Genomic DNA, 94,339 nt, shown 5'->3' with positions numbered 1-94,339 from the left:
ATGGGGCTTTTTATTCAACCCAACTGGCCCCTTTTTAAACCGGTGCCTGGCCCGTTTTTATCCCGGTGTTGACACCGGACTCCTGTTAATCGGCTTGTCTAAAGCACCCTCTCAGATTGCACCACATGTCGCGCATGGGGGCTATGATCCTTCTGGCCAATTTTCTGGCTTTCTCCGCCTCTTTCCGCGCCCGTCAGCGGAAGGATCACGCTTGCTTCAGCCGCAGCATGCCGATGAAGGCCGCGGCGATATCATGGGGTGTGTAGCGGCCCTTGCGATACCATGTCTGCGACCAGTTCAGGCTGCCGAACAGGGCCACCTTGAACAGCCAGCGATCGGTCTGGGGATCAAGCGGCAGCGCTGCGATCAGCTTCTCGAAATGCCGCTCGTAGCGGTCGCGCTCGGCGTTGAGTGTCGGCAGCATTGCGGGCGGGAACGAACGCACGAATTCGGGATTGACGATGCGGGCATAGTCGCCGCCATCGAGCAGGATCGAAAGGTGTGCGGCGCAGGCCGCCTCGATCGCCTGCCACGGTTCGTCCACGGTCCCGCCCAGCGCTGCGTCGATCGCGGCCTCGAACCGCGCCACACCCTTGCGGTAGACCGCGATGAGCAAGTCTTCCTTGGACTTGAAGTGGTAATAGAGCGATCCCGGCAGCATGCCGACCGCGCCGGCAATGTCGCGGATCGAGGTGCCATCATAGCCCTTGGTGGCGAACATCGCGGCGGCGGCATCGAGCAGCGCCTCGCGCCGGTTCTCTCCGCCTCGTGCTTCAACTCTGGGGGCGGTCGTGGCCATGCGGATCAATCCTTCTGCAGGATCATGACCGAACAGGCCGCCTCGTCAAAGCCCATCACGCCGCCGCCGTTCTCGGCCAAGGCAATGCGCGCGCCGCTGACTTGGCGGGGCCCCGCCTCGCCGCGCAGCTGGAGCATCAGTTCGTCGATCATCGAGAGGCCGGTGGCGCCAACCGGGTGCCCCTTGCTGACGAGGCCGCCCGAGAGGTTGATCGGGATCGAGCCGCCGAGCGTGGTCGCGCCGCTTTCAACCAGCCGGCCACCTTCGCCGATGGCGCAGAAGCCGAGCATTTCGGACTGGTAGATCTCGCAGAACGAGGTGGCGTCGTGGACTTCCGCAAGGTCGATATCCTGCGGGGTGACCCCGGCGGCCTTGTAGGCCTTCTGCGCGGCGAGCTGGGACAGGCCGGGCTCGTCGAGCCGGCGATACTTGCCGGCGGTCATCGTGCTGGCGGCAATCCGCACCGCGCGGGCGCGGACGGCGGCAGGCTGCCGGGCGAGCCAATCACCCGAGCAGACCAGCGCGGCAGCGGCGCCATCGCCGATGGGGGCGCACATCGAGCGGGTGAGCGGCCAGCTCACCGGGCGGTCGGCCAGCACGTCGTCCACCGTCAGCGGGAAGCGGTACTGTGCCTTGGGATTGTGGACCGAGGCTGTGTGGTTCTTGGCGCAGGCCATCGCGATCTGCCGCTCGGTCGTGCCGTGGGTGCGCATGTGCCACGCAGCCTGCATGGCGTAAGTATCCATGAAGATCGTGCGGCCGGGGCCGGGTTCGAACGGCTTTCCGGAGGCCTCGCCCGCAGCGGCATAGTACGTGAGCCATTCGTCGGTGTCGTACTGATCGATGCCGCCGTCGAAGAGGGCCTTGGTGCGCTCCGGGTGCACGGGATTGAACGTCTTCTCGACGCCGAACGCGATGCTGAGGTCGGTCTGGCCGGAGAGCACGTCCTTCCACGCGCCGTGCAGCGCGATGGAAGCCGTGGCGCAGCCGCCTTCGACGTTGATGACCGGCACGCGTTCCGGGAACAGGCCCTCGCGCACCAGCGGGGTGAGGCAGACTTGCCCGCGAATGCTGCCCTGTCCGTCGGTCCACATGCCGCAATTGCCGAACCAGGCCATGCCGATGTCGTTGCCGTTCGCAAGGCCAGCATCGGCGAGCACGCCGAGATAGACTTCGCGCGTCAGGTCCTTGAAGCTGCGATCGGGGAACTTGCCGAACATGCTGGAATAGCTGCCGACGATATAGACGTCTGTCATCCGGCGTTCTCCCAGAAGGGGCTGCGCAGTTCGCGCTTGAGCACTTTGCCCAGCGCATTGCGCGGGAATTCGGTGCGGAGTTCAAGGCCCGCGAGGCGCTGCGTCTTGGCAAGGCGGGTGTTGGCCCATTCCAGCAGAGCGGCGACGTCGGGCTCTCCGCGCGGGATCACCAGCGCGAGCGGTGTTTCACCCCATTTGGGGTGCGGAATGCCGATCACGGTCACGTCCTGCACCTCGGGGTGCTGGCCGATCACGGCTTCGAGGTCAGCTGGGAAGATGTTGAAGCCGCCCGAGAGGATCATATCCTTCTTGCGGTCGACGATGTGGAGGAAGCCTTCTGCGTCGATCATCCCGATATCCCCGCTGCGCAGGTATTCGGTGCCGGCCTCGTCGCGCCAGAGGATCGCGGCGTCGAGGTCGGGGCGGTTGTGGTAACCCGCCATCATGCCGAGCCCGCGCCCGACGATCTCGCCCGGTTCGCCACGCGCCGCTTCACGGTCATCATGGCCGACAATGCGCATGTCGAAGCCAAGCACCGGGCGGCCGACGGCGGTGGGGCGCGAGGGGGTGTCGCCCGGCTTGCGCATCGTCGCGAAGCCTTCGCTGAAGCCGTAGAGTTCGTAAACATGCGGCGTCATATGCGCGATCACCGCCTCGCGCGTATCGGCGCGAAGGGAGGAACCGGCGGACAGCAGCGCCTTGAGGCTGGAAAGGTCATGCTGGCCGAGCGCCGGATCGTCGAGCGTGACGATGCACTGCGTCGGCACCATGAAGGCATGCGTGACCTTGTGCCGCTCGATCAACGCAAGCGCGCCGGCCGGGCTGAACTGCTCCATGATGACGATGGTGGCGCCGAGCAGCAGCGGCGGGAGCACCATGAACATCGTGCCGTTGGAATAGAGCGCGGTGCTGACAAGCGTCACGCTGTCCCGCGTCATGCCGAGTTCAAGCGCGTTGGACCACGCGAAATGGGTGCGCGCGCCGTGGCTCTGCACGATCCCTTTGGGAAGGCCCGTGGTGCCCGAACTGTAGATGATGTTGAAGCGGTCTTCGGGGCGAATGCGGACGGCCGGATCGCTATCGGGGGCGGCTGGGAGCGGTTCCCAGCCTTCGCCCTCAAAGCCGATAGCGATGCAGCGAATGTGTGGCGGGAGCTCCGCACCTTCCACGAGCGCGCGGTTGCTGGCGGAGACGAACACCGTCTGCGCGCCGCTGTCGGCCATCATCGTCGCGATCTGTGCGCCCGTCAGCAGGCCGCTGATCGGCACCATGCAGGCGCCTGCGCGCACGATGCCGAACATGACTTCCAGCATCTCGAGCGAATTGGTCATCACGAGCGCAACGGGCTCGTCGTGCTGCACACCGAGGCTGATCAGCGCATTGGCGACGCGCGCGGTGCCCTTGTCGAATTCGGCCCAGGTGAGCTGGCGTTCGCCGCAGATGGCCGCAATCCGGTTCGGCGCAAAGCGGGCGTGGGTGGCCCAGACGGCGGGCATGGCGAAGGCGGGAGCTTCGATCATCCGGTCACCATCGGCATTTCGCGCACCCCGCGCATGGTGAGCGTGTCCATGTATTCCGCCGTCTCGCTCGCCAGCGCGACGTTCGGAAAGCGCGCGAAGAGGCGGGTGATCGCAATGCGGCCCTCAGCCCGGGCGAGCGGTGCGCCGAGGCAGAAATGGATTCCGTGGTTGAAGGTGAGGTGGCGGTTGGGCGAGCGGGTGATGTCGAACTGCGCCGCGTTCTCGAACACCTCCGGATCGTGGTTGGCGGCATTGACCATGGCGTAGACACGGTCGCCCTTGCGCAGCAGCTTGCCGCGCATTTCGAAGCTCTCCTTCACCACGCGCACCACCGCACCGGTCGGCCCTTCGAAGCGCAGCATCTCCTCCACCGCGCTCGCCGCGAGCGAAGGGTCTGCGAGCAGCCTGGCCCTCTGGTCCGGGTTTTCCAGCAGCGCGCGGATGCCGTTGCCGATGAGGTTGGTGGTCGTCTCGTGCCCGGCGAAGAGGAACAGGATGCACGATCCGAGCACTTCATCCTCGGTGATCTGGCCGGTCTGCTGCAGCATCACAAAGTGCGAGATCACATCGCCGCGCGGTTTTGCCTTCCGCTCGTGTGCGGCGGCGCGGAAATAGTCCGCCATGGCCACGATGCCCGCACGCCCGGTTTCATACTTGTCGTCGGTGCTGGTGGCATTGCCAAGGAAGGGCTGCAACTGCATCGACCAGTCGCGCAAGTTTTCCATGTCCGCGCGGGGCACGCCGAGCAGGTCCATGATCACGCTGGCGGGGAGGGGGTTGGCAAATTCGCTGATGCACTCGAACCGGCCGTCCCCGCGCGCTGCGATCCTGTCGAGGAGCCCGTCCGCCAGTTCTGCGATACCGGCTTCGAGATCGCGCATGACAGCCGGGGTCACCACCTTGTTGAGCAGGGTGCGCAGGCGGGTGTGATCGGGCGGGTCCTTGAAGACGACCCAGGTGTTCAGATAGCGGATCAGATCCGCCAGCTTCGCGCGTTCCTCGCCCTGCTGGCTTTCGAAAAACGGGGTGAGCCGGTCCGAAGTGATGCCGCTGTTCATCTGCACCGACTTCACGTCGTCGTGCCGGGTCAGCACCCAGCCCTTGAGCAAGGGCGACCAGTGCACCGGGTCTTCCGTCTGCAATCGTAGCAGGGTTTCCAGCGGGCGCTGGATCACGTCCGGATCGCGCGGATCGAAGACCAGTTGCGGAGTAGGCATGGTGAGAGAAAAGCTCCGGATTTCGCGCTTTGGCTATCATCGCGCTCTTGTCATAGCAAACACTTGTTTGGTAGCCTCCCGGGGAAGGCGCAGCGGGCATGGAAACCCGTCCTCTCGGGGGCAAGCGCCAAGGGAGAGAATCAATGCTCAAGCTTGTTGCCGTGTGGTCGGCGCCCAAGCCGGAAGACCGCGACGCCTTCGAAACCGCCTATGCCAATGTCCACGCGCCGCTCGCGCGGGCTCTGCCGAACCTGACCAGCCTCGAGACGATCCTCGTTGCCGAAGGGCTGGAAGGCGCCGAAGCCGGGGCCTACCGCTTCGCGATCATGACCTGGGCGGACAAGGCCGCGCTCGAACGCGATGAGCAGACGCCGGAGTGGCTTGCGCTGCGCGCCGATGCGGGCGGCATGATCGAGCGCTTCGGGGTGACGCTGGTCTCCTCCATCGGCCACGACGGCTGAGGGGGCGCGCATCATGTCCATTCTCGTCACCGGCGGCACCAAGGGTATCGGCCTTGCCATCGCCAAACGTTTCGCCAAGCCCGATACGGATGTCTTCCTCAATTTCCGCGCCGATCAGGCTTCGGCGGACAGCGCCAAGGCGGAAATCGAGGCGCTCGGCGCGCGCTGCCATCTGATCAAGGGTGATGTCAGCACGCCGGAAGGCGCGCAGGCCGTTGTAGCCGAAGTCGCGGCCAAGACGGACCGGTTGGACCAGCTCGTCCACTGCGCGGTGAAAGTGTTGCCAGAGCCGCTGCTCACGGTCGATCCGGCGACCTTTACCGAAGCGATCAATCTGAACGGCACCGCGCTGGTCTATCTCGTGCAGCCCGCCGTGCCGCTGTTCCGCCGGGGCAGCACGGTGTTCTTCCTTTCGAGCCGTGGCAGCCGGACGGTGATCCCGAACTATGCGGCGGTGGGCGCGGGCAAGTCGCTGGCGGAAAGTCTGATCCGCTATCTGGCGCGCGAGCTGGCGCCGCTGGGCGTGCGGGCCAATTGCGTGGCACCTAGCGCGGTGGACACCGAAGCGCTGCGGCAGGTCTATGGCGAGAAGACCGAGGAAATCCTCGCCGCCGCTGCCCTTGCTAGCCCGAGTGGGCGCAACGTGACGCATGACGACTACTGCAGCCTTATCGAATACCTCGCCAGCCCTTCGGCGGAGATGATCCAGGGGCAGGTGGTGTTTGTCACGGGCGGGGAGTATCTCGCGGCTTAGAAGGCAGGCACTCCGTTGCAAGCCGCGTTGCCGCCGCTTGGCACCGCCAGAAAAGTGATCGTCTCGGGCGCGAGCGTGACGGCTCCGGCGCGCTGGGTGGTGCCGGCAAGGTCCGGCAGCGTATCATTTGCGCCCAATTCCAGCAGCCGTCCGTTCAGTTTCACGCTGGCGGATGCGGGGCCGGGTGAGGAGAGGGTGTAGCGCAGGCTTTGCCTGGGCATGCGGATTTGGCGTGCCGTCTTGCCATTGTTGATCGCCAGCAGCGTCACCCCGCCAGCTTTGCCGGGCAGACAGTGGGCGTAGAGATGCAATCCGTTAGTCGGAGCAAGGCCTGCGTCCAGTACGTTGGACCCCATCAGGCGGTGCCAAAGCAGGGCGGACCAGTAATTGGCCTTGGGGCTCAGGGTTTCCTGATCGAGCAGGCTGTAGCTGCCGGCGGCCAGGGTGTTGTGCATCGAGACCTCCACGCCTTCCCTCGCCAGGCGACCCAACTGATCGAGGTAGCGGAAGCTGTCGCGGAATGTTCCACTCCAGGGGTTTCCGCCGCAGGCGGCATCGGCGCCCTCCGTCATCCACAGGGGTTTGCCGGGCGTGTAGCGGTCGCGCAGGTCGGCATAGAACGCGCGGGTCAGGCTGGCACGGGCGAGCCACTCTTCTGACAGCGCGTCGGCGGCACTGGTCTGCGGCATGTGCATTGCGGCGCAGCGCAGCGAGGCGGCGCCGTAGTGGTGGTAGGAGAACGCATCGATGCCGGGGCCTGTTGCCGCGAGCAGCGCCGCGCTCGGAATCGACCCCGGCAGGGGCGGTATGCCCCAAGGCGCGGGCACCTCTGTCACGGAGCCCGGCCCGAGGATCGCCATGTGCGGCAAGGTGCTCCGGACAAACGCCACGAATATTCGGAAATCGCGGCCATAGTCTGCAGCCGTATAGCCCTTGGGGGCCCCGCCGATCCCAGCCAGCGACGGCTCGTTCATGAATTCTGCAGCGGCGATCTCTCCGCCGAGGGAGCGGGTGAATTGCACCCAGCGCGCGGCCTGATCAGTGGTCCACACGCCGCCCTTGTCCCGAGCGCCATCGCCGATCGCGAACGAGGTGACGATCTTCGCATCGGTCGCGCGGGCGAAATCGATCACCCCCTGCCACTGCGCGCGGTGGAGGACGCTCTTGAAGCCCGGCGGGGGTGAGGAGACGGCATCGTCCTGCTCGTCCGGGAAATAGATGGTGTTGGCCCAGGTTCCGCTCACCCGCAGGTACGCCGGACCAAGAGCCCGCGCCAATTTGCGCAGGCGCGCATTGGCGAGGTCGATTGGGGCGCGGTATTCGAACGGCGTGGTCCCGGTGGACGGCAGGGCACCGGCGGCAGCGGGCGGGTAGGGCTTCCAGAATTGCCCGCCGGTGACTTCCGCCATCTCGACATTGTAGGATTGGAAGCGGGCGTCCACTGTCCCGACCAGCGGGAGCGACGCGACGTCGATCCGGTTGGTGGATGCAGGTCGGCCCTGCGGCATGGCCGGCGTCGGCAGTAGAGCAAGCGCGGCGGCCATGCCCAAGACCGATGTTCGATTGGCGCGTGCTGCAAAGGCCAGGATCGTGCGCATATCTCTCCCCTTTGCGCAGAGGGGGAACCATGCGCGGCTTTGGCTGTCAAATAGAGTGAATCATTGGTCTTTCATCGCAGCGGCTGATGGTTGGATTCTAGAGCAGCGAAAGCCTGAGCTCGCGCTTGAGGATCTTGCCGCTGGCGTTGCGCGGAAGGTTCTCTGCAAAGACCACCTTCTTCGGAACCTTGAACGCCGAGAGCTGCTCGCCGCAATGCGCCAGCACCGCGTCTGCTTCCAGCGCATGTCCCTCGCGTAGCACGATAACGGCGGTGACCGCCTCGATCCACTTGGGATCGGGCATGCCGATCACCGCAACTTCGCTGATTGCAGGGTGCTGGTAGAGCACTTCCTCCACCTCGCGCGAGGCGACGTTTTCGCCGCCGGTCTTGATCATGTCCTTCTTGCGGTCGACCACGGTGATGTAACCGGCCTCGTCCGCCACGCCGAGGTCGCCGCTGTGGAACCAGCCGCCGGCAAAGGCGTCTGCAGTGCGTTCGGGATCGTTCCAGTAGCCCGAAAGGAGCTGCGGCGAGCGGTGGACGATCTCGCCGATCTCGCCGGGCGCGACCGGCTGCATGGCATCATCGACGATGCGGGTTTCGACATGGAGCGTAGGCCGCCCCGCCGAACCGAGGCGCTCGGCGTGTTCTTCGGGGAACAGGATGGTGGCGACAGGGGCGATCTCGGTCTGGCCGTAAAGGTTCCACAGGCGCAGCTGCGGGATGCGTGCATTCATCTCGCGCAGCACTTCGACCGGCATGATCGAGGCGCCATAGTATCCTTTTTCCAGCGCCGAGAGGTCGGCTGTTTCCATCAAGGGCGAGCGCAGCAGCGAGATCCACACGGTCGGCGGTGCGAAGAACGAAGTGGCTTCATGCTGCACCAGAAGCTGCAGCACGTTGTCCGCAGCAGGCGAGCCTGTGATGACGTTGGTGGTGCCAACATGGAGCGCTGGCCCGATCATGCAATCGAGCTGCGCGCAGTGGAACAGCGGCATGGCATGCAGCGCAACCGTATCGCGGGTCCATTCGCAATCGATGATGCAGCTCTGGTATTCCCACAACACAGCATTGTGCGAAAGCATCGCGCCCTTGGGCCGCGATTCCGTGCCGCTGGTATAGACGATCTGCAGCAGGTCCTCGCCGCCGCGCTGCTGCGGGTCAATCGGATCGTCGCACAGCAGGTCGGTCCACGCGGGGACAGCGGCAGGCGGGGGCGCCCATTCGCCGGGGATGCCGAAGACGTGTTCAAGCGCGTCACTGCGTGCAGCAAGGCCGGTCTCGATCGTTGTCTCGTCGACGAACAGCACCCGCGCGCCTGAATGATCAAGGATATAGCGCACATCCTCGGCATTCAGCATGAAGTTGATTGGCACCAGCACCGCATCGGCGCGCGCGATGGCGAAGCGCAGTGCGATGAAGGCGTGGCTGTTGCGCGCAAGGATCGAAATACGGTCGCCCGGCTGCAGGCAGAGCCGCTTGAGGCCAGACGCCAGCCGCTCCACTTCGCGGTGAAACTCGGCATAGCTCCAGGTCACCCCGCCGCAGATGATCGCGGTTTTCGCGCCGTGGCGCTCCGCCGAGCGAGCAAGCATGGCCGAAAGCGACTGCGCCCGCGCCCGTGATATGGCGGCTGCGATAACCCTATCAGGATGCGTTTCCGCTGGCATGGGAACCCTTCGAAATGGCTGGTGGAGGGGGGACGATACACAGCAAAAAGGGAGCAGCGCCACCGGCACTGCTCCCCCCTTGCTTGTGGTGCTTACTTGAAGCGCACCCGGAGCGAGACACCATAGGTTGCCGGCATGCCGGTCGCCTGGGTGATGATGTTGTTGTAGGAGATCTTGTTCTGCACGTTGAAGGTGTTGAACACGTTCTTGCCCCAGGCCGAAACAGTCAGCTTTTCACCGGGGAAGGTGTAGCCCATCCGCGCATCGACCAGCGCATAGCCTTCGATGCGGAAGGCGGTGCGGTCGATCCAGCGGTTGACCCCGTTGTCGGGGATCTGCAGCTGGCTGCCGGCGATATAGGCATCCTGATAGGTGCGGTAGTTGATGCCCGCACCCACGAAGACCTCACCGCCCGCGGAAGTCGGCACGCGGTAGTCGATATCGCCAACCAGCGACCACGACGGCGCGAAGGGCAGGCGGCTGCCGGCGAAGTTCCTTTGATCACCGAACACGGTGATGCCCGAATACTCGTCGACCTTGGTCTTGAGGTAGGACATCGAGCCCGACAGCGTGAGGCCGGCGGTCGGACGGATCACGATATCGGCCTCGACGCCGAAGATGTGCGACTTGGGCACGTTGTCGAGGCGCTGGAGCAGGCCGAACAGCGCGGTGTTGACCGTGCCCTGGATCTGCTTGTCGCGATAATCCTGATAGAACACCGCGCCGCTGAGCGAGATGGCGTTGTTCATCAGGCGGGTCTTCACGCCCGCTTCATAGGACGTGACCGATTCCTGCTTGGCCGGTTTGAACACTTCCTGCGTGGCGCCGGTGATCACCGGGAAAGCACCTGCCTTGTAGCCGCGCGAGATGTTCGCATAGAGCAGCGTTGTGGAGCTGGGCTTGAAATCGATCCCCGCCCGCCACGAGACGTTGTCTTCCTTGAGGGTGATGTTGATCGGATCGCCCGGCAGGTTCTGCGCATTGAGCGAAATGCAGTCGCCGGGACCGATCGGGATGTCCCTGCCGCCGAGCAGGTTGCCGAGCAGGCGGAACAGCGCCGAAAGCTGCTGGTCTTCGGTCGTGTCCGAACCGCACATGCGGTTCCTGTTCTTGGAGTTGGTGTAGCGGATGCCGGCCTTGAATGTCAGCTGGTCGCTGAGGTCGTATTCACCGTTGGCGAACACGGCGTAGTTGTCCATCCGGCCGCGATTTCGCACGTCGGATTCATGGATGAAGTTGGTGCCGGCGTTGCTCAGCGAGTTGTCGCCGTAGGTGATGATCTGAAGCTCGTAGACCTTGCTGTGGTTGTAGTTGGCACCCAGCGTCCAGCGGAAGCGCTGCCCTGGCGCCGACGCGTTGGACAGGCGCAGTTCCTGGTTGAAGTCGTCGATCGTGCCATCGCCTTGCGGGTTGTCGACCAGTTCGAACTGCGAACCATCGAGATCGAACGCCATGTTCTGCGAGAGGTGGTTGTAAGTGGTGATCGAGGTCAGCGTCACAGTGTCTGAGACGTTGAGATCGCCGCGCAGGAAGGCCTGAACGATCTTGCGGTTGCCGCGCGGCTCAGCCGAATCGGTGTCGGACTGGGTGCCGACGCCGCGGCGGCCGCGATTGGACCAGTTGGCGGCGCGCAGATTGCGCGGCGCCAGCGGGGCGTTGAGTTCTTCCGGGGTCGGGGCGGCGGGGTTCGAGGGCAGCGAGGCGATGATCTGCAGCGCCTGCGGCTCCGACCGGTCGACAGAACCATTGATGTTGAGTTCGAACTTGAGCTTGTCGGAGGCCTGCCAATCGGTGATCAGGCGCGCGGCGATATAGTTCTGCTCGCCGTTCCGGTCATCGCGGGTGAAGTTGTACTGCCAGGCATCGCGATGCATCGCATCGACGGCAAGGCGCATGCCCACCGTCTCGCTGACCGGGCCGCTGACATACATCGTGCCGTGGACTTCGTTGAAGCGGCCATAGTCGAGGTTGAAGCCGGCCTGCAATTCCTTGGTCGGCTTGGCTGCAACGAAGTTGATCGCGCCACCGGTCGAGTTCTGGCCGAACAGGGTGCCCTGCGGACCCTTGAGCACTTCGACGCGCTCCAGATCATAGAGCGAGTGGCCGGCGAGCACCGGGAAGGGCATCGGGGCCTGATCGAGCGAGAGGCTGACGGCGGGGTAGACGCCGAGCGAGTCCGAGTTGAAGCCGATGCCGCGAAGGGTGAACACCGGGGTGCCGTGGGTCGAGGGCGCGAGGGCGAGGTTCGGCACGGCCTTGGCCAGTTCGTCGAGCCGAACGATGTTGCGCTTGTCGAGCAGCGTCGTGTCGAACGCGGCGACGCTGGCGCCGACCTTGCTGATGCTTTCACTGCGCTTGTTGGCAGTGACGATGATTTCGCCGACGGGGGCTTCCTCGGCAGCGGCCCCTTCCGCTGCGGGGGCCGCGAATGCCGGGTGGGCGAAAGTTGCCAGACCTATGGCGGTCGATGCCGCCAGGATGCTGCGCCTGATGTTGCTCATTTCCCTCTCCTTTGTGTTGTCGTTTTGTTGTTGTGGTTTCAGGCGGACCGGGTTCGTCAGCCCTTCACCAGATCTGAAAATACGCCGATCGCACGCCTCAGGATGCGGTCGGCTGTCGGGAAGGCGGCCCGCATGGTGGCAAGGCCGTGGATGAGGCCCCTGGCCTCCATGAAATGCACTTCCATCCCCGCCGCGGCCATGCGTCCGGCCATCGCCCGGCCCTGATCGCGCAAGGGATCGAGCCCCGCTGTAAGGATCACCGCCGGGGGCAGGGCAGCGGGGAGCGGATGCAGCAGGGGCGATGCTGCAGGGCCTGCCGCGTCACCTTCGCCTGGCAGGTAGTCGGCTGCGAAGCGCGCAAGGAGCTTGGCATCGAGGATGAAGCCTTCGCCGAATGCCTTGTACGAGCCGTGATCGGGCGCGGTGCAATCGAGCCAGGGGTAGACTAGCAGCTGCGCCTTGACCTTTTCCGCGCCAAGCGCGGCCGCCACGTAATACGCCAGATTGCCGCCAGCGCTGTCGCCTGCCGTGGCAAGGCCGGTAACGGGGGCTTCCAGCTCCTCCGGGCTGCCGAGCACAAATTCTGCGGCCGCCACGCAATCGTCATGGCCGGCGGGGAAGGGCTGCTCCGGCCCCATGCGGTAGTCGGCAGCGACGACGCGGCAACCGGTGATCGCGGCGATCGTGCTGCAGACCGGGTGGTGGGTCTCCAGATCGCCGATCACCCAGCCGCCGCCATGCATGTAGAGAACGACCGGGCCGGCAACGGCCTCGCCCGGGAAATAGGCACGCAAGCCGCAGGTTGGGCCGGCGATGTCCTTCCAGCGTACGCCCGCTTCGGGCGGCACATCGAACAGCGCACCCATCTGCAGATAGACGGCGCGCATGTCCGTGGCAGACAGGTCGGCAAGGTGCGGGCCGCCCTGTTCGGCGATCCCGGCGAGCACGGCTGCGGTTTCCGGCAAGACAAACGGTTCTTCCATCAAAGGACTCCTGCGACCTGCAAAATCACATTCGGCCCGCTGCGAGCATGCGCGCGGGCTTCGGCAAGCGATCGCCGCAATACGGCTTGTTCCTGACCGCCAAGCACCATCCGAAATGGGCTTGCGGCAAATATCTGGAAAATAACGACAACCCCCAAAAATCTAGCTACATATCAGGAAAGCTAGGCGAATGGGCGGTCTCGCACCATGTCGCTGCGCGCCAAGTTATTGACGGATGTGGCCAGCGACCGCTACGTTCACAAAAAACAAGGCAGCACTAGGGGAAAGAGGAGGGGATGGAGCATGGACTCCAATGCACTCTACGCGACCTTGCCGGACCTGAGCGCACGGATCATGCGCAGCGCCCTGGCCAGCCAGGCCACGGTCGATTGGGATGATTTCTGCCGCACCAGCCATGTCCGGCCGGTGCGGCTCGATGCCCATTCCGGCCAACTGCTCGCGCAGGAGGAACTGCAGCTGCAGAAGTCGTTTGCGGTCTGCACGGCCGAAGCGCGCAACATCTGGTTCGATGTTGGCCTTCGCTACCGCGCGATAAAATACGGCGAGCTTGGCCTCGCGATGATCACTGCGCGCACTCTGGGCGAGGCGCTGCAGATTGCCTGCCGCTGCCAGTCGCTCACCTATTCGCTGATTAATTATCGCTATGCTCTGGCGCCCAACGGTGCCTTTGCGCTCATCGGCAGCTGCGTCAAGCTGGCGGGGCCGCTGCATGATTTCACCCACTACCGCGATCTTGGTGCGATCCGCACCCTCGTTGCCGATCTGATGGGCGGGATCCTGCCGCTCGAGCGCGTCACGCTGACCACGCCGCCCCCGCCGGACTGGGCACAGCAGCAGCACCATTTTCCGTGCCCCGTGCAGTTCAACGCCGATCAGACGCAGTGGCTGTTCCTGCCGGGCGCGGCGAACCTGCCGCTGCCGATGGCCGATAGCGATCTCGTCACGCTCTACAGCTCCCGCTGCGACACCATGCTGCGCCGCGCTCAGACGGATGGCACGATCAAGGGTCGGCTTGCTGCCCGGCTCAGCCGCAGCGACAGCGAGTTTCCCACCGCCGGCGAGGCCGCGCGCATGCTCGCCCTGTCCGAACGGACGCTTCACCGGCGGCTGGCGGAGGAGGGCACGCGCTTTTCCGCCATGATCGACGAAGCGCGCTACAGCCGGGCGCGCGAACTGCTGACCGATGGGCACATGACGATCGAACAGATCGCGGTGGCGGTTGGTTTTGCCGAACCGTCCAGCTTCTCCCGCGCGTTCAAGCGCTGGTCGGGCATCGGTGCGCTGGAATACCGGCGGCAGACCCAGAGCAAGGACACGCGTCCCGCCTGAGGTCTGCCGCCCGGGTTGTCAGGTATAGGCGAATTCGGCGCCGTCGAGATCGACCGCCGGAATGTCTTCCGCCTCGCGCCAGTAGTCCTGCGTGTGGCGCCATTCAGGCTGCTCGCCGAGACGCTTGGGCAGCTTGTCCATGTCGCGCATCAGGTAGCTGGGATTGAAGTTGTCGTCCTCGATCCACGGCAGCAAAGGCTCGTTCGCCAGTGCGGGCGGGATCACGATGTTGACTTCCTTCGCGCCCTTCTCGTCCATGTGGCGCAGCATGCGGCACACGAAATCGCCCAGCAGATCGACCCGCAGCGTCCATGCCGCGCGGAAATAGCCGAAGACCCAGACCATGTTGGGCACGCCTTCGAACATCATGCCGCGGTAGGTCGCCTTCTCCGACCAGTCGACCGGCTTGCCATCCACTTCGAATTCGATGCCGCCCATCATCAGCAGCTTGAAGCCGGTCGCCGCCATGACGATGTCCGCCTTCAGCTCGTCGCCCGAGCCGAGCTTGATCCCGCTGTCGGTGAAATGGTCGATGGTATCGGTGATCGCCGACACCTTGCCGTCGCGGATGCGCTCGAACATGTCGCCATCGGGAATGAAGGCGAGGCGCTGCTGCCAGGGGCGATAGCGCGGCGTGAAGTGCGGTTCGAACTGGAAGTCCGGCCCGGCATACTGGCGGATCAGTTCCTTCAGTTCCTCGAACACGAGGTCCGGCTCTGCCCGCGCACGATGATCGAGCATCTTGAGGTTGTGCAGGTAATCCAGCCGCACGACGCGGTGCACGGTGTCCTCGTCCACGCCGATCTCGCGCAGCCGGTCGGCCAGATCGCTGCGGTTGGGATAGCAGTAGAAATAGGTCGGCGAGCGCTGCAGCATCGTCACATGCTTGGCCTTGTCGGCGAGCACCGGGATCACCGTCGCGGCGGTCGCGCCCGAACCGATGACGACCACGTCCTTGCCGGCATAGTCGATGCTGTCGTCCCACTTCTGCGCGTGGACGAGCAGGCCCTTGTAGTCCGCCATGCCAGGCCAATCAGGCAGGTAGGGGTTCTGGTGGTCGTAGTAGCCCTGGCACATCCACAGGAAGTTGGCGCGATAGGTCGGCCCTTCCGAGCCATCCGTCAGCTTCGTCTCGACCGTCCAGAGCTTCTCGGCCGTGGACCACGAACAGCGCGTGATCAGCGTGCCGAAGCGGATCGCCTTGCCGAGATCGTTCTCGGCGAGCACGTCGCGCAGGTACTTGCGGATTTCCTCGGCCGTGGCGATCGGCGGGCCGACCCAGGGCTTGAAGCGGTAGCCGAAGGTATAGAGATCCGAGTCAGAGCGGACGCCGGGGTACTTGTGGGTGTGCCAGGTGCCGCCGATGTCGTCCTTGGCCTCGAGCATCACGAAGCTCTTGTCGGGGTTCTGCGTCTTGAGGTGATAGGCGCTGCCGATGCCCGAAATGCCGGCACCCACGATCAGGACGTCGAAATCCTGCGTTGCCGCGCCCGATGTCTGCTGCGGCTTTTCCATTACTTCGGTCACATCACGCTCCCATTCGGCCTGTGCCCGGTCGCGATAGGCATCGCTCCGGCTATGGTCACGAATGTCGCCAAGACGGCGCCCGATGCAACGTCGCAGCCTGCCAACTAACTGGCCGGGGCTGCCATTCGGCCTGTGGCCACTTGCAGGCGGTGCCGATGGACCAGCCCCGCCTGCCGCGGCAGCGCGGTTCGCCTAGAGCCCGGCGCCCGCGCGCATTTCCTCGATCAGCTCGAAATGGAATGCCAGCATGCGGTCATCCGGCTGTTGCGGCCCGAAGAAATCCATTTCGGGATCGACCACTTCGGTCCGGACACCCGCCAGCGCTTCGATCAACGTGTGTCCGCAGAACGGCACATAGGCTTCCGAGTAGCCGCCTTCATGCACCACGGCGAGGCGCCCGCCGCATAGCTCCTCCGCCACCTTGACCATGCGTTCGGTCATCGCGCGGTAGCTTTCAGAGTGGAGCATCTGCCGAGCAAGCGGATCCGCCGCATTGGCATCGAGGCCGCTGGCGATCACGATCAGATCGGGCTGGTACCGCTGCAACGCCGGGATCACCACGCGGTCGAGCGCGCGCAGATAAGTCTCGTGCCCACTACCGGCGGGCAGCGGCACATTGAGATTGAAACCGAGGCCTTCGCCTTCGCCGCGATCCTCGTGGCCGGTGTAGCCCGGCGGGAAGCAGCGGTCCTGGTGGATGGAGATCGTCAGCACGTCCGCGCGATCATAGAAGATGCTCTGCGTGCCGTTGCCATGGTGCACATCCCAATCGACCACCGCGACCTTGCCAAGGCCGTGCTTCGCCTTGGCCGCATCGATGGCGATGGGGATGTTGGCGAGCAGGCAGAAGCCCATCGGCTGGTCGGCCAGACAGTGGTGCCCCGCCGGACGGCACAGCGCATAGGAATTGCGCGCACGGCCGGTCACGACCGCGTCCACTGCTTCGATGGCAAGGCCGGCCGACAGCGTCGCCAGTTCGAAACCGCCCTTGCTGAAGGGCGCGAACAGGCCGAGCTCACCGCCGCCTGCATCGCTCACCCGCTTGAATTCGTCGATGTAGCTCGCGGGGTGGATGCGCAGCAGATCCTCACGCGTGGCGGGAGCTGCGCTACGCATTTCGAGATGCTGGTCGAGACCCGAGGCGCGGACGAGATTGAGGAGGCGGCGCTTCGAGGCCGGCGTATCGGCCCCGTAGCTGCCCGAAGGCGGCTCGACCCAGTCGCCGATCGGAAAGAACAGCGCCTGCACCCCGGTGCAATGCCAGAAGGTGCGCTCGTCGGTCAGGAACAGTGTTGCGTCGCTCATTCGGTTTCCCCTCGCTCGCGGAGTACGCCTTTGTCTCCGCCGTGTGTGGTGCCAGCACCTTGGTCTGGTGATTCTGCCCACCGGTCTGTGTATCAGCTTCCGGCGAGGGAACGGTCCTGCCGAATCTGTGTGGACTGGCATTAGGCCGGGGCGCCACGGCCTCTGGCTTGGCTGCAATGGCCAATATGTGTTGCGACTGGTGAAATGGGCTGCAGGATTCGACCAGTTCATCCGGCTGACGGCGCATAGCACTGAGCACAATCAGCCGATGCACCGCCCGGTCCCGGGCCGGTCCGAAAGGAAGCTCGCCAAGCGCATTCTGGCGAGCGGACTTGCCCTCGGTGCACAAACATCGCAAAGTTCCGGCCTCATCTTGCGGCAAACCCGCGCAGAACCCGGCCAGAACGGATAAACCCCGCATGGACAAACTCGACCGCCAGCTCCTCGCCTTGCTTCAGGTCGATGCCTCGCGCGCCCACGCCGATCTCGCCAAGCTCGTCAATCTCTCCGCCAGTCAGGTCTCCCGCCGCGTCGCCCGGCTTGAGGCGGAGGGATATATCCGTGCCACGGTCGCACTGCTCAGCGAAGCGGCGCTCGGCCTTCAGGTCGAAGCCTACGTCGCTGTCGCCATGGCCAGCTACGCGCCCGAGGTCGTGCGCGGCTTCCATGCCCGCATCTCCGCGCTGGATGAAGTGCTCGATTGCCGTGCCACCACCGGCGATTCCGATTATCTCCTGCGCATCGTCGCGCGCGATCTTGCGTCCTATTCGCGGTTGATGAACGAGCAGCTTCTCGGCCACGGCGATGTCGCCAGCGTCCGTTCCAGTGTGGTGCTCGACCGGATCAAGCACACCACCAGCCTGCCGCTGCCTGCCATTTCCGGGAGAGAACCATGATCAAGCTCACCTTCTGCCTCCACCGCCTGCCGCACCTCAGCCGCGCCGAGTTTCAGGACTACTGGCTGAACACGCACGGGCCCCTTGTTGCCAGCGTCCGCAATGCCCTGAAGATCCGGCGCTACGTCCAGCTTCACTCGCTGCCTGATACAGACAACGCCCCCTTCGCCGTGGCCCGCGGCGCGCCCGAACCCTTCGACGGTGTCGCGCAATTGTGGTGGGACAGCCTCGAAGACCTCGCCAGCAGCTCGCCCGAAGCCATTGCCGCCGGCGCGCTGCTTCTTGAGGACGAGCGCAAGTTCATCGATCTGCCGCGCTCGCCCTTATGGCTGGGCGTGGAGCACGAGATTTTCGGCTAGGCATCTGCCAGCAGTGCGGGAGCATGGCGCGTGAGCGCCGCTCCGCCGATCCCGCGCATGCCCTGCGCCGCGAGCGCGGCAACCACCCGTGCCGGATCGAGCGCCTGCACCGCGATGCCCTCCTGCAGCGCCATCGCCGCCGCCGTCCCTGCTGCTTGCCCCATCGCCATGCACTGCGGCATGCCCCGTACCGAGGCGAAGGCCGCCGGGTCCGCACAGACCAGCCGCCCGGCAAACAGCAGGTTGGCGGGTGCTTCCGGCACCATCGCGCGAAAGGGAATGGTATAGTAATCGCCCGAGGCCACGATCGCATCATGGGTCATGTCTGCGTCCCCGCGCATCACGTCATCGATGGGGTTGTCGCAGGCCACAATGCCATCTGAAGGCTTCGCGCCAGCGCGCAGATCGCTTGCCAGAATGCGGTGCACCGCTTCCAGCTTGCGCGTCTCGCGCACACCCACCGTCGGCCCCAGCTCGCTCATCCGCGCGTGCTCGAAGCCCGGCACATGGCCCACGAGGAACCGCGCCAGCTGGTGGCACCGCCGCCGCCCTTCCTGCGTTGCGCGCGCCACGGCCTGCGGGTCGGTCCCGTCCACGCCGCGGATATGCACCGAATTGCAGAACACCGTATCGCGGTGAAAGCCCTTCATCAGATAGAGCTTGGCCAGATCGGGATGGAGCAGCCCCGCTGCGATGCCGGCTGCCGCCTCTTCCTCGAAATAGGGATCGCCCTTGGCAAAGACGCGCGCCCAGTCCGCCCCGATCATCGAGAACGAGAGCGTCACCCCCATCATGTTGCCGCGTCCGTCGCCCACCATGAACGGCACGCCCGCGCGCGCCGAGGTATCGCCGTCGCCCGAACAGTCGATCACCATGTCGGCCTCGATCACCATCGGTCCGGTGCGGTCGGTGCAATCCACGCGGGCGATCCGCCCATGTTCCAGCACCGGCGCGCCCGCAAAGGTATTCAGATGCACCTCGACGCCGGCATCCTCCAGCATCTGGAACATCGCGAAAACAGCCGCTTCGTGGTCATAGATCACTTCGGCTCCGAAGTTCTCCAGCGTCGACGGGCGCACTTGGGCCATCGGCGGTTCCATCGCCAGCAGGTGGTCCGTCAGCTCGCCAAACACCCCGCCGATGCTCCGCCCGGTCGGATAGCCGCCGCCCCAGGGCATACCCGGGCAGAACGCCATGACTCCGCCGATCTTGCTCGTCCCCTCGATCAGCCGCACGCTGGCGCCCTGCCGCGCCGCGCCCAGCGCCGCGCCGAAACCAGCCGTGCCGCCACCGATCACCAGCACATCGGCCCGCAGTTGCCGCACCATCATTCCCCCGAAACCTGTTCGCACACAGCAAACGCGATTTGCCCGGTCCATGCAACCGCGCTTAAGGTGGCGCAAAGGCCGCTGCCAGCGAGGCCCACCCGGAGAGCACCTTCATGACGTCCATCGCCGATCCCCTCGTCCTCCCCTGCGGCGCGGTCCTGCCCAACCGGCTCGCCAAGGCCGCGATGACCGAGGGGCTGGCCGATCCGCAAGGCCGCGCCACGCCCGAACTCGCGCGGCTCTATGGCCTCTGGGCCGATGGCGGCTCGGGCCTGCTCATCACCGGCAACGTCCAGATCGACCGTGATCACCTCGAACGCCCGGGCAACGTGATCATTCAGGGGCCGCAGGACGAAGCCGCACTCGCGGGCCTTACTGCCATGGCGAGTGCCGGGACACGTGCTGGCAATCACATCTGGATGCAGATCAGCCACGCCGGCCGCCAGACGCAGATCACTGTCAACCCGCACCCCAAGGCGCCCTCCGCCGTCGCGGTCGGCCTGCCCGGCAAGCAGTTCGGCCTGCCCGAGGCGCTGACCGAGCCCGAGATCCTCGATCTTATCGAACGCTTCGGCGTGGCCGCCGAAGTCGCCAAGGCCACCGGCTACACCGGCGTGCAGATCCACGCCGCGCACGGCTACCTGCTCTCGCAGTTCCTCAGCCCGCGCGCCAACTTGCGCAGGGATCAGTGGGGCGGCACGCTTGAGAACCGTGCCCGCATGCTGATGGCCGTGGTGGCTCGGGTGCGGGCAGGGGTAGGGCCGGAGTTCCCCATCGGCGTGAAGCTCAACTCGGCCGATTTCCAGAAAGGCGGCTTCGCGTTCGAAGACAGCATGCTCGTCGCGCGCTGGCTGCAGGATGCGGGCGTTGATCTGCTCGAAATCTCCGGCGGCTCCTACGAACAGCCCGCGATGATGGATATCCCCGGCATGGAAGCCCCTGACGCGCCGCCGAAGCAGGCATCCACCATCGCGCGTGAGGCCTATTTCGTCGATTTCGCCAAGACGATGCGCGCCTCGCTCACCATGCCGCTCATGGTCACTGGCGGTTTCCGCACCCGCCGCGCCATGAACACCGCGCTGGAGCAGGGCGGGGCAGATGTCATCGGCCTCGGCCGCCCGCTCTGCGTCGATACCGCCGGCCCGGCCAAGCTGCTGGCAGGCGCCGAGGAACTCGACCGCTGGGAAAACAGGCTCAAGCTTCTGCCGCCGTGGCTCTCGTTCCTTGGCAGCCTCAAGATGATGCGTGCGGTCGAAGGCTTCGCCGTCACCTACTGGTACTACGCCCAGATCGATGCCATCGCCCGCACCGGCAAGGCCAATATCGGCATTGCGCCGTTCTCGGCGCTGCTGTCGATCCAGAAAGCCGGCAAGGCGTGGCTCAAGGCACGGAAGTAAGGGCCCTCACTTCCGCGTGAATACCACTTTGCCACCAAACAGCGTCATCATGCAGCGCATGTCCTTGAGGCTTGCCGTCGGCACCGCGTAGGGATTGCGGTCCCAGATCGCGACGTCCGCCAGCTTGCCTACCTCGAGCGAGCCCGTCTCCTTCTCGAGGAACAGCTGCCGCGCTGCCCAGATCGTGTGGCTCTTCATGGCGGTGTGGATATCGACCGCCTCTGCCGTGCCGAAAGGCGCCTTGCCGAAGCGGTCGCCATCAGGCTCGCGCGCGACCGAGGACCACAGGCCATAGCGCGGCGCATAGGGCGTCACCGGATAGTCCGATCCGTCGCTGTAGACGATGCCGCGCTTCACATAGGTCGCGTAGGGCATCATCTTCTGGCTGCGCTCCGGACCCCAGCCAGCGGCGAGCGCATCGCCGAGGAACCAGAGAAACTCCGCCTGTGCTTCAGGATATCCTGCGTCGTACTTCTTCTGCAGGTCTGCCATGACGTCGATGGCATGCTCCGTCGGTAGGTTGGCGTGGATCAGGCTGTGTCGCAGGCCCTGTTTCGGATACTTCTTCAGCGCATCGGCATAGGCATCGACCACGGTATCGATCGCCCGGTCGCCAATAGCATGCGTGCCGATCGGCATGCCTTCCTTCGTGAACAGGTCCACCATCTGGCGGTAGACATCGGTGCCCATCATCGGGAAGCCCGTGCCCGGATTGGCATGCGAGGCGTCCGTCTCGAACGGCTTGTAGACCCACGCCGTGCGCCCCGCGCCTGATCCGTCGAGGAAAATCTTCACCCCGCAGACATCGAGGTTGCGGCCCTTCATCGCGGCCAGTTCCCGCTTGCGCTGCCGGTAATCATCCACCGCCGCGCGCGCCGCGGTCATGTCAGTCTGCGCGAACGTCAGCGTGCAGACGTGGACGTTCAGCGGCGCCTGCTTCGCCGCCGCAGCATAGACGTCCCACTGCAGGCGCCCGGTGCGCGGGTCCTTGAAGCCCGTCAGCCCTTCGGAGAGGGCGCCTTCGATCACATGGGTCAGCCCCTTGGCGCGCGTTGCCGCGTCGACCGGTGGAACCAGCTTGTCGAGCACGTCCTGCGCGCTGTCATAAAGCACGCCGTTGAGCGCGCCGCTCGCGTCCTTGTCGAAGCGCCCGCCTTCCGGATCAGGCGTCTTGGCGTCAACTCCGGCCAGCTTCAGCACCGCGCTGTTGACCAGCGTGTAGTGCCCTGTCGTATTCCCCAGCGCGACGGGATGACCGCCGGACACTGCATCCAGCTCCGCCAGCGAGGGCGGCCGGTGCTCGGCAATGCGGCTCTCGTTCCAGCCCGAACCCGTCACCCAGGCGCCCGGCGGCAATTCCGCCACCCGCGCCTTCACCCGCGCAAGGAAATCGGCAACGCTGGAAGCCTCGCCCAGTTGCAGGTTGGCGACTTCATCGATCCCGCCTTCAAGCATATGGGCATGGGCATCGATCATTCCCGGCGTCGCGGTGCGGCCCGCCAGATCGATCACCTTGGTGCGCTTGCCGATAAAGGCGCGGATGGCCTTGTCGCTGCCCAGCGCGACAATCCGCCCGCCGCGGATCGCCATGGCCTGCACCACGCGGTCCTTGGCATCCACCGTCAGGATCGTGCCGCCGCGCAGCACCGTGTCCGCCGGCGCCGGAGCCTTCGCCGCTGCCGCCGACGCCGCCAGAACCAGCGCCAGCGCGCCTGAAACAGCCAGTTTCCTCATTGCAATCCCCCCGTCCACCCGAATGAACAAGGGGTACGCTCGCCCCCCGCGCTGTCAAGCACTGGCGAAGGGGGTCACCATGCCGCTTCGCCGCTGTCAGTCCGCAGGCCCTGCCATCCCTGAAAGTGCGGGCGCAGTTCCTCTGGCAAGTCGGCGATGAAGCGATGATCCAGCGGGTAATGCGGCATCGCCGCTGCCACCGATTAGATTATCCCACAATTCCCGGATTCCGAAGTATGTGGGACAAATTCCGGGAGTCAGCTGCCTCATGGCATCATGCGCTGCAGTTCCTTCTCGCCATCAAGGAACTGATGCTTGAGCGCGCCGATCACATGCAGCGCGAACAAGGCCCACAGCGCATAGCCAAGGATCTCGTGTGCCTCGCCAAAGCTGTCGTGGACGCTCTTCTTGGTTACCTCGTCCAGCCCCATCACCATGCTGATGCGCGGCCATTCGAACAGGCCGAACCACTGCATCGGATGCGTCGCGGCGTCCTTCCAGGCTGAATCCATGATCCACCCCGTAAGCGGCATCGCGAAGATGAAGGCATAGAGCGCCCAGTGCGCCGCATGGCTCGCTTTCACTTCCCACGGCTTGTAGCTGGCGGGCAGGGCAGGGGGGCGGTGCGTCAGGCGCCAAAGGAGCCGCATCACGGCAAGGCCCAGCACCGTCACGCCGATGGATTTGTGCGCATCGATCAGCGGTCGCACGTTCTCGTCGCCCGCAGCTTCCCAGATATTGGGCAGCAGCAGGTTCACGAAAATGCCCAGCGCGATGATCCAGTGAAGCGCAATCGCAATTCCGGTGTACTTCTTGACCATGATAACCCCTGCGGTCGTTGATCGATTATGATCAAATGTTCATCGAACTGCCCGTGATACGCAATAGCCGGTTCAGCTTGGCAAGGCTATGGGCCCCGCCATGCCGTCCCTCAACGCCGTTTTGCTCGCCGAGTCTCCCCGCTTCACGCCGCGCCCCATCCCGCTGGTCAGCCGGCTGATCGGGATTGCCGCGCCGCTTCTCTTCGTCGTGCTCACGTTCCAGGCGTTCCAGCGCCAGGACCTCGGCATGTGGTCGGTCGGCGTTGCCTATATCCTTTACGATACCGCGCTGCTGCTGTTCACCGCGTGGCAGATCCGCAAACTGGTGGCCGATACCGCCCGGCCCGTGGCCCATACCGCCGATGCACCGACCTTGGGCGTCATCGTCGCGGCGCACAACGAGGCAGGTGTCATCCACCTCACGATCAATCGCCTTCTCGCGCAGGCCCAGTCGCCCGAGGCGATCCTCATTGCCGACGACGGGTCTAGCGATACCACTCCCGCCGTGATGCTCGAAACCTATGGCCTTGCCGTGCCCTGCATCGGCGGGATGGCCGAAACCGTGATCGGCGCCACTCGCCTGCAATGGCTGCGCCTGCCCCATGGCGGCAAGGCGCGTGCGCTCAATCAGGCGCTGCAGCACGCGCGCACCGATGTCGTGCTCACCGTCGATGCCGATACCCTGCTGGAGCCCGGCGCGATTGCCGCCATGCGCACCGCCTTCCTGCGCGATCCTGCGCTGGTCGCCGCCACCGGTGTGCTTCAGCCGATCTGCGGGCCTTCGCTTTCTGGCCGCCTGTTCGAATGGTTCCAGTCCTACGAATACGTGCGCAACTTCCTCTCGCGCCATGCGTGGATGCAGCTCAATGGCCTGCTGCTGATCTCCGGCGCTTTCGCCGCGTTCCGGCGCGAGGCGGTGCTCGCCGTCGGCGGCTTCGATCCCGATTGCATGGTCGAGGATTACGAGCTCATCCACCGCCTCCACCGCCATTCGAACGATCACGGCCTCGGCTGGCACGTCAGCGTCGTCGGCGGCGCGCTCGCCCACACCGATGCCCCGGCCACGATCCGCGGCTTCCTCAAGCAGCGCCAACGCTGGTTCGGCGGCTTCCTCCAGACGCAGCACTGGAACCGCGACATGGTCGGCAACAGCCGCTACGGCCTTGTCGGCACGCGCATGCTGCCGGTGAAGGCGCTCGATACGCTGCAACCGATTTACGGCCTCGCCGCCTTCGCGATCCTGATTTTCCTCGTCGCAACAGGACGCTTCACCCTTGCTTTCCCGATCCTCCTCGTGATGATCGCCAAGATCGTGATCGATCTCACCTTCCACCTCTGGTCGCTCGGCATCTACAAGCGCTGGACTGGCCGGCGCGAGGGGCTGCGCTTCTTCCCTGCGCTGATCGCCGCGCTGGCCGAGCCCTTTACCTTCCAGCTCCTGCGCCACACCGGCGCGGCGCTCGGCTGGTATGCTTTCCTCACCGGCAGCCAGACCTGGACCCGCGCCACCCGCAGCGCGCTGGAGCATCAGGCCTGAACCCTTGCCGCTGCCGGATTAGTCCGATCCGGACCCCTCGGGCTTGCGCTGACCTCCGCCCTTGGGCAAGTCCGTTGCGGATGCGGGACAGGGGCGCACGTGCGGCATGATCGTCGGAATTGATCTCGGGACCACCAACAGCGCGATTGCCGTGTGGCAGGATGATGCGCCGCAGCTGATCCCCAATGCGCTGGGCGAAATGCTCACGCCCTCGGCCGTCTCGGTCGACCGCGACGGCACGACATATGTCGGCGCGGCCGCGCTTGATAGGCTCGCGACTCAACCCGAAAACACCGCCACCAGCTTCAAGCGCTATATGGGGACCGAGCGCAAGCTGCGCCTTGGCAAGAAGGAGTGGCGCCCCGAAGACCTCTCCGCGCTCGTCTTGCGCACGCTCTGCGATGATGCGGAAGCCTTGCTCGGTACGCGCCCGGTCGAGGCGGTGATAACCGTGCCGGCCTATTTCAACGACCGCCAGCGCAAGGCGACCCGCCATGCCGGAGAGCTTGCCGGCCTCACCGTACGGCGCCTGATCAACGAGCCGACCGCCGCCGCATTGGCCTTCGGCCTGCAGGATCAGGAGGACCGCGAACCCTTCCTCGTGTTCGATCTCGGTGGCGGCACGTTCGACGTCTCGATTGTCGACAAGTTCGAGGGCGTCGTCGAAGTGCGCGCCTCGGCGGGTGACAACCGGCTCGGCGGCGATGATTTTAACACCGCGCTCGCGGCCCGGATGAAGCCGATTGTCGATCCCGATGGCCGGCTGGAAAAGCTCGATGCCCGCCAGCGCGAGGCGATGCTGCACCGCGCTGCCGAAACCACCCGGCGCCAACTCTCGGTTGAGGACAAGGCGACTTTCGCTGTGGTGATCGGCGAAGACCGCCTCACAGCCGAAGTCACTGCCGAGATGTTCGAGGCGGCCTGCGAGGATCTCCTGCGCCGCCTGCGCGAACCAGTCGCGCGGGCACTGCGCGATTGCGCGTTCGATGTGGCGGAACTGGGCGATATCGTCCTCGTCGGCGGTTCGACCCGCATGCCGGTCGTCCGCAAGGCGATCACGCGCATGTTCGGCCGCTTCCCCAACAGCTCGGTCCATCCCGACCACGCGGTCGCGCTGGGCGCAGCGATCCAGGCAGGCCTCCTCAGCCGCGATGCCGCGCTTGATGAAATCCGCATCGCCGATGTCTGCCCCTTCACGCTGGGCGTCGATTCGGTCGAACGCGATTCGCGGGGCGGCATGCAGCACGGCATCTTCTCGCCGATCATCGATCGCAACACGCCGGTGCCGGTCAGCCGCATGAGCAGCTACTTCACCGTGCAGGACAACCAGAAGGAAGTCCTGTTCAACATCTACCAGGGCGAGGCGCGCGAGGTTTCGGGCAATATCCACCTCGGCGCGGTCAAGGTCCCTGTGCCCGCGCGTCCGGCAGGGCAGGCTGGGGCGGACGTGCGCTTCAGCTATGACAGCAGCGGCCTGCTCGAAGTGGATGTCAGCGTCCACGAAACCGGGGTCACCCGCACGCTGGTGATCGCGGGCGAGGCCGAGACACTGACCGACCGCGAAGTCGCCGCCCGGCGCGATGCTCTCGCCAAGCTCAAGTTCCACCCGCGCGAAGATGCCGAGAACGTTGCGCTCATGGCCCGCGCCGAGCGCATCTACGAGGATTTTGTGGGCGATGAGCGGCGCATGATTGGCCAGTGGATCACCGATTTCGCAGGCGCGCTCGATAGCCAGGATCCCCGCCGCATTGCCGAGGCTCGCGCGATGCTGCAACAGCAGCTGGAGGCAGCCAGCGGAACCTCGCCGCTGTGACGCCGTCCGCCGCGCTCAGGCATCTCGGCCTCCGCGCCGGCGCCGATGTCCCCGCCATCCGCAAGGCCTATGCCGCGCTTTACAAGGCGATGGACCCGGATGCCGATCCGGAAGGCTACGCCCGCCTGCGGCAGGCCCGCGACATTGCCCTGCGCGCCGCCAAAGTCGCCGCCGCCCCGCCGCCACCCGCTGAGCCCGAAGCGCCTGCCGAGGCGGCTGCACCGCCGCCTGCCCCGTGGGTCTATGGCGCGCCGACGGTCGCAATCGAGAGCGCCGCCGAATCCCCGCTCCTCAACGCCGGGCAAGTCCCTCATGCCGAGCCCGTTTCTGCCGAACCCCAGCCGATCCAGGCCCCCGCCGCCTCTGCGGCAGCCCTGCGGGCGCTGGCAGGCCCGCCGCTGCTCGAAAGCGCCGAGCCGCCGCGTGCTTACGTCGGCTATCTCGCGCAGCCAGATATCGACCTTGCGCGCCTGCTTCATGATCCTGAGGCCGATCTCGCCCCGCTGACCGACGATCAGGAGGCCTTCGCCCAGCGCTGCCTCGGTGCATTGCTGACCGAAGCGGCCACCGCCGATCTCACCCGCCACGCGCGGATCGAAGACTGGCTCGCCGATCTCCTCGCCGAAACATGGCCCCGCAGCGCGCCGTTGCTGCGCCCCGCGGCAGAGGCCTTCGGCTGGGAGAACGAGCGCGGCCAGATCACCGAGCGCTCTTCGATTGCCTGGCTCAACGCACGCCTGCGCGGCCTGCGCTTTCAGGACAAGGTGACCGAGGCCGATCACCCGCTCCACAAGGCATGGGTGGAGTTGACCCGCCCCGGCAGCGCCACGATTGTCGACAAGTTCCGGATCAAGCGCGCCGATATCAACCAGTTGCTCGAAGGCGTGCGCAAGCATTTCCCGGAGCTGGAAAATCACTTCCCCCGCGAACGCGTGGTCTCATGGGGCGATGGCGCGGGAGCAGGCGGAAAAGGCTTCGGCGTATTCCGCATCTTCGGCACCGGGTTCACTTTCAATGCTGGATATGCGATCTCGGTGGTGGTCGGCCTGCAGATCCTGATGGCGGTGCTGCGCGGCGTTTCGCCCGATCCAGTATCGGATCAGCGCTATCTCCGGCCCCCACCCGCCTATACGGCGGCGACCGATCCGCAATTTGGCCAGATCCGCGATGCGGCGGTTCAGGAGGTCTTTGGCAAGGGCAAGACCATCGACTGGCTACGGAAGCAGCAACCTGGCCTCGCCACTGATTTCGAAGCTGACCTCGTCAGCGCCCGTTCGCGTGGGGTCGATACGAAAGGCGCGATCGCCAACGCCGTCGCATTTATACGTGATCGCACCCTACTCGATGGGCGCAATGCTTCAGATGACGTTTTGCGCCAGACCATCGCAGTCCGGCTCGCACTGCTCGATGCAGCGAGCGCAGCCGGGGCCGAAACATGCATGCGGGTCGTTCGGGCGGACTACATCGAGGACTTCACCTTTCCCGACCAAGTGCGCATCAAGGAGCGCCAACTTGCCAGGTCGATGGCTGAACGGGGATTGCTCGCCGCGCCCAATCTCCCTTCGGTGATCAATGCTCGCATTCCCGGCGCATTGATTTCCAAGGTCATTGCCGCGACAGGTCTTTCAGAAAGGCAGGTGCGCGACGCGCTTAGCAAAAAGGGCAAATCCGGTGATCAATGCAAGGTTACCCAAGCCATGCTGCGCGCAGCGCTCAAGTGGCCCGGCAGCGAAGCCGACGACATCCTCCGCGTGATGTAGGCTGAGACCTCTTGCCAGCCTCGCCCCAAGCCCGCACCATGCGCGAGGCATATCGGGGAGGGCAGGGCCATGGCATCACTGGCAATCACGCGGCGCGGTTTCATCGGTCCAGGCGGCGCGCTCACCTTCGCCAGCCTCAGCCCCCGCGCCATGGCGGCCGTGCTCGATCCCGCCCCCACACGCATCTATAGGAACGCGCGCATCCATACGCTCGATCCGGCGATCCCGTCTGCCGATGCCATCGCCATCGCGGGCAGCCGCATTGTCGGCGTCGGCTCCTGGGCCGAGCTCAAGTCGCTTGCTACTTCCCGCACCGAAGTGATTGATCTCGCAGGGCAGGCGATTGTTCCCGGCTTCAACGATGCGCACCTCCATGCGGTGGGTGAAAGCCTCCTCGGCGATGTGCTGGTCGGCAATCCGTTCGAAGTCGAGTTCTTCACCATCGACCGCATCGTCACGCTGCTGCGCGAGCGTGCGCTGCAGACCCCGCCCGGCCGCCTCGTGCGCGGCGAGTTCTACGATGATACCAAGATCAAGGATGGCCGCCCGCTGGTCATGGCCGATCTTGACCGGGTCTCGACCACGCACCCGGTCATCGTCACCCACCGCGGCGGCCATACCGGCGTGGTCAATGGCTATGCGCTGAAGAACGCCGGGATCACCCGCGATACGCCCAATCCCTTTGGCGGCACCTACGACCGCGATGCGAACGGCAATCTCACCGGACGCGTCACCGATGCCGCGCTCAATTTCGTGCGCGATGCTGCGAAGGAACCCGATCTCACCCCCGAACAGCTGCGCGCCCGCGCCATTGCCGGGCAGGCCAAGATCAGCCAGGAGTTCGTCCGCTACGGCCTCACCAGCGTGTGCCACACCGCGCCGGGCCTTGTCGCTGCCAGCACCGGCCTTGCCGACGATTTCGCCGCGATCCAGCAGATCCGCCGCGAGGGGCGTCTGCTCCACCGCGTGACCTACGAAACATCTGGCGCCATGCTCGATGCCATGATCGCCAACGGTATTCGCACCGGCTTTGGCGACGAGTGGATCCGCTTCGGCGCTACCGCCGAGCAGTTCTCCGATGGCTCTTTCTCCGAACGCACGATGTCGCGCGCCACGCCCTATCCCGGCCGCACGCCGCCCTATTACGGCAACATCATGCAGACGCAGGAGGGCCTCGATGCCCTTGTCGAAAAGCAGATGCGCGCCGGCATCCAACCCAATTTCCACGCCAACGGCGATGTCGCCATCGGCATGGTGCTCACCGCCTACGAACGCGGGATGAAGCTCCTCGGCCCGGCCGATCGCCGCCCCAAGATCACCCACTGCACCAATGTCTCGCCCGAACTTGTCGCGCGGATCAAGGCGCTTGGCGCGGTCCCGGCGCTCTTCACCAGCTATGCCTACTACAATGCCGACAAGTTCCATTTCTACGGCGCGGAGATGATGGAACACATGATGGCCTACCGCATGATGATCGATGCGGGCGTCCCCGTCTGCGCCGGTTCCGATTTCCCGCCCGGCCCCTTCGCGCCGCTGATGGGCCTGCAGGGGATGGTAACGCGCAAGGGCTGGAACGGCGAGGTCTGGGGCGCCAGCCAGAAGATCACCGTGATGGAGGGCCTGAAAGTGCTCTCCACCAACGGCGCCCATGCCTCGTTCGAGGACGACCTCAAAGGCACGCTCAGCCCCGGCAAGCTGGCCGATATGGTGATCCTGGATGGCGATCCCGCTGCGATCGATCCCGAAAGGATCAAGGATATCCGGGTGCAGCAAACCCTCGTCGGCGGCGATGTGAAGTACAAGGCGTAAGGACCCCGCACATGACCTACCGCGTCGAGTTCGTTGAACGCACCGGCCTCGAGCTCCTAGAAGGCGGGCGAGGGACAGCACGCTACCGCATGCCGCTCGCCGGCAACGAGAACCACGTTGGCGTGATGTACATGGGCGCCTTCACCGTGCTGGCTGAAGCGACTGCCGCGATACCCGGCATCTCGATCCTAGATACCGCGCGGTTCTACCCGATCATCAAGGACATATCGGTCGCTTTTCACAAAATGGCTGCAACCGATGTCTTCGCCGAATTCGCCCTTGATGAACCCGCACTCGAAGGTCTGCTCGCCGATCTCGAACGCAAGGGAAGTGCGGGCTACCTCGCGGAATTCCCGATACTCGATGCGGGCGGCGTTGTCGTTGCTACCGGCAAGGTCACGGTGAAGCTGCTCTCGCACGATTGGAAGAAAGCCTGATGCGCCGCCTCATTGCCGCCACCGCACTCGCCGTCCTCGCCGCACCGGCCCTTGCCGCCGATTCCGCGCCCTTTGACGCCGTACGCGGCGACCGGGCCGGGGGCTGGACCCCGCAAAGCCGCTCCGAAGTCATGGCGCTGAACGGCATGGTCGCCACCAGCCAGCCGCTTGCCGCCGAAGCCGGATTGGAAGTGCTCCATGCCGGCGGCAATGCCTTCGATGCTGCCATTGCCACTGCCGCCGCGATCAACGTGGTGGAGCCCGAAGCGACCGGCATTGGCGGCGACATGTTCGTCATCGCCTGGGTCGCCAAGGAAAAGCGCCTCGTCGCGCTTGATGCTGCCGGCCGCGCCCCCAGCGGCGCCAGCCTCGAACGGTACCGTCAGATGTTCGGCGCGGCGATGCCCGAGGAAGGCATCCACGCCGCGCTTGTCCCCGGCGCGGTCGATGGCTGGTCAGTATTGCTCGGCCGTTATGGCAAGCTCGGCCTTGGCCCCGCACTCCAGCCCGCCATCCGGATTGCCGAACAGGGCTTCCCGCTCACCGAACGGATCGGCGGCGAATGGCAGGAAAGCGCCAGACTGCTTGCCAAGGATCCGGATTCGGCCAAGACCTATATGCCCGGCGGCAAGTCGCTCGGCTGGGGGGATATTTTCCGCAACCCCGATCTCGCCAAGGCCTTCCGCCTGATCGCCAGCGGTGGGCGCGATGCGTTCTACAAGGGGCCGATTGCGGAAGCGATTGTCGCAAAATCCCAAAGTCTTGGCGGCGGTTTTTCATATCGGGACTTCGATATGATCCACGCCCGCTGGGTCGAGCCGATCAGCACCACCTATCGCGGCTACACGATCCACCAAATGCCCCCGAGCACGCAAGGCTTCGCCGTGCTTCAGATCATGAACATGCTCGAAGTCTGCCCGGCAAGGCTGGGGCTGGATCCCGCAAAGCTCGGTCCGCGCTCTGCCGACTACTGGCACCTGATGGTCGAGGCCAAGAAGCTCGCCTACGCCGACCTCAAGCGCTTCAACGGCGATCCCGATTACTCGGCCATCCCTGTCGCGCGGCTGATCTCCAAGGACTACGCCGCCGAGCAGTGCGGCCGGATCGACATGAAGAAAGCCGCGGCCATTGGCCCCGATGCCCCCGCGCTTGGCGGCACGGCCTATATCACCACGGCCGACAAGGACGGGAATGTCGTCTCGCTGATCTATTCGGTCTACGATTTCTTCGGCTCGGGGGTGACGGTGCCGGGCTATGGCTTCACGCTCAGCAACCGGGGCAATGCCTTCTCGCTCGATCCCAAGAGCCCCAACGCCATCGCGCCCGGCAAGCGCCCGTTCTACACGATCATTCCCGGCTTCGTGACGAAGGACGGCAAGCCCTTCTATTCCTTTGGCGTCATGCAGGGCGGACAGCAGGCGCAGGGGCAGGCGCAGGTTCTTACCAACCTCCTCGCCTTCGGTGCCAACGTCCAGAGCGCCAGCGACGCCGCGCGTTTCAACCACAATCAGCAGACCAATGTGCTGCGTCTCGAAAGCGGGCTAGCCGATCTCGTCGGCGCCGATCTTGCCGGGCGTGGGCACCAGGTCCTGCGCACCGACGGTTCGGAAATGGGCGGCTATCAGGGCATCATGATCGACCCGAGGACCGGCGCCTACCGCGCGGGGTCAGACCACCGCAAGGACGGCATGGCGGTCGGCTATTAGGCCGACCGCCAGCGTTTTCTACGCCGCGTCCAGCGCCGCACCCAGATCCGCGAGGATATCATCGATATGCTCGATGCCGATCGAAAGCCGCACATAGCCCGGTGAAACGCCGGTGGCCGCCTGCTCGTCGGCCGTAAGCTGCGAGTGCGTGGTCGAGGCGGGATGGATCGCAAGGCTGCGCGCGTCGCCGATGTTCGCCACGTGGTAGAACAGCTGCAGCGCATCGATGAAGCGCTTCCCGGCCTCAGCTCCGTCCTTCAGCTCGAAACCGACGAGCCCACCCTGACCGCGCGTGAGGTACTTGGCGGCAAGGTCCGCCGCCCGGCCCGTCGCCACCGAGGGGTGGATCACCGAGGCGACCTTGGGGTGCGCCGCAAGGAACGCCGCCACCTTTACCGCGTTCTCGCAGTGGCGCTCGATGCGCAGCGGCATCGTCTCCAGCCCCTGGATCAGCTGGAACGCGCTCATCGGCGAGAGCGCATTGCCCAGATCACGCAGCAGCACCACCCGCGCACGGATGATATAGGCAATCGGCCCCAGCGGCTTGATGTCGCGCGCCCAGACGGCGCCGTGGTAGCTCGCATCCGGCGTATTGAGGTGCGGCTGGCGCTCGGGGAAGGCTTCCCAGTCGAAATTGCCGCCGTCGATGATCAGGCCGCCGATCGAAGTGCCGTGCCCGCCGATGTACTTGGTCGCCGAATAGACCACCACCGCCGCGCCATGCTCGAACGGCTTGATCAGCAGCGGGGCCGCCGTGTTGTCCATGATCAGCGGGATGCCGTATTCGCGCCCGATCGCGGCGACTTCGGCGATGGGGAACACCTCCAGCTTCGGATTGGGCAGCGATTCCGCATAGTAGGCGCGGGTCTTGTCGTCAGTCGCGCGGCGGAAGCCCTCGACGTCCGCCGGATCGACAAACCGCGTCTCGATGCCGAGATCGCGCAGCGTGTTGGCCAGCAGGTTCCAGGTCCCGCCGTAAAGGTTGGTCGAGGCGACGATGTTGTCGCCCGCCTTGGCAAGGTTGAGGATCGCCAGCGTCGTTGCCGACTGGCCTGAGGAAACCGCCAGCGCCGCCACGCCGCCTTCGATCGCCGCCATGCGCTGCTCGAGCACGTCGGTCGTCGGGTTCATCAGGCGGGTGTAGATGTTGCCCAGTTCCTTGAGCGCGAAGAGGTTCGCAGCGTGCTCGGTCGAATGGAACTGGTACGAGGTCGTCTGGTGGATCGGCACCGCGACCGAACCGGTCGAAGGGTCCGCCCGCCAGCCGGCGTGAAGGGCAAGGGTCTCGGGCTTGGCTTTGCTCAGGTCGGTCATCGGTGGCATCCTGCTCTGACGTTTGTGGTTATAGTCTATCAATTCGATTGAGTTGGCAAGCGGCGGTAGAGCACGCTGTCCGCCGTCTGGCGCAGCGGTTCCCAGCCGGGCAGCCGCCGCGCGGGATCGGTGCGGATCACCCAGAGGTAGCGCGCCGCGCGCGGGATTGCGGCGACCACTTCGGGAAGTGCGGGCAGATCGCCGCAGGGCTTGATGAATGTAATCGTCGAAGGATCGCGGTCGAACGGGGCGAGGCGCCGGTTGTGGATGCTGATCAACTGTCCGCTCGGCAGCTGCCATTGCCCGTTGTCGAACAAGTGGCGTCGCACAAGGCCATAGCCCATGATGTGCCGCCGCCGGTCGAGGTTCCACTTCTCGCATTCATCCATGAACAGCGAGACGAGATTGACCCCGCGCGGCGCGGCCTCGATCGCCGTCAAAGTTTCGGCAAACTGTCGCCCTGATGCCGCCATGCTGATCGTATTGCCCGAAAGCCGTATCAGCCCGAACACGGCGGCGCCTACCAGCAACCACCCCGTGACGCGCTTGCCCGCATCGGGGGCAGGGGCCGCAGCCAGCACGAGCAGCGCCAGAATGACCGGCGTCAGGCGCATATCGGCATAGCGCGAGCCCATGATCGTGTCCGGCATCAGCAGGTAGAGCGCCAGCATGACCAGCGCAGCGAGCAGCAGCCCGCGGTGCCTGACAAAGGCCGGGGTCCGCAGGCCGAGATAGATCACGAACAGGATGACACAGACCCCGGCTGCATCCCAGCCGGGCCAGTTGTCGGTCAGCGCCATCATCACCCACTGGATCTTCTTGGAGGGCGAATTGGTGATCTCGAACAGGGGAACGGGCTCTCCGCCCGCCTTGCCGAGCAGCGCGCCGATGATCGGGCCGAGCAGCAGCGGTGCCATCATCAAACCCGTGGCGATCACCGTGCGCACCAGCCCCTTGCCGCTGCGCAGCCCGGCTTCCAGCGTTGTCACCCCGGCAACGACACAGAACACGGCCCAGCCGACGAGGTGGCACAGCCAGAGCAGGAACCCGATCGGCACGAACAGCACCGTGCGCTGCACTGGCCGGTGCTCGAGCGCAATCCAAAGCGCCATAGCATGGAGGGCAAGCGCGATTGCCAGCGCAAAGTTCACGAAGCCGTAGAGATAGGGCAGCGAGATCGCCAGCGGCAGCGCATAGAGCGCATTCACCGCGATCCGCCCGTGCGCCGCGCGCGAAAGCAGCAGCGTGCCCGAAACCATGAGCGGCGGAATCGACCCCACGATGAGGTGCACCGCCGGCTCGAGCCCCATCACCGGCGCCAGCAGTTGCACCAGCAGATCGACGCCAAGGTTGGGCAGCAGACCCCACTCGAAGCTGTACCAGTTGCGCAGGACTTCGGACCGTCCCGCATCGAGCTGCACGGCATAGCGCGCAATGTGCCCGCCCAGATCGACCAGCGGCAGCACCGGTGCGCATATCGCGGGAAGCGCGGCCAGCGCGCTCAGCAGGACGATCAGCGCCAGCTCGGCCAATGGCTTGTCGCGCGCTGCTGCGGAGCGCGTTTCAACCAGTACCGAGAACGGCCAGACCCTCATCCCCTCCGCCTTTACGGTCGCTCTTGCGCTGCTGTCAAAGGCGCAGGCAAACCCGCGCAAAAGTGCGGCGCGATGGCAGATCGCACAGGCCAGCGCGACATGCCCTTGAGGACAATTGTCGGCAAGATGTTCCGGGTGAACATTAAATGTGTGTAAGGAAGTCGGTCCAAGCATTTCGCGCCGCGTTTGGCGGTTGCCGGTCTGAGATTTTCGTCATAATCGTTTGGCAGTTTTGCAACTGCCCCAGTTTTCGTGAAGGAGTGGCCATGAGCAATTTGAGAGGATACCTCGGTCTGATCGCCCTGTCTGCCGCCCTGGCAGCTTGCGGCGGCAAGAAGGAAGAAGCGGCGGCGCCTGCTGCCGAAGCCCCTGCAGCGGCTGCGCCGGCTGCTGCTGATGCGGCTGCCCCGGCCGCTGACAAGATCGCCGCTGATGACACCGCCACGCTCGACGGCACCAAGTTCGCCGACATGAAGGGCGATGCCGCCGCCGGCGAGAAGGTCTTCGCCCAGTGCAAGACCTGCCACGTGATCGATCCGGGCGTGAACCGCATCGGGCCGTCGCTCCACGGCATCATCGGCCGCAAGGCGGGTGAGATCGCCGGCTTCTCCTATTCGAGCGCGAACAAGGAAAGCGGCATTACCTGGTCGCCCGAGAAGCTTTATCAGTACCTTGAAAAGCCGGCCCGCGTCGTCCCCGGCACCAAGATGGCCTTCGCCGGCCTGCCCAAGGGCCAGGACCGTGCGGACGTGATCGCCTACCTGACCAGCGCGACCAAGTAAGCCTCGCTGCGTTCAGCGCAATAAAGAGCGCCGCTCCCGGGAAGGGGGCGGCGTTTTTTTGTGCCTCGATAGCTGCGTTTCACTTTGGCGAGACCGGATCCCAGTCATGATCCGTGGTCTTGTCACCCGCAGGCGTAGCGAAGCAATCCAGAGCGTGGGGGGATCGATCCAGGCTTTCACGCCTCCGCCAGACACGCATCCAGCGCATTGTGGAAGTGTTGGACGCGGGCTTCCTCGTCGCTCAGCCAGACGGACTGGAACCCGCTTGAGGCCATGCCTTGCTGGACGCGGGCGAGGAGTGAGATGTCCTCGTCGATGGTGACGGTCATCGTCTTGCGCCCGGTGATGATGTCTTCGTGGGTGAAGCTGTCGCGCGCCGGGCGCTGGTAGTCTGCCGGGCGGGGGCCGTTGAGGCGGAAGTGGGTGCCGGCTTCGGTGCCGTCTTCTGCCTTGGCCTTGGCGGCGTCTTCCTCGGTGCCGTGGAACTGGACCATGGTGATCATGTCGAAGTGGCTCTTCGCCGGATCATCGGCATCGGGGCGCGAGCGCATGAGCCAAGCGCTTTCGGGGGTGATCGAGAGGATTACGTTCGGAAAGAGATTGAACTGCCAGACATCGCTGAGCTGCGCATCCGAAAAGCCGTCGTAGGCGAGGCCCTGTTCCTTGGCGGCGGCGCGCTTGGCGCGTTGGAGGGCAGGGCGGATCGCTGCGACGCGGCCCTCATAGTGCGCCGGATCGAGCCCGAAGGCCTTGAGCTGCATGACAAGAAGATCGGTCGGCGCATCAGGCACGGGGAAGCCGGAATCGGTGGTGCCCCCTTCGACATAGACCGCGGTGTGGCCGTGATCGAACAGCTCGAACGGGGCTTTGGCGCATTCGAACATGCGCCGGTGCAGCGGGTGGATGAAGGGGACGTGATAGAGCTCGGCGAAGTTGTCGAGGATCGCCTTCCAGTTGCAGGTGTGAGAGACGGTCTGGTCGCCCGTGACCGTCATCGCCTCGAGCCGGTAGGGGGCGATGAGGCCGTGGATCGGCGCGAGAAATTCCGCGAGCGAGGGGCTGCCCGGCACGAGGCGGACGAAGACCAGCCCGAGCGTTTCCTCCACCTCGACCGCCTTCAGCGCGAGCTTGTCCTTGGGCACCCCGTTGGAGAAGCGCGCCGCGCCGGGTACGCCTTGCAGGGAGCCATCGAGCCCGTAGGCCCAGGCGTGATAGGGGCAGACGACCTTGCGCAGCATGCCGTGCGGTTCGGTGACAAGGCGCGTGCCGCGATGGGTGCAGGCGTTGTGCATCGCGCGCAGCACGCCATCGATGCCACGCACGATGAGCAGGCTTTCCGCGCCGATATCGAAGGTGAAATACTGCCCCAGCGCGGCGACATCGGCGGCCACGCCGGCGACCAGCCATGTTTTCGCCCACAGCCCCGCGCGCTCGCGCTCCATCCATGCGCGCGTGAGGTAGCGCTCCTTGGTGAAGTTGCTGATCGGGATCGGCGCGGTATCGGGAGCGTGGGGCTGGGGGCTTGCGGCGGGCATCGGGCACTCCCGGCAGTGGGCTGTGACGACCGATGTTATGGGCGCAATCCGCGCGGACAGAACTAGCCATTCTCTTAGGCGGCAGGGGAGGTTCGGATTGCCCCCGGTGTGGCGACCCTGCCCCCTACGGCCGCGCCCGCCTGCCGGAATGGCAGACGGGCCGACGCTAAATCACCAGAAGATATCGTAGATCACGTCGACGACCTCGCCCGAGTAGATATCCACGAGCAGGGCGTCGTCATAGTAGCGAACCCAGCGATAGGGACCGCCGGCCGGCGGCAGACGATAGGCCCAGGGATCGGCGATCCAGTAGCGCTGGTCGTAAAACGGGGCGCCGATGACCACGCCGATGCCGAGGCGGCTGTAGGAATAGTCCCGCCACGGCGCCGAATAGAAACCGAGGCTGAAGATGGAGCGGTGGCTGTTGCGCCAGCCGTACCAGTCGTAGCGGCGGTCGCGCCGCCAGCCGTCGCGGTCCCACCCGCGCCAGCCATTGTTGCCCCAGCCGTTGCCACGCCAGCCGTTGTTGTAGCCCCAGTTGTTGCCGCGCCAGCCATTGCGATCCCGGTTCCAGTCGCGGTCGCGATCGCGGTTCCAGTTGCGCGAGGTGTTGGCACTCCAGCCGCCGCGGTTCCACTGGCCGTTGTTGTTGCGGCGCCAATCGTCGTTGCGGTTACCGTCGCGGTCACGGTTCCAGTTGCCGCGGCCATCGTTCTGCCACTGCCCGCCGTTGTTGCCGCGGCCGTCGTTCTCACGGGCCCGGCCATCACGGTCGCCGCCGGGGGTTCCCTGCCAGCCACGGCCGCCGCGATTGGGATCGACGTAAGTGGGATTGCGGGTGCCCGAGCCCGGGACATCCGTGCGGGGCTGCGGAACCTGACCGCCTGTCGCCCATGCCGGACGGCCGAAGGCGGGCTGGCCGGTGGGGCTCACACCATTGCCGCGATCGCCGCGTTCGCGGTCACCGCCGCCGTTCTGCCATGCCTGACGGCCTTGCCAGCCGCCCTGATTTGCGGGCGGCGCGGGGCGTTGGGGCTGGCTGCCGTTCGACGACCATGCCGGGCGGCCCTGCCAACCGGAGGGTGCAGCTTGTGCGGCCGGGGCGCGGTTCTGCCAGGCGGGGGCCTGCTGCGCGGGCGCCGGAGCGGGGGCGGGGCGCTCCATACGCTCCATGCGAGCGGGACCGCGCTGGTCGCGTTCCTGCGCGCTGGCAGTGGCGGGCAACAGCGCTGCCGTGCCCAGCAGGAGGGCAAGAAGCGCGGATGCGCTGTTCTTCAAAACGGACTTGGCGGCCATGGTCCCGGCTCCAATTGCATGGGCCGCGACTCGCTCGTGGCCTCTCCTGCAACCGGACTATAGCACCGGCCCTGTCGTATGGCTGAACCATGACAACGGCATCTGTTCATGTTTTCGCCATCCAACATGAACGAATCAGGCCGTCAGCGGGTCAGCTTCTTGTAGGCGAGGCGCGTCGGGCGGTCGGCGGCGTCGCCCAGACGGCGGCGCTTGTCTTCCTCGTAAGCTTCGAAGTTGCCTTCGAACCATTCGACGTGGCTGTTGCCTTCGAAGGCGAGGATGTGTGTGGCGAGACGGTCGAGGAAGAAGCGGTCGTGGCTGATGACCACGGCGCAGCCGGCGAAGTTCTCGATCGCTTCTTCAAGCGCGCGCAGGGTTTCGACGTCGAGGTCGTTGGTCGGCTCGTCGAGCAGGAGGACGTTGCCGCCCTGCTTGAGCATCTTGGCCATGTGCACGCGGTTGCGTTCACCGCCCGAGAGCTTGCCGACGTTCTTCTGCTGGTCCTGGCCCTTGAAATTGAACGCGCCAACATAGGCGCGTGTCGACATGTCCTGCTTGTTGACCTTCATGTAGTCGAGCCCGTCGGAGATTTCCTCCCAGACGTTCTTCTTGGGATCGAGGTGATCGCGGCTCTGGTCGACATAGCCGAGGTGCACCGTCTGGCCGATCTCGATCGTGCCGCTGTCGGGCTGTTCCTTGCCGGTGATCAGCTTGAACAGCGTGGACTTGCCCGCGCCGTTCGGCCCGATCACGCCGACGATGCCGCCGGGGGGGAGCATGAACGAGAGGTTTTCGAAGAGCAGCTTGTCGCCATAGGCCTTGGAGATGTTCTTGGCCTCGATCACCTTGCCGCCAAGGCGCTCGGGCACCTGGATGACGATCTGGGCCTTGCCGATGGGGCGGTTCTCGGCGGATTCGACGAGCTGGTCGAAGGCCTTGATACGCGCCTTGGACTTGGTCTGGCGGCCCTTCGGCCCCTGCCGGATCCATTCGAGTTCCTGCGCGATGGCCTTCTGGCGGCCTTCGTCCTCGCGGCTTTCCTGCTCGAGCCGCTTGGCCTTCTTTTCGAGGTAGGTCGAATAGTTGCCTTCGTAGGGGAAGTACTTGCCGCGATCGAGTTCGAGAATCCAGCCGACGACGTTGTCGAGGAAGTAGCGGTCGTGGGTGATCATCAGCACCGCGCCGGCATATTCCTTGAGGTGGTTTTCCAGCCAGTTGACGCTTTCGGCATCGAGGTGGTTGGTCGGTTCGTCCAGCAGCAGGATCGAGGGCTTCTGGATCAGCAGGCGGGTGAGCGCGACGCGGCGCTTTTCACCGCCCGAGAGGCTGTCTACCGGCCAATCGCCCGGCGGGCAGCGCAGGGCTTCCATCGCGATTTCGAGCTGGTTGTCGAGCGTCCAGCCATCGACCGCGTCGATCTTGTCCTGCAGTTCGGCCATCTCGGCGCCGAGCGCATCGAAATCGGCGTCTTCCTCGGCCATTTCCATGCCGATCGCGTTGAAGCGGTCGACCATGTCGGCGATCTCGCGCGCGCCGTCCTTGACGTTTTCGAGCACGGTCTTGGTGTTGTCGAGCTGGGGTTCCTGCTCGAGATAGCCGACGGTGATGTTCTCGCCCGGCCAGGCCTCACCGGTGAAGTCCTTGTCGATGCCCGCCATGATCTTGATCAGCGTGGACTTGCCCGCGCCGTTGGGGCCGACGATGCCGATCTTGGCACCCTGATAGAACTGCAGGTTGATGTCCTTCAGCACCGGCTTGGGCGCGCCGGGGAAGGTCTTGGTCATGTTCTTCATGACGTAGGCGTACTGGGCGGCCATCGGAGGTCCTTGCGTATTCTCTAAGGGGATTTGGCCCGCGCTCTACAGGGGCGCGGGGCAGCGGGCAAGCCAAGGAAAAAAGGGGTTCACGCAGAGGCGCAGAGGAAGCAGAGAGACGCAGAGAAGTTGGGAAAGAAAGAGGGGGACTGGCCGCAGGCCTATGTTGGTGTTCCGGGCGTTGCATTCTTGAAAGCGGCTTCGCCGCACGCACAACCCCCCTGCGTCTCTCTGCTTCCTCTGCGCCTCTGCGTGAACCAATCCGAGCTCGCTGGTTACGCCCCCGTGCGATGCCGGAAGAAGGCGATGACGTCCTGCTCGACTTGCTTCGTGGCGCTGCCGGGTTCGTCGATGAGGTGCCATGTCAGGACCGAATGCGGCGCGATGGGGGCTGCCGGGTTGGCGTCGGCGTCGGTAAGGTCGATGGTCTGGCAGCGGTCGCCGAAGGTATCCTTCAGCATGGCGAAGCGCTCGGCGGGGACAAGCTTGTCGCTGGTGAAGCGCAGGGCCATCATCGAGAGGTCCTCGGCCTCGAAGCGGCGCTTGGCGCAGGCGATTTCTTCAGGGGACGCGTCGATGCGGCCTGCGCCCTTCTTGCCCAGCGGGAGCGAGGGCTGGGAGAGCACCGGGGCGACGACGGCGGGTTCGGTCATCATCGCAAGGGCAAAGCCGCCCGTCAGGCACATGCCGACCGCGCCGACCCCGCGTCCGCCGCATGCCGCGTGGGCATGCCGGGCGAGCGCGCGGAGCCAGTCGACGATGGGACTCGACTTGCCGTTCGCCCAGACGTTGAATTCGCGGCGGACGCAGATCGTCCAGAGCATCTGGCCCAATGCATAAGCCTGCGAAGGCATGCGCCCGTCCTCGCCGAACAGGCTGGGGCAATAGACCGTCATCCCCTGCGCCGCGACGCGGTCTGCGAAGCGCAGGACTTGCGGGTGGAGATTGGGGATCTCGTGCATGACGATGACCGCGGGGCCGCTACCCTTGCGCCAGACGCGGCGGGTGAAGGGGCCATCGCTGAAATCGAAGGCTTCGTAGCCTGCGAAGGCTTCGGGATTTTTCATGTGCTTCCCCCCAGACGCGACAAGACCCGGACGGTGCCAGCACCATCCGGGTCTTCCAAGCGCTTTTCAGCTCGAAATCAGATGCGTTCGATGATGATCGCAGGCGCCATGCCGCCCGCCGCGCACATCGTGACGAGGCCGTAGCGGCCGCCCGAACGCTCCAGCTCATCAAGCGCGGTGCCGATGAGGATCGAGCCGGTCGCGCCGATCGGGTGGCCGAGCGCCATGGCGCCGCCGTTGATGTTCACCTTGGCGCGGTCGAGTTCGAGGTCGCGGATGAACTTCTCGGCGACGACGGCGAAAGCCTCGTTGATTTCCCAGACGTCGATGTCGTCCTTGGTAAGGCCCGCCTTGGCGAGGACCTTCTTGGCGGCAGGTACCGGCGCGTTAAGCATCAGCGTCGGGTCATCGCCCTGATTGGCATAGGCGACGATGCGCGCGCGGGGCTTCAGGCCATGCTTTTCGGCATAGGCGGGCGAGGTGATGAGGAGTGCGGCGGCGCCATCGACCACACCCGAAGAATTGCCGGCGTGGTGGACGGGCTTGATGTCCACGTCCGGATAGCGGCGGTTGATCTGCTTGCGGAAGGTCATGCCGCCGCCGAGATCGAAGTCCATCATCCCGGCGAAGGCGGGCTTGAGGCTGGCGAGGCCTTCCGCGGTCGTTTCGGGGCGGGGGAATTCCTCGTGGTCGAGCGCGACCGAGCCGTCCTCGTTGTAGACGGTGACGAGCGACTTGTTGAAGCGGCCTTCCTTGATGGCCACGTCGGCGCGCTGCTGGCTGACGAGCGCGAGCGCATCGAGCGCTTCACGCGAAATGCCTTCGATCGTGGCGATGGCATCGCCGCAGATGCCCTGGTGCGACTGCGGGTGAAGCTCGTCGAGCGCCTTGTTGCCCGAGCCCATCAGGCGCGGCGGGAAGCCGGCATTGGCTTCGGCCGCGGCGTTGGCAGCGGTGAAGCTCATCATCTCGGTGCCGCCGGCGATGACGCAGTCTTCCATGCCCGACATCACGGTGGCCGCAGCAAGGTTCACCGAAGTGATGCCGCCGCCGCAGAACCGGTCCAGCGTGGTGCCGCTGGCGCTGATGTTGTAGCCCGCCGCGAGCGCGGCCATCCGGCCAAGGTCGCCGCCCTGCTTGCCAACCTGCGACGAGGTCGACCAGATGATGTCGTCAACGGTGCCGGTGTCGAGATTGTTGCGCTCGGCAATCGCCTTCATGACGGTGGCGGCGAGGTGCTGCGGATGCAGGTGCGACAGTGCGCCCTTGCCGGGCTTGCCCACCCCGCGCGGGGTGCGGACGGCATCGATGATATAGGCTTCGGCCATGACAGACTCTCCCAAGTGCGTTAATCGAGCGATTAAACCGGTGTGGAGCGGTGCGCAAGGGGGAACCTCGACAGCGGCGCGCGGGGAGGCTTATGCTATGCGTCTGTCACCTACAGGAGCCCCCGATGCTGCATGCCGATCTCTTGGAGCAGGCGCGAACGCTGGAGCCGAAGATCACGGCACTGCGGCGCGCGATCCATGCCGAGCCGGAGCTGGGGCTGCATACGCCGCTGACCGCCAGCAAGGTGCGCGCGGCGCTGGCGCATTTGCCGCTGACGTGGCGGGAAGGGCCTTCGACGACGGGGCTCGTTGCGACGCTCAAGTGCGGCGGGGGCAATGGCCGCCGCGTGCTGCTGCGCGGGGATATGGACGCGCTGGAGATGCCCGAGGAAACCGGGCTGGAATTCGCCTCGCAGTTTGCCGGCCGGATGCATGCCTGCGGGCACGATGCCCATACGGCGATGCTGGCGGGAGCCGCAGAGCTGCTATGTGCGCGGGCAGACAAGATCGCGGGCGAAGTGCAGTTCATGTTCCAGCCGGGCGAGGAAGGGCACCACGGCGCGCGGTTCATGATCGACGACGGGCTGCTGGAACCCAAGGCGGATGCCGCTTTTGCGCTCCACATCATGCCGAATAGCCCGCACGGGATCGTGGCGGGCCGGGCCGGGCCGCTGCTCGCCTCGGCGGACCGGTTCGAGATCACGGTCAAGGGTGACGGCGGCCATGCCTCGATGCCGCACGATACGCTCGACCCGATCCCGGTCGCCTGCGAGATCGTCAGTGCGATCCAGGCGATGGTGACGCGCAAGTTTTCGGTGGCCGATCCGGTGGTGGCGACGGTTTCGAAGATTACCGCAGGGACGGCCTACAACGTCATTCCTGACAGCGCGCATCTGCTCGGCACCCTGCGCACGCTGTCGCCCGGCGCGCGGGCGCGGCTGCATGAGGCTTTGCCGAAGCTGGTGAGCCATATCGCCGCCGCGCACGGGTTGACGGCGGAGACGGCGATCATTCCCGGCTTTCCGGTGACGATCTGCGATGCGCGCGCGGTCGATCTGGGGGCCAAGGTGGCGGAGGAGCTGACGGGCACGTTCCACCGCCTTTCGCACCCGATCATGGGCGCGGAGGACTTCTCCTATGTGCTGGAACAGACGCCAGGCGCGATGTTCTTCCTTGGCGTGGCGCCGCAGGGGGCGGACTGGAAGAGCTGCTGCTCGATCCATTCGACGCGTATGATGCTCGATGAAAGCGTGATGCCGCTGGGCAGCGCCGTGCTGGCGGGGTGCGCGGAGCGGTTTCTGGCGGAGGGGTTTGCGTAAGGTGCAACCGGAGCGTCTTGAAGGGCTGGCATTGGCGGGGATGATCTGACAGGGACATCCGCATGCAAGACCGCGTTCTGCCGCTCGCCGGCATTCACAATTTTCGCGACTATGGCGGCTACCGCGCGCGCGGCGGCTCGCTGCGGACGGGCCATCTGTGGCGTTCGGGGCACCACTTCGAGGCGACGGCGGAGGATCTCGATGTGGTCCACCGCATCGGCATCGCGCGGGTGATCGACTTGCGCGGCGATAGCGAGCGGGCGCAGTTTCCCTGTCTGCGCCACGAAGAGTGGGCGGGGCAGGTGGTGTACCATCCCGGCGAGACGGCGGGCGATCATGGTCGGGCCGTTCACGACGAAGCGGCCTCGGGCGTGCGCACGGCGGACGATGCGCGGGCCGCGATGGTGAAGCTTTACGACAAGCTGCCGTTCCGCCCGGTGCTGGTGGGCACGTTCCGGCTCTATCTGCAGACCCTTGCCGAGGATCATGGGCCGAGCCTGCTGCACTGCTTTGCGGGCAAGGACCGCACCGGCGTGGGCGCGGCGATCGTACACCGTCTGATGGGTGTGCATGCGGATGACGTGATGGCGGACTATCTGCTCACCAACACCGCAGGCAATTCCGAAGCGCGGATCGCGGCGGCGGCAACCAATGTGCGCGCGAGCTTCGGGCCGATGATGACCGACGATGCCCTGCGCACGATCATGGGCGTCCAACCGGAGTTTCTGGAGAGCGCCTTCGCCGCGATGGAGCGCGAGCACGGGACGTTCGAGGCCTATGCCGAGGCGGTGCTGGGCGCGGACGCGGCGCTGGTGGCGCGGCTGGAGGAGCGGCTGGTGGTGTGAGGCTTTGCGGCCAAGCGTCGTGGGTCAGTGTCCGGGATTGGTGGGTAGCGGACTTCATCTCAAGCTACAGCGGCACATGCTAGGGCACGTAAACGAAGTGAACCTTGAAGTGGAAACCGTCAGCTCTCTCGATAACCTTCACGTGAAGTACCAGATCGCTTCGACCTTCTTCGACCGTAAACAGGTCCACCAACACGTCCCAGTATTCCAATTGCCACTGGCATACCGACGTGTGCCAGCTTTCATCTGGCAGGGCCGCCAATGTACAGCCGTAAGCAACGATGTTCCTTGCAACTCTAGCGGCGGTGTCGTCGTCCAATGGCTCGACACGTACAAGGTCACGCAGATGGAAATTCCCCTCCATGAATGCGTCAGCAATGTCGCGAAGCTTGGGCCGCCATTCTGACGGAATGCGATGTTCCCGAACTTCATCCTTCAGGATCGGCACTGGCACGCTCATGAACCAGCGCTCCCGGGCAGGCTATTGGGCATTTCAATTCAGAGAACTGACATCGATTTGGAACGTCCGCAAGTGGGCGCTAACGGTCGTTTGAACCTGTCCATACGGCCTTGTGTCTCTCAGAAGGAGCGGCCCAATACCTGAGGCACGCATCACTCCCTTCGTCTTTGCGGGCGTAGCGAAGCAATCCACGGCGGTTCTGCTCGGCTCTGGATTGCTTCGCTGCGCTCGCAATGACGAACCGGAAGGATTTGGGCGGGGCAAATCGCGCAGCGCGAGTTCCCTTCGGGCGGGGCTTCTAACCCGCCATAGTCATCACCACCGCATCAAACCGCCGGTCCGCCAGGTCTTCCGGCGTGATCCACCATTGCAGTGCGCCGCCGCCGAAGTGGTGGCCGATGGCGGGATTGGTGGGCAGTTCGAGCAGGAGCAGGTGTGTGGCGGCAAGTTCCGCGGCGCCGGTGGCCGGGGCAAGGAGGCGCGCCGGGGGCGGGGCGATCACGCCTTCGGGGGTGCGCCGCGCGAGGGCGTGGCGATAAGCGACCCGGGCGGTGATATCCTCGGGAAACTTGGCGGCTTCCTCGGGCGAGGCGTGGAGCGTGGTCTCGATGGCGGCTTCGACCGCTTCGGGGATGACCCGTTCGGCGAGCGCGCGGTGGGTTGAGAGCCAGTCCCAGAAGGCCTTGCGCAGCGGCGGGCCGAGAGGGGCGAGTGCGGGGTTGTTCAGCGCGTGGTCGAACCAGGCCTGCGCTTCCTCGCGCACGGTCTTGAGCTGGGCGGCGCGTTCGGCCTCGTCCAGCCCGGGGTAGGGATCGTGGAGCACGGTGCGGGAGGCACGGTCCGCCTCGCGCACCAGCGCAGCCGAAGCGATCTGCACACTGATCCAGTCTTGCGGATAGCCGTACCATGCCGGCTCGAAGCCTTGGCCGTCCGCGCCGTGGAAGTCCGCGATGGTGAGCGCGGGGGGAAGGTCGCTCTCGCCTTGCGCGTGGAGCAGGGCCTTGGCCGTGGCCGCAGTGTGCGGCCAGCCGGGGGCTTCGCCTTCGGGCAGGGCGATCAGCCGCGGCGTGACGGGCCAGCGCGGCAGAATCTGCGTGCCATGCGCCGGGGTCAGCGCCCAGGGCCAGGCAAGTGCGGCTTCGTCGCCATAGGCCATGGCGAGGCTCTGCGGGACGTCGAGCGCATGCCACGGCGTTCCGGCATAGCCTTGTGCGTGGATGACCTTGAATGCATCGCCGGGCCCCCAGTCGAGATCGAGGAACACCGCGAGCGCGCCTTCGGGCGGGAGCAGACCGAGGCCGGCTTCGGGCGGGACTTCGGACAGATCGAGTTGAAGGAGGAAATGCAGCGGCTTGCCGGTGGCGGGATTGCTCGGCCATTCGGCGGCGCCGGGCAGTACCGGGGTGCCGCCCAGCCAGCTGCGGGTCTGTTGTGCGCGGTGCGGCGGGAAATGCTGGCGCAGGACCAGGGCTTGCTGCCTGGCTGCAGCAAGGGGGGCTGGGAGCGAGGGTTCCGGGGCTTCCGGTTCCGGCGCGGTCGGCTCCGGTTCCGGGTCGAAATAGTCGAGTTCGGGGGGCGCCGCATTGGCGGCTTCGGCTTCGGCCAGCGAGGCGGCGGAAATCAGGCGGCTGCGGCCGGCCTTGACAGGGAGTGGTTCGGGTTCCGGCTCTGGCTCCGGCTCGGGAGCGCCCTTGCGGCGCTTTGCCTTTTTCGGCTTCTTCGGCCTGGGTTCCTGCAGCGCACGCAGGCGTAGCCAGTACCAGAGCAGCGCGAAAAGCCCCAGCGCGCTGGTCAGGAAGATGGCAAAGATTGCGACGAGAGCCGACACGCGTTCACCTGTTTGGTGTTACGGTGCTGTATTCTGCCCAAATCTGCAAGAAATGGTTAAATTTGGCTGAAACGGGGCGGGAGATTATCCCGCCCCGAACATATCAGCCTTCTGCAGCCATCGCCGCTTCGAGGTTCTCGACAATCGCTTCGAAGAACTTCTCGGTGGTCATCCACGGCTGGTTGGGGCCGATCAGGATGGCGAGGTCCTTGGTCATCTTGCCGCTCTCGACGGTCTCGATGCACACGCGCTCGAGCGTTTCGGCGAACTTCACCACTTCCGGCGTCTCGTCGAACTTGCCGCGATAGATCAGGCCGCGGGTCCACGCGAAGATCGAGGCAATCGGGTTGGTCGAAGTCTGCTTGCCCTGCTGGTGCTGGCGGTAGTGGCGCGTCACGGTGCCGTGCGCGGCTTCCGCCTCGATCGTCTTGCCATCGGGCGACATCAGCACCGAAGTCATCAGGCCCAGCGAGCCGAAGCCCTGCGCGACGGTATCCGACTGCACGTCGCCGTCGTAGTTCTTGCAGGCCCAGACGAACTTGCCCGACCACTTGAGCGCCGAGGCGACCATGTCGTCGATAAGGCGGTGCTGGTATTCGATTCCCGCAGCCTTGAACTTCTCGGCAAAGCCTTCGGTGTCGAACACTTCCTGGAACAGGTCCTTGAAGCGGCCGTCATAGGCCTTGAGGATGGTGTTCTTGGTCGAGAGGTAGACCGGCCAGCCGAGCGCGAGACCATAGTTGAACGAGGCGCGGGCGAAATCGCGGATCGAATCGTCGAGATTGTACATCGCCATGGCGACGCCGGCGCTCGGGAAGTCGAACACGTCGAGATCGATCTTCTGGCCATCATCGCCGTCCCACACCAGGCGCAGCTTGCCCGGGCCGGGGATCAGCGTGTCAGTCGCCTTGTACTGATCGCCGAAGGCGTGGCGGCCGACGACGATGGGATCGGTCCAGCCGGGCACGAGGCGCGGCACGTTCTGGATCACGATGGGTTCGCGGAAGACCACGCCGCCGAGGATGTTGCGGATCGTGCCATTGGGCGACTTCCACATCTTCTTGAGGCCGAATTCCTCGACGCGTTGCTCGTCCGGGGTGATCGTGGCGCACTTCACGCCGACGCCATATTCCTTGATCGCGTTGGCCGAATCGATGGTGATCTGGTCGTTCGTCTCGTCGCGCTTCTCGACCGAGAGATCGTAGTACTTCAGATCGATATCGAGATAGGGGAGGATCAGACGTTCACGGATCCACTGCCAGATGATCCGCGTCATTTCGTCGCCGTCGAGTTCGACGACAGGATTCTTAACCTTGATCTTTGCCATGGTTTGCGTGCCTTCCCCGGGGAGAGTCCAAAAAATTTGCCGTTCCTTAGCAGGCAGTTCCGCGCGCGCAAGCGGTCGGGTTACACCAAAGGGCATGGTGGGCGGCAAATCGCTCGGTTTGGCTCTGGACAGGAGCGGGGGGCGGGTTCTAGACATTTAACCAAGCGATTAAGCGCTACCCGAGGAGAGATGCCGTGAGCGAAGCCCCCGAAGTCCTGACCGAAGTCGATGGCAATGTCCTGATTGTCACGATCAACCGTCCCGAAGCCAAGAACGCGATGACCAAGGCCGCCGCCGAAGGCATTGCTGCGGCGATGGACCGGCTTGATGCCGATGTGGATCTGCGCTGCGCGATCCTCACCGGCGCGGGCGGCACGTTCTGCTCCGGCATGGATCTCAAGGGCTTCCTGCGCGGCGAGCGGCCGAGCGTGCCGGGCCGCGGTTTCGGCGGGCTTTCGCAGTGGACGCCGAAGAAGCCGATCATCGCGGCAGTCGATGGCTATGCGCTGGCGGGCGGCATGGAATTGGCGCTTTCGTGCGACCTTATCGTCGCCAACAAGAGCTCTAAGTTCGGCATTCCCGAAGCGAAGCGCGGCCTTGCGGCGGCGGCCGGCGGCCTGATCAAGCTGCCGCGCCAGATCCCGCCGCGCATCGCGATGGAACTCGCGCTGACCGGTGACTTCATGGATGCGGATCGTGCTTACGCGCTGGGCTTCGTCAATGAACTGACCGACGGCCCTTCGCTCGAAGCTGCCAAGGCGCTGGCCGCGCGCGTCGCCGCCAATGGCCCGCTGGCGCTGATCGCCTCGAAGGCGATCATCCGCGATTCGCACGAGTGGACCGAGGCCGAGATGTGGGACAAGCAGGAAGCCTATGTGGCGCCGGTGTTCACCTCGTCGGACGCGCGCGAAGGCAGCCTTGCCTTTGCAGAGAAGCGCAAGCCGAACTGGCAGGGTAAGTAAGCCCCCGCAAGCTGCTGCCGGATTGGTGTGAATGCCGGTCCGGCGGAAGCCTTCAAGGCAACAAAAAACCCCGCCGTGGCGGGGTTTTTCTTGGCGATGGTGGGCGTAGCAAGGATTGAACTTGCGACCCCTACGATGTCAACATAGTGCTCTACCACTGAGCTATACGCCCGCACCATCGAGCCCTCCGCAGCGGCCAGCGCGGCGGGAGAGGCAGCCCATTAGCGCCGTGCGCCTGGGCTGGCAAGGGGGGTTTTGGCCCCCGTCCCTCGCTCAGCGCAGATTGCCCGTCATTGGCGAATCAGCGAAGACGCGTTCCACTTCCATCACGAGATCGCGCAAATGGAACGGCTTCGAGAGCACGCGTGCGCTCGGGGCCTCGCGATTGGCCTTGAGCGTGACGGCGGCAAAGCCGGTGATGAACATGACTTTGGTCGCGGGGCTGATCTCGGCGCAGCGCTGGGCAAGCTCGATTCCGTCCATCTCGGGCATGACGATGTCCGACAGCAGCAGATCGAAGTGCTGGTTTTCCAGCAGCGGCACGGCATCGGTGCCGCGATCGACCGAAACCACTTCATAACCGGCGTTCTCGAGCGCGCGGGCGAGGTAGGTGCGCATCGCTTCTTCGTCTTCGGCGAGGAGGATTCGAATCATGGTCACCTTCAATCGTCTTGCCAGTTCGTCTGGCACCAGTGTTCTCGAACGTGTGCGCCCGCATGCCGTGGCTCGCGGCGTTCCTTGCCCGCTTTCCTATACCCCCGCAGGTTAAGATTCCGTCCAGATCTGCTCCTCGGGTTCAAACGCAATCGAGACAGGGCAACCCTTGAACGCACACCGTGCTTCTCTGGGCCCTGACCGGCCAAGCACCTTGGAGCACTTTGACATGCGCGCCAAACACCGGCAGCCTTTGTCCATGGACCGACTTTTTGGGTCGCGGAGCGAATCGCCTGCGCTGTGTAATGCCGCAAGCCTCAGTGGGGCCGCAACCTCCTGCGGAGGCTGTGTGCCCGGACTGGAGGGGACGCCTGCCTTCACCGTCTGGCAGCACGATCCCTCGCCGGTGCCGGTGGTGATCGCGGTGCCGCATGCCGGACGCAGCTATCCGCCCGAACTGGTCGCGCGAATGCGCCAGCCCGCCTACAGTGCGCCGCGGCTGGAAGATCGGCTGGTGGATCTGGTCGGACGTGCAGTGGCCGAGCGCACCGGGGCGGCACTACTGGTGGCGCACGCGCCGCGCGCTATGATCGATCTCAACCGGGCCAGCGACGATATCGATTGGGACATGGTCGGCGGGGGCGCGCCTGACGCCAGCAGCGCCCGGCTGACGACGCCCGCCTCCGGGCGCCGTGCGCGCAGCGGGCTCGGTCTCGTGCCACGGCGGCTGCCGGGGCTTGGTGAGCTGTGGAAATGGCCGATCGCGCATGATGACCTTGCCGCACGGATCGAAGGGGTGCACCAGCCTTACCACACCGCGCTCGCGGACCTGCTTGAACGCGTGCGCATGCGCTGGGGCGCGGCACTGCTGATCGACCTCCACTCGATGCCGCCTCTGCCGCCGCGGGCGGGCGAACCGGCGGCCGAGTTCGTGGTGGGTGACCGCTTCGGCGCCTCGTGCGACGGTGCGCTGGTGGCTGAAGCCTTTGCCGCGCTAGGGCAGGCGCAGCGGCTCACTGCGCACAACCGTCCCTATGCGGGCGGTTATGTTCTGGAGCGCCATGCGCGCCGCCACGCCGGCGTGCATTGCCTGCAGCTCGAAATCGACCGGCGGACCTATCTTGATGTCGCCTTGGCCGAGCCTGGGCCGGGGCTGAATGAAACGATCGACGTGGTTTCCGCGCTTGTGCAGCGCATGGCGATTGCGGTCGCCGATCTCGGGCGCGAACGCGGGTATTGGCGAGCGGCGGCCGAATAAACCCTCGAATCCAAGAAAAAACCACCTGGAGCAATGCTCCAGGTGGCCAAGGTTCAGGGAGGAGGTGCACCAGGTGCGCCCGTCGCGCCGGGCCATGAGGGGAGCACCGGAACGACTTACGGAAGATAAGGGGTGCTTACCGCCAAGGCAAGGGCTTTTGGCCACTGATTTGGCGGCATTGGTGTGCAGTCCCTATCTAATTGGTATTACTGAGTAATCAGAACGCCGGTAGCGGCGGAGTGGGGCCGACGCCCTGCTCGATCTGCTTGCCGAAGATCGTGCTCATCAGATCGAGCGAGAAGACGTGCGCATAGACCAGCGGCAGCAGGCCGCTCTGCGCCCAGCCGCGCAGGATATCGCCGCGCATGTCGCGCAGCTTTTCCTGATTGACCATCTGGAAGCCGCGGTAGACGAACGGCTGCTCGATACCCGGCTGCTGGATCGCCGCTTCGCCGTCCATCAGCAGGTCGTGCTTGGTCAGCTCCTCGACGAAGGCCTGCGTGCGCTGGCCAGCCTGCTCGAACTGCTCGCAGAACTGCAGCACGTTGCGCGTGGCGTCCGAAGGCTCCTCACCGCTGAACAGGGGCTCACCCTCGGGGAAATCGCCGAGCAGGCCCGATGTGGGATCGAAGCACAGCGAGAGGTCGGTGGTGTCCGGCGTCAGCTTGGCGAGCAGGAAGGGGTAGCGGCGCGCGTAGGCCGGCACGTAGGCGCCGGGGGTGACATTGCCTTCGGCGTCGACGAACACGTTGATGCCTTCGTTGAGGCCCATCAGTGCCAGCGGCACCGGGTTTTCGCCGGACGCAAAGATGATCGGGAAATGCCGTGCGGCCTGCGGGAATTCTTCAACCGTCAGCGGCACGGCATGCTGGCCGACCATCCACGTCGCCTTGTCGGCCGGACGGGCCTTCCAGTTCGCGTGATCGCGCAGGTTCAGCGGCGCTAGATCGTTGTAGAACAGGGGCAGGGATGCTTGCGGCGCGCTCGCCATGAAATTCTCTCCGTCAGACTGGTTGCCATGCACGCGCCAGAACCGGCGGGATTGCGGCGGGAATGGGCCGTTTAGGGATTGTCCTGAGCCTGCGCAAGGCCGCCTGCAACGCGGCTGTCACACTGCGGGAATTTTTTCGTCAGATGAGCTTGCCGGGGTTGAGCAGGCCGTGCGGATCGAGCGCGGACTTGATCCTGCGCAGCATCGCAAGAGCGGCAGGATCGCCAAGGCGGGCAAGCTCGTCGCGCTTCAACTGGCCGATGCCGTGTTCGGCCGAAATCGAGCCGCCCCACGCGGTGACAAGATCGTGCACTTCGGCGCTGATCGCCTTGCCATCGGTGACTTGCCAGATGGCCGGATCGACGCCGGCAGGGGCGATCACGTGGAAGTGGATGTTGCCATCGCCCAGATGGCCAAAACCGACCGCGCGCGTGCCTGGCCAGGCTGCCTCGATCCGCGGGACCGCCTGTTCGACAAAATCGGGCATCAGGTGTGTGGGCACGCTGATATCGTGCTGGACCGCGGGGCCGAGTGCACGCTCGGCCGGGGCGATGCTGTCCCGCAAGGTCCAGAAGGCCGCGGCCTGTGCTTCGCTGGCGGCGATGGTGGCATCGGCGATCAGGCCAGCCTCGAAGGCCGAAGCGAGCAGAGCTTCGGCGCGCTCGGGCAGGGTGGCGGCATCGGCCTCGCTTGTCGCGACGAGTTCGATCAGGGCGTGCCACGCATGCGGCTCTGCCAGCGGGGCGCGGGCGGAGGGGAGGTAGGCGCAGACCGCCTCGAGCGAATGGCGCGGCATGACCTCGAAGCCTTCAAGCGCGGCGCCGGCCTGCGCTTCGGCATGAAGCAGCAGCGCGCGGGCATCGTGCAAGGAGCCAAGACCGGCCCAGAGCACGGCGCGGCCGGCAATAGCGGGCTCAAGCCGGAGCGTCGCGGCGGTGATCACGCCCATGGTGCCTTCGGAGCCGATCAACACTTGCTTGAGATCGAAACCGCGGTTGTCCTTCTTGAGCGGAGTGAGGGTATCGAACACCGAACCATCGGCCAGAACCGCCTCCAGCCCGAGCACCATCGCGCGCATCGTGCCATGGCGCAGGACCTGCGTGCCGCCGGCATTGGTCGAGATGAGGCCGCCGATCGTGGCCGAACCCTTGCCGCCGAGCGTCAACGCAAAGCGCAGGCCCGCCGCGTCCGCCGCTTCGTGGAGCGTCTGGAGGATGACGCCCGCATTGGCGGTGACCATGCGGTTTTCGGCATCGAGCGTGCGGATCGTGTTCATCCTGCGCAGGCTGAGCAGCAGGGCGTGGCCGCCGGTGTCGGGCGTGGCCCCGCCGGACATGCCGCTGTTGCCGCCCTGGGGTACGATCGGCACCCGGTGCTCGGCACAGAGGCGCACCACCGCGGCGACTTCGGCCGTGGAGGCCGGCGAGGCCATGGCGAGCGCGCGGCCGGTGAAGCGCCCGCGCCAGTCAGTCAGCCAGGGCGCCATGAGATCGGCATCGGCCGTGAAGCCGCGGGGGCCGAGCAGCGCGGCAGCAGCCTCGAGGAACGGGGTGTGATCGGTATCAGCCATCGCCTGCGGGGCTAATCCCGCCAGGGCGTTGTGGGCAATTCATTTTTTCTGTCAGGCGAGTTAAGCGAGGGTTCAATCAAAGGTGCTACGGGGGATGAACGATTCTCCGGGCGCGCGAACGGCCCGAAAATGAGTCGGAGCGGGGACAAGTTTTTCGAGGGACCACACTGCTGCTGCAGTCGCCATGACAACGTTATTTGGCCTTTTTGCGGGTATCGCGCTGACTTTGCCGGGTTTTCCGGCAGATGATTCCGTGTTCGCGCCGTTCGATGACGGGGCCGTTGCCGAGGACCTGTGGGATGCGGCAGTGCTGCCGCAGGGATCGCTGCTGCTGGTCAACCCGCCGCCGTCGGCTCCTGCCGCCAGCGCCGCCGGGATCAACCCCATCGCGCCCGATGTGTGGGACCAGGTCCGCATTGAACAGCGCGTGATCATCCGGGTGACGCCGCGCGATGCGGGGCGCGATGCGGTGGCGCCGCAGATCCTGCCGCTGCAGCCGATGCAGCCGATCATGCAGCCGATGATCCCGCAGACGCGGTCGAATGCCGCACGATTCCGCGAACGCAAGACGAGCAAGTGCATGCCGGCGCTCGGCATCGCAGCGGTCCAGCCGATCACCGACGGGCGGCTGATGTTCTACATGCGCGATCGGCGCATGCTGGCGGCGGGGCTCGAAAAGGCATGCAGCGCGCGCGATTTCTACCGCGGCTTCTACATGTCGAAGACGAGCGACGGGCAGCTTTGCGTGGGCCGGGATGCGATCCATTCGCGTGCGGGGACGACCTGCAAGCTCAAGGATGTGCGCGAATACGTTCCGGTTGACGGAAACTGATGTCAAATCGCGCGCATCCGTAACCGCTTTCCTTGACTTTCGTGCCGTTTTGGGCCTAGGCGCGGGGCCACGATGGCGGGCCGCGAGGCCGAGCCTTCCGCGCGCCGGACTTAGCCAGCGCGCCTTTGCTTTCGGAAAAACCACCACTCATGAAATTTGCCGATCTCGGCCTGTCTGACGAATTGCTCCAGTCGGTTCTCGACGCCGGCTACGACACGCCGACCGCCATCCAGGCGCAGGCCATCCCCTCGGTGCTGATGATGCGCGACATCATCGGCATTGCGCAGACGGGGACGGGCAAGACGGCGAGCTTCGTGCTGCCGATGATCGACATCCTCGCGCATGGCCGTCGCCGCGCGCTGATGCCGCGCTCGCTGATCCTCGAGCCGACGCGCGAACTGGCCGCGCAGGTGGCCGAGAACTTCGAGAAGTATGGCAAGAACCATGATCTCAAGATGGCGCTGCTGATCGGCGGCGTGCAGATGGGCGATCAGGTGAAGGCGCTCTCGGACGGCGTGGACGTGCTGATCGCGACGCCGGGGCGCCTCATGGACCTGTTCGAGCGGGGCAAGATGCTGCTGACGGGCTGCGAGCTCCTCGTGATCGACGAGGCGGACCGCATGCTCGACATGGGGTTCATCCCGGATATCGAGACGATCTGCTCGAAGCTCCCGCCCAACCGCCAGACGCTGCTGTTCTCGGCCACGATGCCGCCGGTGATCAAGAAGCTGGCGGACAAGTTCCTTTCGAACCCCAAGTACATCGAAGTGGCGCGGCCCGCTTCGAACAACACCAATATCGCCCAGCACAAGATCCACGTGACGACGCGCGGCAAGCGCGAGGCGCTGCGGCATCTGCTGCGCACGGACAACGTCGGCACCGCGATCATCTTCGCCAACCGCAAGACCACGGTGCGAGAGCTCGCCAAGAGCCTGCAGCAGAGCGGTTTTTCGGCGGGCGAGATCCATGGCGACATGGACCAGAACGCGCGCAACGCCGAACTGCAGAAGTTCAAGGACGGGGTGATCTCGATCCTCGTCGCTTCCGACGTCGCGGCGCGCGGGCTGGACGTGAAGGGCGTGAGCCACGTGTTCAACTATGACACGCCGTGGCACCCCGACGACTACGTCCACCGCATCGGCCGCACCGGCCGCGCTGGCGCAACGGGCCGGGCGTTCACCTTCGTGACCGATGACGACGCCGAAGCGATCGCCAATGTCGAGAAGCTGACGGGGATGAAGATCCCGGTGTTCACGCTCGACGGCGCGGATGCGGCGGCTGAGGCTCCGGCGCAAGAAAAGCGCGAGCGGGCACCGCGGGCTGAGCGCGCGCCGCGCGCTGAGAAGGCACCGCGCCGGGAGCGTGCGCCCAAGGCTGCTGCCGAGCCGGTGGCGGAAGCGGAAGCACCGCGCGAGGTGGCCGCCAAGCCGGTGCGCGCACGGCGCGATGAGCCGCGTCCGCCCAAGGATGTGCTCACCGAACTGCCCTCGCAGCCGGGCGAGTGGAACGGGCCGGTGCCGGGCTTCCTGAGCGTTTCGGCGCTTTAATCACCCTCTGATTCCTCCCACTCCCCGTTCGTGTCGAGCGAAGTCGAGACACCAAACGCGGCGCGTGGTGTCTCGACTTTGCTCGACACGAACGGATGTTGGGGGACAGGACGACACCTATTGATATCGTCGGCCCGGACTTGATCCGGGCCTTGGCTTTTCTTTTCGGGCGCTCCGCCGGAAGAACAGCCTAACCCCGTGTCAAGCACGGGGTGACGGAAGAAAGATCAGCGCAAGGTTTGCGGAACGGCAGCGATTGGATGATCAGCTACCGTTGCCATGCCCTACTGGAATGACATGCGGGAAATACTCCGCGTCCCAACCGTCTGGGCGAAACATCACTTTTCCAAACTCAAAAATCTGATCACCTTCGCGATAGGCGATGCTTTGAACAGGCACGCCCAAGTCGACCTCTGCGGGACCAAAATGGAAGTGATCGCTTTCTTCAGTGAGGGATTGAAGCTCCCTGACAAGGAGATCGCGCCCCGCCGGATTGAGGCAAATCTCAAGCTCACCATCCTTGTTCGTGCTTATCGTGATACGCGGCTTCATATCGACCTCCGTCACGAGGCTGGCACATGTTCGGGGAAAGCGGAAGGTCCGCAACTGAGCGAAAATAGTCATTTGAAGTTGTTCACGCGATCCAGTGCCGTCTGGAACCTGCTTAGCGATTATCGCGCATTTCCCTCACTTCGTCATTGCGAGCGCAGCGAAGCAATCCAGGGCGGTTCTGCGCAGGCTCTGGATTGCTTCGCTACGCTCGCAATGACGAACGAGTAGGTTGGGGGGGATTCGACTAACAATGACCACCGTAAGGCAAAGGCGCTCCCCTCAAGCCGCCTTCACAAAACTATCAATCACCCGCTTCCGGTCCCCGGTCTCGAAATCGATCTCCAGCTTGTTCCCCTCCTGCGCCGCCACCACGCCGTAGCCGAACTTGTCGTGGAACACGCGGGTGCCGACGGTGATGTCGGTGCGGGGTTTGGCGGCGAAGCTGGCGGCGCTGCGGCTGGGTTCGGCGATCCGTTTGGGGGTGGCGTCATACGTGGTGGCGGCGGCGCGTTGCCAGCCGGGGCCGCGGGTGAGGTTGCGCGACGGGTTTACGCTGGCGACGTGGGCGAAGGGGTCCGAGTGTTCCGACCACTGCGCGCGCCAGAGCGAGGCGCCGCCGCTCATCGTGGTTTCTTCCTCGATGTGATCGGCGGGGAGTTCGCCGACGAAGCGGCTGGGGATCGAGCTCGTCCACTGGCCATAGATGCGGCGGTTGGCGGCGTGGAGGATCGTGCAGCGTTTGCGCGCGCGGGTGATCGCGACGTAGGCTAGGCGGCGTTCTTCCTCGAGGCTGGCGAGGCCGCCTTCATCAAGCGCGCGCTGGGAGGGGAACACGCCTTCTTCCCAGCCGGGGAGGAACACGTTGTCGAATTCGAGGCCCTTGGCGGCGTGGATGGTCATCACGGTGACCTTCTCGGTGTCCGCCGCCGCGTCGTTGTCCATCACGAGGCTGACGTGTTCGAGGAAATCGCCGAGCGTTTCGTATTCCTCCATCGCGCGGGCCAATTCGACGAGGTTTTCGAGGCGGCCCGAGGCTTCGGTGCTCTTTTCGGCCTGAAGCGCGGCGGTGTATCCGCTTTCGTCGAGCACGGTGCGCAGGAGTTCGACGGGGGTGAGCGTGGCGATGCCGTCGCGCCAGCCGATGAAGCTGCGCATGAGGCTGGATAGCGTGGCGCGGGCGCGGGCGGGGAGTTCGTCCGTATCGCACAGCTCGATCGCGGCGGCGGCAAGCGGGATAGTGCGTGCGCGGGCGTGGCGGTGGAGTTTCTCCAGCGTCTTGTCACCCAGCCCGCGCTTGGGGGCGTTGTAGATGCGCTCGAACGCGAGGTCGTCCTGCGGGGAGGCGATGACGCGCAAGTACGCCAGCGCGTCGCGGATCTCGGCGCGTTCGTAGAAGCGGAAGCCGCCGACGATCTTGTAGGACAGGCCGATCTGGATGAAGCGGTCTTCGAACTCGCGCGTCTGGAACGAGGCGCGCACGAGGATGGCGATGCGGTCGAGTGGGGCGCCCTCGCGCTCCAGCCGCTCGATTTCCTCACCCACGCGGCGGGCTTCTTCGGGACCGTCCCACACGCCGATAACGCGGACCTTGTCGCCGCCGTTGACCTCGGTCCACAGCGTCTTGCCGAGGCGCTGGCTGTTTTCCGCAATGACCCCGCCCGCGGCGGCGAGGATATGCGGGGTGGAGCGGTAGTTCTGCTCCAGCCGGATCACCTTGGCGCCGGGAAAATCCTTTTCGAAGCGCAGGATATTGGCGACTTCTGCGCCGCGCCATGAGTAGATCGACTGGTCGTCATCACCCACCACGCAGATGTTCTTGCGGCCTTGGGCGAGGAGGCGGAGCCAGAGGTACTGGACGGCGTTGGTGTCCTGATACTCGTCCACCATCACGTATTTGAAGCGGTTCTGCCAGCTTTCGAGCACTTCGCGGTGCGCTTTGAAGATGGTCAGCATGTGGAGCGTGAGATCGCCGAAATCGCAGGCGTTGAGCGCGCGCAGTCGGTCCTGATAGAGCGCGTAGAACTTCGCGCCTTTGCCGTTCGCGTAAGCCTCGTTTTCGAGCGCATCGAGGTCTTTGGGCCCAAGGCCGCGGTTCTTCCAGCGGTCGATCAGGCCAGCCAATTGGCGCGGGGGCCAGCGCTTGTCGTCGATCCCTTCGGCCTGGATGAGCTGCTTGAGGAGGCGCAGCTGGTCATCGGTGTCGATGATCGTGAAGGTGCTTTGCAGGCCGACAAGCTCGGCATGGCGGCGCAGCATCTTGGCGGCGACCGAATGGAAGGTGCCGAGCCAGGGCATGCCTTCGACCGAGGGGCCGATCATCGCGCCTACACGCTCGCGCATTTCACGCGCGGCCTTGTTGGTGAAGGTGACGCAGAGGATTTCCGACGGCCATGCAAGGCGCGAGCGCAGCAGATGCGCAAGGCGTGCGGTAAGCGCGGCAGTCTTGCCGGTGCCCGCGCCTGCAAGCATGAGCACGGGGCCTTCGGTCGTCAGCACGGCCTCGCGCTGCGGAGGGTTCAGGCCTTCCAGCCAGGCGTTCGCGGATTCGGTCGATGGAGACGCATGCATTCGAGAACGATTAGGGAACAGTATGCGCTGCCGCAAGAGGCGGCGCGCTTCGTCTCAGCTTATTTGTCCATATACTCTTCGTAGTAATCGTCGCGCGTGTGGTAGGATGCCTCGCGATTGGCGCGGTCGTTATGCCGTTCCAGCTCGCGCTCGCGCGCTCTTTTCGCCAATTTTTTAGCGGTGTCCGAGTTGGCGACCGCATCGACCATCACGGTGGTTCCGTAGCCAAGCATCGCGCACGATGCCACGGTAAACAGCCAGACCATCAAGCATCCGGCAAACATGATCTTGATTACTTGCACCGGTATACAACTCCACAAGCCGGTGGATGTTTGCATGCGTCGTGGTTGCAGTTCGCTTAACGGTGATGCTGGAGAAGTATTCGGTTCGGTTCCAGCTGGTGAGGATAGAACCTGCACCAGTTCATGACCCTGATGCCCTTGTCCCGATCAAGTTGGCCCGCATCGGTTGCAAATTGTTCTAGAATTCGGCCCAGTCGGCTTCGGCAGATGGTTTGAGCGCGAGATTGCCGCTTACGGGCAGAAAGGCTGCCTTGCGCACGGGACGAGGGGCCGCCGGTGCGGCTTCATGCGCACGGTTCGAGCCCATGGCACCGGTCTGGAACCGCGCTGTCTGCGCCCTGAGCTGCTGCGCGACGCTGGCAAGGGTGCGTGCAGCTGCCGTGCTTTCCTCCACCATCGCGGCGTTCTGCTGCGTCATGCGATCAAGTTCGCTGACCGTGCCCGAGACTTCGGAGAGCATGAGCGACTGGCGCTGGGCGGATTCGGTGATGCCTTCGATGAGTGCGCTGACCTGGGCAACCCGGTCGACGATGTGACGCAGGACTTCGCCGGTTTCGTTGACCAGCTGCACCCCGCGTTCGACGTGGCTGGTGGAGGAGGAGATGAGCTGGCCGATCTCGCTCGCGGCCGTGGCGGAGCGCTGGGCAAGCGCGCGCACCTCGGTAGCGACAACCGCGAAACCACGCCCGGACTCCCCGGCTCGGGCCGCTTCGACCCCGGCGTTCAATGCGAGCAGATTGGTCTGGAAGGCGATACCGTCGATCACGTTGATGATCTGGGAGACGCCTTGCGAGGATTGCTGGATCGCAGTCATGGCTTCGACCGCCCGGGCGACAACGGTGCCGCCGTTTTCTGCCTCGCCGTGTGCTTCGGCAACGGCGTGGTTGATTTCGGCGACCTGGTTTGCGCTGGTGCCGACCAGCGTGGTGACCTTCTGCATGGCAGCGCTGGCTTCCTCAAGCCGGGCAGCCTGGAGCTCGGTGCGGCCGGCCAGATCGTCGGAGGCGGCGCGGATCTCGGCGGAGCCGGTATCGATGGTGCGGGTTGAATTGACGACTTCCCCCATGGCTTCGGCGAGCTGGGAAAGTGCAGAATTGAAATCGCTGCGAAGTTTCTCGGCTTCACCGGGAAATGGCGTGACGATCCGATAGGAAAGATTGCCTTTCGCCAAGGCGTTCATGGCGGTGGTGATCTGGTCCACCATGATCTCGCGTTCTGCCGAACTCTGACGGAGCGCGACGGCCTGCTCGCGAAAGATGTTCGAGGCGCGCGCCATGCGCCCGACGCAATCGAGATAGTCGGTGCGTTCGATCGGGCTGTCGATATCGCCAGCGGCAAGCCCTTCGGTGCGAACCACCATGGCGACATAGGGATCGCAGATCATGCGTTTGGCACTGCTCATCACCACCACCATCAAGATGGTGGCAATGGCCGGAAACAGGAGGGCCGCAGAGGCGCTGAAGCCCATGTTTGGAAGCAACGCGCCAAGGCTCGCCAGACAGACCAGAAAAACCGTGATCAAGCGCAGCGTGTCCAGCTTTTGCCGGATCGGGGCCCGTTTCTCAAACCATTCAAGCATAGATCTGAACCTTCGCGCGGGCGTTGACGGCCTCTCGGCTGTGCTTACTCCGATCAGTTGACGAGATTTGATACGCTGCAATAAGTGCTGTCCCCGAGCCTGATTGCTGAGATCTGGTTATATTTGGGAACAGCGGAGGCGAGTTTTGCAGATTGACCCCATGAGAAATCCGTTCGTGGTCCATGCGCGGGTACTCATGGCCAGCCTCGTCGGCACGGCGGTCGAATTCTACGATTTTTACATTTTCGGCACCGCTGCCGCGCTGGTGATCGGGCCACTGTTCTTCCCTGCGGAATCCGCGACGGCGCAGACGCGGCTGGTGTTCATGACGCTTGGAATCGCGTTCTTTGCGCGGCCGTTAGGGGCCGTGGCGTTCGGCCATTTCGGGGACCGGATCGGCCGCAAGTCGACGCTTGTTGCCAGCTTGCTGCTGATGGGTGTCTCGACCTTCCTTGTCGCCTTCCTGCCCGGCTATGCGGTGGCGGGCTGGGTGGCGCCGGCGCTCTTGTGCCTGTTGCGCTTTGGGCAGGGCTTCGGACTTGGCGGCGAATGGGGCGGCGCATCGCTGCTTGCGGTCGAGAATGCACCAAAGGGCATGGAGGCCCGCTTCGGCATTGCCGCGCCGCTGGGGGCCCCGCTGGGGTTTCTGTTCGCCAATGGCCTGTTCCTTCTGCTCGGACTTGGCCTGAGCGAGTCGGACTTCCTCAGCTGGGGCTGGCGCGTGCCGTTTCTGGCAAGTTCGCTGCTGGTGATCCTGGGGCTGTGGATCCGGCTGCGGATTGGCGAGACGCCTGCGTTCAAGGCCTCGCTGGAAGCCGCGCCGCCGCCGCGCGTGCCGCTGGGCCAGCTGATGGCAGGGCACTTCGGCGCGGTGCTGGCGGGGACGATGGGGGTGATCGCCTGCTTTTCGCTGTTCTACCTTGCGACCACGTTCGCGCTCTCTTTCGCGACAACCAAGCTCGGCTATCCGCGCGAGACGGTGCTGGCGATCCAGCTGGGGGCGGACGTGGTGTTTGCCATCGGTATCGTGGTTTCGGGCTGGTGGTCTGACATGGCGAGCCCGCGCACGGTGATGGCGGTGGGGGCGGGGCTGACCGCGCTGGTGGGCTTCGTGTTCGGAGCCGGCCTTGCGGCGGGATCCCTGCCGGTGCTGTTCCTGACGCTCTCCGCGACACTGTTCGTGATGGGGCTGTGCTATGGCCCGATCGGCGCGTGGCTGCCTTCGCTCTATCCGGTGGAGGTGCGCTACACCGGCATTTCGCTGGCGTTCAATATGGGTGGGATCGTCGGAGGCGCGCTAGCGCCACTGGGCGCTGCGTGGCTGGCGGCGCATGGCGGCGTGGTGTGGACGGGGCTCGTGCTGACGGCGGCGGGGGTGGTGACCTTGGTGGGGGTGCTGGCGGCGCCGCGGCAGAAATAGGGACAGTCCCCTTTTTCAATTGCGCCCAGTATTCAATTTTATCATTTTATTTCAATATTTAAAATAGGGACTGTCCCTATTTTTGGCGCATCAGTGTCAGCCGCGCCTTGCCGACCTTGCGTTCGGCGTCGATTTCCAGCGCGCGCACCCCGGCAGGCTCATCGGCATGGGTTTCGAGGCTGACCCAGGTGCCGGGGCCGATCCAGCCGAGCCGCAGCAGGCGGTCGATCGCGACGGCGCCGGCGCCCGAACCATAAGGCGGATCGAGCATCACCACATCGAGCGGCGCGGGCGCGGGGCCGAGTGCAAGCACGGAGGCCGCGCGGACGTCGCACTGCGGCTGCGCATGAAGCGCGGCAATATTGGCGCGCAGGGCGCGGATCGCGGCGGCATCCTGCTCGACAAACAGCGCCTTGGCCGCGCCGCGCGAGAGGGCCTCGAGGCCGAGCGCGCCGGAGCCGGCGAAGAGGTCTGCAACCGTCAGCTCCTCCCAGCTGCCGAGGCGGCTGGTGAGCATCGAGAACAGCGTTTCGCGCGTGCGGTCCGCCGTGGGGCGCGTGGTATCGCCTGCCGGGGCCTGCAATTTGCGGCCTCGCCAGGTGCCGGCGATGATCCTGAGCATCAGCGCTTGCCTCCCGGCTTGCCGCCGCTCTTGGGGCCGGGCCGAGTTCCGGGGCTGCGCGGAGGGCGGCCAGTCGGCTTGTCGACCAGCTTGCCGGCATCGGGGCTGAGGCGGACGCGCTGTGCGCCAGCACGACGGGGGCGTTCGGGCTCGCGCTCGGGGACGGGCTTGGCCACCGGCTTGGGCGCTCTGGGCGCCACGGCCTTGCCGGCGTGGACTGCCTGCTGCACGCGGGTGGCGTGATCGCCGGCGAGGCCCTTGCGGAAGCGCTCGACCACGACTTGCGGCACTTCCTCCGCCGCGCCGCGCGGCAGTTCGCCCAGATCGAACGGGCCATAGCGCAAGCGCAGGAGGCGCGAGACTTCGAGGCCGAGGTGCTCTAGCACGCGGCGCACTTCGCGGTTCTTGCCCTCGGTGAGGGTCAGCTCGATCCACTTGTTGCGGCCGGTGCTGCGCTCGAGATTGGCGTTGATCGGGCCGTAGCGGATGCCCTCGATCTCGATGCCCTGCATGAGCTCGTCGAGCTGGCCTTGCGCCACATCGCCAAAGGTGCGCGCGCGGTAGGTGCGCGGCACGGCATTGGCGGGCAGTTCCATCGCGCGCTTCAGCTCGCCATCATTGGTGAGGAGGAGCAGGCCTTCGGTATTGATGTCGAGCCGGCCGACCGGCATCACGCGGCCCGCGCCTTCGGGGAGGGCGTTGCGCAGCGCGGTGTAGATCGTCGGGCGGCCGGTGGGATCACGCTCGGCGGTAATGAGGCCCGAGGGCTTGTGAAACATGAACAGGCGCGGGGGTTCCGGCGCGGCGACGGGATTGCCGTCAACCGTTACGCCGCGCAGGTTCTTGAGGACCGTGGCGGGCGTGGTGATGACCTCGCCGTCCAATGCGATGCGGCCTTCGGCGATATAGCGTTCGATTTCGCGGCGGCTGGCGACGCCGGCGCGGGCGAGCAGTTTGGCGATCCGGTCGCCCTCGCGCGCCGTGCCGTCATCTGCCGGGGCGCGGGTCTGCGGAACTGCTGCGGCCTTGGGCAGGCGGGGCTTGGGGATCTTGTAGGGCGCGGGCTTGCTGCCGGAGCCAGTAGGAGCCGCGGGCCTTCCCGGGCGGCCGCTCCTGTCTTTGGGGGGGAATGCCATCGCTTGCCCTTACGCCGGAGCGCGCGCCGCGTCACCCTGCTTCGTGCAGGGTGATCTCGCGCTGGCAGATCTCGTGGAAGCGGCGGATGCCACCTTCGAGCGTGCCGAGGGTGAGCTGGGGCACGGCGCCAGTGGCGAGGCCCTGCTGGCCAAGCTCGGCGGCGCGGAAATCCTCGGCGCCGAAGACCTGCCCGTCGAGCAATTCCCAGCTTCTGCGCCAGTGGTCTTCGGCCTTGGGCGTGGCGGGCGCTTCGGCGATGAGCATGAAGTCCTCGACCAAGGTGAGATCGTGCGCCTGCGGCATGATCGTCATCAGGTTGACGTAGTCCGGGCTGATCACAATGACGGTGGCGGGGAAGAGCTGGTAGGCGAAGGTGGCGACGCGGCGGAGCGCGGGCCAATCGGCCAGATCGAGCCCTTCGAGTTCGGTGGCGCGCCCGACCAGCGAGCGCATGTGAGGGCCGACTTCGTCGCCTGCCGTCACCCCGTCCTTGAAATAGGGCCCGATGGTGCGGGCGTGGAGGCGCTGCACGTGGTAGCTTTCGAGGAAGGCGTCCATGATCAGCTTCCAGTTGGACGCGACCCGGTGCGTGCGGCGGGCGTAAAGGTGGTGCGATGCGAGGTCGGCTGCCGCAAAATCAGCGCTGATCTCGGCGGCCTGCGTGAAATCGGCCTGCTGCGGCGCGAACCAGATCAGGCCGCCGGCTTCGAGGCTGGGCAGCTCGATCAGGCCGTGGGCGGACTGATCGAACGCCGGGAAGGTATCGGGCCGGGGGAGGGCAAGCAGCTTGCCGTCGGTGCCATAGGTCCAGGCATGGTAGGGGCAGACAAGGCGCTTGGTGCATTGCACTTCACCGCCTTCGACAAGCCTCGTGCCGCGGTGGCGGCATACGTTCATGAAAACATGCGCCTTGCCGGAAGCATCGCGCGTGAGGAGCAGGGGCCGCCCGGTGCCATCGTGCGGCACGGCCATGCCGGGATCGGGCAGCAGCGCGGATGGGGCGACGACTTGCGGGAAACGGTCAAACAGCGCGGCCTTCTCGCGCGCCCAGTGCGCAGGATCGGTGTAGACATGCGCGGGAACGTGGCTGATGCCAGCGCCCTTGCGGCCAGCGCCTGCCGCGACGAGGCGGGCCAGTTCCAGCTGGCCTTCGGTGGGCCGCTTTGCTTGTTCAGTGGTGGCCATTTCGCGGCTCTCCCCGGGTATCATCGCTCTCCGGTGCTAGGCGTAGCGCATTTTGGCGCTAATCAGTACAGGCAATGCGGGGAGCCCGGACGAGAATGAGCGTAGACGTTTCGCAGCAGCGCACGCTGGTGCAATCCTTGCAGCCCTATCTCGAGAAGGAATCGCTTGCCGCGTTCTTCCTCGGCGTATCATCCGGCTTTCCCTACGCCATGATCGGGGCGACGCTCACCACGCGGCTGGCGCAGGACGGGATCGACAAGAAGACGGTGACCGCCTTCACGCTGGCGTTTCTGGTGTACAATCTCAAGGTTTTCTGGGCCTGGATCGTCGATGGAGTGCGCCTGCCGGTGCTGGGCCGGCTGGGCCAGCGGGTTTCGTGGATGCTGCTGGCGGGCGCGCTGGTCATGGCCGCGGTGGCCAATCTGGCGCTGGTCGATCCGCGTGCGGATATCGGCGCGACGGTGCTGGCGGCGGTGCTGGTCGGCGCGGCCGGGGCCACGTTCGACATCGTGATCGATGCCTACCGGATCGAGACGCTCAAGCCCTATCAGCTCGGCACCGGCTCGGGCATGAGCCAGTATGGCTGGCGGATCGGATCGACCGGGGCTGCGGCGCTGGCGCTGGTGATGGCGGCGCGCACCGGTTGGAGCGCGGCCTATCTTGCCTGCGCGCTGTTTGCCCTGCCGGCGATGCTGACGGCGCTGCTGCTGGGCGAGCCGGAGCGCCACCGCGAACCGGCCGGGCGCAAGGGCATCGGCGAAGCATTTGCTGCCATCATCGGGCCGTTCGGCGAGTTTTTCCGGCGCGACGGGGCCTTGCTCGTGCTGGTGTTCATTCTTGTCCACAAGGTCGGCGATACGCTGGCCAACCTCACATTCCGGCTGCTGTTCGATGATCTTGGCTTCACCAACGACGAGATCGCGATCTGGGACGTAGGCGTAGGGTTCTGGGCCTATCTCATCGGCATCTTCATCGGCGGCGTGGCCTATGCGCGGCTGGGGCTGAAGCGTTCGGTGCTGCTGGCGCTGGTGCTGATGGCGGTTTCGAACCTGTCGTTCGCCGCGCTGGCCGCGGCGGGGCATTCCAATCTCGGCATGGCGGGCGCAATCGGGTTTGAAAACATCGCCTCGGGCTATGGCGGCGTGGTGGTGATCGCCTATTTCTCGGCGCTGTGCGACTTGCGCTACACGGCCTCGCAATATGCGCTGATTTCCGCCGGGGCGAGCGTGATCGGGCGCTTCGCCACGGGCACGACGGCGGGCGCGCTGATCGAGGGCATGGGCTATGTCAATTTCTACCTGCTCACCACGCTGCTGGCTCTGCCGGGCATCGTGCTGTTCTGGTGGATGAGCCGCAGCGGGCTAGTCGATGCGGCGATGGGGACGGCTGGAGACAGCTAGTCCGGCGCTTCGTCGTTGCGCCTCAGCACATCGCCCGCGAGGTAGAGCGAGCCTGCGATCAGGACGTCGCCTTCAGGCGGCAGCGCGGCGAGGGCTTCTGCCACATTCGCGAAACTGCGCACTGGGAGCGTCGTGAACGGCGCGAAATCTGCAGGCGTGTGCGCTTCATGGCCCGGCGCGGGGACGATGGAGACCGAGGCGAGCTTGCCTTCCAAGGGGCGCAGGATGGCGCTGGGGTCCTTGCTGGTCAGCATGCCCATGACGAGGTGGAGCGGCGCAGCTTTCGCGAAATGGCGGGCGATGGCCTCTCCGGCATCCGGGTTGTGGCCGCCGTCGAGCCAGACGGTGCGCTGGCCTGTCAAAGCGGTCAGCGGGCCGGGGCCGAGGCGCTGGAGGCGGGCGGGCCAGCGGGCCTTGCGGATGCCTTGCGCCATGGCTTCGGGGGTGATGGGAACCGCGCTCTGGTGGCGCAGCATGGCGACGGCGAGGGCGGCGTTGTCGGCCTGATGCGCGCCTGCGAGGGTGGGGAGGGGGAGGCTGAGGCTGAGGGGGCCCTTGGCGTCGCGGTATTCGATGGTTTCGCCGATGCCCGCCCACCAGTCGCGGCCGCGCAGCGCGACGGGGGCGCCGATGTGGCTGGCGGTGGCCAGCACACTGTTCAGGGGGCCTTGCGCGTAGCTTTGCACCACCAGCGGTGCGCCGGGCTTGGCGATGCTGGCTTTTTCGAAGGCGATGCGGGCGAGCGGCTCTTCGGGCGTTCCGGCTTCGGGGACTAGCAGGAAGGTCTCGTGATCGATGCCGAGGGTTGCAATGCCGCAGACGGCGGGGCTTTCGAGGACATTGGTGGCATCGAGCCGCCCGCCGAGGCCGGTTTCGATGACGCAGGCGTCTGCCGGGGTCTCGGCGAAAGCGAGGAAGGTGGCGACGGTGGTGACTTCGAAGAAGCTGGGGCCAAGGTCTTCGGAGGCATCGAGGACACGCTCGAGGAGGTCGGCGAGGCTTTCGTCCGAGATCAGCCTTCCGGCAACGCGGATGCGTTCATTGTAGCGGACGAGGTGGGGCTTGGTGGCGGTGTGGACCACAAGGCCCTCTGCTTCGAGGATCGCGCGCAGGTAGGCGCAGGTGGAGCCTTTGCCGTTGGTGCCGGCGACGTGGAACACCGGCGGCAGGCGGCGCTGCGGATCGCCTAGACGCTTGCAGATTGCGCGCACGGTATCGAGGCCGAGGCGGCCTTGGGGGAGCGAGAGCGCGCCGAGACGGTCCAGTTGGCGCTGGACGGCGGGGTTTTCGGAAATGGCGAAGTCGCGCAATTTACCCCTCCGTCAGCCCTCTCGGGCTGCCACCTCCCCATTTGTGCTTCGCAAAAATGGAGAGGATCAAGAAAGCTAGCCATGTTTGGTCCTCCCCATTTTTCCCGCAGGGACAAATGGGGAGGTGGCCCGCCGAAGGCGGGTCGGTGGGGTCAAGCCGCCTGCGCGGCCATCAGGTAGCCGATGGTGCGGGCGAGGGTGGCCTTCAGCATGGGACGGCTGACGACCATGTCGATCATGCCGTGCGCGTGAAGGTATTCGGCGCGCTGGAAGCCTTCGGGGAGCTTTTCGCGGATCGTGTCCTGGATCACGCGCTGGCCGGCAAAGCCGATGAGCGCGCCGGGTTCGGCGATCTGGATATCGCCGAGCATCGCGTAGCTGGCGGTGACGCCGCCGGTAGTCGGATCGGTGAGGACGACGATATAGGGCAGCCCCGCCGCGCGCATGCGGTTGATCGCGACGGTGGTGCGCGGCATCTGCATCAGGCTGAGGATGCCTTCCTGCATGCGCGCGCCGCCCGCAGCCGTCACGGCGATGAAGGGGCACTTGTTTGCGATGGCGGCCTCGGTCGCGGCGATGAAGGCATCGCCTACGGCCATGCCCATCGAGCCGCCCATGAAGCCGAAATCCTGCACGCCAACGACGGCCTTGTGACCGTCGATCTTGCCGACCGCGGCGGTCAGCGCATCGGGCTGCGGATTGGCCGCGCGGGCGGCCTTGAGGCGGTCGGTATAGCGCTTGGTATCGCGGAACTTGAGCGGGTCTTCGCGCACCTTGGGGGCGGGGAGGATTTCAAACCCGGCGTCGAGCAGCTGCGAAAGGCGCTCGGTCGCACCGATGCGGCCGTGGTGATCGCAGCGCGGGCAGACCGAGAGGTTTTCCTCATACTCCTTCGTGAACAGCATTTCGCTGCACGAAGGGCACTTGATCCAGAGATTGTCCGGCGTGTCACGCTTGGGCGAGAACGGCAGCGAATTGCGGACGCGGGTTAGCCAGCTCATGCTTCTACCTTCCGTGCATTGTGGACCGCATGGGCGAGCGCGGTGACGAGTTCGCGCACCGGGCCTGCGGCGTTTTCGCCGTGCTCGGCGATGATGTCGATCAGGGCTGAGCCGACGACGACGCCGTCTGCCACGCAGGCGATGGGGCCCGCCTGCTCGGGCGTGCGCACGCCGAAGCCGACGGCGACGGGGATCGTCGCGGTCTGCTTGATGCGGGTGACGGCCTCTTCGATGGAGGCGAGCGCGGCGCTTTGCTTGCCGGTGATGCCCGCGACCGAGACATAGTAGAGAAAGCCCGAGGAGCCATCGAGCACGGCGGGGAGGCGCGCGGCATCGGTGGTGGGGGTGGCGAGGCGGATCGGGCTGATCCCGGCGGCGCGCAAGGCGGGGCCAAGCTCGCCGTCTTCCTCGGGCGGGATATCGACGCAGATCACGCCGTCGACCCCGGCCTTCGCGGCCTCGGCGGCGAACCATTCGGGCCCGCGCGTGATCATCGGGTTGGCATAGCCCATGAGGACGAGCGGCACTTGCGGGTGGCGCGCGCGGAAATCGGCGGCCATCTGGAGGATATCGGCGGTCCTGGTGCCGGCGGCAAGGCTACGCAGATTGGCGCGCTGGATCGCCGGGCCATCCGCCATCGGATCGGTGAAGGGCATGCCCAGCTCGATCACATCGGCGCCGCCTTCGACGAGCGCATCAAGGATCGCGGGCGTGGCCGCGGGCGTCGGATCACCGGCGGTGACGAAACAGACGAGGGCGGGGTGGCCTTTGGCGAAGGCGGATTGGAGACGCTGTGTCATTCCCCTCTCCCCGCCCCTCTCCCCTGAAGGGGAGAGGGAGATCTAGCCCTCTCCCCTTCAGGGGAGAGGGTTGGGAGAGGGGAACGCATTTCCGCAATCACCCCGGTGAGATGGATCAAAACGCCCTCCAGATTCTGCATCACGTCCATATTCGTATAGCGGACTACCCGATAGCCTTGCTCTTCCAGAAAGCGAGTCCGGATTGCGTCGCGCTTGTCATCGACGTCGTGGGTATCGCCATCGATCTCGATCACCAACTTCGGATCGTTCGCGGCGAAATCCGCGATGAACGGCCCGATCACCTTCTGCCGCCTGAACTTGATGCCGGCAAATCGTTCGGCCCTCAGCGCCAGCCATATGCGGGTTTCGGGTTCGGACATGTGCTTGCGGTTTTCGCGGGCGTAGCCCGCGAGCTTGGCGTCGCGCATTTACCCCTCTCCCAACCCTCTCCCCTGAAGGGGAGAGGGCTTCTTTAGAGCTTAACCCCCAGATGCTCCGCGACCGAGAAGATGTCCTTGTCGCCGCGGCCGCAGAGGTTGGCGAGGATGATCGCGTCCTTGTCCATCGTCGGCGCGATTTTCTTCACGGCAGCGATGGCGTGGGCGGGCTCCAGCGCGGGGATGATGCCTTCGGTGCGGCAGAGCAGCTGGAAGCCGTCGAGCGCTTCGGTGTCGGTCACTGAGGTGTACTGGACGCGGCCGGTTTCCTTGAGCCAGGCGTGTTCGGGGCCGATGCCGGGGTAATCGAGGCCCGCCGAGATCGAGTGGCCTTCGAGGATCTGGCCGTCCTCGTCCTGCAGGAGGTAAGTCTTGTTGCCATGGAGCACCCCGGGGCGGCCGCCCGCAAGGCTGGCGGCGTGGGCGAAATCGAGGCCGTGGCCCGCCGCTTCGACACCCATCATCTTGACGCTGGGGTCATCGAGGAAGGGGTGGAACAGACCGATGGCATTGCTGCCGCCGCCAATCGCTGCGACGAGCAGGTCCGGTAGGCGGCCCACGCGGCTCAGCATCTGGGCGCGGGCTTCCTTGCCGATCACGCTCTGGAAATCGCGGACGAGCTCCGGATAGGGGTGCGGGCCGGCGGCGGTGCCGATGATGTAGAAGGTGTTGTGGACGTTGGCGACCCAGTCGCGCAGCGCCTCGTTCATCGCGTCCTTGAGCGTCGCCGCGCCAGCGGTGACGGGGACGACTTCGGCGCCCAGCAGCTTCATGCGGAACACGTTGGGCTGCTGGCGGGCAACGTCGGTCGCGCCCATGAAGATCGTGCACGGGAGGCCAAAGCGCGCGCAGACCGTGGCGGTGGCGACGCCGTGCTGGCCTGCGCCGGTTTCCGCGATGATCCGCGTCTTGCCCATGCGGATGGCGAGCAGGATCTGGCCAATGCAGTTGTTGATCTTGTGCGCGCCGGTGTGATTGAGCTCGTCGCGCTTGAACCAGACCTGTGCGCCGCCGAGTTCCTCGGTGAGGCGGGGCGCGAAATAGAGCGGGCTGGGGCGGCCGACATAGTGTTCGAGCAGATCGTCGAACTCGGCGTGGAAGGCGGGATCGGCCTTGGCCTTGCGGTATTCCGCTTCCAGATCGAGGATCAGCGGCATCAGCGTTTCGGCGACATAGCGGCCGCCGAACTGGCCGAAATGGCCCTGTGCGTCGGGCTGGTTGCGGAAGCTGTTGGGGATGGGCGCGTTCATGGCGCCTCGCTTGGCAGAGGGGCGCGCGCTTGTCCAGATTCGCGGGGCTTTAGGGCAAGCAAGCTAACCTTCGCCCGTTCGTGTCGAGCGAAGTCGAGACACGAACGGTGGGATCATGCAGCGCGGGCTTCGCGGCAGAACTGGGCAATAAGGTCCACGTCCTTCACGCCCGGCGCGCTCTCCACGCCGGAGGAGACGTCGACGAGCGGGGCCTGCGTGGTGCGCACCGCCTCGGCGACATTGGCGGGAGAGAGGCCGCCGGCGAGGCCCCAGGGGAGCGCGGCCTTGTAGGTGGCGAGCAGGGTCCAATCGAACACGAGGCCGAGGCCGCCGGGCAGTGCGGCGCCCTTGGGGGGCTTGGCGTCGAAGAGGACGAGATCGGCAGCGCCGGCGAAGGTTTCGGCGCGGGCGATGTCCTCGGCGCTGGAGACGGCCATGGCCTTCCACACCGGCTTGCCAAAGGCCGCGCGGATTGCAGCAACCCGGGCGGGGTCTTCCTTGCCGTGGAGCTGGATCACATCAAGCCGAGCGGCGGCGACCACTTCGCCGATCAGGTTTTCGGCGGCATCGACGAAGAGGCCGACGAGCTTGATCCGGCCCGCAGCGCGCGCGGCAAGCGCGGCGGCATCGGCGAGCGCGAGGTGGCGCGGGCTGGGAGGGAAGATCACGAGGCCCGCATAATCGGCGCGCGCGGCAATCGTCGCCTCGAGCGCGGCGGGCGTGGTGAGGCCGCAGATCTTGATTTCGGGGGCGGGCATGGGGTGCGGATAGGGTTTGAGGGTTTGCGGGTCAAATGCGGTTTTTGCCGCTGGCCCACCCCCGACCCCTCCCGCAGGCGGGAGGGGGAATGTTGCGCTGGTAACTCCCCTCCCGCGTGCGGGAGGGGTTGGGGGTGGGCTTTCCCTTACAGCCCCAGTTCGAACGTCACCGTCACGTTTGCGCCCACCTGCACTTCACCGGCGGCAACCGGGCTGGGGGCGCCGGCCATCATCTTTTCGGCGCGGGCGTACATGACCATCGGCTGCGGGGCATAGCCGCCGCTCTCGCTGATGGTGAGAATGCGCTTCACTGTGAGGCCGGCCGCCTTGGCATAGAGCTCGGCGCGCGCGCGGGCCTTTTTCATCGCCTCGATGCGGGCTTCGTCGCTGGCTACATCGGGATTGTCGAGCTGGAACGAGGGGCCGCTGACCTGATTGGCGCCGGCGTTCACCAGCGTATCGATCGTCTTGCCGTAATTGCCGATCTTGCGCTGCTTCACCTCGACCTGGTTGCTCGCCTGATAGCCGATGATCACCGGATCCCCGGAAACGTTGCCGTTCGCATCGGCGCGCGGCTGGCCGTAGACCGGGTTGACCGAAAGGTTGCTGGTCTGGATGTCGCGCTCTGCAATGCCAGAAGCCTTCAAGGCGGTGATCACCGCGTTCATGCGGTCGGCGTTTTCGGAGAGCGCGGCGGCGGCGGTCTTGGCCTGCGTGGTGACGCCCGCGCTGAACACGGCAAGATCGGGGGTGCGGGTGGAGCGGCCATCGGCGCTGAGCGTCAGCACGGCATTGCCGGGGGCGACCACCGGGGCGGGCGAGACGGCCTGCGCCATGGCAGGCGAAGCGGCTCCGGCGGCGGCAAGTGCGGCGGCCATCAGGAGCGAGGTGGAGGTCGTGGTCATCGGTCTGTCCCCTTGAGAATATGCCGCCCATGTGGGGCGGGGGGCCTTTCGCAGGGCTGAACCGCGATGACAGGAGAGCTTCAGGAGATGGACCGTTCGAGAACGACCATCTTGTAGGGCACATCCATGGGCAGCGGGAAGGGCCTGAGCTCGCCAGTGCGGGTGTAGCCGCGCCGCTCGTAGTACGCGATCAACTCGGCGCGCGCATCAATCACGGTCATTTCCATCGTGCGCGCGGCAAAGTCGCGCGCTGCCAGTTCTTCGGCCCGCGTGATCAGCGCGCGGCCGAGCCCAGCCGCCTGCAAGGCCGGATCGACACACAGCAGCCCCAGGTAGGCGCGGCCATCGCCCAGATCGGTGATCGTCACCGTGCCGACAAGCGCACTATCGCGTTCGGCTAGGAGGACGCGCTTTTCCGGGTCCGAAAGCATTGCGGCGATCTCTTCGGGCGTGGTGCGGTCGCCTTCGAGGAAATCGGCTTCGCTGGTCCAGCCGAGGCGGGACCTGTCGCCCCGGTAGCCGCTTTCGATGAGGGCCCGGAGAGCAAGCGCGTCTTCAGGCCCGGCGAGGCGGTAGGTCGTCGTCATCGCGGCAAGGCTCAGAGCGTGGCCTCGATGGCGCGGGCGGCGGCGACCGGGTCTTCGGCGCGGCTGATCGGGCGGCCGATGACAAGGACGCTGGCGCCGTCGCGGCGTGCGGCGCCGGGGGTGACGATGCGCTTCTGGTCTGCCGTGTGGCCCGTATCGGGGCGGAGGCCGGGCACGACAAAGAAGCCGTTCTTCCAGCGCTTGTGGATCGCGCCGACTTCGTGGCCCGAGCAGACGATGCCGTCGAGCCCGGCTTCCTGCGCGAGATCGGCCAGCCGCAGCGCCTGATCGTGCGCGCCGCCGGGCACGCCGACGCCGGCGAGATCATCATCATCGAGGCTGGTGAGCACGGTGACGGCGACGACTTTGCAATGCTCGCCCGCGGCGGCCTTGGCATCTTCCATCATCGCGCGGCCACCCGCGGCGTGGATGGTGACAATGGCGGGTTCAAGCACGTGGATCGACTGCATCGCGGCGGCAACGGTGTTCGGGATATCGTGCAGCTTGAGATCGAGGAAGATCGGAAGGCCGAGCTTCGCCACTTCGTGCACGCCGTGGTGGCCATGCGCGCAGAAGAATTCGAGGCCGAGCTTCACCCCGCCGATATGGCCCTTGACCTTCTGCGCGAGCGCGATGGCGGCATCGAGCCGGGGCAGATCGAGCGCGAGATAGACGGGATTGCTCATGGGGCTTCGCTTGCTTTCCGGGCTTCGAGCTGGGTTGAGGAAAGCGAGGCGCTCCCGGCCAGCGTGGTTTCAAGATTGGTGATGCGGCGCTGAAGCCGCCAGCGGGTGGTGCGGTGAAGCAGCCACATCGGCACAAGGCCAAGCAGGAACGCGGCAATGACCAGCGCGGGCAGCTTGGTATCGAGCACGAGGCCCTGCCAAACCACGAGTTCGACCGGTTGCCAGTTCGCGGCGGAGAAAGCAGCCATAGCGGCCACGATCACGAGCCACAGGATCGTTCGAAACATCTTCATCAGGCTTTGTCCCCAGCCTCTCCCGCTTGACCCCATGCTAGGGCGCTTTGGCGGGGAAGGCGAGTCCCTGACTTATTCCCCGAACACCCGCGCGAAAATCGTGTCGACCGCCTTGAAGTGGTAGTCGAGGTTGAACTTGTCCTCGAGCTCCGGCGCACTCATCACCGCGCTCACTTCGGGATCGGCCTTCAGGAGTTCGAGCAGCGAAAGCTGGCCATCCGACTGCCAGACCTGCATCGCATTGCGCTGGACGAGACGGTAGGAATCATCGCGCGTGAGGCCCGCCTGCGTGAGCGCGAGGAGCACGCGCTGCGAGTGGACGAGGCCGCCCATGCGGTCGAGGTTCTTCTGCATGCGCTCGGGGTAGACGAGCAGCTTGTCGATCACCGAGGTAAGCCGGGCGAGCGCGAAATCGAGCGTGATCGTGGCGTCCGGGCCGATATAGCGCTCGACCGAGGAGTGCGAGATATCGCGCTCATGCCACAGCGCGACGTTCTCGAGCGCGGGGGTGACGGCGGAGCGGACGACGCGCGCCAATCCGGTGAGGTTTTCCGTCAGCACCGGGTTGCGCTTGTGCGGCATGGCCGAGGAGCCCTTCTGGCCGGGCGAGAAGTATTCTTCGGCTTCCAGCACTTCGGTGCGCTGCAGGTGGCGCACTTCGGTGGCGAGGCGCTCGATGCTGCTGGCGATCACGCCGAGGACCGCGAAGAACATCGCATGGCGATCGCGCGGGATCACCTGCGTGGAGACCGGCTCCACCGCGAGGCCCAGTTTCTCGGCGACGTGGGCTTCAACCGCCGGATCAATATTGGCAAACGTGCCGACCGCGCCCGAAATGGCGCAAGTGGCGACTTCGGCGCGGACGCTGACGAGGCGGGCACGGCAGCGGGCGAATTCGGCATAGGCCTGCGCGAGCTTGAGACCGAAGGTGGTCGGCTCGGCGTGGATGCCATGGCTGCGGCCGATGGTGGGGGTGTACTTGTGCTCTTCGGCGCGGCGCTTGATGGCTTCGAGCAGCGCGTCGATGTCCGCGATGAGGATATCGGCGGCCTTGGTGAGCTGCACATTCAGCGTGGTGTCGAGCACGTCGGAGCTGGTCATGCCCTGATGCATGAAGCGGGCTTCGGGGCCGACTTCCTTGGCCACCCAATCGAGGAAGGCGATCACGTCATGCTTGGTCACGGCTTCGATCGCATCGATCGCGGCGACGTCGATCTTCGGATTCGTCGCCCACCAGTCCCACAGCGCCTTAGCGGCAGACGGCGGGACGACGCCAAGCTCGCCCAGCTTCTCGGTCGCGTGCGCCTCGATCTCGAACCAGATGCGGTAGCGCGCCTCCGGCTCCCAGATCGCGGTCATCGCGGGACGGGCATAACGGGGGACCATGGACGACTCCTCAGCAACGGTGCGTGCCGGTGCCGCTAGGAGGGAGGGGGGCGGAAGGCAAGGGGCCGCGAACGCTCAGCCGGCAGTGAAGGCCAGATCGGTTTGGCCGGTGGTGCGCCCTTCGGCATCGAAGCGGCGTTCGATGATCCGCGCGGCGCCGTCGCCTGCGATCATGAGCACGGTCGAGCAGCGCGTCCCATAAGCCGGATTGCGGATGAACACGGGCGAGAAGCGCGCTTCGGGGCCGGCACCCGGCAGTTCCGTGCGGTCGGCCAGCGCCGCGAAAAGGGGGGCGGGGTCGGTGCTGCCCGCCGCCAACCAGTTTTCCAGCGCGGCTTCGAGCGCTAGCGTCTTGGCCCAGGGCTGCTCGTGCGGACCGTTCGACAAACCGTGGATGCCAGGGGCGAGGGGGAGGCGGCGCACCTCGGGGTGGTTGCTGAGGTGCGAAGCGGTCTCAGCATCGGCAAGGAACAGATTGAACGGGTTCATGGTTTCGGGCGAAGCAGGTTCGCGCCCGCCCAGCCAATCCGTCACCAGCGCCCCGCGTGAGGCGAGGTGGGGGAGGGGATAGCCATCGACGCGCAAGTTGGTGACGAGGGCGAACCGGCCCGCTTCGTTCACGCCAAGCCAGGTGCCGCCCGCCTGCAAGTCCCGCCCCGCGATCACGCCATCGGTCCAGCGCGCAAGCGGCGCGGTGGGGCGCTCATGAAACTCGTCGCGATTGCCGATGACGACAAGGCGCCAGCGCGGATGCGCGCGGAAGGCTGCAGCGGCAACGCACATCGGCCTAAGCGGGTCGCATCAGACCAGCAGCGGCACCGATTTGACCAGCACGAACTGCAGGATAACAATTGCCAGCGCGATACGCGGGATCGTCGACTTGCCGTTGAGGATCGAGATTATGCTGAACACGACGGTCAGCGATACAAGCTCATCGAGTGTCTCGGGCGGACGCACCAGCGTGTAGACGACCGAGGCGAGCGCAGTGACCATTGAGATGGTGCCGCACCGATCATGTGGATCGAAACTCCGGACTGCCGCATCGCTCGGCTCGCTGGGCAGTTTGGCCTTGGGATACATATCGTTGTCTCGCTGCAAACCGGTTTTCTGGTTACGCTCCCCAAACAGTGAGCCTAGCGCGGCGGCCACCGTCTATCAACGCCCGAATGGCATTCACTTGAGGGTGGTGGACGGCATCCGCCCCGGATCGGGACGGGGCCTGCAGCAGCCCGGCAGCGCTTCATCCTTGCGCCGATAGACAAGCCGGAACCGCGCCTTGCCGGTTCGAATGCTTGCGGCAAGGCGATAGTCGCGTTGCAACGCCGCATTGACCAGCGCCCGGGTCGACGGGTTGGCGAGCGCGTAGAGCGGGGCATCATCGATGATCACTTCGGGCTTTGCCGCCAGAATGCGGCGCACTTCCGTAACCGGGTCAACGCCGATCGCGGCTTTCGATGCTTCGTTTGCCGTGTTGAGGTGGCCGGGAAAAACCCAGCGCGAGGGCAGACAGGACTGCGTGAGGAGGTATAGCGCGGGATATCCATCATAGACCCAGATGCAGCCCCCGTGCTGCGGGGTAGCTGCTGCGGCCACGGCCATGGCCTCGTCGCGATCCCCTTTGCCCGCCGCGGATATGGCGATCACGGCCTGTCCGGCAAGGCCGACGAAGATCAGCAAGGGATAGGCTACGAGGCGGCGCTGCCGCTCGCTTTCGAAGCTGCGTGCGCAGCACAGGCACAGCGGGGCGATGATTGGCAGAGCATAGCCCGGCGCAAGAAAGCTGCCGAACACGAGGAAGCCGGCAAGAGCCGCGAGCAGCCAGCTCTCGGCAAAATCAGGTCGGCGCCGCGGGCTTTCGCCCGATGCCGGGCGCAGCCGGGATGCGGCATAAACCAGACCGAGCGGCAGCAGAATTCCGGCGATCGTGAGCAAACCTTCCAGACGCGCCGATGCAGGATCCGGCAGTCTGCCGTAGATCGAGAAGAAATTGGCGAACAGGAATGCCGGCAGCTCGCCCAGGTGCCAGTACCAGGCGAGCGCCATGGCGGTGGGGGTCAGTGCGCAAAGGATCCACACCGCAGCCAGAAATGCGATCCGGGGCAGGGCCATGCCGACGCGGTGGGCAGCAGTGAGCAGGGCAAGGCCGAAGAACACGCCTTCGAAGACGACGGTATACTTGATCTGCAGGGCTAGCCCGATGAGGAGCATGGCAGCGCATCCCTGCGCCGCGAGGTGCGCGCGCTGTCCTGCTGTCACCCGCGCCCAGACAGACTGCACGATTACTGCGGCAAGGCTTACCGGCAGGTTGTAGAACACCGGCGCCTGCCCAGCCTCGCCCTCGCAGACCCCAAGCATGAGGATGTAGAACGCCGCGGCGCACAGGGCCGCGCCGGTGCCGGCACCCGCCTTTCGTGCCATCGCATAGACCACGCAAGCTGTGGCGACCACACAGCCAAACGCCACCAGTTTATACTGGAGAAAAGGGTCAGGGCCGATCGCGCTGCTGGCCATGTAGATCAGGAACAGTCCAATCGGCTTCCTGTCCCAGATATCGACATAGGGCACCGCGCCATCGAGCATGCGGTTGCCGACAAGCAGATAGAATTGCTCGTCGAAGCCGATCACGGGGTTGTTGAAAGTGGCTGCGCGTGACAGCACGGAAAGCACGACGAGAATGCCAAGCGCCATGAGGCCGCGCGATTTTAGCACTGTAGCCAAAGCGCTGTTCCCCCGCCCCGCAATGTCTGGGGCATCGCCCGCCGCCGCGTTCATCTAGCTGCGTTGGATGATCTGTCAATTCGCAGGGGCAGACCTCAGATCAGGCCCTTGGCCTTCAGGGAGACATGGCCCTGCCGCCCGATGATCACGTGATCGTGGACGACAATGCCAAGCAGGCGTCCCGCCTCCATGATCTTCTGGGTGATCTGGATATCGGCGCGGCTGGGTTCGGGGCTGCCGGAGGGGTGATTGTGGACCAGAATCAGCGCAGCGGCGCCAATTGCCATGGCCTTGGCGATGATCTCGCGCGTGTAGATCGCTGATTCGTCGAGCGTGCCGTCGCTGACGATCTGGTCGAGGATCAGGCGGTTCTGCGTGTTGAGATAGAGCACGCGCACGCGTTCGTGGTTCAGGTGCGCCATATCGATGTGGAGATAATCGAGCAGGGCCTGCCAGCTTGAGAGGACGGGCTCCTCGCGCACCGTCTGCCGCGCGAGACGGCGGGCGGAAACTCCGACGATCTTGAGCGCTGCTGCGGCTGCGTCCTTCACGCCCGGCACGCCCATCAGGGTTCTCGTGTCGGCGCTGAGCACTCCGGCAAGGCTGCCGAAACGCTGCATCAGCACGCGGGCGACCGGCTTCGTATCGACCCGGGGTATTGCGATCATCAGCAGGTATTCGATGACTTCATGATCGCCGAGCGCATCGTCGTCGCCATCGAGCAGGCGCTTGCGCAGACGCTCGCGGTGGCCGGATGGATCGAGCCCCGCTTCGCGCACGCGGTTCTTTTCGGTCTTGTCGCGGGTGGGCGGGGGAAAGAGGCTTGGCGGTTCGTCCATCGCGCAGCGACTTTGCCCGCCCGCGCGGCGGGGCGCAAGCGCTCCGAACTGACCCGAACGCTCAGTCGCACGTTCCGCCGAGGCAGATATCGACCGGGCAGCGGGTGCAGACAGTCTCGTCGCAGAGGCGGCAGACGCGCAGGGCATCTTCCGGCCCGGCGACGAGCGCGGCGAGCAGCTTTTCGGTTGCCGCGATGAAGGCTGCGCGCTCCGCTGCGGGCAGCGTGTCGAGCGCCTGCGCGATGGCCTCATGCCGGCCATCAGCAATACCGGCGGCGGCGCTTTCGCCTGCAGCCGTCAGGTGAAGCGCGACACGGCGTCCATCCTCCGCACTGGCGCGGCGCTCGACCAGACCATGCGCCGCAAGCCGGTCCACCAGCCGCACTGCGCCGGGATGCGAAAGGCCGACGCCAATGCGCAGCGCATCGATGCTCATGCCGGGCAGGTGCGCCACGAGCATGAGCGCAGCCGCCGCCGGGCCAGGCTCGGGGGCAGCGGATTCGGCGGCACGGGTCACCGCATCACCGATGGCAACGGCGAGGGCTCCGACAAGATTGGCATCACGCATGGAACTCATTCCCACAAGGTATATGCTCTGCGCATGTATTTCAAGCTATATGCTTCATGCACACAATGTGCGGCCAAGGGCCATTCCGCCTTGGCAAGTTGATAAAGGAGAGATCCGATGTTCCTGTCCCCCACCTTCGAGGCACGCCTCGGCAAGAGCGGCGCCATCGTGCTGCGCTACAGCCTTGTGTTCTTCTTCCTGGCCTTCGGGCTCTATAAGTTCACCCCGCAGGAAGCCGCAGCCGTCGCGCCGCTGATGGCGCATTCGCCGCTGCTGTTCTGGGCTGGCCCGATGCTGGGCGAGCAGGGGGCTTCCAACTTCATCGGCGTGGTCGAGATCGCGCTGGGCCTCATGGTCGCCGCCCGCTCTTTCGCGCCGCGCATTTCGGCGCTCGGCAGCCTTGGCATGGCCGGCGCGCTGGTCACCACGCTGAGCTTCCTGTTCACCACCCCCGGTCTCGATCCGCAGTCGAGCGATGCGGGCTTCCTGCTCAAGGACCTGACGCTGCTGGGTGCGGCGCTGTGGAGCGCGGGCGAAGCCTTTGCCGCTGCGCGTATCGCGCCGATGCCCTCTGGCAGGCTCGTCATGGAGGCGGCCTGACACTGCAGCTCCGGAGGCGGCGACCATGGCTCTCGGGCCGGTTGCCGCTACCCCGGTGTGGGTCCCCTTCCTTGCCGCGGTCGTGACGCTTGATCTGATCGCGGATGTGATCTCCAAGGAATTTTCGATCCATGGCGGCCTTTGGCGAATGGCGTTGGCAGTATCGTTCGTGATTGCCGGCAACCTGACCTGGCAAATGATGCTGAAGACAAGCGGCGTCGGCCTCGCCCGTGCGGGCCTGCTCTTCGCTGTTGGTGTTGCGGTTGGTGCCACATTGATCGGTGTGTTCGGCTACGGTGAAGGGCTGACCGACAGGCAGAAGCTCGGCGCCGTGCTTGGCGTGGTGGTGCTTGCACTGCTCGGCTGAAGTCCACCGTCAGGCTTTCCCAGTCTTTGCATTGCTTCGCTGCGCCTACTGGGCGACAAGGCGGGCAATGCCGGACGAGACCGAGCCTCTGAACGAATCGCCGGATGGCCAGCCCGGAGCCCCGCGCGGCCGCAGGCGCGGGCGGATTGCGCTGGTCTCCGCCGGAGCGCTTGCCGCGCTTGCGATAGGGCTCTGGTCTGCGCGTGAGCTGATCGCGGGCGGGCTGATCGATCGGCAACTGGCGCAGATGGGCCTGCCCGGCCGCTATGCGATCGAAGGCATCGGCGCCGACCGGCAGATCCTAAAGAACATCGTCATTGGTGATCCGGCGCATCCGGACCTTACCATTGCGCGCGCCGAAGTGCGGATGGCCTATGGCCTGTTGGGGCCGCAGATTGGCGAGATCATTCTCGAGCAGCCAAGGCTTTACGGGGCATACCGGCAAGGGCACCTGAGCTTCGGCGCGCTCGACAAGCTTGTTCTGGCGAACGCACCCTCCGGCACGGCGCCGGGGCTGCCCGATCTCGATCTTCGGATAGTCGACGGCCGTGCGCTGCTGGAAACCGACTTTGGCCGCCTTGCCGTGAAGGCCGATGGCGCGGGCAATCTGGCGGGCGGCTTCAAGGGATCAATGGCTGCGATCATGCCCACTGTGGCGGCGGACGGTTGCAGCGGCAAGCGGCTGACCGCCTATGGAACGGTTTCGGTGGCGGAGGGACGGCCGCGCTTTGCGGGGCCGGTGCGGCTGGCGGGGCTCGCTTGCGGCAAGAATCTCGCCGCCGGACCATCGGCGCTCGCCCTCGACGTGACGGGCGACAAGGACCTCGGCGGCGCAACGGTCAAGGGCAAGCTGGAAGCGGGCGCGCTGGCCGCGCCGGGCATGGCTGCCGCACGCCTCACGCTGGGTGGCGAGCTGGCCTTCAAGCTGGGCGAGCTGCGCGGCCATGTACTGAGCGAGGCGCAAGGTGTGCGCACGGCGGGCCTGACGGCGGGTTCGCTCGGGATCGACGGCGATCTCGACATGAAAGGCGGCGGCCAGAGCCTTGTCTTCCGCGGTGCAGTTTCCGGCCGGAATCTGGCGCGCGGGGCCGCGAGCGAAAAGGCGCTGGCCGGGGCGCAGACGGCAGCAGCGGGCACGCTGGCCGCCCCGCTGCTCGCCCGCCTGCGCAGCGCGCTGGCCCGCGAGGAACGCGGCAGCCGGCTGGCCGGCGATATCGTTCTGCGCCATGATGATGCGCGCTGGAGCCTCGTTGCGCCCAGTGCCTCGCTGCGCGGCGGTAGCGGTGCGGCGCTGCTCTCGGTCTCGCGCCTGCAGGTCGCCTCCGAGCCCGGCAAGCTGCCCACGCTGACCGGCAATTTCGTCATGGCGGGCGAGGGTCTGCCGCCGATCACCGGTCGCATGGAACCTGGCGCGGGTGGCCGCCCGGCGCTCAAGCTGCGGATGGCGGAATACCGCAGCGGGGCTGAGATGCTGGCGCTGCCATTGCTCGAAATCGCGCAAGGGCCGGGCGGTTCGTTGCGCTTTTCCGGCACGGCGCTGGCGTCCGGTGCCATTCCGGGCGGCGCGGTGAGGGGGCTCAGCTTGCCCATCGCGGGAACCATCGGCCCGCGCGGCGATCTGGCGCTGTGGGAGCGCTGCGTGACGCCGTCGTTCGCCAGCCTGCAACTGAGCGCTCTGACGCTCGACAAGCGGCAATTGACGATCTGCCCGGCGGGTGGACAGGCGATCGTGCGCTATGGTCCACAAGGCCTCAAGGCGGCGCTCGGGATCAATGCGCTCGCGCTTAGCGGGCGGCTGGGTGAAACGCCGCTGCTGTTGAACACCGGTCCGGTGGGCCTTGCCTGGCCGGGCACGCTGACGGTGCGCGGCGCGGATGTCGTGCTGGGGCCGGGCGATACGGCGACGCGGCTGCGCCTCGTCAATCTCGTCGCGCGGCTGGGCCGGGATTTCACCGGCACATTTGACGGAGTGGACGCGAAACTCGCCGCCGTGCCGATCGACCTGAGCGGGGCGGCGGGCGATTGGGGCTATGCAGATAATGTGCTGACTTTGAGTGGTGTGCGTTTTGCCGCTGCCGACCGGTTTGCCCCTGCGCGGTTCAAGACTCTGGCTGGCGAGAATGCGGTCCTCACGCTCAAGGACAACCGCATCACCGCCGAAGCGCTGCTGCGCGAGCCGGATTCGCGGCGCGAGGTGCTGCGTATCGCGGTGCGGCATGATCTCGCGACGGTCCGCGGCCATGCCGATCTCGCGGTCGATGGCCTCGTGTTCGACAAAGGCAAGATCGTGCCCGGCAAAGTGGGTGGGCTGCAGCTGCGCGATCTGGCGCCGCAGTTCCGCGGCGTTGTCGCCGATGCCGAGGGGACGGTGCGCGGCAAGGGCGTGGTCGACTGGACGGCAGAGAGCGTGACAAGCTCTGGCAGCTTTGGCACCGAAGATCTTGATTTCTCGGCGGCGTTCGGTCCGGTCAAGGGTCTCAAGGGCACGCTGGTGTTCACCGATCTGATCGGCATGGTCACCGCGCCGCACCAGACGTTGCATGTGGCCTCGGCCAATCCGGGCATCGAGGTGAACGACGGCGTCGTCGATATCGAGCTGCTGCCCGAACAGGTCGTGCGTATCAACAGCGGGATATGGCCGTTTCTTGGTGGCAAGCTGAGGCTCGCACCTGGCGAGCTCAGGATGACGGTGAACGAGCCCCGCCGGTTCCGGATCGAGATCGAGCATCTCGATGCGGCCAAGTTCCTCGAGCGGATGGAACTGGCGAACCTTTCCGCCACAGGTGTGTTCGATGGGCACCTGCCGCTCGAGTTCGACGCCAGTGGCGGGCGGATCACCGGGGGGCAGCTGATCTCGCGCCCGCCGGGCGGCACCGTCTCGTACGTCGGCGCGCTGTCGTACAAGGACCTCTCGACAATGGCGAATTTCGCGTTCGATGCGCTGAAATCGCTCGATTATTCGCGGATGACCATCGGCATGGACGGCAGCCTTGCGGGTGATGTCATCACGCGGGTCGAGTTCAGCGGGATCAAGCAGGGCAAGGATGCCAAGCAGAACTTCATCACCCGGCAAGTCGCGCGGGTGCCGGTGAAGTTCAACGTCAACATCCACGCGCCATTCTACAGCCTGATCAGTTCGATGAACCCCCAGCCGCCGCCGGGGGCGTTCCGTGGCCTGCCCGGAACCTTGCAGCCACCTGCCAGCGGCGTTCAGCCTCCGGTCAGCACACCCAAGCCAGAAGGAGCCGGCAATTGACGTTGGTCAGCAACCCTGCAACCAAGTGGCCCAGCAAAACTGAGGGGCATTCCGGAATGGCGGGGACAGGCAGACGACTGCGGCGATTGTACCCTGCGGCCGTGTTGGTGGCAGGCTCGATGCTGTTGGGGGGCTGCATTACCGTGAAGGCGCCCGACAAGCCGATCGTCATCGAGCTCAACATCAACATCAAGCAGGAAGTGGTCTATCGCCTGGCCGGAGATGCCAGCCAGACGATCGACAATAACAAGGACATTTTCTGAGATGGCACGCACATTTGGAACATTCACGATTGCGCTCGCCGCGCTGGCCGTTGCGGGCATGATCCCCGCCGCCGCGCTTGCGCAGCGTGATCCCGCCTATGCCGCCGCGCGCTCTGCCGGGCAGGTGGGCGAGAAAGTCGATGGCTACCTCGGCTATGTCGTCCCGCCGAGCCCTTCGCTGAAGGCCGTGATCGATGAGCTCAACATCAAGCGCAAGGCGGTCTACGCCGAAAAGGCCGCTGCCGCCCACGCGACGGTGGAGGAGTATGCGCTCACTTCGGGCTGCCTGCTGATCTCGCAGACCCAGCCGGGCGAAAAGTATCAGGGCCCTGATGGCAGCTGGCAGACGCGCACCTCCGCGCCTCCCTTGCGCGATTCGCGCTGCCCCTAAGTTCAAATCGCGGAAAAAAAAGGCGCGCGCCGGGTCGATGATCCGGCGCGCGTCTTCGCACATGCCGCAAATCTGCGGTTTACAGCTGCTTCCGCCGCGGTTGACTTGATAAGCCGCCCTTCCTAAAGGGCCGGTGCCCTTGACGGGGGACCGTTTCCCGCGCCAGGCCCCTTGCGCTGTTTGTAGGCGAAAAGAAGGCTGGCATGGTTGACGACCCTGACCGTGAGGACCCTATCGGCGCGGATGCCCGGATCGCATCGCTTGAGGCGCGGCTTGCCGCGGCAAAGGCGATCGAAGCGGAGCGCACGCGCAGCGGCCAGCAAGGCGCCGATGCGGGCTACCGCCTCGGCAATCGCGTTCTGGCTGAACTGCTGGGGGGAATGATCGGGGGTGCAGCGGTTGGCGTGGCCATTGACTGGTTCGTCGGACGCGGCCACTGGGGCCTGATGGTGATGCTGTTCCTCGGGATCGCAGTCGCCTTCAGAAACATCATCCGGATTGCGAACCGGCGTTCCGATTGACCCTCTGTGACCGAGGGGGCCGCATCGGAAGGCCGTTTTGGCATAGCAGGAAACGGGATTTTCGCGCGTGGCAACCGAAGCCAAAGTTGATCCGATGCACCAGTTCACGATCGAGCCGCTGTTCGGCACCGATCACTGGGCCCTTGGCGGGTTCAACATTGCGTTCACCAATTCAGCGCTGTGGATGCTGATTTCCGCTGTGGTGCTCTACGCCTTCATGCTGGGCGGGATGAAGCGCGAGCTCGTCCCCGGCCGCTGGCAGATGATGGTCGAGAGCATGACCGGTTTCATCGAGAACATGCTTTCGGCGAACGTCGGCAAGGAAGGTCGCAAGTACCTGCCTTACGTGTTCTCGCTGTTCATGTTCATCCTGTTTGCCAACCTGCTCGGCCTGCTGCCGCTCGGCCTCGTCGGCCTGCACCCCTTCACCTTCACCAGCCACTTCACCGCGACGGGCGTGCTTGCCATCCTGTCGTTCGCGATCGTGTTGGTCGTCGGCTTCTACAAGCACGGCCTGCACTTCTTCTCGCTGTTCGTGCCCCACGGCACGCCGCTGCCGATGATCCCGCTGATCTTCGTGATCGAGCTGGTTTCCTTCCTCGTGCGCCCCTTTAGCCTTGGCCTGCGTCTGTTCGTGGCGATGATGGCCGGGCACGTGCTGCTCGAGGTGCTGTCCAGCTTCGTGATCGGCGGCGCCAATGCCGGCGCGTTCTTCATGGGTCTCGTTTCGATCCCCAGCTTCATCCTGATGGTTGCCATCTGCGCGCTCGAGATCCTCGTCGCCGGCATCCAGGCCTACGTCTTTGCGCTGCTCACGTCGCTCTACATCAACGACGCCGAGCATTTGCACTGAGTTTCTTGAGTATCGTATCCATCCATCTGAATTTTTGAGAAAAGGGAGTTTAAGTCATGGAACCTGCAAGCGCCAAGCTCATCGGTGCGGGTCTCGCTGCGATCGGCGCCGGCATGGCCGCCATCGGCGTGGGCAACGTCTTCGGTTCGTTCCTTGAGAGCGCGCTGCGCAACCCCGGCGCGGCTGACGGCCAGCAGGGCCGCCTGTTCATCGGCTTCGCGGCCGCCGAACTTCTCGGTCTGCTCTCGTTCGTCGTGGCGATGATCCTGATCTTCGTCGCCTGATTGTTCGGCAAGGGGGCGGGTCGGCCTGCGGGCCGCCGGATGCCCCCTTGCCCCGTTTTCCAGCGCTCTGATCGCCCGGGAACCCCAATGCCCCAGATTTCGCAGCTAGCCGCGACCTACTCCAGCCAGATTTTCTGGATGCTGGTCATTTTCGGCGCCGTCTTCTTCCTCGTCGGCCGGGGCATGGCGCCCAAGGTTCTCGAGACCATGGAAGGCCGCGACCAGAAGATTGCCGCGGATCTCGCCGCCGCCGAAGCCGCGCGCCACGAGGCGCAGGCGCAGGACGATGCGTGGAAGGCGGCAGCTGCCAAGCAGCGCGGGGAAGCCCAGGCACTGATCGCAGCTGCCAAGGCCGAAGCCGCCAAGGCTGCCGAAGTGCGGCTCGCTGCGGCGGGTGCCGATGCCGAAGCCAAGGTGGCCGAAGCCGAAGCGCGGATTGCCGCGGCTCGTCAGGGCGCGCTGGCTGAAATCGAAACCGTGGCGGCAGAGGCTGCGGCCGATATCGCCGCCCGCGTTGCCGGGCTGACGGTTGCGGCCGATGCCGCCCGTGCGGCGGTGAAGGACGTTCTCCATGGTTAAGCTTGCTCTGCTCGCCCATGCGGCAAACGCCGTTGCCGAACATGGCGCCGAACACGCCGAGCCGGTGGCCTTCGGGTTCGTGACCCCGGGCATGTGGGTCGCGCTCTCGATGACCGCGTTCCTTGCCATCGTGATCTGGAAGAAGGTTCCCGGCGCGATTGCCGGCGGGCTCGATGCGAAGATCGCCGCGATCCGTGAACAGCTCGATGCCGCCAAGGCCCTGCGCGCCGAGGCAGAGGCGCTGCGTGCCGAATACGCGAAGAAGATCGCCGGCGCGGAGGCAGATGCCGCCGCGATGGTCGAGCACGCCCGCCACGAAGCTCAGGCAATCATCGCCAAGGCCGAGACCGACACGACCGCGATGATCGCGCGCCGCGAGAAGATGGCGACCGACAAGATCGCCGCGGCCGAGCGTGCTGCTGTCGAGGAACTGCGTGCCCGCGCTGCGGCGGCTGCCGCTGCCGCTGCCGGTCAGCTGATCGCCCAGCACCACGGTGCGAGCGCGGACAAGGCCCTCGTCGACAGCGCGATCGCGGGCCTCGCCAACTGACCTTCATTTTGGATCATTCCCTGCGCTGCGGTGCGGGGCATGGTTAACTCTACCCTAAGGGTTTTCGCCTAGGTCCCGTCCCATGAAGAGGATCGGGACCGGGCGCGAGGCATGAGCCGCGGACAACTTCGGCAGTTTGCGGCGCTGTTTCTGGCGCTGTTGATGCTGACTCTCGGTGCCGGGCGCGCCGAGGCAGCAAGCTGCTTCTACGCGACATCGCAGGGTTCGACCGGACCCGCCAACTGGAACTCCTACTGCTGGCTCGATTTCTCGGGCTACAACGACACTGCGGCGCGATCGACCGCTGGGCAGGCGATGTCGTACACGCTTCCCGATGGCACCGTGATGACCTTCACGCTCAACATCAGCGGGGCAGGGATCACGGGCGCGGCTGCCCCTTCGTGGGGCGGTGCGGCGGTGGGCAACACCGCATTTGTCGGTATCGGCGGCCGCCCGATCCTTTACCAGACGGCAGCTGGTACCACGACGGCGACGATTTCCAACATTGTGCTGACGCCGCCTGCGGGCGTCTCGCAGATCACCAGCTACATGTTCGTGGCGGCGGACGGCGAATCGTCCAACGAGACTGAATCGCTGCGCTTCCAGACCAATGGCGGCAACTGGGTGGCGCTCGACAATGCCGGGCCGATCAGCGGGTCGACCTATCCCACAAGTTCCGGCCTCGGCACCTCGACCTTCAACGTGACCGGCGTGCCCGGCACGGTCGGTGCGAACATTGTCGGCTCCAGCACACCGACTTCGTTGACGACCACGATTGTCGGCGGCGGCTTGCAGGGCGTCATGTTCGCAGTGCGCTTTGCCTCGATCCGCCTCAATCTGCAACTGACCGGCGCGCGCGCCGCGGCGGCGGACCAGTTCACTTTCAACATCGCCGCAACCTCGGGCGGTGCCACTCTGGCGAGCGGCACATCGAGCGGCACGGGGAACGGGCCGTTTTCGGCAGCGACGCTGACAACCGCATCCGCGCTGCCGCTCACCCTGACGCAATCGATGGCGGCAGGCAGCGTGAATCCGCTGACCGACTACCGCGCCAGTCTGACCTGCACCAATTCCGTGAGTTCCAGTACGCCGCTGCCAAGCGGTGTGGTCACCACCAACTACAGCTTCGGCGCGCTGCAATTCGGCGATCTTGTCACCTGCACGTTCACGAACACGGTCTTCCCCCACCTCCAGCTGACCAAGGCGCTTGGCAGCGGTGGTCGGCGGTTCAACACCGACCAGTTCATCATGCGGATAAGTCAGGGCTCGACCACCGTGGCTACCACCACCACCACAGGAACGAGCGCGACGGTGACCAATGGCACAACGCCGCAAGTCATAGTTTCCGCCGGCACGGTCTATGCCTTCACAGAGGTGGGTTCGGGTTCGACGAGCCTCACCCAGTATACAGCCACAATGACCTGCACGAACGCCTTCACCGGCTCCTCGACCACGCTGCCGAATGCAGTCGGAGGCACGGTGACACCGCAAATGGGCGACGTGATCTCGTGCACGATCACCAACACGCGGCGGACAGCGAATGCAACGCTGACGCTGGTGAAGACGTCGACCGTGCTGTCGGATCCGATCAACGGCTCGACCAATCCCAAGATGATCCCGGGCTCCATCGTGCAGTATTCGATCCTCGTCTCGAACACCGGGCCGTCGGCAGTGGATAACAACACCGTGCTGCTGATCGACTCGCTGCCGAGCCAGATGCGTGTCGGCACTGCCGCAACGCCCACGTTCACGCAGGGCACCCCGACAAGCGCGCTGACCTTCAACGCCACCAACGACATCCGCTATTCAAACGCGGCCAGTGCGCCGACGACCTTTGCCGGCTGCACTTACACGCCGACAGTAGCCTATGATGCGGCGGTGCGGTTCATCTGCGTGAACCCCAAGGGTACGATGGCGGGGTCCAGCGGCACGCCGCCCAGCTTCACGATCTCATTCAGGGCGCAGATGCAGTGAGTTTGGCGCGCAGCCCGGCCAGCAGTCGCGGGCCCAGTTCCGGCCCTTGCAAGGGATAGAGAAACGGCTCGATCAGTTCGGCTTCCATGAGCAGCAGGTCGCCCTCCGGCCCGCGCACCAGATCGATCCGCGCGTAGAGCGGTGCAGGGAAGGGGAGGCCCACGATAATCGCCTGCGCCGCCGCGAGGTCTGCCGCCGCCGGGGTGATGGCGGTGTCCCACCCGCCGTAGAGCGACTGCACACGGTAGTCGCCCGGCGCAGGGCGCTTGATCAGGCCGTGGCTGAACTGGCCGTCGATGAAGATCAGCGAATACTCGCCTTCTTCCACGATGCCGGACAGGAAGGGCTGGACGAGCGCGGCGTGGCCCATGCGCCAATCGGCCTCGGGCGGGGTTTCGCGCGTGAAATCGAACTGGCCTTCCGCCCCTGCACCGACGCGGCGCTTCACGACAACGCGGTCGCAGCCGAAATGATCAAACGCGGCAAGGATCTCGGTGGGGCCGGGATTGTCCAGCAGCAGGGTGGGGATGGTCGCGACGCCGCGTTCGCCCAATTCGGCAAGGTAGCCTTTGTCGATGTTCCAGCGCACGACTTCCGGCGCGTTGTGGACGGGCATGCCGAGCGCTTCGATGGCATCGAGCTTGGCGAGGAATGCCTCGCGATTGTCGAAGTAGTCCCACGGCGTGCCGATAATGACCGCATCGAAGCCTGCGAAGGCCTCGAGCGGGGCTTGCCAGTCGATGTCGGTCACCTTCTCGCCGGGGGCGAGCGCGGCGACAAGCGCTTCCATCTGCAGGTCGTGTTCGAAGGCATCGGCGCGGCGGTCGGTCGCGCCGGGCAGCGTCGTGCTGCAGGCGAGGAAGGCGATGTTCATGGCAGGTCCTGATGTTGCGGGTGCTGCGCCGATCAGTGGAACGCGGACAGCCGGAGACATGACGCCAGCGCGACATAGGCGCTGGCGAGGAAGTAGAGCACTTCCGGAATGATCCCGAGGTTCACGCGTCTGCCCTGGCGGATCAGGATGAGCATGTAGCCGGCGAGGGCAACGAACAGCACGATCTGGAGCTGCAGGCGCGCAGGCGTTTCCGGGAACGTGCCAATGGTGAGGAGAAGACCCCCGATGAGCAGGGTATAGACGACAAGCCTGATGATGCTGCGCATGGGGCGGTGCCTCCGCTCGGTCTCGCTCAGGGGCGCGTCGAACCGCGCACGACGAGGCGCACAGGCACACGGCGGGGCGTCTCGGCTTCCCCCGCCATCGTGGCGAGCAACCGCTCGATAAGGAGCGCACCGGCGGTTTCGAAATCGGATTCGATCGTGGTGAGCGGCGGAGTTGACCAGGCGCCCGCGCGCACGCCATCGAAGCCGACGATGCCGATCTGATCAGGGATGGTGTAGCCGCGCCCCACCAGTTCCTTTAGCGCGCCGAGCGCGATCTCGTCGCTCACCGCAAAGATGGCATCGAACGGCTGGCCGCTTTCCGCAAGGGCCGCGGCGGCGCGCTGCCCCTGCTCCTCACGTGCGAGGCCGCGTTCGATGCGCTGGAGCACCGGCTCGCGCCCGGCATCGCGCATCGCGGCAGCATAGCCGTCGTAGCGTTCCTTGAACTGGCGCTGAGGCGAGGTTTCGGAGCCGATGCACACGATCTTCTCGTAGCCGCGCACCAGCATGTGGCGCACGGCGAGCGCCGCGCCCGCCTCGTTGTCGCTGCGCACCCACGGGAAAGCATCGCTCGGCGCACCCCAGCAGACCCAGTTGGTGGCGGGGTCAAGCTCGCCGAAATAGTCCCACGCGGGGGTGTTTTCGCTGGTGCCGATGACGATCATGCCGTCGGCCTTGCGGCGCTCCTCGTAATGGCCCCAGAAGTTCTCCGCGCTGTCCTGGAAGGAGACCAGCACTTCGTAGCCGCGCGCGGAGGCGGCGGCGCAGGTGCTGCCCAGCAAGGCGAAATAGAACGGGTTGAGGTCCTTGCGGTCTTGCCCGGCGCGGCAGATCATGACGACCGCAAGCGTGCCGGTCTTGCCGCGGCGCAGGCGGGCGGCATTCTCGTTGACCTGATAGTTGAGGCGGGCGGCCGCCGCGATCACGCGCTGGCGGGTGGGCTCGCTGATGGAGGTATCGCCGGCGAGTGCGCGGCTGACGGTCGACTGGCTGACGCCCGCTTCCTCGGCCACGTCGAACGAGGTGACGCGGGTGATGCGGCGCGTGGTGTCGGTGGTCTGCGCCATCAGCGGAAGTTGTCCTTGGCGCTGCGCAGCGCGGCGAATGTCTCGATGGGCGAGGCGCCGCCCCAGCGGGCCTGAAGCGCGGGATCATCGGCGCGCAGGAAGGGATTGGTGGCGAGCTCGCGGTCGAGGCGGGTCGGGACAGTCCATTCGCTCCGGCTGCGCTTGTCGGCGATTTCGGCGGCATATGCGGCGAGGGCGGCGTTGTCCGGATCGGCATGCACCGCGAACTTCGCGTTCGAGGCGGTGTACTCGTGCGCGCAGTAGAGCGTGGTCTCGCCCGGCAGAGCCTTCACGCGGCTGAGGCTGGCCCAGAACTGATCGGGCGTGCCTTCGAACATGCGGCCGCAGCCGAGCGCGAAGACCGCATCGCCGACGAAAGCGATGGAGGCTTCAGGCAGGTGGTAGGCGCAGTGGCCGATGGTGTGGCCGCCGACGTCGATCACGTGGGCCTGATAGGCGCCAAAGGGCACAGTATCGCCCTGCGCGACGGTGCGGTCGATCCCGGCGATGCGAGCGGCGTCGGCGGCGGGGGCGATAATCTTGCAGCCGGTTGCCGCCTTGATCGCTTCGTTGCCGCCAGCGTGATCGGGGTGCCAGTGGGTGTTCCAGATCTGCGTGATCGTCCAGCCTTTCGCAGCCGCCTCGCGCAAGTACGCTTCGGCGTCCGGCGTATCGATGCAGGCCGTCTCGCCGCTCGCGCTGTCATGCAGCAAGTAGCCGTAGTTGTCGCTGAGGCAGGTGAACTGGTGGACTTCAAGCGTCATGGGGTCTCTCGGGCATCCTTCCGGCCAAGCCTAGCCGAGAGTGCGCTGCAATGCAAAAGCCCGCCCGGATCGCTCCGGACGGGCTTTTGGTTTGCCGCGAGGCGGTGAGCTAGGCTTACTGCTTGGCCTTGAGGGCCGCGCCGAGGATGTCGCCCAGCGAAGCGCCGGCTTCCGACGAACCGTACTGTTCCACGGCTTCCTTCTCTTCGGCGAGCTGACGCGCCTTGACCGAGAAGTTGGGCTTCTTCGAGCGGTCGAAGCCGATGACCATGGCATCGAGCTTCTGGCCGACCTGGAAGCGGTCCGGACGCTGCTCGTCCCGGTCGCGGCCGAGGTCGGTGCGCTTGATGAAGCCGGTCGCGCCGTCTTCGCCCGCCTGCACTTCGAGGCCGCCATCGCGGACTTCGAGGACAGTGACGGTGACGACTTCGCCGCGGCGGAGCGAACCAGCACCGCCGGCCGAAACGCCGCCGGCCGCCGGAGCGCCCTTTTCAAGCTGCTTCATGCCAAGCGAGATGCGCTCCTTCTCGACATCGACGTCG

86 protein-coding genes, 1 tRNA gene and 1 pseudogene are annotated in these 94,339 nt (G+C 65.6%); 32 read left to right on the top strand and 56 right to left on the bottom strand.

All coding sequences use genetic code 11. The features are described from left to right. Positions 1-205: 205 nt before the first annotated feature. Genes K5Q19_RS03725 through K5Q19_RS03710 form a run of 4 tightly spaced genes read right to left on the bottom strand, consistent with a single transcriptional unit; the run spans position 206 to position 4,792 of the window. Positions 206-799, bottom strand: coding sequence for a TetR/AcrR family transcriptional regulator (locus tag K5Q19_RS03725; RefSeq protein WP_292941325.1), 594 nt, complete (start codon positions 797-799; stop codon positions 206-208). A gap of 5 nt (positions 800-804) precedes the next feature. Further along, positions 805-2,055, bottom strand: a complete 1,251-nt coding sequence (locus K5Q19_RS03720; protein WP_292941323.1) for a thiolase family protein — start codon at positions 2,053-2,055, stop codon at positions 805-807. Continuing rightward, complete coding sequence (locus tag K5Q19_RS03715) at positions 2,052-3,575, bottom strand: AMP-binding protein (protein ID WP_292941321.1); 1,524 nt, start codon at positions 3,573-3,575, stop codon at positions 2,052-2,054. Before K5Q19_RS03715 ends, K5Q19_RS03720 begins: the two co-directional genes overlap by 4 nt. Beyond that, positions 3,572-4,792 (bottom strand): cytochrome P450, encoded by a 1,221-nt coding sequence (locus tag K5Q19_RS03710; protein ID WP_292941319.1) that lies wholly within the window; start codon positions 4,790-4,792, stop codon positions 3,572-3,574. The genes K5Q19_RS03715 and K5Q19_RS03710 overlap by 4 nt, the downstream gene beginning before the upstream one ends. 143 nt (positions 4,793-4,935) lie before the next feature. On the opposite strand from K5Q19_RS03710, the gene K5Q19_RS03705 reads away from it, so the two are divergent. Beyond that, complete coding sequence (locus K5Q19_RS03705; RefSeq protein ID WP_292941317.1) at positions 4,936-5,253, top strand: EthD family reductase; 318 nt, start codon at positions 4,936-4,938, stop codon at positions 5,251-5,253. A gap of 13 nt (positions 5,254-5,266) precedes the next feature. Next, positions 5,267-6,007 (top strand): SDR family oxidoreductase, encoded by a 741-nt coding sequence (locus tag K5Q19_RS03700; RefSeq protein ID WP_292941315.1) that lies wholly within the window; start codon positions 5,267-5,269, stop codon positions 6,005-6,007. Here K5Q19_RS03700 and K5Q19_RS03695 read toward each other — a convergent pair. From K5Q19_RS03695 to K5Q19_RS03680, 4 genes are all read right to left on the bottom strand, one after another. Continuing rightward, positions 6,004-7,605 carry a hypothetical protein gene (locus tag K5Q19_RS03695; RefSeq protein WP_292941313.1) on the bottom strand — a complete coding sequence of 534 codons (1,602 nt, stop codon included), beginning with the start codon at positions 7,603-7,605 and terminating at the stop codon, positions 6,004-6,006. The genes K5Q19_RS03700 and K5Q19_RS03695 overlap by 4 nt on opposite strands. 97 nt (positions 7,606-7,702) lie before the next feature. Further along, a complete protein-coding gene (locus K5Q19_RS03690) occupies positions 7,703-9,277 on the bottom strand; it encodes a fatty acyl-CoA synthetase (protein ID WP_292941311.1) in 1,575 nt (524 codons plus the stop codon). A gap of 92 nt (positions 9,278-9,369) precedes the next feature. Further along, the gene (locus tag K5Q19_RS03685) at positions 9,370-11,778 is read right to left on the bottom strand and encodes a TonB-dependent receptor (protein WP_292941309.1); all 2,409 of its coding nucleotides are present in this window, start codon (positions 11,776-11,778) and stop codon (positions 9,370-9,372) included. 56 nt (positions 11,779-11,834) lie between these two features. After that, entirely contained in the window at positions 11,835-12,761 is a 927-nt protein-coding gene (locus K5Q19_RS03680) for an alpha/beta hydrolase (protein ID WP_292941307.1), read from the bottom strand. A gap of 303 nt (positions 12,762-13,064) precedes the next feature. On the opposite strand from K5Q19_RS03680, the gene K5Q19_RS03675 reads away from it, so the two are divergent. Further along, positions 13,065-14,111 (top strand): AraC family transcriptional regulator, encoded by a 1,047-nt coding sequence (locus tag K5Q19_RS03675; protein ID WP_292941305.1) that lies wholly within the window; start codon positions 13,065-13,067, stop codon positions 14,109-14,111. 18 nt (positions 14,112-14,129) lie between these two features. Here the strand turns inward: K5Q19_RS03675 and K5Q19_RS03670 are convergent, their stop codons facing one another. Both K5Q19_RS03670 and K5Q19_RS03665 read right to left on the bottom strand, forming a co-directional pair. After that, entirely contained in the window at positions 14,130-15,638 is a 1,509-nt protein-coding gene (locus K5Q19_RS03670) for an NAD(P)/FAD-dependent oxidoreductase (RefSeq protein WP_292941303.1), read from the bottom strand. A gap of 192 nt (positions 15,639-15,830) precedes the next feature. Continuing rightward, on the bottom strand, positions 15,831-16,943 hold the full coding sequence (locus K5Q19_RS03665; RefSeq protein ID WP_292941301.1) for a class II histone deacetylase: 1,113 nt from the start codon (positions 16,941-16,943) through the stop codon (positions 15,831-15,833). A 419-nt stretch (positions 16,944-17,362) separates the two neighbouring features. Here K5Q19_RS03665 and K5Q19_RS03660 point away from each other — a divergent pair, with 419 nt between their 5' ends. Together K5Q19_RS03660 and K5Q19_RS03655 are read left to right on the top strand one after the other, a co-directional pair. Further along, positions 17,363-17,839: an Lrp/AsnC family transcriptional regulator gene (locus K5Q19_RS03660; protein ID WP_292941299.1), complete on the top strand. Its 477-nt coding sequence runs from the start codon at positions 17,363-17,365 to the stop codon at positions 17,837-17,839. Further along, positions 17,836-18,198 (top strand): EthD domain-containing protein, encoded by a 363-nt coding sequence (locus K5Q19_RS03655; RefSeq protein ID WP_292941297.1) that lies wholly within the window; start codon positions 17,836-17,838, stop codon positions 18,196-18,198. Before K5Q19_RS03660 ends, K5Q19_RS03655 begins: the two co-directional genes overlap by 4 nt. On the opposite strand, the gene K5Q19_RS03650 is transcribed toward K5Q19_RS03655, so the two are convergent. Beyond that, positions 18,195-19,523, bottom strand: a complete 1,329-nt coding sequence (locus tag K5Q19_RS03650; protein ID WP_292941295.1) for an FAD-dependent oxidoreductase — start codon at positions 19,521-19,523, stop codon at positions 18,195-18,197. The genes K5Q19_RS03655 and K5Q19_RS03650 overlap by 4 nt on opposite strands. 116 nt (positions 19,524-19,639) lie before the next feature. On the opposite strand from K5Q19_RS03650, the gene K5Q19_RS03645 reads away from it, so the two are divergent. Next, on the top strand, positions 19,640-20,923 hold the full coding sequence (locus tag K5Q19_RS03645; protein WP_292941293.1) for an NADH:flavin oxidoreductase/NADH oxidase family protein: 1,284 nt from the start codon (positions 19,640-19,642) through the stop codon (positions 20,921-20,923). 6 nt (positions 20,924-20,929) lie between these two features. Here K5Q19_RS03645 and K5Q19_RS03640 read toward each other — a convergent pair whose 3' ends face one another. The 3 genes from K5Q19_RS03640 to K5Q19_RS03630 all read right to left on the bottom strand — a co-directional run bounded on the left by K5Q19_RS03640 (position 20,930) and on the right by K5Q19_RS03630 (position 23,478). Then, entirely contained in the window at positions 20,930-22,657 is a 1,728-nt protein-coding gene (locus K5Q19_RS03640) for an amidohydrolase (protein WP_292941291.1), read from the bottom strand. A 74-nt stretch (positions 22,658-22,731) separates the two neighbouring features. Beyond that, positions 22,732-22,857, bottom strand: coding sequence for a hypothetical protein (locus tag K5Q19_RS03635; RefSeq protein WP_292941289.1), 126 nt, complete (start codon positions 22,855-22,857; stop codon positions 22,732-22,734). A gap of 66 nt (positions 22,858-22,923) precedes the next feature. Next, entirely contained in the window at positions 22,924-23,478 is a 555-nt protein-coding gene (locus K5Q19_RS03630; protein WP_292941287.1) for a cytochrome b, read from the bottom strand. A 100-nt stretch (positions 23,479-23,578) separates the two neighbouring features. Between K5Q19_RS03630 and K5Q19_RS03625 the strand changes: the two genes are divergently transcribed. The 6 genes from K5Q19_RS03625 to ggt all read left to right on the top strand — a co-directional run bounded on the left by K5Q19_RS03625 (position 23,579) and on the right by ggt (position 32,540). Continuing rightward, positions 23,579-25,015: a glycosyltransferase family 2 protein gene (locus K5Q19_RS03625; protein ID WP_292941285.1), complete on the top strand. Its 1,437-nt coding sequence runs from the start codon at positions 23,579-23,581 to the stop codon at positions 25,013-25,015. Positions 25,016-25,121: 106 nt separating this feature from the next. Further along, entirely contained in the window at positions 25,122-26,828 is a 1,707-nt protein-coding gene (locus K5Q19_RS03620; RefSeq protein WP_292941283.1) for a molecular chaperone HscC, read from the top strand. Next, positions 26,825-28,588 (top strand): hypothetical protein, encoded by a 1,764-nt coding sequence (locus tag K5Q19_RS03615; protein ID WP_292941281.1) that lies wholly within the window; start codon positions 26,825-26,827, stop codon positions 28,586-28,588. Before K5Q19_RS03620 ends, K5Q19_RS03615 begins: the two co-directional genes overlap by 4 nt. Positions 28,589-28,657: 69 nt before the next feature. Continuing rightward, entirely contained in the window at positions 28,658-30,397 is a 1,740-nt protein-coding gene (locus K5Q19_RS03610; RefSeq protein WP_292941279.1) for an amidohydrolase, read from the top strand. Positions 30,398-30,408: 11 nt separating this feature from the next. Continuing rightward, complete coding sequence (locus tag K5Q19_RS03605) at positions 30,409-30,834, top strand: DUF4442 domain-containing protein (protein WP_292941277.1); 426 nt, start codon at positions 30,409-30,411, stop codon at positions 30,832-30,834. Continuing rightward, the gene (ggt, locus tag K5Q19_RS03600; RefSeq protein ID WP_292941275.1) at positions 30,834-32,540 is read left to right on the top strand and encodes a gamma-glutamyltransferase; all 1,707 of its coding nucleotides are present in this window, start codon (positions 30,834-30,836) and stop codon (positions 32,538-32,540) included. The genes K5Q19_RS03605 and ggt overlap by 1 nt, the downstream gene beginning before the upstream one ends. 18 nt (positions 32,541-32,558) lie before the next feature. Here the strand turns inward: ggt and K5Q19_RS03595 are convergent, their stop codons facing one another. Together K5Q19_RS03595 and K5Q19_RS03590 are read right to left on the bottom strand one after the other, a co-directional pair. Next, complete coding sequence (locus K5Q19_RS03595) at positions 32,559-33,854, bottom strand: PLP-dependent transferase (protein WP_292941273.1); 1,296 nt, start codon at positions 33,852-33,854, stop codon at positions 32,559-32,561. A gap of 38 nt (positions 33,855-33,892) precedes the next feature. Next, entirely contained in the window at positions 33,893-35,449 is a 1,557-nt protein-coding gene (locus K5Q19_RS03590; RefSeq protein ID WP_292941271.1) for a GtrA family protein, read from the bottom strand. Between the two features lie 266 nt (positions 35,450-35,715). Between K5Q19_RS03590 and K5Q19_RS03585 the strand changes: the two genes are divergently transcribed. Then, positions 35,716-36,231 (top strand): cytochrome c family protein, encoded by a 516-nt coding sequence (locus K5Q19_RS03585; protein ID WP_292941269.1) that lies wholly within the window; start codon positions 35,716-35,718, stop codon positions 36,229-36,231. A 176-nt stretch (positions 36,232-36,407) separates the two neighbouring features. Here the strand turns inward: K5Q19_RS03585 and K5Q19_RS03580 are convergent, their stop codons facing one another. From K5Q19_RS03580 to K5Q19_RS03560, 5 genes are all read right to left on the bottom strand, one after another. Next, positions 36,408-37,766 (bottom strand): SRPBCC family protein, encoded by a 1,359-nt coding sequence (locus tag K5Q19_RS03580; protein ID WP_292941267.1) that lies wholly within the window; start codon positions 37,764-37,766, stop codon positions 36,408-36,410. A 171-nt stretch (positions 37,767-37,937) separates the two neighbouring features. Then, complete coding sequence (locus K5Q19_RS03575) at positions 37,938-39,062, bottom strand: RcnB family protein (protein ID WP_292941265.1); 1,125 nt, start codon at positions 39,060-39,062, stop codon at positions 37,938-37,940. Positions 39,063-39,205: 143 nt separating this feature from the next. Beyond that, positions 39,206-40,879 carry an energy-dependent translational throttle protein EttA gene (gene ettA / locus K5Q19_RS03570; RefSeq protein WP_292941263.1) on the bottom strand — a complete coding sequence of 558 codons (1,674 nt, stop codon included), beginning with the start codon at positions 40,877-40,879 and terminating at the stop codon, positions 39,206-39,208. A gap of 272 nt (positions 40,880-41,151) precedes the next feature. Beyond that, a complete protein-coding gene (locus K5Q19_RS03565; RefSeq protein ID WP_292941261.1) occupies positions 41,152-41,943 on the bottom strand; it encodes a dienelactone hydrolase family protein in 792 nt (263 codons plus the stop codon). A gap of 77 nt (positions 41,944-42,020) precedes the next feature. Continuing rightward, entirely contained in the window at positions 42,021-43,271 is a 1,251-nt protein-coding gene (locus K5Q19_RS03560; RefSeq protein WP_292941259.1) for an acetyl-CoA C-acetyltransferase, read from the bottom strand. A 125-nt stretch (positions 43,272-43,396) separates the two neighbouring features. On the opposite strand from K5Q19_RS03560, the gene K5Q19_RS03555 reads away from it, so the two are divergent. Both K5Q19_RS03555 and K5Q19_RS03550 read left to right on the top strand, forming a co-directional pair. Continuing rightward, positions 43,397-44,590 (top strand): M20 family metallopeptidase, encoded by a 1,194-nt coding sequence (locus K5Q19_RS03555; protein WP_292941257.1) that lies wholly within the window; start codon positions 43,397-43,399, stop codon positions 44,588-44,590. A gap of 62 nt (positions 44,591-44,652) precedes the next feature. Beyond that, entirely contained in the window at positions 44,653-45,435 is a 783-nt protein-coding gene (locus tag K5Q19_RS03550) for a tyrosine-protein phosphatase (RefSeq protein ID WP_292941255.1), read from the top strand. 79 nt (positions 45,436-45,514) lie between these two features. Here the strand turns inward: K5Q19_RS03550 and K5Q19_RS03545 are convergent, their stop codons facing one another. The 3 genes from K5Q19_RS03545 to K5Q19_RS03535 all read right to left on the bottom strand — a co-directional run bounded on the left by K5Q19_RS03545 (position 45,515) and on the right by K5Q19_RS03535 (position 49,050). After that, positions 45,515-45,895 (bottom strand): hypothetical protein, encoded by a 381-nt coding sequence (locus K5Q19_RS03545; protein WP_292941253.1) that lies wholly within the window; start codon positions 45,893-45,895, stop codon positions 45,515-45,517. 298 nt (positions 45,896-46,193) lie between these two features. Continuing rightward, positions 46,194-47,723: a DUF1963 domain-containing protein gene (locus K5Q19_RS03540; RefSeq protein ID WP_292941251.1), complete on the bottom strand. Its 1,530-nt coding sequence runs from the start codon at positions 47,721-47,723 to the stop codon at positions 46,194-46,196. A 103-nt stretch (positions 47,724-47,826) separates the two neighbouring features. Then, positions 47,827-49,050 (bottom strand): NADP-dependent isocitrate dehydrogenase, encoded by a 1,224-nt coding sequence (locus K5Q19_RS03535; RefSeq protein WP_292941249.1) that lies wholly within the window; start codon positions 49,048-49,050, stop codon positions 47,827-47,829. Between the two features lie 194 nt (positions 49,051-49,244). On the opposite strand from K5Q19_RS03535, the gene K5Q19_RS03530 reads away from it, so the two are divergent. Continuing rightward, the gene (locus tag K5Q19_RS03530) at positions 49,245-50,012 is read left to right on the top strand and encodes a crotonase/enoyl-CoA hydratase family protein (protein ID WP_292941247.1); all 768 of its coding nucleotides are present in this window, start codon (positions 49,245-49,247) and stop codon (positions 50,010-50,012) included. A 97-nt stretch (positions 50,013-50,109) separates the two neighbouring features. On the opposite strand, the gene K5Q19_RS03525 is transcribed toward K5Q19_RS03530, so the two are convergent. Together K5Q19_RS03525 and cpdR are read right to left on the bottom strand one after the other, a co-directional pair. Further along, positions 50,110-50,184, bottom strand: a tRNA-Val gene (locus K5Q19_RS03525). A 101-nt stretch (positions 50,185-50,285) separates the two neighbouring features. Further along, entirely contained in the window at positions 50,286-50,666 is a 381-nt protein-coding gene (cpdR, locus tag K5Q19_RS03520; protein WP_292941327.1) for a cell cycle two-component system response regulator CpdR, read from the bottom strand. Positions 50,667-51,015: 349 nt separating this feature from the next. Here cpdR and K5Q19_RS03515 point away from each other — a divergent pair, with 349 nt between their 5' ends. After that, positions 51,016-51,924, top strand: coding sequence for an N-formylglutamate amidohydrolase (locus K5Q19_RS03515; RefSeq protein WP_292941245.1), 909 nt, complete (start codon positions 51,016-51,018; stop codon positions 51,922-51,924). 217 nt (positions 51,925-52,141) lie between these two features. Here K5Q19_RS03515 and K5Q19_RS03510 read toward each other — a convergent pair whose 3' ends face one another. Continuing rightward, positions 52,142-52,915: a SapC family protein gene (locus K5Q19_RS03510; protein ID WP_292941243.1), complete on the bottom strand. Its 774-nt coding sequence runs from the start codon at positions 52,913-52,915 to the stop codon at positions 52,142-52,144. A gap of 139 nt (positions 52,916-53,054) precedes the next feature. Then, positions 53,055-54,485 carry an FAD-binding oxidoreductase gene (locus K5Q19_RS03505; RefSeq protein WP_292941241.1) on the bottom strand — a complete coding sequence of 477 codons (1,431 nt, stop codon included), beginning with the start codon at positions 54,483-54,485 and terminating at the stop codon, positions 53,055-53,057. A 184-nt stretch (positions 54,486-54,669) separates the two neighbouring features. Between K5Q19_RS03505 and K5Q19_RS03500 the strand changes: the two genes are divergently transcribed. Continuing rightward, positions 54,670-55,317 carry a hypothetical protein gene (locus K5Q19_RS03500; RefSeq protein ID WP_292941239.1) on the top strand — a complete coding sequence of 216 codons (648 nt, stop codon included), beginning with the start codon at positions 54,670-54,672 and terminating at the stop codon, positions 55,315-55,317. Positions 55,318-55,466: 149 nt separating this feature from the next. Continuing rightward, the gene (locus K5Q19_RS03495) at positions 55,467-56,864 is read left to right on the top strand and encodes a DEAD/DEAH box helicase (RefSeq protein ID WP_292941237.1); all 1,398 of its coding nucleotides are present in this window, start codon (positions 55,467-55,469) and stop codon (positions 56,862-56,864) included. Positions 56,865-57,128: 264 nt separating this feature from the next. Here K5Q19_RS03495 and K5Q19_RS03490 read toward each other — a convergent pair whose 3' ends face one another. From K5Q19_RS03490 to K5Q19_RS03475, 4 genes are all read right to left on the bottom strand, one after another. Then, positions 57,129-57,416, bottom strand: coding sequence for a hypothetical protein (locus K5Q19_RS03490; protein WP_292941235.1), 288 nt, complete (start codon positions 57,414-57,416; stop codon positions 57,129-57,131). Between the two features lie 279 nt (positions 57,417-57,695). Continuing rightward, positions 57,696-59,984, bottom strand: a complete 2,289-nt coding sequence (locus tag K5Q19_RS03485; protein WP_292941233.1) for a UvrD-helicase domain-containing protein — start codon at positions 59,982-59,984, stop codon at positions 57,696-57,698. Positions 59,985-60,043: 59 nt separating this feature from the next. After that, on the bottom strand, positions 60,044-60,286 hold the full coding sequence (locus K5Q19_RS03480) for a hypothetical protein (protein ID WP_292941231.1): 243 nt from the start codon (positions 60,284-60,286) through the stop codon (positions 60,044-60,046). 178 nt (positions 60,287-60,464) lie between these two features. Next, on the bottom strand, positions 60,465-61,808 hold the full coding sequence (locus tag K5Q19_RS03475) for a methyl-accepting chemotaxis protein (RefSeq protein ID WP_292941229.1): 1,344 nt from the start codon (positions 61,806-61,808) through the stop codon (positions 60,465-60,467). A 217-nt stretch (positions 61,809-62,025) separates the two neighbouring features. Between K5Q19_RS03475 and K5Q19_RS03470 the strand changes: the two genes are divergently transcribed. Further along, a complete protein-coding gene (locus K5Q19_RS03470) occupies positions 62,026-63,285 on the top strand; it encodes an MFS transporter (protein ID WP_292941227.1) in 1,260 nt (419 codons plus the stop codon). A 76-nt stretch (positions 63,286-63,361) separates the two neighbouring features. On the opposite strand, the gene rsmD is transcribed toward K5Q19_RS03470, so the two are convergent. The 3 genes and pseudogenes from rsmD to K5Q19_RS03455 all read right to left on the bottom strand — a co-directional run bounded on the left by rsmD (position 63,362) and on the right by K5Q19_RS03455 (position 66,229). Beyond that, positions 63,362-63,907, bottom strand: a complete 546-nt coding sequence (gene rsmD / locus K5Q19_RS03465) for a 16S rRNA (guanine(966)-N(2))-methyltransferase RsmD (protein WP_292941200.1) — start codon at positions 63,905-63,907, stop codon at positions 63,362-63,364. Positions 63,908-64,158: 251 nt separating this feature from the next. Further along, positions 64,159-65,043 (bottom strand): annotated as a pseudogene (locus K5Q19_RS03460) (pseudouridine synthase); the annotation flags it as partial. 31 nt (positions 65,044-65,074) lie between these two features. Beyond that, positions 65,075-66,229, bottom strand: coding sequence for an aromatic ring-hydroxylating dioxygenase subunit alpha (locus K5Q19_RS03455; protein WP_292941198.1), 1,155 nt, complete (start codon positions 66,227-66,229; stop codon positions 65,075-65,077). A gap of 95 nt (positions 66,230-66,324) precedes the next feature. On the opposite strand from K5Q19_RS03455, the gene K5Q19_RS03450 reads away from it, so the two are divergent. Then, a complete protein-coding gene (locus K5Q19_RS03450; protein ID WP_292941196.1) occupies positions 66,325-67,629 on the top strand; it encodes an MFS transporter in 1,305 nt (434 codons plus the stop codon). On the opposite strand, the gene K5Q19_RS03445 is transcribed toward K5Q19_RS03450, so the two are convergent. The 16 genes from K5Q19_RS03445 to K5Q19_RS03370 form a co-directional block, all read right to left on the bottom strand. Continuing rightward, the gene (locus K5Q19_RS03445; RefSeq protein ID WP_292941194.1) at positions 67,626-68,939 is read right to left on the bottom strand and encodes a folylpolyglutamate synthase/dihydrofolate synthase family protein; all 1,314 of its coding nucleotides are present in this window, start codon (positions 68,937-68,939) and stop codon (positions 67,626-67,628) included. The two genes, K5Q19_RS03450 and K5Q19_RS03445, sit on opposite strands and share 4 nt — an antisense overlap. A gap of 152 nt (positions 68,940-69,091) precedes the next feature. After that, positions 69,092-69,940: an acetyl-CoA carboxylase, carboxyltransferase subunit beta gene (gene accD / locus K5Q19_RS03440; RefSeq protein WP_292941192.1), complete on the bottom strand. Its 849-nt coding sequence runs from the start codon at positions 69,938-69,940 to the stop codon at positions 69,092-69,094. After that, the gene (gene trpA, locus K5Q19_RS03435) at positions 69,937-70,740 is read right to left on the bottom strand and encodes a tryptophan synthase subunit alpha (protein WP_292941190.1); all 804 of its coding nucleotides are present in this window, start codon (positions 70,738-70,740) and stop codon (positions 69,937-69,939) included. The genes accD and trpA overlap by 4 nt, the downstream gene beginning before the upstream one ends. After that, the gene (locus K5Q19_RS03430) at positions 70,737-71,168 is read right to left on the bottom strand and encodes an endonuclease domain-containing protein (protein ID WP_292941188.1); all 432 of its coding nucleotides are present in this window, start codon (positions 71,166-71,168) and stop codon (positions 70,737-70,739) included. The genes trpA and K5Q19_RS03430 overlap by 4 nt, the downstream gene beginning before the upstream one ends. A gap of 44 nt (positions 71,169-71,212) precedes the next feature. Further along, complete coding sequence (trpB, locus tag K5Q19_RS03425) at positions 71,213-72,427, bottom strand: tryptophan synthase subunit beta (RefSeq protein ID WP_292941186.1); 1,215 nt, start codon at positions 72,425-72,427, stop codon at positions 71,213-71,215. A gap of 113 nt (positions 72,428-72,540) precedes the next feature. After that, complete coding sequence (locus tag K5Q19_RS03420) at positions 72,541-73,185, bottom strand: phosphoribosylanthranilate isomerase (RefSeq protein WP_292941184.1); 645 nt, start codon at positions 73,183-73,185, stop codon at positions 72,541-72,543. 146 nt (positions 73,186-73,331) lie between these two features. Then, a complete protein-coding gene (locus K5Q19_RS03415) occupies positions 73,332-74,090 on the bottom strand; it encodes an SIMPL domain-containing protein (protein WP_292941182.1) in 759 nt (252 codons plus the stop codon). A gap of 80 nt (positions 74,091-74,170) precedes the next feature. Further along, the gene (locus K5Q19_RS03410; protein WP_292941180.1) at positions 74,171-74,677 is read right to left on the bottom strand and encodes a GNAT family N-acetyltransferase; all 507 of its coding nucleotides are present in this window, start codon (positions 74,675-74,677) and stop codon (positions 74,171-74,173) included. Between the two features lie 11 nt (positions 74,678-74,688). Further along, complete coding sequence (gene pyrF, locus K5Q19_RS03405; RefSeq protein WP_292941178.1) at positions 74,689-75,363, bottom strand: orotidine-5'-phosphate decarboxylase; 675 nt, start codon at positions 75,361-75,363, stop codon at positions 74,689-74,691. Next, complete coding sequence (locus tag K5Q19_RS03400) at positions 75,360-75,656, bottom strand: DUF1049 domain-containing protein (RefSeq protein WP_292941176.1); 297 nt, start codon at positions 75,654-75,656, stop codon at positions 75,360-75,362. The genes pyrF and K5Q19_RS03400 overlap by 4 nt, the downstream gene beginning before the upstream one ends. 72 nt (positions 75,657-75,728) lie before the next feature. Beyond that, positions 75,729-77,042 (bottom strand): adenylosuccinate lyase, encoded by a 1,314-nt coding sequence (gene purB / locus K5Q19_RS03395; RefSeq protein ID WP_292941174.1) that lies wholly within the window; start codon positions 77,040-77,042, stop codon positions 75,729-75,731. A 75-nt stretch (positions 77,043-77,117) separates the two neighbouring features. After that, positions 77,118-77,825 carry an NRDE family protein gene (locus K5Q19_RS03390; RefSeq protein ID WP_292941172.1) on the bottom strand — a complete coding sequence of 236 codons (708 nt, stop codon included), beginning with the start codon at positions 77,823-77,825 and terminating at the stop codon, positions 77,118-77,120. A gap of 18 nt (positions 77,826-77,843) precedes the next feature. Beyond that, the gene (locus tag K5Q19_RS03385; protein ID WP_292941170.1) at positions 77,844-78,035 is read right to left on the bottom strand and encodes a hypothetical protein; all 192 of its coding nucleotides are present in this window, start codon (positions 78,033-78,035) and stop codon (positions 77,844-77,846) included. Between the two features lie 180 nt (positions 78,036-78,215). After that, positions 78,216-79,760 (bottom strand): hypothetical protein, encoded by a 1,545-nt coding sequence (locus K5Q19_RS03380; RefSeq protein WP_292941168.1) that lies wholly within the window; start codon positions 79,758-79,760, stop codon positions 78,216-78,218. 95 nt (positions 79,761-79,855) lie between these two features. Further along, on the bottom strand, positions 79,856-80,599 hold the full coding sequence (gene radC, locus K5Q19_RS03375) for a DNA repair protein RadC (RefSeq protein WP_292941166.1): 744 nt from the start codon (positions 80,597-80,599) through the stop codon (positions 79,856-79,858). 61 nt (positions 80,600-80,660) lie between these two features. Then, positions 80,661-81,167 (bottom strand): MarR family transcriptional regulator, encoded by a 507-nt coding sequence (locus tag K5Q19_RS03370; RefSeq protein ID WP_292941164.1) that lies wholly within the window; start codon positions 81,165-81,167, stop codon positions 80,661-80,663. A 117-nt stretch (positions 81,168-81,284) separates the two neighbouring features. Here K5Q19_RS03370 and K5Q19_RS03365 point away from each other — a divergent pair, with 117 nt between their 5' ends. From K5Q19_RS03365 to K5Q19_RS03315, 11 genes are all read left to right on the top strand, one after another. Next, positions 81,285-81,767: a DUF417 family protein gene (locus K5Q19_RS03365; protein ID WP_292941162.1), complete on the top strand. Its 483-nt coding sequence runs from the start codon at positions 81,285-81,287 to the stop codon at positions 81,765-81,767. A 25-nt stretch (positions 81,768-81,792) separates the two neighbouring features. Next, positions 81,793-82,134: a hypothetical protein gene (locus K5Q19_RS03360; protein ID WP_292941160.1), complete on the top strand. Its 342-nt coding sequence runs from the start codon at positions 81,793-81,795 to the stop codon at positions 82,132-82,134. 67 nt (positions 82,135-82,201) lie between these two features. Then, positions 82,202-85,390, top strand: coding sequence for a YdbH domain-containing protein (locus K5Q19_RS03355; RefSeq protein WP_292941158.1), 3,189 nt, complete (start codon positions 82,202-82,204; stop codon positions 85,388-85,390). Beyond that, positions 85,387-85,653, top strand: a complete 267-nt coding sequence (locus tag K5Q19_RS03350; protein ID WP_292941156.1) for a YnbE family lipoprotein — start codon at positions 85,387-85,389, stop codon at positions 85,651-85,653. The genes K5Q19_RS03355 and K5Q19_RS03350 overlap by 4 nt, the downstream gene beginning before the upstream one ends. 1 nt (position 85,654) lies before the next feature. Next, complete coding sequence (locus tag K5Q19_RS03345) at positions 85,655-86,044, top strand: YdbL family protein (RefSeq protein WP_292941154.1); 390 nt, start codon at positions 85,655-85,657, stop codon at positions 86,042-86,044. 203 nt (positions 86,045-86,247) lie between these two features. Continuing rightward, positions 86,248-86,565, top strand: a complete 318-nt coding sequence (locus K5Q19_RS03340) for an AtpZ/AtpI family protein (protein ID WP_292941152.1) — start codon at positions 86,248-86,250, stop codon at positions 86,563-86,565. Between the two features lie 67 nt (positions 86,566-86,632). Beyond that, a complete protein-coding gene (locus tag K5Q19_RS03335; protein ID WP_292941150.1) occupies positions 86,633-87,418 on the top strand; it encodes a F0F1 ATP synthase subunit A in 786 nt (261 codons plus the stop codon). A 56-nt stretch (positions 87,419-87,474) separates the two neighbouring features. Beyond that, entirely contained in the window at positions 87,475-87,702 is a 228-nt protein-coding gene (locus K5Q19_RS03330; RefSeq protein WP_054122335.1) for a F0F1 ATP synthase subunit C, read from the top strand. Positions 87,703-87,789: 87 nt separating this feature from the next. Further along, positions 87,790-88,281, top strand: a complete 492-nt coding sequence (locus tag K5Q19_RS03325; RefSeq protein ID WP_292941148.1) for an ATPase — start codon at positions 87,790-87,792, stop codon at positions 88,279-88,281. Next, complete coding sequence (locus K5Q19_RS03320) at positions 88,274-88,831, top strand: hypothetical protein (protein ID WP_292941146.1); 558 nt, start codon at positions 88,274-88,276, stop codon at positions 88,829-88,831. The genes K5Q19_RS03325 and K5Q19_RS03320 overlap by 8 nt, the downstream gene beginning before the upstream one ends. Before the next feature lie 111 nt (positions 88,832-88,942). Further along, positions 88,943-90,805, top strand: coding sequence for a hypothetical protein (locus K5Q19_RS03315; protein WP_292941144.1), 1,863 nt, complete (start codon positions 88,943-88,945; stop codon positions 90,803-90,805). On the opposite strand, the gene K5Q19_RS03310 is transcribed toward K5Q19_RS03315, so the two are convergent. The 5 genes from K5Q19_RS03310 to K5Q19_RS03290 all read right to left on the bottom strand — a co-directional run. Continuing rightward, positions 90,786-91,679: a hypothetical protein gene (locus tag K5Q19_RS03310; RefSeq protein WP_292941142.1), complete on the bottom strand. Its 894-nt coding sequence runs from the start codon at positions 91,677-91,679 to the stop codon at positions 90,786-90,788. The genes K5Q19_RS03315 and K5Q19_RS03310 overlap by 20 nt on opposite strands. 32 nt (positions 91,680-91,711) lie before the next feature. Continuing rightward, complete coding sequence (locus tag K5Q19_RS03305; protein WP_292941140.1) at positions 91,712-91,966, bottom strand: hypothetical protein; 255 nt, start codon at positions 91,964-91,966, stop codon at positions 91,712-91,714. A 26-nt stretch (positions 91,967-91,992) separates the two neighbouring features. After that, positions 91,993-93,033 (bottom strand): LacI family DNA-binding transcriptional regulator, encoded by a 1,041-nt coding sequence (locus K5Q19_RS03300; RefSeq protein ID WP_292941138.1) that lies wholly within the window; start codon positions 93,031-93,033, stop codon positions 91,993-91,995. Further along, positions 93,033-93,797 (bottom strand): hydroxyacylglutathione hydrolase, encoded by a 765-nt coding sequence (gloB, locus tag K5Q19_RS03295; RefSeq protein ID WP_292941136.1) that lies wholly within the window; start codon positions 93,795-93,797, stop codon positions 93,033-93,035. The genes K5Q19_RS03300 and gloB overlap by 1 nt, the downstream gene beginning before the upstream one ends. 115 nt (positions 93,798-93,912) lie before the next feature. Beyond that, positions 93,913-94,339: S1 RNA-binding domain-containing protein (locus tag K5Q19_RS03290; protein ID WP_292941134.1), on the bottom strand; the 427-nt coding region annotated here is incomplete at its 5' end.

The organism is Novosphingobium sp., assembly GCF_019748365.1.
Taxonomy (GTDB): domain Bacteria; phylum Pseudomonadota; class Alphaproteobacteria; order Sphingomonadales; family Sphingomonadaceae; genus Novosphingobium.
Note: the sequence above shows the minus strand (reverse complement) of the source record. Positions and strands in the feature narration are given on the sequence as shown.

Coding starts and splice junctions, on each gene's coding strand:
- K5Q19_RS03710 (WP_292941319.1), bottom strand. CDS start 4,792: ATGCCTACTCCGCAACTGGTCTTCGATCCGCGCGATCCGGACGTGATC.
- K5Q19_RS03385 (WP_292941170.1), bottom strand. CDS start 78,035: ATGGTCACTGCGCTCGCCTCGGTCGTCTACACGCTGGTGCGTCCGCCC.
- K5Q19_RS03625 (WP_292941285.1), top strand. CDS start 23,579: ATGCCGTCCCTCAACGCCGTTTTGCTCGCCGAGTCTCCCCGCTTCACG.
- K5Q19_RS03665 (WP_292941301.1), bottom strand. CDS start 16,943: ATGAGCGACGCAACACTGTTCCTGACCGACGAGCGCACCTTCTGGCAT.
- K5Q19_RS03365 (WP_292941162.1), top strand. CDS start 81,285: ATGTTCCTGTCCCCCACCTTCGAGGCACGCCTCGGCAAGAGCGGCGCC.
- K5Q19_RS03300 (WP_292941138.1), bottom strand. CDS start 93,033: ATGGCGCAGACCACCGACACCACGCGCCGCATCACCCGCGTCACCTCG.
- K5Q19_RS03310 (WP_292941142.1), bottom strand. CDS start 91,679: ATGAACATCGCCTTCCTCGCCTGCAGCACGACGCTGCCCGGCGCGACC.
- ettA (WP_292941263.1), bottom strand. CDS start 40,879: ATGGCCGCCCAGTACGCCTACGTCATGAAGAACATGACCAAGACCTTC.
- K5Q19_RS03320 (WP_292941146.1), top strand. CDS start 88,274: ATGGTTAAGCTTGCTCTGCTCGCCCATGCGGCAAACGCCGTTGCCGAA.
- K5Q19_RS03695 (WP_292941313.1), bottom strand. CDS start 7,605: ATGCGCACGATCCTGGCCTTTGCAGCACGCGCCAATCGAACATCGGTC.
- K5Q19_RS03645 (WP_292941293.1), top strand. CDS start 19,640: ATGACGTCCATCGCCGATCCCCTCGTCCTCCCCTGCGGCGCGGTCCTG.
- K5Q19_RS03620 (WP_292941283.1), top strand. CDS start 25,122: ATGATCGTCGGAATTGATCTCGGGACCACCAACAGCGCGATTGCCGTG.
- K5Q19_RS03370 (WP_292941164.1), bottom strand. CDS start 81,167: ATGCGTGATGCCAATCTTGTCGGAGCCCTCGCCGTTGCCATCGGTGAT.
- K5Q19_RS03545 (WP_292941253.1), bottom strand. CDS start 45,895: ATGAGCGTGCCAGTGCCGATCCTGAAGGATGAAGTTCGGGAACATCGC.
- K5Q19_RS03590 (WP_292941271.1), bottom strand. CDS start 35,449: ATGAGGGTCTGGCCGTTCTCGGTACTGGTTGAAACGCGCTCCGCAGCA.
- K5Q19_RS03430 (WP_292941188.1), bottom strand. CDS start 71,168: ATGCGCGACGCCAAGCTCGCGGGCTACGCCCGCGAAAACCGCAAGCAC.
- gloB (WP_292941136.1), bottom strand. CDS start 93,797: ATGACGCTTGAAGTCCACCAGTTCACCTGCCTCAGCGACAACTACGGC.
- K5Q19_RS03680 (WP_292941307.1), bottom strand. CDS start 12,761: ATGGAAGAACCGTTTGTCTTGCCGGAAACCGCAGCCGTGCTCGCCGGG.
- K5Q19_RS03725 (WP_292941325.1), bottom strand. CDS start 799: ATGGCCACGACCGCCCCCAGAGTTGAAGCACGAGGCGGAGAGAACCGG.
- radC (WP_292941166.1), bottom strand. CDS start 80,599: ATGGACGAACCGCCAAGCCTCTTTCCCCCGCCCACCCGCGACAAGACC.
- K5Q19_RS03485 (WP_292941233.1), bottom strand. CDS start 59,984: ATGCATGCGTCTCCATCGACCGAATCCGCGAACGCCTGGCTGGAAGGC.
- K5Q19_RS03420 (WP_292941184.1), bottom strand. CDS start 73,185: ATGCCCGCCCCCGAAATCAAGATCTGCGGCCTCACCACGCCCGCCGCG.
- K5Q19_RS03560 (WP_292941259.1), bottom strand. CDS start 43,271: ATGGCCGAAGCCTATATCATCGATGCCGTCCGCACCCCGCGCGGGGTG.
- K5Q19_RS03610 (WP_292941279.1), top strand. CDS start 28,658: ATGGCATCACTGGCAATCACGCGGCGCGGTTTCATCGGTCCAGGCGGC.
- K5Q19_RS03400 (WP_292941176.1), bottom strand. CDS start 75,656: ATGAAGATGTTTCGAACGATCCTGTGGCTCGTGATCGTGGCCGCTATG.
- K5Q19_RS03415 (WP_292941182.1), bottom strand. CDS start 74,090: ATGACCACGACCTCCACCTCGCTCCTGATGGCCGCCGCACTTGCCGCC.
- trpB (WP_292941186.1), bottom strand. CDS start 72,427: ATGAACGCGCCCATCCCCAACAGCTTCCGCAACCAGCCCGACGCACAG.
- pyrF (WP_292941178.1), bottom strand. CDS start 75,363: ATGAGCAATCCCGTCTATCTCGCGCTCGATCTGCCCCGGCTCGATGCC.
- K5Q19_RS03605 (WP_292941277.1), top strand. CDS start 30,409: ATGACCTACCGCGTCGAGTTCGTTGAACGCACCGGCCTCGAGCTCCTA.
- K5Q19_RS03510 (WP_292941243.1), bottom strand. CDS start 52,915: ATGGCGAGCGCGCCGCAAGCATCCCTGCCCCTGTTCTACAACGATCTA.
- K5Q19_RS03345 (WP_292941154.1), top strand. CDS start 85,655: ATGGCACGCACATTTGGAACATTCACGATTGCGCTCGCCGCGCTGGCC.
- K5Q19_RS03340 (WP_292941152.1), top strand. CDS start 86,248: ATGGTTGACGACCCTGACCGTGAGGACCCTATCGGCGCGGATGCCCGG.
- K5Q19_RS03535 (WP_292941249.1), bottom strand. CDS start 49,050: ATGGCAAAGATCAAGGTTAAGAATCCTGTCGTCGAACTCGACGGCGAC.
- K5Q19_RS03595 (WP_292941273.1), bottom strand. CDS start 33,854: ATGACCGACCTGAGCAAAGCCAAGCCCGAGACCCTTGCCCTTCACGCC.
- purB (WP_292941174.1), bottom strand. CDS start 77,042: ATGGTCCCCCGTTATGCCCGTCCCGCGATGACCGCGATCTGGGAGCCG.
- K5Q19_RS03555 (WP_292941257.1), top strand. CDS start 43,397: ATGCTGCATGCCGATCTCTTGGAGCAGGCGCGAACGCTGGAGCCGAAG.
- K5Q19_RS03455 (WP_292941198.1), bottom strand. CDS start 66,229: ATGGCCACCACTGAACAAGCAAAGCGGCCCACCGAAGGCCAGCTGGAA.
- K5Q19_RS03355 (WP_292941158.1), top strand. CDS start 82,202: ATGCCGGACGAGACCGAGCCTCTGAACGAATCGCCGGATGGCCAGCCC.
- K5Q19_RS03685 (WP_292941309.1), bottom strand. CDS start 11,778: ATGAGCAACATCAGGCGCAGCATCCTGGCGGCATCGACCGCCATAGGT.
- K5Q19_RS03330 (WP_054122335.1), top strand. CDS start 87,475: ATGGAACCTGCAAGCGCCAAGCTCATCGGTGCGGGTCTCGCTGCGATC.
- K5Q19_RS03575 (WP_292941265.1), bottom strand. CDS start 39,062: ATGGCCGCCAAGTCCGTTTTGAAGAACAGCGCATCCGCGCTTCTTGCC.
- K5Q19_RS03550 (WP_292941255.1), top strand. CDS start 44,653: ATGCAAGACCGCGTTCTGCCGCTCGCCGGCATTCACAATTTTCGCGAC.
- K5Q19_RS03450 (WP_292941196.1), top strand. CDS start 66,325: ATGAGCGTAGACGTTTCGCAGCAGCGCACGCTGGTGCAATCCTTGCAG.
- K5Q19_RS03325 (WP_292941148.1), top strand. CDS start 87,790: ATGCCCCAGATTTCGCAGCTAGCCGCGACCTACTCCAGCCAGATTTTC.
- K5Q19_RS03720 (WP_292941323.1), bottom strand. CDS start 2,055: ATGACAGACGTCTATATCGTCGGCAGCTATTCCAGCATGTTCGGCAAG.
- K5Q19_RS03690 (WP_292941311.1), bottom strand. CDS start 9,277: ATGCCAGCGGAAACGCATCCTGATAGGGTTATCGCAGCCGCCATATCA.
- K5Q19_RS03630 (WP_292941287.1), bottom strand. CDS start 23,478: ATGGTCAAGAAGTACACCGGAATTGCGATTGCGCTTCACTGGATCATC.
- K5Q19_RS03580 (WP_292941267.1), bottom strand. CDS start 37,766: ATGCCCGCCGCAAGCCCCCAGCCCCACGCTCCCGATACCGCGCCGATC.
- rsmD (WP_292941200.1), bottom strand. CDS start 63,907: ATGCTCAGGATCATCGCCGGCACCTGGCGAGGCCGCAAATTGCAGGCC.
- trpA (WP_292941190.1), bottom strand. CDS start 70,740: ATGACACAGCGTCTCCAATCCGCCTTCGCCAAAGGCCACCCCGCCCTC.
- K5Q19_RS03360 (WP_292941160.1), top strand. CDS start 81,793: ATGGCTCTCGGGCCGGTTGCCGCTACCCCGGTGTGGGTCCCCTTCCTT.
- K5Q19_RS03715 (WP_292941321.1), bottom strand. CDS start 3,575: ATGATCGAAGCTCCCGCCTTCGCCATGCCCGCCGTCTGGGCCACCCAC.
- ggt (WP_292941275.1), top strand. CDS start 30,834: ATGCGCCGCCTCATTGCCGCCACCGCACTCGCCGTCCTCGCCGCACCG.
- accD (WP_292941192.1), bottom strand. CDS start 69,940: ATGAGCTGGCTAACCCGCGTCCGCAATTCGCTGCCGTTCTCGCCCAAG.
- K5Q19_RS03705 (WP_292941317.1), top strand. CDS start 4,936: ATGCTCAAGCTTGTTGCCGTGTGGTCGGCGCCCAAGCCGGAAGACCGC.
- K5Q19_RS03565 (WP_292941261.1), bottom strand. CDS start 41,943: ATGAAAAATCCCGAAGCCTTCGCAGGCTACGAAGCCTTCGATTTCAGC.
- K5Q19_RS03315 (WP_292941144.1), top strand. CDS start 88,943: ATGAGCCGCGGACAACTTCGGCAGTTTGCGGCGCTGTTTCTGGCGCTG.
- K5Q19_RS03585 (WP_292941269.1), top strand. CDS start 35,716: ATGAGCAATTTGAGAGGATACCTCGGTCTGATCGCCCTGTCTGCCGCC.
- K5Q19_RS03700 (WP_292941315.1), top strand. CDS start 5,267: ATGTCCATTCTCGTCACCGGCGGCACCAAGGGTATCGGCCTTGCCATC.
- cpdR (WP_292941327.1), bottom strand. CDS start 50,666: ATGATTCGAATCCTCCTCGCCGAAGACGAAGAAGCGATGCGCACCTAC.
- K5Q19_RS03410 (WP_292941180.1), bottom strand. CDS start 74,677: ATGACGACGACCTACCGCCTCGCCGGGCCTGAAGACGCGCTTGCTCTC.
- K5Q19_RS03490 (WP_292941235.1), bottom strand. CDS start 57,416: ATGAAGCCGCGTATCACGATAAGCACGAACAAGGATGGTGAGCTTGAG.
- K5Q19_RS03470 (WP_292941227.1), top strand. CDS start 62,026: ATGAGAAATCCGTTCGTGGTCCATGCGCGGGTACTCATGGCCAGCCTC.
- K5Q19_RS03655 (WP_292941297.1), top strand. CDS start 17,836: ATGATCAAGCTCACCTTCTGCCTCCACCGCCTGCCGCACCTCAGCCGC.
- K5Q19_RS03305 (WP_292941140.1), bottom strand. CDS start 91,966: ATGCGCAGCATCATCAGGCTTGTCGTCTATACCCTGCTCATCGGGGGT.
- K5Q19_RS03675 (WP_292941305.1), top strand. CDS start 13,065: ATGGACTCCAATGCACTCTACGCGACCTTGCCGGACCTGAGCGCACGG.
- K5Q19_RS03495 (WP_292941237.1), top strand. CDS start 55,467: ATGAAATTTGCCGATCTCGGCCTGTCTGACGAATTGCTCCAGTCGGTT.
- K5Q19_RS03505 (WP_292941241.1), bottom strand. CDS start 54,485: ATGGCTGATACCGATCACACCCCGTTCCTCGAGGCTGCTGCCGCGCTG.
- K5Q19_RS03390 (WP_292941172.1), bottom strand. CDS start 77,825: ATGTGCGTTGCCGCTGCAGCCTTCCGCGCGCATCCGCGCTGGCGCCTT.
- K5Q19_RS03660 (WP_292941299.1), top strand. CDS start 17,363: ATGGACAAACTCGACCGCCAGCTCCTCGCCTTGCTTCAGGTCGATGCC.
- K5Q19_RS03500 (WP_292941239.1), top strand. CDS start 54,670: ATGACAACGTTATTTGGCCTTTTTGCGGGTATCGCGCTGACTTTGCCG.
- K5Q19_RS03640 (WP_292941291.1), bottom strand. CDS start 22,657: ATGAGGAAACTGGCTGTTTCAGGCGCGCTGGCGCTGGTTCTGGCGGCG.